The sequence below is a fragment of the Kosakonia sp. S57 genome (genome assembly GCF_016516575.1).
GTDB lineage: Bacteria > Pseudomonadota > Gammaproteobacteria > Enterobacterales > Enterobacteriaceae > Kosakonia > Kosakonia cowanii.
On record NZ_JACVUL010000009.1, the window covers coordinates 1 to 114919 of the forward strand.

At 54.6% G+C, this 114919-nt stretch carries 117 protein-coding genes, 3 pseudogenes and 1 riboswitch; of the genes and pseudogenes, 86 read left to right on the plus strand and 34 right to left on the minus strand.

The window, feature by feature from the left end; all coding sequences use genetic code 11:
• Positions 1-340 precede the first annotated feature (340 nt).
• Genes IAE48_RS10425 through IAE48_RS10435 form a run of 3 tightly spaced genes read left to right on the plus strand, consistent with a single transcriptional unit; the run spans position 341 to position 2277 of the window.
• Positions 341-709, plus strand: a complete 369-nt coding sequence (locus IAE48_RS10425; RefSeq protein WP_200134280.1) for a hypothetical protein — start codon at positions 341-343, stop codon at positions 707-709.
• A 24-nt stretch (positions 710-733) separates the two neighbouring features.
• Positions 734-1489, plus strand: a complete 756-nt coding sequence (locus IAE48_RS10430; protein ID WP_200134281.1) for a hypothetical protein — start codon at positions 734-736, stop codon at positions 1487-1489.
• Positions 1486-2277: a site-specific integrase gene (locus tag IAE48_RS10435; protein ID WP_200134282.1), complete on the plus strand. Its 792-nt coding sequence runs from the start codon at positions 1486-1488 to the stop codon at positions 2275-2277. Before IAE48_RS10430 ends, IAE48_RS10435 begins: the two co-directional genes overlap by 4 nt.
• Positions 2278-2343: 66 nt before the next feature.
• On the opposite strand, the gene IAE48_RS10440 is transcribed toward IAE48_RS10435, so the two are convergent.
• Positions 2344-2787, minus strand: coding sequence for a DUF6386 family protein (locus IAE48_RS10440; protein WP_200134283.1), 444 nt, complete (start codon positions 2785-2787; stop codon positions 2344-2346).
• Positions 2788-2930: 143 nt separating this feature from the next.
• Here IAE48_RS10440 and IAE48_RS10445 point away from each other — a divergent pair, with 143 nt between their 5' ends.
• A complete protein-coding gene (locus tag IAE48_RS10445) occupies positions 2931-4271 on the plus strand; it encodes a hypothetical protein (protein ID WP_200134284.1) in 1341 nt (446 codons plus the stop codon).
• Positions 4272-5025: 754 nt separating this feature from the next.
• On the opposite strand, the gene IAE48_RS10450 is transcribed toward IAE48_RS10445, so the two are convergent.
• Complete coding sequence (locus tag IAE48_RS10450; RefSeq protein WP_042716117.1) at positions 5026-6006, minus strand: RepB family plasmid replication initiator protein; 981 nt, start codon at positions 6004-6006, stop codon at positions 5026-5028.
• Between the two features lie 788 nt (positions 6007-6794).
• Here IAE48_RS10450 and IAE48_RS10455 point away from each other — a divergent pair.
• Together IAE48_RS10455 and IAE48_RS10460 are read left to right on the plus strand one after the other, a co-directional pair.
• Positions 6795-7991, plus strand: a complete 1197-nt coding sequence (locus IAE48_RS10455; RefSeq protein WP_369811801.1) for an AAA family ATPase — start codon at positions 6795-6797, stop codon at positions 7989-7991.
• Positions 7992-7998: 7 nt separating this feature from the next.
• A complete protein-coding gene (locus tag IAE48_RS10460; protein ID WP_200134448.1) occupies positions 7999-8976 on the plus strand; it encodes a ParB family protein in 978 nt (325 codons plus the stop codon).
• 982 nt (positions 8977-9958) lie between these two features.
• Here IAE48_RS10460 and umuC read toward each other — a convergent pair.
• Complete coding sequence (gene umuC / locus IAE48_RS10465) at positions 9959-11230, minus strand: translesion error-prone DNA polymerase V subunit UmuC (protein ID WP_200134285.1); 1272 nt, start codon at positions 11228-11230, stop codon at positions 9959-9961.
• A complete protein-coding gene (umuD, locus tag IAE48_RS10470) occupies positions 11218-11661 on the minus strand; it encodes a translesion error-prone DNA polymerase V autoproteolytic subunit (protein ID WP_200134286.1) in 444 nt (147 codons plus the stop codon). The genes umuC and umuD overlap by 13 nt, the downstream gene beginning before the upstream one ends.
• A gap of 233 nt (positions 11662-11894) precedes the next feature.
• Here umuD and parM point away from each other — a divergent pair, with 233 nt between their 5' ends.
• The 4 genes from parM to IAE48_RS10490 all read left to right on the plus strand — a co-directional run bounded on the left by parM (position 11895) and on the right by IAE48_RS10490 (position 15014).
• Positions 11895-12866 (plus strand): plasmid segregation protein ParM domain-containing protein, encoded by a 972-nt coding sequence (gene parM, locus IAE48_RS10475; protein WP_200134287.1) that lies wholly within the window; start codon positions 11895-11897, stop codon positions 12864-12866.
• Between the two features lie 2 nt (positions 12867-12868).
• Positions 12869-13543: a plasmid partitioning/stability family protein gene (locus IAE48_RS10480; protein WP_200134288.1), complete on the plus strand. Its 675-nt coding sequence runs from the start codon at positions 12869-12871 to the stop codon at positions 13541-13543.
• Between the two features lie 9 nt (positions 13544-13552).
• Entirely contained in the window at positions 13553-13816 is a 264-nt protein-coding gene (locus IAE48_RS10485) for a hypothetical protein (RefSeq protein WP_233631536.1), read from the plus strand.
• Between the two features lie 355 nt (positions 13817-14171).
• Positions 14172-15014 carry an SAM-dependent DNA methyltransferase gene (locus IAE48_RS10490; RefSeq protein WP_233631537.1) on the plus strand — a complete coding sequence of 281 codons (843 nt, stop codon included), beginning with the start codon at positions 14172-14174 and terminating at the stop codon, positions 15012-15014.
• A gap of 85 nt (positions 15015-15099) precedes the next feature.
• On the opposite strand, the gene IAE48_RS10495 is transcribed toward IAE48_RS10490, so the two are convergent.
• The 3 genes from IAE48_RS10495 to IAE48_RS10505 form a co-directional block, all read right to left on the minus strand.
• On the minus strand, positions 15100-15807 hold the full coding sequence (locus IAE48_RS10495; RefSeq protein ID WP_200134289.1) for an aspartate/glutamate racemase family protein: 708 nt from the start codon (positions 15805-15807) through the stop codon (positions 15100-15102).
• A 386-nt stretch (positions 15808-16193) separates the two neighbouring features.
• A complete protein-coding gene (locus IAE48_RS10500; RefSeq protein ID WP_200134290.1) occupies positions 16194-17126 on the minus strand; it encodes a pyridoxal-phosphate dependent enzyme in 933 nt (310 codons plus the stop codon).
• A gap of 17 nt (positions 17127-17143) precedes the next feature.
• The gene (locus tag IAE48_RS10505; protein WP_233631538.1) at positions 17144-17542 is read right to left on the minus strand and encodes a RidA family protein; all 399 of its coding nucleotides are present in this window, start codon (positions 17540-17542) and stop codon (positions 17144-17146) included.
• A 207-nt stretch (positions 17543-17749) separates the two neighbouring features.
• On the opposite strand from IAE48_RS10505, the gene IAE48_RS10510 reads away from it, so the two are divergent.
• The 8 genes and pseudogenes from IAE48_RS10510 (at position 17750) to IAE48_RS10540 (ending at position 23674) form a co-directional block, all read left to right on the plus strand.
• On the plus strand, positions 17750-18430 hold the full coding sequence (locus tag IAE48_RS10510; protein ID WP_200134291.1) for a transcriptional regulator: 681 nt from the start codon (positions 17750-17752) through the stop codon (positions 18428-18430).
• Between the two features lie 63 nt (positions 18431-18493).
• Positions 18494-19789: a branched-chain amino acid transport system II carrier protein gene (gene brnQ / locus IAE48_RS10515; RefSeq protein WP_200134292.1), complete on the plus strand. Its 1296-nt coding sequence runs from the start codon at positions 18494-18496 to the stop codon at positions 19787-19789.
• A gap of 110 nt (positions 19790-19899) precedes the next feature.
• Entirely contained in the window at positions 19900-20154 is a 255-nt protein-coding gene (locus IAE48_RS24080) for a hypothetical protein (protein WP_233631539.1), read from the plus strand.
• A 151-nt stretch (positions 20155-20305) separates the two neighbouring features.
• On the plus strand, positions 20306-20530 hold the full coding sequence (locus IAE48_RS24085) for a hypothetical protein (protein WP_233631540.1): 225 nt from the start codon (positions 20306-20308) through the stop codon (positions 20528-20530).
• Between the two features lie 353 nt (positions 20531-20883).
• Positions 20884-21840: pseudogene (locus IAE48_RS10525) on the plus strand (IS110 family transposase).
• Positions 21841-22027: 187 nt separating this feature from the next.
• On the plus strand, positions 22028-22465 hold the full coding sequence (locus IAE48_RS10530; RefSeq protein WP_200134293.1) for a GNAT family N-acetyltransferase: 438 nt from the start codon (positions 22028-22030) through the stop codon (positions 22463-22465).
• Between the two features lie 155 nt (positions 22466-22620).
• Positions 22621-23097 (plus strand): GNAT family N-acetyltransferase, encoded by a 477-nt coding sequence (locus IAE48_RS10535; RefSeq protein WP_200134294.1) that lies wholly within the window; start codon positions 22621-22623, stop codon positions 23095-23097.
• A gap of 340 nt (positions 23098-23437) precedes the next feature.
• The gene (locus IAE48_RS10540; RefSeq protein ID WP_200134295.1) at positions 23438-23674 is read left to right on the plus strand and encodes a hypothetical protein; all 237 of its coding nucleotides are present in this window, start codon (positions 23438-23440) and stop codon (positions 23672-23674) included.
• 168 nt (positions 23675-23842) lie between these two features.
• Here IAE48_RS10540 and IAE48_RS10545 read toward each other — a convergent pair whose 3' ends face one another.
• Positions 23843-24880 (minus strand): S66 peptidase family protein, encoded by a 1038-nt coding sequence (locus IAE48_RS10545; RefSeq protein ID WP_200134296.1) that lies wholly within the window; start codon positions 24878-24880, stop codon positions 23843-23845.
• Positions 24881-25369: 489 nt separating this feature from the next.
• Here IAE48_RS10545 and IAE48_RS10550 point away from each other — a divergent pair, with 489 nt between their 5' ends.
• The 12 genes and pseudogenes from IAE48_RS10550 to IAE48_RS10605 all read left to right on the plus strand — a co-directional run bounded on the left by IAE48_RS10550 (position 25370) and on the right by IAE48_RS10605 (position 35245).
• Positions 25370-25708: an antirestriction protein gene (locus IAE48_RS10550; protein ID WP_233631541.1), complete on the plus strand. Its 339-nt coding sequence runs from the start codon at positions 25370-25372 to the stop codon at positions 25706-25708.
• An 812-nt stretch (positions 25709-26520) separates the two neighbouring features.
• Complete coding sequence (locus IAE48_RS24090) at positions 26521-26808, plus strand: hypothetical protein (RefSeq protein ID WP_233631542.1); 288 nt, start codon at positions 26521-26523, stop codon at positions 26806-26808.
• 68 nt (positions 26809-26876) lie between these two features.
• The gene (locus IAE48_RS10560) at positions 26877-28871 is read left to right on the plus strand and encodes a ParB/RepB/Spo0J family partition protein (RefSeq protein WP_200134298.1); all 1995 of its coding nucleotides are present in this window, start codon (positions 26877-26879) and stop codon (positions 28869-28871) included.
• 42 nt (positions 28872-28913) lie between these two features.
• Entirely contained in the window at positions 28914-29348 is a 435-nt protein-coding gene (gene psiB / locus IAE48_RS10565; RefSeq protein WP_200134299.1) for a conjugation system SOS inhibitor PsiB, read from the plus strand.
• Positions 29345-30064 carry a plasmid SOS inhibition protein A gene (locus tag IAE48_RS10570; RefSeq protein ID WP_200134300.1) on the plus strand — a complete coding sequence of 240 codons (720 nt, stop codon included), beginning with the start codon at positions 29345-29347 and terminating at the stop codon, positions 30062-30064. The genes psiB and IAE48_RS10570 overlap by 4 nt, the downstream gene beginning before the upstream one ends.
• A 567-nt stretch (positions 30065-30631) precedes the next feature.
• Positions 30632-31045, plus strand: a complete 414-nt coding sequence (locus tag IAE48_RS10575) for a hypothetical protein (RefSeq protein WP_200134301.1) — start codon at positions 30632-30634, stop codon at positions 31043-31045.
• 798 nt (positions 31046-31843) lie between these two features.
• Positions 31844-32167, plus strand: a complete 324-nt coding sequence (locus IAE48_RS10580; RefSeq protein ID WP_200134302.1) for a hypothetical protein — start codon at positions 31844-31846, stop codon at positions 32165-32167.
• A 69-nt stretch (positions 32168-32236) separates the two neighbouring features.
• Positions 32237-32704 carry a DUF1419 domain-containing protein gene (locus IAE48_RS10585; protein ID WP_200134303.1) on the plus strand — a complete coding sequence of 156 codons (468 nt, stop codon included), beginning with the start codon at positions 32237-32239 and terminating at the stop codon, positions 32702-32704.
• A 75-nt stretch (positions 32705-32779) separates the two neighbouring features.
• Positions 32780-32926, plus strand: a pseudogene (locus IAE48_RS10590) (succinate dehydrogenase flavoprotein subunit); the annotation flags it as partial.
• A 109-nt stretch (positions 32927-33035) separates the two neighbouring features.
• The gene (locus IAE48_RS10595; RefSeq protein WP_200134305.1) at positions 33036-33386 is read left to right on the plus strand and encodes a hypothetical protein; all 351 of its coding nucleotides are present in this window, start codon (positions 33036-33038) and stop codon (positions 33384-33386) included.
• Between the two features lie 719 nt (positions 33387-34105).
• Entirely contained in the window at positions 34106-34402 is a 297-nt protein-coding gene (locus IAE48_RS10600) for a hypothetical protein (protein WP_233631544.1), read from the plus strand.
• A gap of 21 nt (positions 34403-34423) precedes the next feature.
• Complete coding sequence (locus IAE48_RS10605) at positions 34424-35245, plus strand: DUF932 domain-containing protein (RefSeq protein ID WP_200134306.1); 822 nt, start codon at positions 34424-34426, stop codon at positions 35243-35245.
• 33 nt (positions 35246-35278) lie between these two features.
• Here IAE48_RS10605 and IAE48_RS10610 read toward each other — a convergent pair whose 3' ends face one another.
• Positions 35279-35803: a lytic transglycosylase domain-containing protein gene (locus tag IAE48_RS10610; RefSeq protein WP_200134307.1), complete on the minus strand. Its 525-nt coding sequence runs from the start codon at positions 35801-35803 to the stop codon at positions 35279-35281.
• 403 nt (positions 35804-36206) lie between these two features.
• On the opposite strand from IAE48_RS10610, the gene IAE48_RS24310 reads away from it, so the two are divergent.
• Positions 36207-36821: a relaxosome protein TraM gene (locus tag IAE48_RS24310; RefSeq protein WP_326903089.1), complete on the plus strand. Its 615-nt coding sequence runs from the start codon at positions 36207-36209 to the stop codon at positions 36819-36821.
• Between the two features lie 39 nt (positions 36822-36860).
• On the opposite strand, the gene IAE48_RS10620 is transcribed toward IAE48_RS24310, so the two are convergent.
• Positions 36861-37496, minus strand: a complete 636-nt coding sequence (locus tag IAE48_RS10620; protein WP_200134455.1) for an Arc family DNA-binding protein — start codon at positions 37494-37496, stop codon at positions 36861-36863.
• Positions 37497-37693: 197 nt separating this feature from the next.
• On the opposite strand from IAE48_RS10620, the gene IAE48_RS10625 reads away from it, so the two are divergent.
• The 38 genes from IAE48_RS10625 (at position 37694) to IAE48_RS10805 (ending at position 72784) form a co-directional block, all read left to right on the plus strand.
• Complete coding sequence (locus IAE48_RS10625; protein ID WP_042718119.1) at positions 37694-38047, plus strand: type IV conjugative transfer system pilin TraA; 354 nt, start codon at positions 37694-37696, stop codon at positions 38045-38047.
• Positions 38048-38049: 2 nt separating this feature from the next.
• Entirely contained in the window at positions 38050-38352 is a 303-nt protein-coding gene (gene traL, locus IAE48_RS10630) for a type IV conjugative transfer system protein TraL (RefSeq protein ID WP_042718120.1), read from the plus strand.
• A 4-nt stretch (positions 38353-38356) separates the two neighbouring features.
• Positions 38357-38935, plus strand: a complete 579-nt coding sequence (locus IAE48_RS10635) for a TraE/TraK family type IV conjugative transfer system protein (RefSeq protein WP_200134308.1) — start codon at positions 38357-38359, stop codon at positions 38933-38935.
• 13 nt (positions 38936-38948) lie between these two features.
• Positions 38949-39689 carry a type-F conjugative transfer system secretin TraK gene (gene traK, locus IAE48_RS10640; RefSeq protein WP_200134309.1) on the plus strand — a complete coding sequence of 247 codons (741 nt, stop codon included), beginning with the start codon at positions 38949-38951 and terminating at the stop codon, positions 39687-39689.
• Positions 39686-41104: an F-type conjugal transfer pilus assembly protein TraB gene (gene traB / locus IAE48_RS10645; protein ID WP_200134310.1), complete on the plus strand. Its 1419-nt coding sequence runs from the start codon at positions 39686-39688 to the stop codon at positions 41102-41104. Before traK ends, traB begins: the two co-directional genes overlap by 4 nt.
• A gap of 10 nt (positions 41105-41114) precedes the next feature.
• A complete protein-coding gene (locus IAE48_RS10650; RefSeq protein ID WP_200134311.1) occupies positions 41115-41555 on the plus strand; it encodes a hypothetical protein in 441 nt (146 codons plus the stop codon).
• Complete coding sequence (locus IAE48_RS10655; RefSeq protein WP_200134312.1) at positions 41552-41716, plus strand: hypothetical protein; 165 nt, start codon at positions 41552-41554, stop codon at positions 41714-41716. Before IAE48_RS10650 ends, IAE48_RS10655 begins: the two co-directional genes overlap by 4 nt.
• A 19-nt stretch (positions 41717-41735) precedes the next feature.
• Positions 41736-42626 carry an SPFH domain-containing protein gene (locus tag IAE48_RS10660; RefSeq protein WP_200134313.1) on the plus strand — a complete coding sequence of 297 codons (891 nt, stop codon included), beginning with the start codon at positions 41736-41738 and terminating at the stop codon, positions 42624-42626.
• Positions 42627-42676: 50 nt separating this feature from the next.
• Positions 42677-43222, plus strand: a complete 546-nt coding sequence (gene traV / locus IAE48_RS10665; RefSeq protein WP_200134314.1) for a type IV conjugative transfer system lipoprotein TraV — start codon at positions 42677-42679, stop codon at positions 43220-43222.
• Positions 43219-43383 (plus strand): hypothetical protein, encoded by a 165-nt coding sequence (locus IAE48_RS10670; protein WP_200134315.1) that lies wholly within the window; start codon positions 43219-43221, stop codon positions 43381-43383. Before traV ends, IAE48_RS10670 begins: the two co-directional genes overlap by 4 nt.
• Positions 43384-43385: 2 nt before the next feature.
• Complete coding sequence (traC, locus tag IAE48_RS10675) at positions 43386-46028, plus strand: type IV secretion system protein TraC (RefSeq protein ID WP_200134316.1); 2643 nt, start codon at positions 43386-43388, stop codon at positions 46026-46028.
• On the plus strand, positions 46025-46447 hold the full coding sequence (gene trbI / locus IAE48_RS10680) for a type-F conjugative transfer system protein TrbI (protein WP_370569008.1): 423 nt from the start codon (positions 46025-46027) through the stop codon (positions 46445-46447). The genes traC and trbI overlap by 4 nt, the downstream gene beginning before the upstream one ends.
• Positions 46444-47079 carry a type-F conjugative transfer system protein TraW gene (traW, locus tag IAE48_RS10685; RefSeq protein WP_200134318.1) on the plus strand — a complete coding sequence of 212 codons (636 nt, stop codon included), beginning with the start codon at positions 46444-46446 and terminating at the stop codon, positions 47077-47079. The genes trbI and traW overlap by 4 nt, the downstream gene beginning before the upstream one ends.
• 425 nt (positions 47080-47504) lie before the next feature.
• The gene (locus IAE48_RS10690) at positions 47505-47753 is read left to right on the plus strand and encodes a hypothetical protein (RefSeq protein WP_094419030.1); all 249 of its coding nucleotides are present in this window, start codon (positions 47505-47507) and stop codon (positions 47751-47753) included.
• Positions 47750-48823, plus strand: a complete 1074-nt coding sequence (locus IAE48_RS10695; protein ID WP_200134319.1) for a hypothetical protein — start codon at positions 47750-47752, stop codon at positions 48821-48823. The genes IAE48_RS10690 and IAE48_RS10695 overlap by 4 nt, the downstream gene beginning before the upstream one ends.
• Positions 48824-48835: 12 nt before the next feature.
• Positions 48836-49048, plus strand: a complete 213-nt coding sequence (locus IAE48_RS10700; RefSeq protein WP_200134320.1) for a hypothetical protein — start codon at positions 48836-48838, stop codon at positions 49046-49048.
• A gap of 62 nt (positions 49049-49110) precedes the next feature.
• Positions 49111-49458, plus strand: coding sequence for a hypothetical protein (locus tag IAE48_RS10705; protein ID WP_200134321.1), 348 nt, complete (start codon positions 49111-49113; stop codon positions 49456-49458).
• On the plus strand, positions 49443-50441 hold the full coding sequence (traU, locus tag IAE48_RS10710; RefSeq protein WP_200134322.1) for a conjugal transfer pilus assembly protein TraU: 999 nt from the start codon (positions 49443-49445) through the stop codon (positions 50439-50441). The genes IAE48_RS10705 and traU overlap by 16 nt, the downstream gene beginning before the upstream one ends.
• Positions 50442-50449: 8 nt before the next feature.
• Positions 50450-51058 carry a type-F conjugative transfer system pilin assembly protein TrbC gene (trbC, locus tag IAE48_RS10715; protein ID WP_200134323.1) on the plus strand — a complete coding sequence of 203 codons (609 nt, stop codon included), beginning with the start codon at positions 50450-50452 and terminating at the stop codon, positions 51056-51058.
• Positions 51055-52896 carry a type-F conjugative transfer system mating-pair stabilization protein TraN gene (gene traN, locus IAE48_RS10720; protein WP_200134324.1) on the plus strand — a complete coding sequence of 614 codons (1842 nt, stop codon included), beginning with the start codon at positions 51055-51057 and terminating at the stop codon, positions 52894-52896. The genes trbC and traN overlap by 4 nt, the downstream gene beginning before the upstream one ends.
• The gene (gene traF, locus IAE48_RS10725; RefSeq protein WP_200134325.1) at positions 52893-53675 is read left to right on the plus strand and encodes a type-F conjugative transfer system pilin assembly protein TraF; all 783 of its coding nucleotides are present in this window, start codon (positions 52893-52895) and stop codon (positions 53673-53675) included. The genes traN and traF overlap by 4 nt, the downstream gene beginning before the upstream one ends.
• 10 nt (positions 53676-53685) lie before the next feature.
• On the plus strand, positions 53686-54069 hold the full coding sequence (locus IAE48_RS10730; protein ID WP_200134326.1) for a hypothetical protein: 384 nt from the start codon (positions 53686-53688) through the stop codon (positions 54067-54069).
• A 22-nt stretch (positions 54070-54091) separates the two neighbouring features.
• Positions 54092-54517: a hypothetical protein gene (locus IAE48_RS10735; RefSeq protein ID WP_200134327.1), complete on the plus strand. Its 426-nt coding sequence runs from the start codon at positions 54092-54094 to the stop codon at positions 54515-54517.
• Between the two features lie 133 nt (positions 54518-54650).
• Entirely contained in the window at positions 54651-55019 is a 369-nt protein-coding gene (locus tag IAE48_RS10740; RefSeq protein ID WP_200134328.1) for a hypothetical protein, read from the plus strand.
• Complete coding sequence (locus IAE48_RS10745) at positions 55016-55243, plus strand: hypothetical protein (protein ID WP_233631545.1); 228 nt, start codon at positions 55016-55018, stop codon at positions 55241-55243. The genes IAE48_RS10740 and IAE48_RS10745 overlap by 4 nt, the downstream gene beginning before the upstream one ends.
• Positions 55233-55832 carry an F-type conjugal transfer protein TrbB gene (gene trbB / locus IAE48_RS10750; protein ID WP_200134329.1) on the plus strand — a complete coding sequence of 200 codons (600 nt, stop codon included), beginning with the start codon at positions 55233-55235 and terminating at the stop codon, positions 55830-55832. The genes IAE48_RS10745 and trbB overlap by 11 nt, the downstream gene beginning before the upstream one ends.
• Before the next feature lie 17 nt (positions 55833-55849).
• Positions 55850-55978 carry a hypothetical protein gene (locus IAE48_RS24215; protein WP_255564461.1) on the plus strand — a complete coding sequence of 43 codons (129 nt, stop codon included), beginning with the start codon at positions 55850-55852 and terminating at the stop codon, positions 55976-55978.
• A complete protein-coding gene (locus tag IAE48_RS10755) occupies positions 55978-56358 on the plus strand; it encodes a hypothetical protein (protein WP_200134330.1) in 381 nt (126 codons plus the stop codon). The genes IAE48_RS24215 and IAE48_RS10755 overlap by 1 nt, the downstream gene beginning before the upstream one ends.
• Positions 56351-57715 (plus strand): conjugal transfer pilus assembly protein TraH, encoded by a 1365-nt coding sequence (gene traH / locus IAE48_RS10760; RefSeq protein ID WP_200134331.1) that lies wholly within the window; start codon positions 56351-56353, stop codon positions 57713-57715. The genes IAE48_RS10755 and traH overlap by 8 nt, the downstream gene beginning before the upstream one ends.
• Complete coding sequence (gene traG, locus IAE48_RS10765; RefSeq protein WP_200134332.1) at positions 57715-61086, plus strand: conjugal transfer mating-pair stabilization protein TraG; 3372 nt, start codon at positions 57715-57717, stop codon at positions 61084-61086. The genes traH and traG overlap by 1 nt, the downstream gene beginning before the upstream one ends.
• A gap of 2 nt (positions 61087-61088) precedes the next feature.
• Positions 61089-61667, plus strand: a complete 579-nt coding sequence (locus tag IAE48_RS10770; RefSeq protein ID WP_200134333.1) for a hypothetical protein — start codon at positions 61089-61091, stop codon at positions 61665-61667.
• A 160-nt stretch (positions 61668-61827) separates the two neighbouring features.
• Positions 61828-62559 (plus strand): complement resistance protein TraT, encoded by a 732-nt coding sequence (traT, locus tag IAE48_RS10775; protein WP_200134334.1) that lies wholly within the window; start codon positions 61828-61830, stop codon positions 62557-62559.
• A gap of 133 nt (positions 62560-62692) precedes the next feature.
• Complete coding sequence (locus tag IAE48_RS10780) at positions 62693-63043, plus strand: hypothetical protein (RefSeq protein ID WP_200134335.1); 351 nt, start codon at positions 62693-62695, stop codon at positions 63041-63043.
• On the plus strand, positions 62988-63524 hold the full coding sequence (locus tag IAE48_RS24095; RefSeq protein WP_233631546.1) for a hypothetical protein: 537 nt from the start codon (positions 62988-62990) through the stop codon (positions 63522-63524). The genes IAE48_RS10780 and IAE48_RS24095 overlap by 56 nt, the downstream gene beginning before the upstream one ends.
• A 27-nt stretch (positions 63525-63551) precedes the next feature.
• Positions 63552-63860 carry a hypothetical protein gene (locus IAE48_RS10790; protein ID WP_200134336.1) on the plus strand — a complete coding sequence of 103 codons (309 nt, stop codon included), beginning with the start codon at positions 63552-63554 and terminating at the stop codon, positions 63858-63860.
• A 106-nt stretch (positions 63861-63966) separates the two neighbouring features.
• Positions 63967-66453 carry a type IV conjugative transfer system coupling protein TraD gene (gene traD / locus IAE48_RS10795; protein ID WP_200134337.1) on the plus strand — a complete coding sequence of 829 codons (2487 nt, stop codon included), beginning with the start codon at positions 63967-63969 and terminating at the stop codon, positions 66451-66453.
• Entirely contained in the window at positions 66450-71987 is a 5538-nt protein-coding gene (mobF, locus tag IAE48_RS10800) for a MobF family relaxase (protein WP_200134338.1), read from the plus strand. Before traD ends, mobF begins: the two co-directional genes overlap by 4 nt.
• A gap of 14 nt (positions 71988-72001) precedes the next feature.
• Positions 72002-72784, plus strand: coding sequence for a thioredoxin domain-containing protein (locus IAE48_RS10805; protein WP_200134339.1), 783 nt, complete (start codon positions 72002-72004; stop codon positions 72782-72784).
• Positions 72785-73007: 223 nt separating this feature from the next.
• Here IAE48_RS10805 and IAE48_RS24100 read toward each other — a convergent pair.
• The 4 genes and pseudogenes from IAE48_RS24100 to IAE48_RS10825 form a co-directional block, all read right to left on the minus strand.
• Positions 73008-73320: pseudogene (locus IAE48_RS24100) on the minus strand (methyl-accepting chemotaxis protein); the annotation flags it as partial.
• A gap of 190 nt (positions 73321-73510) precedes the next feature.
• Positions 73511-73858, minus strand: a complete 348-nt coding sequence (gene iraP / locus IAE48_RS10815) for an anti-adapter protein IraP (protein ID WP_200134340.1) — start codon at positions 73856-73858, stop codon at positions 73511-73513.
• 200 nt (positions 73859-74058) lie between these two features.
• Positions 74059-74598 (minus strand): YfbU family protein, encoded by a 540-nt coding sequence (locus tag IAE48_RS10820; RefSeq protein ID WP_200134341.1) that lies wholly within the window; start codon positions 74596-74598, stop codon positions 74059-74061.
• Positions 74599-74988: 390 nt separating this feature from the next.
• Entirely contained in the window at positions 74989-75276 is a 288-nt protein-coding gene (locus IAE48_RS10825; protein WP_200134342.1) for a hypothetical protein, read from the minus strand.
• A gap of 669 nt (positions 75277-75945) precedes the next feature.
• On the opposite strand from IAE48_RS10825, the gene IAE48_RS10830 reads away from it, so the two are divergent.
• Both IAE48_RS10830 and IAE48_RS10835 read left to right on the plus strand, forming a co-directional pair.
• Entirely contained in the window at positions 75946-77490 is a 1545-nt protein-coding gene (locus tag IAE48_RS10830) for a methyl-accepting chemotaxis protein (RefSeq protein WP_200134343.1), read from the plus strand.
• 447 nt (positions 77491-77937) lie between these two features.
• Positions 77938-78180, plus strand: a complete 243-nt coding sequence (locus IAE48_RS10835; protein ID WP_200134344.1) for a biofilm development regulator YmgB/AriR family protein — start codon at positions 77938-77940, stop codon at positions 78178-78180.
• Positions 78181-78236: 56 nt separating this feature from the next.
• Here the strand turns inward: IAE48_RS10835 and IAE48_RS10840 are convergent, their stop codons facing one another.
• Positions 78237-78530 carry a hypothetical protein gene (locus IAE48_RS10840; protein WP_200134345.1) on the minus strand — a complete coding sequence of 98 codons (294 nt, stop codon included), beginning with the start codon at positions 78528-78530 and terminating at the stop codon, positions 78237-78239.
• Positions 78531-79036: 506 nt separating this feature from the next.
• Here IAE48_RS10840 and IAE48_RS10845 point away from each other — a divergent pair.
• Both IAE48_RS10845 and IAE48_RS10850 read left to right on the plus strand, forming a co-directional pair.
• Positions 79037-80809 (plus strand): sensor domain-containing phosphodiesterase, encoded by a 1773-nt coding sequence (locus tag IAE48_RS10845; RefSeq protein WP_200134458.1) that lies wholly within the window; start codon positions 79037-79039, stop codon positions 80807-80809.
• A gap of 174 nt (positions 80810-80983) precedes the next feature.
• Positions 80984-81400: a hypothetical protein gene (locus IAE48_RS10850; protein ID WP_200134346.1), complete on the plus strand. Its 417-nt coding sequence runs from the start codon at positions 80984-80986 to the stop codon at positions 81398-81400.
• A gap of 390 nt (positions 81401-81790) precedes the next feature.
• On the opposite strand, the gene IAE48_RS10855 is transcribed toward IAE48_RS10850, so the two are convergent.
• The gene (locus IAE48_RS10855; RefSeq protein ID WP_200134347.1) at positions 81791-83227 is read right to left on the minus strand and encodes a UbiD family decarboxylase; all 1437 of its coding nucleotides are present in this window, start codon (positions 83225-83227) and stop codon (positions 81791-81793) included.
• 10 nt (positions 83228-83237) lie between these two features.
• Positions 83238-83813, minus strand: a complete 576-nt coding sequence (locus IAE48_RS10860) for a UbiX family flavin prenyltransferase (RefSeq protein ID WP_200134348.1) — start codon at positions 83811-83813, stop codon at positions 83238-83240.
• A 95-nt stretch (positions 83814-83908) separates the two neighbouring features.
• Here IAE48_RS10860 and IAE48_RS10865 point away from each other — a divergent pair, with 95 nt between their 5' ends.
• Together IAE48_RS10865 and IAE48_RS10870 are read left to right on the plus strand one after the other, a co-directional pair.
• The gene (locus IAE48_RS10865; protein WP_200134349.1) at positions 83909-84397 is read left to right on the plus strand and encodes a MarR family winged helix-turn-helix transcriptional regulator; all 489 of its coding nucleotides are present in this window, start codon (positions 83909-83911) and stop codon (positions 84395-84397) included.
• The gene (locus IAE48_RS10870) at positions 84369-85391 is read left to right on the plus strand and encodes a GlxA family transcriptional regulator (protein ID WP_233631547.1); all 1023 of its coding nucleotides are present in this window, start codon (positions 84369-84371) and stop codon (positions 85389-85391) included. Before IAE48_RS10865 ends, IAE48_RS10870 begins: the two co-directional genes overlap by 29 nt.
• Before the next feature lie 74 nt (positions 85392-85465).
• Here IAE48_RS10870 and IAE48_RS10875 read toward each other — a convergent pair whose 3' ends face one another.
• Together IAE48_RS10875 and yddG are read right to left on the minus strand one after the other, a co-directional pair.
• Complete coding sequence (locus IAE48_RS10875) at positions 85466-86848, minus strand: MFS transporter (protein WP_200134350.1); 1383 nt, start codon at positions 86846-86848, stop codon at positions 85466-85468.
• 264 nt (positions 86849-87112) lie between these two features.
• Positions 87113-88024: an aromatic amino acid DMT transporter YddG gene (gene yddG, locus IAE48_RS10880; protein ID WP_200134351.1), complete on the minus strand. Its 912-nt coding sequence runs from the start codon at positions 88022-88024 to the stop codon at positions 87113-87115.
• A 394-nt stretch (positions 88025-88418) separates the two neighbouring features.
• Here yddG and IAE48_RS10885 point away from each other — a divergent pair, with 394 nt between their 5' ends.
• The 5 genes from IAE48_RS10885 (at position 88419) to IAE48_RS10905 (ending at position 94868) form a co-directional block, all read left to right on the plus strand.
• Positions 88419-89315, plus strand: a complete 897-nt coding sequence (locus tag IAE48_RS10885) for a dihydrodipicolinate synthase family protein (RefSeq protein ID WP_200134352.1) — start codon at positions 88419-88421, stop codon at positions 89313-89315.
• A gap of 9 nt (positions 89316-89324) precedes the next feature.
• The gene (locus IAE48_RS10890; protein WP_200134353.1) at positions 89325-90827 is read left to right on the plus strand and encodes an aldehyde dehydrogenase; all 1503 of its coding nucleotides are present in this window, start codon (positions 89325-89327) and stop codon (positions 90825-90827) included.
• 401 nt (positions 90828-91228) lie between these two features.
• Positions 91229-91930 carry a GntR family transcriptional regulator gene (locus IAE48_RS10895; protein WP_200134354.1) on the plus strand — a complete coding sequence of 234 codons (702 nt, stop codon included), beginning with the start codon at positions 91229-91231 and terminating at the stop codon, positions 91928-91930.
• Between the two features lie 255 nt (positions 91931-92185).
• Positions 92186-93505, plus strand: coding sequence for an FAD-binding oxidoreductase (locus IAE48_RS10900; RefSeq protein ID WP_200134355.1), 1320 nt, complete (start codon positions 92186-92188; stop codon positions 93503-93505).
• A gap of 679 nt (positions 93506-94184) precedes the next feature.
• Positions 94185-94868: a hypothetical protein gene (locus IAE48_RS10905; protein WP_200134356.1), complete on the plus strand. Its 684-nt coding sequence runs from the start codon at positions 94185-94187 to the stop codon at positions 94866-94868.
• A 162-nt stretch (positions 94869-95030) separates the two neighbouring features.
• Here the strand turns inward: IAE48_RS10905 and IAE48_RS10910 are convergent, their stop codons facing one another.
• The 8 genes from IAE48_RS10910 to IAE48_RS10945 form a co-directional block, all read right to left on the minus strand.
• Positions 95031-95378 carry a DUF6404 family protein gene (locus IAE48_RS10910; RefSeq protein WP_200134357.1) on the minus strand — a complete coding sequence of 116 codons (348 nt, stop codon included), beginning with the start codon at positions 95376-95378 and terminating at the stop codon, positions 95031-95033.
• A gap of 390 nt (positions 95379-95768) precedes the next feature.
• Positions 95769-97016: a Zn-dependent hydrolase gene (locus tag IAE48_RS10915; protein ID WP_200134358.1), complete on the minus strand. Its 1248-nt coding sequence runs from the start codon at positions 97014-97016 to the stop codon at positions 95769-95771.
• Positions 97013-97504, minus strand: a complete 492-nt coding sequence (locus IAE48_RS10920) for an L-2-amino-thiazoline-4-carboxylic acid hydrolase (protein WP_200134359.1) — start codon at positions 97502-97504, stop codon at positions 97013-97015. The genes IAE48_RS10915 and IAE48_RS10920 overlap by 4 nt, the downstream gene beginning before the upstream one ends.
• A gap of 16 nt (positions 97505-97520) precedes the next feature.
• A complete protein-coding gene (locus IAE48_RS10925; RefSeq protein ID WP_200134360.1) occupies positions 97521-98672 on the minus strand; it encodes a branched-chain amino acid ABC transporter substrate-binding protein in 1152 nt (383 codons plus the stop codon).
• A gap of 2 nt (positions 98673-98674) precedes the next feature.
• The gene (locus IAE48_RS10930) at positions 98675-99421 is read right to left on the minus strand and encodes an ABC transporter ATP-binding protein (protein ID WP_200134361.1); all 747 of its coding nucleotides are present in this window, start codon (positions 99419-99421) and stop codon (positions 98675-98677) included.
• Positions 99414-100181 (minus strand): ABC transporter ATP-binding protein, encoded by a 768-nt coding sequence (locus IAE48_RS10935; RefSeq protein WP_200134362.1) that lies wholly within the window; start codon positions 100179-100181, stop codon positions 99414-99416. The genes IAE48_RS10930 and IAE48_RS10935 overlap by 8 nt, the downstream gene beginning before the upstream one ends.
• The gene (locus IAE48_RS10940; RefSeq protein ID WP_370569011.1) at positions 100178-101284 is read right to left on the minus strand and encodes a branched-chain amino acid ABC transporter permease; all 1107 of its coding nucleotides are present in this window, start codon (positions 101282-101284) and stop codon (positions 100178-100180) included. Before IAE48_RS10940 ends, IAE48_RS10935 begins: the two co-directional genes overlap by 4 nt.
• 9 nt (positions 101285-101293) lie before the next feature.
• Positions 101294-102244 (minus strand): branched-chain amino acid ABC transporter permease, encoded by a 951-nt coding sequence (locus tag IAE48_RS10945; protein ID WP_370569012.1) that lies wholly within the window; start codon positions 102242-102244, stop codon positions 101294-101296.
• A 169-nt stretch (positions 102245-102413) separates the two neighbouring features.
• Between IAE48_RS10945 and IAE48_RS10950 the strand changes: the two genes are divergently transcribed.
• Entirely contained in the window at positions 102414-103340 is a 927-nt protein-coding gene (locus IAE48_RS10950) for a LysR substrate-binding domain-containing protein (protein ID WP_200134363.1), read from the plus strand.
• Positions 103341-103742: 402 nt separating this feature from the next.
• Here IAE48_RS10950 and IAE48_RS10955 read toward each other — a convergent pair whose 3' ends face one another.
• Entirely contained in the window at positions 103743-104633 is an 891-nt protein-coding gene (locus tag IAE48_RS10955) for a LysR family transcriptional regulator (protein ID WP_200134364.1), read from the minus strand.
• Between the two features lie 185 nt (positions 104634-104818).
• On the opposite strand from IAE48_RS10955, the gene IAE48_RS10960 reads away from it, so the two are divergent.
• The 3 genes from IAE48_RS10960 (at position 104819) to IAE48_RS24315 (ending at position 106038) form a co-directional block, all read left to right on the plus strand.
• The gene (locus IAE48_RS10960; protein WP_233631555.1) at positions 104819-105487 is read left to right on the plus strand and encodes a sulfite exporter TauE/SafE family protein; all 669 of its coding nucleotides are present in this window, start codon (positions 104819-104821) and stop codon (positions 105485-105487) included.
• Between the two features lie 73 nt (positions 105488-105560).
• On the plus strand, positions 105561-105791 hold the full coding sequence (locus tag IAE48_RS10965; protein WP_200134366.1) for a hypothetical protein: 231 nt from the start codon (positions 105561-105563) through the stop codon (positions 105789-105791).
• Between the two features lie 31 nt (positions 105792-105822).
• Complete coding sequence (locus IAE48_RS24315; RefSeq protein WP_370569021.1) at positions 105823-106038, plus strand: PaaI family thioesterase; 216 nt, start codon at positions 105823-105825, stop codon at positions 106036-106038.
• A 224-nt stretch (positions 106039-106262) separates the two neighbouring features.
• Here the strand turns inward: IAE48_RS24315 and IAE48_RS10975 are convergent, their stop codons facing one another.
• A complete protein-coding gene (locus IAE48_RS10975; protein ID WP_200134368.1) occupies positions 106263-107321 on the minus strand; it encodes a YncE family protein in 1059 nt (352 codons plus the stop codon).
• Positions 107322-107482: 161 nt separating this feature from the next.
• Between IAE48_RS10975 and fhuE the strand changes: the two genes are divergently transcribed.
• Complete coding sequence (gene fhuE / locus IAE48_RS10980; RefSeq protein ID WP_200134462.1) at positions 107483-109651, plus strand: ferric-rhodotorulic acid/ferric-coprogen receptor FhuE; 2169 nt, start codon at positions 107483-107485, stop codon at positions 109649-109651.
• Positions 109652-110027: 376 nt separating this feature from the next.
• Here fhuE and IAE48_RS10985 read toward each other — a convergent pair whose 3' ends face one another.
• Both IAE48_RS10985 and IAE48_RS10990 read right to left on the minus strand, forming a co-directional pair.
• A complete protein-coding gene (locus IAE48_RS10985) occupies positions 110028-110513 on the minus strand; it encodes a GNAT family N-acetyltransferase (RefSeq protein ID WP_200134369.1) in 486 nt (161 codons plus the stop codon).
• Positions 110514-110781: 268 nt separating this feature from the next.
• Positions 110782-111414, minus strand: coding sequence for a LysE family translocator (locus tag IAE48_RS10990; RefSeq protein ID WP_200134370.1), 633 nt, complete (start codon positions 111412-111414; stop codon positions 110782-110784).
• 17 nt (positions 111415-111431) lie between these two features.
• Positions 111432-111514: riboswitch (ZMP/ZTP riboswitch) on the minus strand.
• A 336-nt stretch (positions 111515-111850) separates the two neighbouring features.
• On the opposite strand from IAE48_RS10990, the gene IAE48_RS10995 reads away from it, so the two are divergent.
• The gene (locus tag IAE48_RS10995) at positions 111851-112207 is read left to right on the plus strand and encodes a DUF4440 domain-containing protein (protein ID WP_200134371.1); all 357 of its coding nucleotides are present in this window, start codon (positions 111851-111853) and stop codon (positions 112205-112207) included.
• A gap of 478 nt (positions 112208-112685) precedes the next feature.
• Here IAE48_RS10995 and IAE48_RS11000 read toward each other — a convergent pair whose 3' ends face one another.
• From IAE48_RS11000 to IAE48_RS24225, 3 genes are all read right to left on the minus strand, one after another.
• Positions 112686-113264 (minus strand): hypothetical protein, encoded by a 579-nt coding sequence (locus IAE48_RS11000; protein WP_200134372.1) that lies wholly within the window; start codon positions 113262-113264, stop codon positions 112686-112688.
• A 315-nt stretch (positions 113265-113579) separates the two neighbouring features.
• Entirely contained in the window at positions 113580-114188 is a 609-nt protein-coding gene (locus IAE48_RS24220) for an NAD(P)/FAD-dependent oxidoreductase (protein WP_370569022.1), read from the minus strand.
• Positions 114101-114607, minus strand: coding sequence for an NAD(P)/FAD-dependent oxidoreductase (locus tag IAE48_RS24225; RefSeq protein WP_370569014.1), 507 nt, complete (start codon positions 114605-114607; stop codon positions 114101-114103). Before IAE48_RS24225 ends, IAE48_RS24220 begins: the two co-directional genes overlap by 88 nt.
• Positions 114608-114919 lie beyond the last annotated feature (312 nt).

Consider the following 114919-nt stretch of genomic DNA (forward strand, 5'->3'; position numbering starts at 1 on the left):
CCCCTCCCCCGCTGCGGCCCCCGCACACAGTATGTAGTGGCATTACCAGCTGGCATTAACGCTATATGTTGTGTTCTGGGCCGGTTCCGTGACCGGACGCGCAGGCGGGAAAAAGGGCGCTTTGCCCGGTCCCTGACCGTGGTAAACTTCCGGAAACCCGTCAATATGCAGAAAACCGGATCACACCGGAACGGTCATCCGGTAATTTACCGGTGTGGTTATGTGAATGCTTATTATCAGGTAGGGGATGATTGCTTCAGGGGAAAATCATCCGGCGTGACCTTCAGGTGCGTCAGTGCGTGATGGTTTTGAGGCGGGACTATTAACTTTGGAGTAAACGTTGAGTCACACTTTTGAGCAGGTCGTTTTTGGACTGCAGATCATTCATACCGACCTCTGGCTTTCGACCAGCTCCGGTCAGGATGAGCTGGCATTTTGTGACAAATGGAGGGGGGCGAAAATCTGTTCGACGGGAGGCAGGCTGCTCGCCATGCAGGTCGGGCATCCGGATGAATGGGAGTACACACTATTTTATGACCAACCTGATACGGGACTGATTATGGATGAGCCGGATGAGGACTCTCTCCTCACTGACAGATTACGCAAGGACATAAGATTCTGGATGGTGACTCAGGTTCATCCATATATTGATGAGAATGGGCAGTTTACCCGACCGGATGACGACGCATGCAGTTGTTACAGCAACTGACGGGATTTATCAATAAGGATCTATATGGCTGACGTCATATCTCATACAGAACAGGTCAAAGCCGCTGTACAGGGTGTATCAGCATGGATGCCGGTTATATCAGCCCTTGGAGGTGGTGTACTGGCTGGCGGAGTTGCTTTACTTGTAACCAGACTGAACCACAGTTACGCACGCGAACGTGAAGTCATGGCAACCGCGGAACGTGTGCGCCATGAGCAGCAACTGGCTGAGGACAAACGGCAAAAGGAGCTATTTTACATCACAACAGAGCTGGTATTTATGCTGGAACGGTATGCTGAGGCTTGTGCCCGTGTTGCGACTGATGACGGCAAGGATGATGATGCTCCCCAGCCTGAGAGAGAAGCTGTGATGGATTATCCAGAACTTAATCTAGCGGATGTCTCCGGTGACTGGCGTGCCCTGCAATTTCTCCATATGTACCGCATCCGTGAACTGCCGGTGCTCCAGAATGAGGCCTACAGGGCAATCTCATATGCCGCCGAAATCCCTGCTCCCCCTTTGCATGAGGATTATTTTCGGGAGAGGCAGTATCAGTTCACGCGTCTGGGCATCAAGGCCGTCATTCTCGCTTTCCGTTTGCGCCGGGCTACCGGTCTGCCCGAAACTCGTCTTACAGATCACGATGAATGGTCTGTGGTTTCCGTGTTTCGTAAAGTCTGGAAACGCGAAAGACCTCTACGTGCTGCTGAGGCTGCCCGCAACAGAGAGTGGAACCAACCGGTGATACCTCGACACTATGACGGAGGGCCAACGCCATGAGCGGCCTCATTTCTTATTCTCAGTCACAACCATCAGTGCCGCTGCCAGTGGCCATTGACTATCCGGCTGCACTGGCCCTGCGTCAGATGGTTCTTGTCCAAGACGAACTGCCGAAATATCTGCTGGCGCCGGAAGTCAGCGCCCTGCTTCATTACGTCCCGGATCTGCACCGCAGGATGCTGCTGTCGACATTATGGAATTCCGGTGCCCGCATAAACGAAGCGCTGGCCCTGACCCGCGCTGATTTTAACCTGGCGTCCCCCACCCCGTTTGTTCAGCTGGCCACACTGAAACAGCGCACGGAAAAAGCCGCCCGGACGGCAGGCCGTGCGCCGGCCGGCAGCACGAGTCACAGGATTGTCCCCCTGTCCGACAGCCACTACGTCAGCCAGCTGGAGATGATGGTGGCTACGCTGAAGATCCCGCTGGAGCGGAGAAATAAGCGCACCGGCAGAATGGAAAAGGCCCGTATATGGGAGATCACGGACAGGACAGTCCGGACCTGGCTGAATGAGGCGGTTGAGGCCGCAGCGGCAGACGGGGTGACCTTTTCCGTGCCGGTGACCCCGCACACGTTCCGGCACAGTTATGCCATGCACATGCTGTACGCCGGCATCCCCCTCAAGATCCTGCAGACCCTTATGGGGCACAAGTCTGTCAGTTCGACAGAGGTGTACACGAAAGTCTTTGCTCTGGATGTGGCCGCACGCCACCGCGTCCGGTTTGAAATGCCGAGTGAAGAGGCTGTCGCTTTACTCAAGGGGATTCACAGGGCTGACAGACGTTAACGGCTCCCTGCGGCAGGGCGATTTTCAGGGAGCTCTGAACTGTCAATGGGTATCAGGCTCCATCTTTTATATCCGGACAGGCTCTTCTATTGAATTATATCTTTCCGGGGTCGGCTCAAAGCAAAGTTCTATTACATTTCCTGCGCGAGAATATTTCATGCTGTAGTAGCCAGGCGCAAAGCTCAAGGTTTCTCCTTCGATGACATCAGATCCGTCTGGCTCCAGATCGCCTCCGGACGTGTCCTCGCCTGCCCCGATAAAAACGTTGCCTGACGGGAAGTGCAGATTCAGTGTACCTGCTTCACCTTCAACAGATTCCGACACCTTAACGATGTAGTCACCATCAACGCCCAACCCAAGAAAAGCGATGTTGCCCTTGTTCACTTCAAGGATCTCATTCTCATCAATGGTCCACCAGTCAGGTGAATCAGGAACTCTGTGCTTAACCGCATCAATGTCAAATACTGAAAGCGTTGCAGTGTCAGTGAAAACTGAGAATTCTTTTAACATACAGATCTCATTTAAATATTTACGAACTAATTATAATGGTCATGTACAACTGGCTCGCTCCTTACTGAGCAGCTCAATGTGTTAATCTCCAGTACATCAATCCTGTCAGCGACTTACTCACACAGAAAAGGAAACTGTTCTGTATGGCCATGAAACTTGTCCGTAAGAAATCACCTCGGGGTGGTCTCATCCGCTGGCTGGACAAGGACGAAGAAACCGCCCTAAAGAACTTGTCCGGACGGCGGATTTTTACCGGGCGTGATCAGTACGTGCTGGCAGAAAAGATCCTCCTGGAAATGCGGCAAAGGGAAGCCTGGCTGCAGTGTGACTGTGTGCCGGGCGATTCGCCGGCGATGAACAGCGCTAACCTGATGCAGGGTACTGGTACTCTTTTTCTGGCCGGATTTAACCATGAGCATGCGCCTGACTGCGCGATGTTCCGTCCGTTCAGTGGAGATACTGATGCTACATCTTCTGGAACCCGTAAAACAGCAGGCAGCAAGCGTATCAGTTACCGAAGTTTTTTGCCGCCTGACGACTCCGAAACCAGGATTAAGTCTCCGGGGCGTCTGGTCGCTCCGGCAGGTGAGCGTACTCGCCGGACTCGACGTTCGCGTATTGCGCGCCTGCTGCTTTCGCTGATAGAGGACGCAGGACTTAACCGTCTGACCACGCTACACCCCCTCCCTGTGACTGGAGTGATGGAATCCATTAATGCACTTCGGGCTGTCGCCGAAAATATCGAATTTATCCACGCTCGCAGACTCTCGGAGATTGTACGTTTTTCGCCAGCGATGAGTGAGAACGGCAAGGAAAAGCTAATGCAGGAACTGGAGCGTCCAGACACTCACTGGCCAGCAGGCAAAATGCGGATGTTCTTTCAGATTTTTATGTCCGATCAGGTAACCCGCGATGAAGTCTCGTTTTGTTGGCCGGGCGGAGAGCTGCAGTTTCGTCCGGAGCGCGGCGTAAGTATTAATGGCGAAGCGCAGGACGGTGCGCGCCCCCCCTACTGGGTCATTCTGGCCTTTCGCCGGGGGATGGATGGCAGGGTTATCTGCAGCGAAGGATATGCACATGCCTTATTCCGCCGTGGATGTCCGGTACCAGTCGACAGCGGACTTGAGCGCACTACCATCGAAAGCTTGGCTGAAGTTGCGGGCTGGCTTGCAAAAAAAACGGATGCGCCGGCTCTAAGTCTGGAAAAACCGCTTTTTGATCTCGAAGTGACCCTGAACGGCGAAAAAGGGTTTGTTCTGCCGGATTTCATAGTTACAGCCAGCAAGCCGGGCGGAAAACATCATACTGTGGTGATCGAAACGATGGGATATACCGACGATGATTACTGCGAGCGAAAGGCGGAACAGCACAAAGGCATGCGTGAGTTGGGTTTGCTGCAGACTGATCCTCCCCGCTGGCCACAGGAACTGGATAAAACTTTCTCGAGACATGTTTTTGGCATCTTCATGAATCTTATCGATTAAGGGGTCAAGCCTCCGGTTAACAGCGCGCAGACCACGGGTGCATAGAAATTAGTCTGCCAGGATACTAGCGCTATCCAAGTTCAGTAAAGTAATACCTTCATCCATGCTGCCCACCTCTTCTCCCTTATCTCGCGCAAAGGTCGATGCAGAACAACATCAGCATCACTACGTGCTCGCGTTCTCTTAATGCTTACCAGTGAGTAAATTCAGCGAAAGATAGGCTGCTCATTCCGATGCAAATGGAGGCATTTTGCTTGCATCTGGATGATTACCATCTTATTTCCTGCATTTGTCTTAATGAAAATATAAACTGTAGCAAGCATGTGCTTACTACAGTTTATGTCATAAGCTATGGCGAGTGAGATGAACCACAGGCCAAGAAGTATAAACTATAGCAAGTTACTATCTCGCTATAGTTTATGTTATTTAATAGATATCACTCCCTTCCCTAACGTCACCCACTCATTCATTAGCCACCGAGGTAAGCAAGCACTTACAAACATCGCAAAATAAGCTATAGGGAGCAGAGCTACTTCTGGTATGTTGATACATAAGCTATAGTGAGGATTATCACCTAATGATGAGTGAAATATAAACTATAGCGACTAAATAGCGGCCAGGATCGGCTGACCGAAGGACAGGGTTAGCAAAAGTACTCGCCAAATAATATGTATAAGCTGTAGTGAGCACTGACCTCGTTGGTACTCACTGGCGATGAGAATTGAATTGTGATTAATCGCTCTCGCTTATTCAATTACTTATTACGGAAGAGTTTTTCCAAGTCGTCCATGGTGATGCCAAGCTTTTCAAGGAGCTGGAGTTTTTCGGTAAGCTCTTGATCGGGAGGGCTTGCTGGACTGCCAGTCAGCTTAGGATTCTCTTCGCTAGCGTCTTTAGGTGCTTTGAGCTTGGGACGACGGTAATGTACGTTAAACAGCACGCTGCGTCCGCGCTGCATCTCGGTGTAATCAAGGTAACCAATCTCTTTGAGCTGCTCCATAGCCCGGCGAACGGTCTGATTTTGTGAGAATACTGGTGATTTCAGGCTTAATCTTGCTCTTAAGCGTGCCAGCGATATAGGGGCAGGATCTTTTGGCAGACTCTCTATAAAGGTATATAGCGCCTGAGCAGACTCGCGGCGCTTCAACGCGTTTATAGCCTTAAGCTGAAGAAGTACTTTTTTATCAAATTCATAGAGTTCGAATAACCGCGGATCCGCCTGCAGAACCACGATATCACGTTCGGTATCATAGAATGCAGATTGTACCAGATGAGTTATATACTCTTTGGTATGCTTTTCAGTGGTGCGGGAGAATGATATTACCGTGCCTGCTATACGCTTCAGTGAGGGGCTGATGCGCTCCCTGAGTTTGCGTGAGGACTGGCTCGATGGGATCCCACAGAGTTTGGCGAATTCAACGAATGATAGCTGAACCTTATCGCCTATCACTTTATGTTTGGCAAAGGAGTGGATAATACCCACCCAAGTTTTAAAGTCATTATCCATATCCAGCCTCGGACCTGTGATCTCGACTTTGTCGAAACCCTCCGCTTTGGCCAAGGACAAACGCGTCAGCTCTTCGGTCGCATCAGTTTTTGATAACGTATTCTTTTTACTATTTTTCAGTGACTTGAGTGTTGGGACGAAAACACCAAGTCGCATTAGCGCGACTGGCTGAACCGTATTATTAGAATTTGGAGTGAGGGTAATAAGTTCACCAGTAGACTTATCCATCTCTTCAAATAGGGTTTTAAGATCTTTATTTTCGTTTTCCAAGACGAGCTCCAGATCTGTGGATCGTTGAGCAACGAAATCTTTCTGATGTAATAAAACACATCGTAGCTCAATGAAAAATAGAGTGGTTTTTAGACAAAAGTTATACAGCCGCTTACCGCTGTTATCTGACTATAGCTTATATTGTTTACTGTCTACAGCATAGAGTTATCTCCTTGTAGTTTATATGATGCTTGTCATAGCTTATCTTCTTCTCTTTATAGCTTATGACAATCCCCTCCCAGCCCAGTACTGGCGCGGCTCTCAGCGATCGGGGATCTATTTGGATCTTATAGTGGATCTACTTAGGATCATTATTGTTTGGATCTACTCGGTGGATAAGTGGATAACGCCATAGAGTGACAGTATTTTTTTGGTCTTCTGTGGTCTTATCCAATGGTAAAACAGAGGATCTGCTTTTTGATCAAACTATGCTCAGCCTCAGATTATCTGCGCACAATTATCCGTGCTAACTATTTCACACTGCAACTAATTCAGGAACTCGATCACCAATAGCCTTACCTTATATAACTACGTTCTGTTTGACCGGTTTCAGGTCACTCTTCTAGGCCGCTTTTTTCTTTTAATCCTGAATGCTTGATCGAGCCAATCTGAAAACCTCGCTCACCAATCCCAATGAGAACAAACATCTGATCTTTACGCTAAAATTTTGGGTTATATGTTTACTTTGTTTCTTGTGTGTAGCATTCTTGATTAAATTCATTAATCCTGCATAAAGGGAACTTTTGATGAACAACTCATCACAGTTACTTAAAGTAGCGCAACGTTCTGAAAAAATGCTCATTGGTCTGACAGAACAGATTCGGGCTCAGAAAGAAGAATTGCAAGAAAATGTTTACTATCAAGTATATGCGAAAGCAGCATTGGCTAAACTGCCAAAGCTCACCAGAGCAAACGTGGATTACGCAGTAAATGAAATGGAAGAAAAAGGCTATGTCTTTGATAAACGACCAGCCGGGACATCCTCCAAATATGCAATGTCCATTCAGAACATTATCGATATTTATCACCACCGCGGAGTCCCGAAATACAGGGACAGGCATCAGGAAGCCTTTACCGTTTTTGTAGGAAATTTAAAAGGTGGGGTTTCAAAAACTGTATCTACCGTTTCTCTGGCACATGCCCTACGTACGCATCCTCATTTGCTCTTTGAAGATCTGCGGATTCTAGTTATTGATTTGGATCCCCAGTCATCTGCAACGATGTTTTTAAACCATACACAGGCTGTTGGCATAGTCGAAACTACCGCAGCGCAGGCAATGCTGCAGAATGTTACGCGAGAAGAACTACTTGATGAGTTTATCGTATCTTCTATTGTCCCGGGTGTGGATGTTCTCCCTGCTTCCATCGACGATGCGTTTATAGCATCAGCATGGACAGAACTATGTGCCCAACATCTACCTGCTCAGAACGAACATGCTGTCCTGAAAGAAAATCTAATAGCGAAGCTCAAGAACGATTACGATTTCATTTTCATCGATAGTGGACCCCATCTTGATGCCTTTTTGAAAAATGCTATTGCCGCAGCGGATTTACTTCTGACTCCGGTGCCACCTGCACAGGTAGATTTTCACTCGACACTGAAGTATTTGACCCGTCTACCTGAACTGGTGGATATCATCACTGAATCAGGTTATCCATGTCACCTTGTTGGCAACATTGGCTTCATGTCCAAGCTTTCTAATAAACCAGACCATAAATTGTGCCATAGCCTTGCTAAAGAAATTTTTGGGGGTGACATGCTGGATGTCGCCCTGCCCCGCTTGGACGGTTTCGAAAGATGTGGAGAGTCTTTTGATACTGTCATATCTGCTAATCCATCGACTTATATTGGCAGCAACGAAGCTCTGAGAAATGCCCGATTGGCAGCAGAAGATTTTGCAAAAGCTGTATTTGATCGTATTGAATTTATTCGAGCAAATTGAGGGATTTATGAGCACAAAAAGAGCAACCATTGGTCGGACCTTTAACCCGTCTGCAATGACTAATAACTTATCAGACAGTGCGCTTGAGCAAATTTTTACCCTTTCTACTGGACGGAAAGCAGTCTTCACTTTGCAAACCATTCCTGCAAATGAAGTAGAAGGCAAGACATACGTATTGCAGGAGACGAATGGCCGCGATCAATCTAGTCTGACACCTGAATCCCTGAAGGACATTACATCCACTCTTCGATTGCAGCAGTTCTTCCCGTGTATTGGTATTAAGCGTGAAGAAGGCATTGAGATAATCGATGGTTCCAGACGGCGAGCATCCGCTATCCTTTGCCATACCGCGTTAAATATCATGGTGACGAAGTCGCCTATATCTACCGATGAAGCGCGGAAACTGGCTAGAGATATCCAGACTGCCAAAGAGCACAATATCCGTGAGATCGGGTTACGTCTTTTAACGCTTAAAAACACGGGCGTGAGCCAGAAAGATATTGCCAGGTTGGAAGGATTGTCGGAAGCAAAAGTTACGCGCGCTATTCAGGCTGCATCTGTATCAGCCCAGTTAGTTTCGATATTCCCGGTTCAGTCGGAACTAGGATTTACAGATTACAAGGCGTTAGGTGCGCTGGAAGAAATGCTCAAGGCTAAAGACCTTTCTATTGAGGCCTTGCTCGAAACAACTGCACCGGAAATTAATATCATCCTGGCTGATGCCTCGCTTGCTGAAGACGAAGTTAAAAACAGGATTATCAAGATCCTGACCCGTGAAACCGCAGCTATGGCTTCTCTTAAAGGCAAAGACAAAGCGGTTGTAACGAACCTGTGGTCTTTCCCGGACAAAGACCGATTTGCCAGAAAGCGTAATAAAGGGCGCATGTTTGTTTACGAATTCAATCGATTATCGAAAGAACTGCAGGACGAGATCGATGAAGCTGTAGCGAAAGCTCTTCAAAAACATCTTCCTAATGATGCTTAAAGGTGATTCTTCGCCAGTGAAATTATATAGTTAATTGTCTGATTTAAAATGTTTTTTCTTCATAATTTCACTCTGAAATCGCCACAATTTCATGATATCTTTCCCAAACCGAGCCCGGATTTTCCGGGCTTGCCAAACCATTCAAACCCGAAATAAAGCCTGCCCAGTTGTTCCTGGTTTTCAGTTTTAGTTTTCATTATTAGCGGATACTCAGGCGAAGCTTCTCGCCATCAGCGTCCACAGAATGGTAACGGAACAAGCTGCAGCTGACATGCAACGCAGAACATAGCTTCCGCTTTATGGTCTCATAATGTGCCTGTAACACGGGGACTCTTTATTCACGCAGTCGTGCCAGCATGTACTCTTTTTTACTGTAGGTCATGAAACATAGCCTTGTCGAGGCTCAACTCGGCCGCCAGTTTTCCGGCCGCAGACTTTCGTCTTACAGCTGACGTATATGCTTCAGCTCTGCGGCAAAAGTACCTTCCTATTTCTTGCGTCACTAAGAGAATATGGCGTGCGAAATCCCCTGCTTACGAAAGAAATACGACGCCCGGTTGCCCAGTTCAGCCTGCTGTGGGTGAAGATAATTTGCTCTTCGATGAATCGTATTTTTTCATCGCCACAACTTCTATTCAGTGAAATATGGATAATGTTGAAATCTTTTTCTGAACGGGACAGGATTTTGGGGCAGAGTCAATCAGGTGAGAATGCAGTATGGGAAAAACTGAAGAAGTAGAAGAATTATATATCTGGTGACAATAGAACTTAACGCTGAGTGGGAATACATGAGATTAACCGCTTGCTTAAACCCTACTGCCGCGCCCGGAATCCTCCGGGCTTGCCCAACCCGTCACACCCGGACTGAAAAGCCTGTCCGGCTGTACCGGGTTACCGGTTGTGAGCTGTGCGGTTAATCAGACCGGAGCTTCGCACGGCGTCCTGCCGTGCTTGTGTGAGCAGGGTGCCGGAACCACCTGGCTTATCCAATCCGGGCCAGGGGGATCTCTTTCCAGCGTGTCGTGTAGGCAGGACTGAGCATTTCCCGTTTCATTTTCCACTGCGGGGCGATGCCGCGGCCGGCAAACCAGACCTGACCGGGGCCGGAACGGTTGATCCCGTCCAGAACGTTCATCAGCTCCTGGCTGTGGGGGCGGGGTTGCTGCTCATCAAACAGGTTCAGCTGGGCCACGCCGGTGGTAAAGTCATTCAGCATGACGCCGGCTTTGGCATACCGGTGGCCATCGCGCCAGATACGCGCCAGCCCGCGCATGGCGGCCGCAATGATATCGCGGGTGTCCTGGGTGGACGTCACCAGCTTTTCAGCCGCCACGTTGCCGTAGTAAGGCTCAGAAGCGGCATAGGGCGAAGTCTTGATAAAGACAGAAATATGCCGGCAGTACTGGCGCTCACCGCGCAGTTTCTCGGCTGCGCGCTCAGCATACTGGCAGACGGCCTGCCGCATGTCTTCCAGGGTGACAATTCTCTCCCCGAATGAGCGGGAGCAGACAATCTGCTGCTTCGCCGGCGGCGCTTCCTCAAGAGGAATACAGGATTCGCCGTTGAGTTCCCGCACGGTGCGCTCAAGCACCACACTGAAATTCTTCCGGATAAAGGCCGGGTTTGTGCGGGCCAGCTGCAGGGCCGTGGTGATCCCCATTGTGTTCAGGGTGCGCGCAATTCGGTTGCCGACGCCCCAGAGCTCCTGGACAGGCTGCAGGGCGAGCAGTTTTTCCGTCCGGGCGGGGTTGCCCGGTGTCAGGGCCAGCACGCCCCGGAAGGCGGGCCACTCCTTGGAGGCCCACTGCGCGGATTTGGCCAGCGTTTTGGTCGGCCCCATCCCGACGCCGATGGTGAGCCGGGTACAGGCCTGAACGTGCGCGCGCAGCTGCGCCCCGAAATTTTCATAGCTGACGGCCGTTTCCAGCCCCCGTAGATCGAGAAAGCTCTCGTCGATGGAGTACTGCTCAACGCGGGGTGCCATCTCCTCGAGGCAGGACATGACCCGGTTACTCATACTCGCGTAAAGCTCGTAGTTACTTGAAAAAACGTGAATCTTCTCAGTAAAAGCCTGTTGGCGGATTTTGAACCAGGCATCGCCCATTTTTATACCCAGGTGTTTTGCTTCCGGGGAACGGGCGATACAGCATCCGTCGTTATTGGAGAGCACCACCACCGGGCAGCCCATCAGGTCGGGGCGAAAGACCTTCTCGCAGGAGGCATAAAATGAGTTGACGTCAGCTAGTCCAAACACTTCATCACCTCGCGGGTGCGGTGGATGATATGGGTGACCACGCCGAAAATCTGCAGCTCATCCGGATCAGGGAATATTGGCGGGAACGCGGGGTTCATGGGCTGCAGACACAGTCTTGGCCGTGTCTGCAGCCGCTTTACGGTAAATTCGCTCCCCATACCGGCCACCACGATATCGCCGTGCTCCGGCTTCATGGCGCTGTCGACAACCAGCAGGTCCCCGTTAAAGAGGAAACCGTCCCGCATGCTGTCGCCGTGGGCGCGCAGGTAGTAGGTCGCGCTGCGGTGCCGTATGCAGTACTCATTGAGATCCAGCTCCTGCTCCACATAGTCCTGGGCGGGAGACGGAAAACCACAGGGCACCATCTCCAGAAACAGCGGCAGAGCCAGGGCCTGCGCGCTTCCGGTCGGGGTCAGCATTATCAGATCCATAACGCCATTCCTTGTTATAAATATACTGTATTTATAAACAGTATATTTACCGGTTTACGAAATGCGCAAGGTGAATTGCCCTCCGGCGCGCCAGCGTGCTGTTAAACGGACAAAAATAAATCACATGGATAATAAAGAGCACATTAATATACTCAATATGAGTATTTATTATTGCATTTTTATATGTGGTAATTATGATGCTCTCAAACTGAGCACACTAAAGGATGCAAAAAATGAATATCTACTGTGATGACGGTTCCACCAACGTTAAACTGGCCTGGTTTGATGATGAGGGACTGAAGACGCACCTGTCTGCCAACTCATTCCGTCATGGCTGGAAAGTGGCCGATTTTGGCGCAAACGCGTTCAACTACCAGATTGGTACCCTGAAATATACCTGGGACAGCGTCAGCCGTGACGTCATGCCGACCACCAATGTGGAATACCAGTATGGCGATCTTAACCTGCTGGCTGTTCACCATGCACTGCTGAACAGCGGCCTGGCGCCCCAGGACGTGACGGTGACAGTAACCCTCCCGCTGAGTGAATATTACGATCAGGACTGCCAGAAGAACGAAACCAACATCCGCCGTAAGCGTGAGAACCTGCTGCGCGACATTACGGTGAACAAGCGGGAACGCTTTGTCATCACCGACGTCATTGTCATGCCTGAATCCCTGCCGGCGGCCTACACCCGGTTGTCGGAGCTGAAGCCCGGCGTATCCGAGACCACGCTTATCATCGATCTGGGAGGCACCACACTGGATGCCGGCGTGATTGTGGGGCAGTTTGATGATATCAGCGCCGTGCAGGGTAACCCTTCAGTCGGGGTGTCGATGGTCACGCGGGCGGCACAGGCAGCGCTGCGCGCAGCAGACAGTGAAACCAGCCCCCTGGTGGCGGACAGTGTGGTCCGTCACCGGAAAGATCGTGCATTTCTGAACCGCATCATTAATGATGGGAGCAGGATTGATTATGTTACTGACAAAATTGAAGAAGCTATCGACACCCTGAGTGCCAAAGTGGTCAGCGAACTGGCCGGCTACCGGAATGTGAACCGCATTTTCCTGGTCGGCGGCGGGGCTGAACTGATTGAGCCTGCTGTACGCCGGGCATGGCCACTGGCCGCTGAGCGTATTGAAGTGATCAGCGATCCGCAAATGGCGCTCGCAAGGGAGATAGCCCGTTATCAACGTGAGGGCTGACCGTGCCTGCAGGCAAATACTCCTTTTATCTCCACACTGACGACCGCACTGACATGCTGGCCGCCGGCACGCTGGAAACCATATCACAGCCGCTGCGGGGGGATTTTCTCCGCACGGCCGCCGCCGCCGGCAGCGTGCTGTATCACGCCGATAATCGTCTTCCCGCTCTGGTGACAGAGCTTTTTGACGGAAGGCTGCGCTATGGTCAGCTGGCCAGCCTGCTGGCGGCGTTATCGGGGGAGTATCAGACCGGTGCAGCACCGGAGCCGGAGGGGCTGCCTGCCGTGACGAGATCGCCGGCTGACTGTAGCGGTAATGCTGCCCGCAGACGTTTCACGCTTCAGTTGACGGATTCTCAGGAATCCCGGCGCGTTGCTGACCTGCTGGAAGGCACCACCTCCCGGCAGCGTGGCGTGCTGCTGCGTAACCTGATCATTGCCGGTTTCGCCCTGCACACGCTTGATGCCCGCCTCCCGCGCCTGCTGACCAGTATGCCGGTTCCGCCGGACAGCATTCCTGCGCTCCGGGCGCTCACCGGGCAGATTGCCGGTGTGACCGCGCCCGCTCAGCACACTCGTTCAGAGCCTGTGCAGTCTGCCGGCAGGGCGGACGTCAGCGATGCGCAGCCGGCAGCACCGGCGTCAGCTGTCCGTGACAATATGAAAAAACTCTTTTAGACAGGTGACATGATGGGACGTATTAAACAGAAAGCGGAAGGCGTGATGACGGACCTGCTGCGTCGCGCGGGTGTTCCGGAACAGCAGCTGCATGCCCGGATGCGTAAAACCGGCCGGGGTTTTCTGCTGGCCAGTATCCTCTTCATCATTCCGCTGGTTGCGCTGGATAATGTGCCGGTCGCCGCAAAGGTGGGGCTGCAGATTATCTATGGCCTGATGGTCATCGCGGGCGTCCTGCTGGCGTTTGACGAAGAAAAGCCGCCCCGTCGGTGATAAAATCCCTGTTCCCCTGAACCCGCTCCGGCGGGTTTTTTTATGCGCTTACACGGACCTGCGGCCCGGTCGCTTCACTGTGCCGGCTGCACCGTCACGCCCTGCGTGACGGGGCTGCGCCATCTTCCTCCTCCCCGGCGTGATGTCTCCCGGTTCTTCTTCCCCGCACAGGACGCTGCCATACAGCCGTCCCCCGCAAGGGCCGCTTCGCTGAACACCGGCACCCGGTCCCTGCGCAGGCTCCGGGCTGCGGCTTTGGTGTTCCCCCTGCGTGCTCCTCAGGCTGTATGGGGTCCTGATGATGCGGCGAAGGAACTCGGAAAGACATCACAGATAACCACAGGGGAGCACCAACATGTCACAGCAGAACGTCAACACCGCAGCAAAAGAATCTGAAAACACATCCGGTTTAAAAACCGCACAGCTGTCCATCTTTGATGTGCCCGGCATCGCTGTAACCGGCGGGCCGGTAGCGGACCGCAGAAAGCAACCGGCACTGTCAGCGGAAGGGGCCGGAAAGGCGTTTATCCGCGTCTTCCGGCATACCGCGCCTTACCACAACCGGTGGACCGTGTTCAGGGATTTTATCACGCTGGCCGCCAGCGAACTCGACATGGCCCGGATAAGCACGCCGGAAAACACTGAGAACAGTCGCCGGATTTGCGAACAGTACCGGCCGGAGGACACCGGCAACCTGAAACAGCTGTTCTGCCTCCTGGTTGAGGCGCTTGAGGGGGAGTTTCATGACTTTCTGGGCGGCGTGTTCATGGAGCTCGGGCTGGGGAGCGGCGAAATGGGGCAGTTCTTTACGCCGTATCCGCTGGCCCGCCTGATAACAAGCCTGACCGCAGGGGATGAGCAACAGCAGCAACTGAAGACCTGCCCCTGGACAACCCTGAGCGAACCCACCAGTGGGGCAGGGGGGATGGTGATTGCCTTTGCGGAGGTGATGCTGCAGAGAGGCCTGAATCCTGCAGAGCAGCTGCTCGTCACCGCGACGGATATCGATCCGCTTGCGGCCGACATGACATTTATCCAGCTCAGCCTGCTGGGGATACCGGCCATTGTGAATACCGGCAACTCACTGGCACTGACGGTGAACCGCACGCGTTGTACACCGGTGTGGTACATCAATAACTGGGAGGCCCGGATAAAGCTGCATGAACGTGTTCAGGCCATGCGCGCTTTTCTTTCCTGAATGCTCACAGCGGGCACTGCCCGCTGATTTGTCAGTTACGAGCGAGAAGCGGACTCTGGTTTGGGATACATTAATGGGGTTTATTTTAACTGTATCCGCACAATCGCCTGAAGTTCTGAATAGTTGCCCTGGAAAGACTTGCTGCCGTATCGACGATGACAAAGCTGTAAGGATTTTCATTTATCAGAGGACTCAGATCGGTACATGCAATAAGAAGCGCCTCTACCTGATGAGTTTCTACTTCTGCCAACAAACTCTGCCACTCTGCCTGAACATCGGGATCGTGAAAGCCTTTTGTTTTAACTCGTCCAATTAGTAACGTGGTCATTTCACGAAGCCGCGGTGTATCTATTATCTTTCTGCCAGAGGCTTTTATTCGTGCCTGATAGAAACCTGCTTCAAGCGTGGGTTCTGTAGCCAGTACCGCGATTTTGGTTACTTCTGTCGGCAGCGACTCGAGGGCACTGTCTGCAATATGCAAAAGTGGAATACCGCAGCTTGCCGCTTTCATTTCATTGAAATAACAATGCGCAAGGTTACAGGGAACAGTTATAAGGCTCACTTTAGCTTTGACAAGTTCGTCTATACCCTGCTGCAGGGCGACGATCATCGCATCATCATTAATTTTCTCACCGGGCCAAAAAGGTGTTGGCAACGAAATGATATGCATTTTGGGAAAATCCAGATCATATTTTGCGCCATAGCCAATCTGGCAGTCTGTCACCAGCATATCAATAAAGGGGGCGGTCGAGCGGGGGCCCATACCTGCAAGTACACCTAGAGAAACAGTCATCGCCAGAGGCTCCTTTTTTACTGATACTCTTTTTCAGATGGAAAAATTATCACTTAATTACCAGCATAATTAAAGAGTTGCATTTTCTGCATCTCTTTATTAGGAGCCACTTACAACAGGGTGTGTGCGATGTCCCCGATTAATTTATGTTTGGTCATGTATGCAAGGTCTCCTTCCGGCACAGAGCTGGCATGTCACCATTGCGAGGTCCGCCATGAGCGAAAAGCGGACAAAGTTTATGAAAAAATAACAGCAACCTTCCCTTAGTTATCACGATGCTGATTATTCAATGAATCGTACTCAGGCCGATCAGGAGATAAAGAGCCAGCATCCCTATAATCGTGCAGATAACGATGCGCCGCTCAGAGCGTTCTGTTCCGGACATTTCAGGCACCTTTGATATCCAGCCTGGCGGACATCAGCATCAGCTGCTCCAGCGTTGTCGTTGCACCGCCGCAGACAATCACCAGAATATTACTGAACGAGTCCAGAACGGCTTTTCCCTCATAAACGCATGCCAGCGCAGCTCCGCAGGCAGGCTCCGTCACTACTCTGTGATCGTCAGCAAACTGAAGGCAGGCCCTGATGGCACTGTCGTCCGTTACCCTTTCACTTACCACGGGCCGGGAGAGAGCATACTCAACAGCTTTATTGCAAACCCGCTTGGCGCCCAGTGAGGTTGCAACCGTGCTGATAGTCTCTATCTCCACGGACTGACCAGCATTAGCAGCGGCATGAAATGAAGCGGCGCCTTCCGTTTCCACGGCGATTACAGGCACGTCACCCAGGCCGTTTCGCTCAAGACCTTTCATAACGCCGCACATCAGACCACCTCCGCCGACAGATAAAACAACGGCATCGGGACGTACTCCCGCAGCAACCACCTCATCAATCATAGTTGCATGACCCTTCCACAGAAGAGGATCGTCGAAAGGATGGATGAAAGCATCTGTATCTCCCACCATCGTACAGGCGAGCTGATTGGCCTCCTGCCATGAGCTGCCATGAACAATGACTTTGGCCTGCTCAAGGCGCAGCAAATCTATTGCGCGCTTTGAGGTGGTTTCCGGCACGACCACTGTGACGGGAATTCCAAGCATGCGGCCTGCATAGGCAACAGCCAGCCCGGCATTCCCCCCGGACGAGGAGATAAAACTGCGCGCCCCTTGTTGATAGTACTCCTGGCACGCAAGGCCTACTCCCCGAATTTTGAACGAGCCAGAGGGCTGCAGCGCATCCATTTTAAGCCAGATGTTACGCCCGGCTGTCTGGCTCAGAGGCCGGGAGTTAATCAGTGGGGTATTAATATGTAATTGCATGTTGTCCTGCCCGTAGGTTAGTAACGTTCGTCATCGCGATGCGGCTTTCCCGCGAGCGCCTGAACCTCAATTTCAACGTCCAGATCAAATGCCAGTCTGCAACTGACAACAGAACGGGACGGAAATCCGTTTTTAAACCACTTCGCGTAGGCACGATTGAATTCAGCAAAATGTTTCATATCTGAAAGCCATACGGTGACTTTAAATATGTTGTTAAAGTCCGAACTCATCCCTTCAAGCGTCTGCGATATGTTGCCAAGAACAGTGTCAGTCTGGGAGGCTACATCGCCGTATACAGGCTCGGCCTGTGCCGTCATTGAAACCTGGCCCGACAGATACAGTATGCCGTTTACCTCCGTAGCGGTGGCAAAAGGAAACGGAAGGGTACTGCTGTAACGTCTCATTGCTTCGTTCATTAATTTTTTATCCTTATCCTGCCTGCACGGCAGCAGAGTCACATAATTTATCAACAGAAAGTTGAATTATCAACATTGTGTTTAATTAATGATATGCTCATGTGTAAAGGGAAGTAAGAGGCTGGAAAGGCGACTGAGTCAGGTCCTTTTGTTAAGACCTCAGCTATCTGTTTATATATCCACCCCATCTTTAACCAGAGTTCTCATATGTCAGAAAAACATGCAAAAAACAGACTTATCAGTGAACTGAGCGCTGTTATGGAGGCGCTTTCTTCTGTAACCGGACAGCATATGGAAGTTGTGCTGCACGATCTGGAACGCCCTGATGCATCAGTTCTCAGGATCATTAACGGTCATGTTTCCGGCAGGCAGGTCGGCAGCTCTCTTATTGAAGGCCCTGAAAATGATATGGGGTTTACAGGCCTTCTCGGGCAGGAAACCTCCCCGGAGGAAACCGATCCCGCCGTATTTACCAACTACCGTACGGTCAGTCCGCAGGGCAAACCGCTGTGCAGCTCGACGGTGCTCTTCAGGGACGAGAGCGGAAAGGCCACTCTGTCCCTGTGCTTTAATGCCGACTACAGCGAGGTGGACGCAGCACGTGAAACGCTGTCCCGCCTGATGCCGTCACAGGCAGCTGCAGCCGAAAGTGGCGAATCGGGACTTGAAGCAAAAATGCATGAAATTATCCGCGCCTGCATTCCGCCTTCCGGGCAGTTACGGGTTGGCACAACAAAAAAAGACAAAGTAGAGATCGTCCGGCTGATGCAGGAAAAAGGGTTGTTTATAGTGCGTGGCGGTGTGGAAATGGCTGCCAGAACACTCGGCGTAACCCGGTACACTGTTTACAACTACCTCGATGAAATAAAAAAGACCCCGCAGCCCTGAAGGCCACTCCTGGTTTAGATACAGCGAAACCAATTTTTCTTAACGGAATCCACCGAGAGTCTGATGAAAAACACAGAATTACTTGTTATTGGCTTTATGACGTTTGCTCTTTTTGTTGGCGCAGGCAATATTATTTTTCCGCCGTATATCGGACTGCAGGCGGGTGAAAATTTATGGTCTGCCGCCGGCGGTTTTCTGGCTACGGGCGTAGGGCTTCCTGTACTTGCACTTGTTGCCATGGCCCGTAACAACGGATCTCTGGCGGAACTCACCCGGCCTGCGGGTAAAACGCTGGGGCTGCTGCTTACCGTCATCTGTTATCTTGCACTGGGGCCGCTGTTCGGTACGCCGCGCACGGCCACGGTATCATATGAAATAGGCATACACCCTGTTACATCCGGCCGGTTCCCCTTGAGCGCCTTCAGCGCCCTGTTTTTCCTGACCGTTATTCTCTGCTCACTGAACCCGCTGCGGCTAGTTGAGATTGTAGGTAAATTTTTGTCCCCGGTGAAAGTCATCGCGCTGGGACTGCTCGGGCTGTATGCATTTCTGAAGCCCGGGGGAGATGAGGTTGTCACCTCTGCGGACTACCTTACTGAGCCGTTCTCGCGGGGGCTGATTAATGGCTACCTGACTATGGATACGCTGGCGGCTCTGGTGTTCAGCCTTATTGTGGTGAACGCTATCCGGGGGCGCGGCGTCAGCGAGCACGCTGAAATAACAAAATATACTGTTGCTGCTGCGCTGATTGCCGGCGCAGGACTGGTTTACGTTTATATCAGCCTGTTTTATCTGGGGGTGTTCAGCCATGCGCTGGCGCATGCTGCGGCTAACGGTGCCGAGGTGCTTCAGGCGTATATCAGTGCAACGTTCGGATACCAGGGCGGCATTGTACTGGCCTTCATTATTACGATTGCATGTCTCGTAACGGCAATTGGCCTGACCAGCGCATGCGCCGCTTTCTTCAGCAGCCTGACAGGGCTTTCTTACAGGATGAACGTTGTCGTTCTGGCCGTGGTGTCAGCTATCTTTTCTAATATGGGTCTGACGGAAATTATCCGCTTCTCGCTGCCGGCGCTGACGTCCATCTATCCGCCATTTATTGTTCTGGTTCTTGCCGGTGCGCTTTTGCCGGTTAACGGGCGCCCGTCCGTTATTTTCCTGCCAACCATCGTAACTGCCCTGGCATTTGGCATTATTCAGAGCGTTGTACCCGCCGCGTCGATGCCGGCGTTTATTAAGGTTATTCCTCTTTATGAACAGGAAATGGTCTGGCTTCTGCCTGCCTGTAGCGTATTTCTGATAATGACAGTAATCAGCAAATCAGCAGTGAGGCTGTTCAGGCAACAGCCTGACTAGCGGCTGCGTCACGCTCGGCTTGAGATGAATGCTGACGACCACGTTAAGCGCTGGGGCACGATTAAACTCCTCATGTTCATGGGGAAAAGTTAATTTTAAAAAGGATTTCTATGTACAGGGGCATCATTCTTTCAGTAACGGCTTCCTGCCTTTTTGCCGCGCAATACGATCTTGCGGCGCTGGTTCCGGATATGAGCGGAGGGACGGTATTTGGCTGGCGAACAATGATCGCATTTCCTTTTGTGACGGTATTTTTGGTCGCCAGCGGTGAATGGAACGCGGTCAGTGAGATTATCGATCGCATCAAAAACAAGTCTCTCCTGCTGCCCGGCCTTATTCTGAGCAGCCTGCTGATGATAATGTAGCAGTGGCTGTTTATCTGGGCCCCCCTGAACGGTCACGGACTGAACATTTCCCTGGGCTATTTTCTTCTTCCTCTGGTTATGCTGACCGCCGGCTGTCTGCTCTATGGAGAGAGCCTCTCTGCGGTAAAGAAGCTGGCCGCGCTGTCAGCGTATGTCTTATATCACTGCAAGCAGGCATCTCTCTTTCAGCCTGTTTGGCCTGATGGGGTATGTTGAACCTGTACTTCTGGTCATCGTTTCCCTTCTGCTGGGAGAAAGTATAAAGGCGGAAGAGTGGCTTAAGTATGTGCCTGTCTGGGCCGCAGTTGAATTACTGATATGTGATGGCTTCCTCGTGTTAATCAGAAACAAAGCGGAGCAAAGGCGCGATCGCTAAAGATAGCAGCCTGGCTTTGATACATCAGCCGGCTAAAGCAGAGTACGTCCGCTTATGGCACAAAGCGGACTTTCAATACCTGGCTTCCCCTGACAAAGCAACCACACCGTGCCTTCACGCTGGCCCGGCCGCTGCGTCCTGAAGGGTACACTTCGTCCTCATCCTTGTATGTTCAGGGTGACAGTGAGAAGCGTATACACTCATTGTGTTTTACCTGATGTTGTAGCACGTTCGTCGTCCTGGGATATGAGCCCGAGGGTGAGCATCATTGCGCAACATCAGTCTCAGTATTAGCCCGAACAATTGCCCGGGTGTGCAAACAGCCCGTATCTGCAAGGCAGGGAGAACTGAACATGAGTGATAAAACCACTGTCGGAATAGACGTAGCCAAAAACACCCTGGAAGTGTTTATCGACACTACCGGGCAGTTACTGCATCTGGAAAATTCAGCGGCGGGAGTTCTTGAATTGCATGAAGCACTCAGCGGGCTTGCTGTCGCTGGAATTATCATGGAAGCAACAGGCCGGTATCACTGTACTGCTGAATTAATGCTGAGTGCATCGGGTCTGCCAGTCGCGGTAATTAATCCTCGTCAGATAAAGAACTTTGCCAGAGCCATGGGCAGGGTGGCAAAGAGTGACCCCATCGACGCGAGAATCATCTGCGAGTATGGTCGTCGCATGACACCTTAATTCAGACCGGCAAAAAGCGAGCATCAACAGCATTTAGCCATACTGCTGATGCGCCGGCGTCAGCTGGTTCAGAGTCGGGTTATGGAAACCAACCGCCTCAGGGAACGATGTGGCATTTACATCGAGCAGGGGATCAAGCGGCACATTAAATGGCTTGATGCTGAGATTGATATACTGGATGCCGAGATTAAGCAACGGCTACGCCAGGATGATACTCTGGCGGCGAAACGTAAGTTGCTCGATAAAGTAAAAGGTATAGGACCAGTAACGCAGGCCACTCTTTTGATACAACTCCCGGAACTGGGCTCGCTTACGCGCCGACAGGTGTCAGCTCTGGTTGGTGTTTGTCCTTATGACAGGGACAGCGGACAACTCAGGGGGAAGAGGGCGATCTGGGGAGGAAGGTCTGGTCTGCGCGCGACGCTTTATATGGCCATGCTTTCAGCAGTTCGTTTCAACCCTCAAATCAGGGCATTTTATGATGGATTACTTGCGAGAGGAAAACCGAAAAAAGTGGCTCTGACGGCCTGTATAAGGAAATTTGTCACCATACTCAATGCGATGTTTCGTGATCAAAAAGACTGGGTTTATGAGGGCGCGGGCAGTCTGGGTTCTTAGTCTTGAAAACTTTCATCCTTGCCTGACCCTGAACGATTTCAGCAGACGCTTCCCGGACAGTCGCTGTGTGTCATGAACGAACGATCATGACAACGCTGATTAAATCACAAAAGAACACATACGGCATGGTACTGGAAACAAGGATATGTATATATTAACAGCACTTGTTCCAGGAAAGGTAAGTTAGATGAATAGCTCAGTCGAAGGGATATGTCTGGATGTATGCACAAATCCGGGGGCAGAACAATTGCTGCCTATTGAGGAGGGACTTAATCATTTTAACGACTTAATAACAGGTATAAGCGATCGGCAGCCATTATCTGTATTGATAAAATCAGGCGACACCGGTGAAGTGCTGGGAGGTATGCAAGGACGTTCCTCTTTAGGCCTGCTTTTTATCGACCTTTTCTATCTGCCACCAGAGTTGCGGAAAAGAGGGCTTGGTACAGATATCCTTTTTCGCTTTGAGGAAGAAGGGAGAAAAAGAGGCTGTACTGCAGCATTTTTGTACACGATAAGCTTCCAAGCCCCTGAGTTCTACAAAAAACACGGCTGGAAAGAGTTCGGACGTATTGAGTGCAAACCAGAAGGTACTAGCCGGATATTTATGAGTAAGACCTTATAGAAAAGATCTGCTTTTCGTCCCGGCAGACTTCGGGAATCTACAGAAGGTCCGCTTTGTGCCAGAAGCGGACTTTCCTCTTTTGTTGAACAAAGATGTTGAAACGAAATCGTTTCATGATAAATCTATAAATATAATAAGACGAAAAGGAAGAGCAGATGAAAATCAGACTTGCAGTACCTGAAGAGGCAGCGGAATGCTGGAATATAAGGAATCTTTCTATCCGAGAAGGATGTAAGCCAAGTTACTGTGCCAGGGTGCTTGAGGCCTGGACGCCTGAAGCTATGCCTGAACATTACAGGGAGGTTATTACGGAAAATCCTTTTTTTGTTGTCGAGCTGCCTGATGCAGGAATAGTGGCAACGGGGTATCTGGATATTACCGAGGGTAGCGTGGAAGCTATTTTTACATTGCCGGATTATTTTGGTAAAGGTTTTGCCAGCCTGATTATTGAAACGATTAAAGATGAGGCGATTAAAAGAGGGCTGAAACAGTTAACCTTGATCTCAACACCAAACGCGCAAACTTTCTACGAAAAGCATGGCTTTATGTTTATCAAGGAAACTACATCCCCATCAAGGCTTGCCCAAACAGATCTGCGTTGCATGGATATGTCCATCGCATTATCAGCCTAAGTTTTTTGCTCTCGGCAGGAGAGCTCACCAACGGAAATTTAATCGCGACAAGTTCAGTACGGCAGCTTAGAACCCCTGTGCTAACTATGACTCATGTGTTCAATGTCCGCTTTTCGCTCATAGCGGACGTTTATCACCTGCAACCACTAAACATCTTTGAAACCTCCTCTTTGGTTGACATCAAACACAACTGCTCGCCCGTTCCCCGGCATTCGCGGGGCATTCAGCCCGCTCATCCCGGCGCATGCGGCCTGCGGTGTCGCCCCTGCATTCCGGACTGCTCACCGGGGTGGCGTGCCGGCACGGCGCAAAAGGCGCCGGCACCACAGGAGACGTAAACGTGAAAGAAATCATTAACGATCTGACCCTCAGCCAGATGATGGATCTGCTCTGCCATATCCTCCGCTGCCCCGGTACGCACCGCCATCCCGGCAGTTATCTCCCGCCGCAGGGGGCGGTCTGCCTGATGATGGAGAGTCCGGGTGAAACCGTATGCCTCTGGATGCTGGACGGGTGGCCGGACGCGGTGACGGTCCCTGAAAGCGGGTTTGTGTATGTCACCGGTGCACGCCCGTAACGGATGACCGGGCAGTAATACCAGGTGACCGCCGGCGCGGTCGCCTGTTCTGCAATAAGGCGGTCGTTGCACTCCGCATTCACAGGCCCGGCACACCGGGCCGGGGCTTCAGTCCGTGCCGCAACGGCATTTGCCGACCTTCATGACTAACTATCCAGGAATATGCCATTACAATTGCTGAGTTATCGACCCACTACCATCTGCAAAATTCACTGTTGCATGGACACCATTTAGGATAGAGACCTGGGGAGGTACATGACCTATATCCACATCGTAAAGCACAGTGACAGGAAGATCACTGAGCGAAGCCCTGAGTGCATCAACATAGTTATGCTTTGTGGTGTCATCTGCATCCGGTGCTGCGCTCCTTCCAATTAAAATACCATTCAGATTATTGAACCATCCCTGTAAGCGCAGACTGAATAATGCTCTCGTCATTTCACATGGTCCCATCTCAACATTCTCAAAATAAAGAATTACACCTTCATCTTTGTACCGCTCTCTAAACGTCTGAATATCGCCAAAAGGTGTACCCGCTAATCTGGATATTACCTCAAGGCATCCTCCAATCATTCGTCCCTGGAAACGGACTGAAGATGCCATACGATTGAGATTTTTCCATTCTGTGCGTTGTGTCAGGTTAAATGGAGCATCGCCGGAAGTTCCCCACTGATTTTCTTCATTTTGATAAGCCTCCGATGAGCATTGTTCAATTATCTGTCGCTTTTCTGCCTCCAGAATGTCCCACACTGCATTTGTCGTGGAATCCGGATTGCTGGCACCAAGATCCATAAGGTTTGGGCCATGTAATGTTGCCCAGCCAGATAGCGTGACTAAAGGTAAATGCAGAGTGCTCAGATCAGAAAATCCAACGAACCACTTTGGGTCTGTTTTGCGTAGCAGTTCGAAATCCATCAACTCAAGTAGCTCAATAGCTAAGTCACCTCCCCATGGCGGCATAACCGCCTGTACATCGGGGTCAGTCAGGAAGGCCATTAATTCCTTTGCACGTGAGACTTTGCACGCGCTTTTATTCTTGTGCTGCGAGCGAAGGCATTCGCCCTCCCGGACTCTGAAGCCTCTCTTTTTAAGATTATTAATGGCATGTTCCAGCCGTGTATGCAGGTGCTGCGGTACTCCTGAGGAGGGAGCCGTAACAGCAATCAGGTCTCCGGGAGCCAGTCTGCGGGGAATACGGGTCATCATATTGAAGTCCATGTGTCAGGTTTGAATCGATAGTCCATAAATATGTGCACATTGCCAACCCCCCAGTTTATGACCTGATCAGGCTCCTGACTTCGTTGCGCTCAAAACCACTGACGAAAGGTGCGGTTTACGGCATTTGCCGTGCCTCTACTTTAGCCCGAACGCTCAGGATGCAAGGGCTTCATCCTCGCCCGGTCGCAGTTTTACGAATGACTGAGTGGCGTCTTCCCGTCGTTATCCCGCTCATTTTTCGCGGGATAACCGTCCAGCCACCCCTCGCTTTTTATCTGCGCTGCGGCCTGCGGTGCTTCCCTTGCATCCTTCGCTCGAAGTCGGGCTGACGTGTCGGCACGGCAAAAGCCGGATCTGTACACCACTTTAACAAAGGAGGATGTGATGAATACAAAGGCAATGCATACAGAGGCGGTTCTGCTTAAGGGCGCACAACGACTGACATTTTTACCTGCACTCTTCGGACGGGATTTCGTGATGAGCGAGTCCTCAGTCTACGGCTACGCCACGAAATACATTGATAACTATCAGGGCGGGAGCTGGGAATTTTACCGCCTGCCGGGTGGCGGCGGCTTTATGGTGCCGGAGATGGATTCCGCGTTTTTCAGCAACCCGCATAACGGCTTTGAGTGCGAACTCAGCGCGGAGGCGGCGGGGATCATCATCACCGCTCTGGTGCTCAGTCACCGGACGTTTGTTCATCATCACCACGATCAGGAAGAGTTGTGTCACCTCTTCTGTCAGCGTTACGGCCAGCTGATGGCCTGGGCTGAAACCCACTTTGAGGCAGACTATATCTTCCGCGCGCTGTACTGATAAAACACGGGGGCGCGAGCGCCCCCCTTACCGTGCCCATTGCGGCGTCCGGCGACGGTCTGGCCGCGCGAAAAACCTTCTGCAGCCCTGCGGACTGCCGGGAAGGGATGCCCCGCGCCTGCGGCGCAGCGCCTCCCTGTCCCGTGCATATCCTCCGGCAGAAAATGTCTGGCCATCTTCAGCAAAAAGATTTTCATCCTGCGGGTGCGGGTGCGGGTGCGGGTGCGGGTGCGGGTGAACATGGAAGTGAAGTTGTGCAGCAGCTGCGCGGGGAAAAACCGGACACCGGAAAAACAAAAGAGGATACGGAACAGGCCACCTTCGGCTCCCCGTCCGTACCGGCCGGGTCGTCGGCCCTGCTCCGACTGTCGCCCGCAGGCGGGCGCCGGTCTCCGGCCGAACCCCTGCGGGTTTCGGGCTGCCGCCAGGGTCCGATGGAGAAGGTCAGGGGCACCGCCTGCTGCGACCGGAACGGTCGCGCCGCGTCCACCGCCCCGGCGCTGCCGGGGCTTTAAGGTCGCCACGTCGTTCCGCCGTGTCGGGTGCGCGCATTCTCTCAGCGTGGTGATGCCACCCCCTTGCCGGCACTCACGCGGAGGGCTGTCTGTAGCACCGTCATCCGCCTGCCCGCAAGGGCCGCGCCCCTGGCGCTGTCGTCTGCACCCGTTCGCACTCGCCGAAAATCCGGCTCGCTTGCGCTGCGGCTTTGCCGACACCCGTGCGTTCATTCGTCTGCCGTCGCTCCCTTGCCCTTTGCCGCGAGAGTACCAGCCAGGGAGATGGATTAACCATCACCACAGGAGAAAACCAGAATGCGCACACGAAACGTCAACGGCAGGACCGCCGGAGGAGAAACCGCCGGAAGATGTGATCAAAACACGCAGGAAGACATCGCTTTACAGGCGAAGGCGCTGATCGCCCGGTATCGCCGGTTACAGGACGGCGTGACCGTCTTTACCGCACGGGCATCATCACGCGGGGATGTACAGGTTGAGATACGCCAGTTTGGCCGCCTTGTCTGGCATGCATGGTCTTTTGAGCCGGACTTTCTGGCCACGCTCGAAAACCGGCTGCGCGATGTGCAGCGAAACCACGACTGATTAAGCGCCGTGACCGGATCGCACTCCGGGCACGGCATAACCACCACCGTAACTAAGAGGAAACAATAATGGTCACCACCCATACTACGGCGAAACCCGCCACACGCAAAGCCCGCACGAAAAAAGCCGCCGCTGCACCGGCAGCCGTTGAGGCTGCCCTGCAACAGGCACCCGTGGAATACGTGCCGTATTCCCGCCTGACCCGTTCGGACTATAACGTCCGCATCGTGCCCCATACTGACGAGGAAATCGCCGGGTATGCCGCCAGTATCAAGGCGCTGGGGTTCCTGCATAACCTGGTGGTTGTCGACCATCCGGACGGCCTGCTCGGTGTGGTGTGCGGCAGCGGGCGCACCCGCGCGACGGGCGTACTCGTCGCGGAAGGCTTCACCGGGGCTGATGAGCCGTTCGTCCCGGTCAAACGTATTCCGGAGCACCTGGCGGTCGCGGCCTCGATGGCTGAAAACGAAAAAAGCCGCAGGATGCACCCGGCAGAGCAGGTGACCGGGTTCCGCAAGATGGCAGAGCAGGGCTTCACCCCGGCGCAGATCGGTGACCTCTTTGGCTTCACTGCCCGTCACGTCCAGCGCATCCTCAGCCTGGCGAATCTCGCCCCGGCGCTGATTGAGGAACTGATGCACGACCGCATTACCCTGGAGTTGTGTCAGGTGATGACACTTGAACACGATCATGCCCGCCAGGTGGACATCTGGAACAGTGCGAAAGAGGCTTTTGGTAGCGGTATGCCGTCGGCAGGGTGGCTGAAGGGGCAGGTGAACAGCATCAAAATAGACATGGCTTCTGCCGCGTTCCGGTTCGTCGGGGAGGACGCCTACGTGGCGGCCGGAGGGGTGGTTGATCGTGACCTGTTCAGCGACGAAGGGCAGGGGTTTGCTGATCGCCTCCTGACACAGCGGCTGCTGCTCGACAAACTGGCTGGCGAGGCGGCGCGACTTCAGCGCGAAGAGGGCTGGGCATGGAGTGAAAGCCGGATGGATGAAATCACGCACCGTGATGCACTGACCCTGCGCGTGTGTCTGCCTGAGCCTGAACTGACTGACGAGGAAAGGGCCACGGTGGTCGGTCTTGAGCAGAAGTTACTGGAGAGCGAAACCGAAGAGGACGAAAACGCGCTTCAGCAGCGTATCGAGGACATTGAGAGTGCGGCGCGCGCGCGCCTGTTCACCCCGGCCTATAAGGCGGCACACGGCGTGGTGGTCTCGTATGAAGCCGGGGGTTTCTGCATCCAGCGTGGCGTAAAACGCGTCGAACCTGCTCAGGATAACGAGGCCGCAGAGGGCGAACACACGGCGACAGACGCCGCGACAGACCGCGTGATCACCACCAGGACCCCCGGCATCCCGGCAGATGCCTTCTCCGAGAAACTGGTCCGGGCCATGTCGTCCGAACGTACCCTGGCGGTGCAGGCTGCGCTGTCCGGCAGACCGCATGTGGCGTTGGCCCTGCTGACCTGGACGCTCTGCCGCGACGCCTTCGGTAAGATCGGGGGCAGGGTACAGGCTCCCCTGGGCATGACTATCCGCGACTGCTCATGGTCCTGTATGTCAGATGCGCCTTCAGGGGAGAAGGGCACAGGCTGGCGGGCGATGCGGGACATGCGGGGAGCACTGCTGCTGACCCTGCCGCCGCAGTGGGAAACCGATTTTCGCACCATGCTGGATCTCTCCTCAGAGCAGCTTCTTACCCTCCTGAGCTACTGCGTGGCATCCGGCATCAACGGGGTGCAGGGACGGCAGTACGGACGCACCGACCACAGCAGTCTGGAAACCCTTGAATCCGCGCTGGACTTCGATCTGCGCGAATGGTGGCAGCCGGATGCGGACTACTTTGGCAGCATCAGCAAGGATCAGATTGGCGACGCGCTGGCAGAGGCAGGGCACCAGGACCGCGCCCGCGAGGCGATGAAGCTGAAAAAAGGCGAGGCCGCGAAGCTGGCTGCCGCCACCCTCGCGGAAACCCGCTGGGTGCCGGACTGGATGACCCGCCCGCAGCCGGATGTTCCGGCGACGCTGAACGACACCGCTGACAACAACGCCGCATAACCAGGAGACGGTTGCCCCGCCGGGGCAACCGGGAAAACGACCATGAGCATGAAATATACCCCCGCAGTCCTCAACAGCATGATCCCCGCTGAGCTGGAAGCCGTCCGCGAAAGTGGTGATGAAGAACGTCGCCAGCTGAGCGACGCCGTGATGAACACCATTCCGGTTCCGCAGGGCTGGCGCGTGAATGCCGAGTATCGCTGTGAGTTCGGCGGCCAGTTTCCTGTCCAGTTGCGCTTCGCCCCGGACCGGTCGGAGCGATACTTTCTCTGCCTGTGCAGCCCCGGTGAAATGCTCCCGGCCTGGACACTGTTCCTGCTGGCGGCCGACGGAGGGCTGGTAAGGATCCTGTCGCAGCGCGACAGGCATGACCCGGTGGCCGTCAGCGCCCTGCTGGCGCAGGTTGCCGGACTGCACCGTTTTAACTGCTCTGCGGCCACCATCGCTGAACTGATGAATGCGGAGGTGATGTCATGATCCCCGCGAGTCTCGCGCTCGTTACCCTGAACCCGGCACGCCAGGCTGCGCTGCAGGCGGTGGCAGAGGTCGAGCTGCGCGGCGAGAGCCGCAGGCGTCTGCCGGAAGACAACCCGCATGCACGCGCATTCATGCGCCTGCTGACCGGCGAAAGTCGCCTCAGCAGCCGTACCGCTCAGGCCATTCCGGGGCTGGGCTGGGACCCGCATTTTAAAATCTGGTCGCTGCGCAGGCTTGAGGAGGCGCTCGAAGTCCTGCTGGTCAGCCGGGGTGAGCACTGCCACTCGCCGCTGCCGGCAACGGTGCAGGAATGTCTGTTCCCGGATGTGGTGTTCCGCAATGCATCCCGGAAGGATCAGCGCGGGAAACTGCATCTGCATAAAACGATCCGGCGTGAAACGAAAAGCCTGTGCCGGGAGGAGATCCTGCACCAGAGTCTGGTCGCGCAGGCCCGGACAGACCTGAACTTCCGGTCACCGGAGAACGTGGGGACGTGGTACACGCGCTGGGCTGATGAACTGCGCGAGTACGAGCTGGCGGAACAGTTCTGGCAGTGGCGGAAACGTTTTGCCTCGCTCGCAGAGCTGGAGTGGCACCGGCATGAACCGCTCTGGTCAGTACTGAATGTGCTGAGGGATGTGGTGAGGGGTATGAGCCGGAGTGAAAAAAATGCCGATCGCTGGCAGGTGCCGGACAAGCTGGGCCACGCAGGATAAGGGCTGCAGAAAATGAGGCGGGTGACGCCGGGGCCTGAAAGTCAGTATCAGGGACAAGGGCAGGGACAAGGGCAAGGGCAAGGGCAGGGGCAGGGGCTGGCCACCTTCGGCTCCCCGTCCGTACCGGCCGGGTCGTCGGCCCTGCTCCGACTGTCGCCCGCAGGCGGGCGCCGGTCTCCGCCGAACCCCTCCGGGTTTCGGGCTGCCGCCAGGGTCCGATGGAGAAGGTCAGGGGCACCGCTTGCTGCGACCGGAACGGTCGCGCCGCGTCCACCGCCCCGGCGCTGCCGGTGCTTTAAGGTCGCCACGCCGTTCCGACGTGTCGGGTGTGTGCATTCTGTCAGCGCGTTGATGCCCGTCTCCCTGGCCGTCCTTCGCGGAGGGCTGTTCGTAGCACCGCCGGGTCGTCATCCGGGGGTGAAATGCACTCCGCCAAAACTTTTTGCGAACGGCCGCAAAAACTTTTGTCTCCGCCCCCTCCTTCCTTCCCTTGCCGGCGCTCCTTTGCCCTTGCCGCGATGAACTCACCAGGGAGATGGCCTAACCATCAACGAGGAGAAAACCAGAATGCACACACAAAACGTCAACATCAAAACCGCCGCTCAGGAATCTACCAGAAAGATGGGGGGCGAAAATCGTGCTGTTTATGCATCAGCTGAGTGGTGGGAAAGTGCCCTGCGCAGCGATGGCTTCGTCAGAAACCTCCACTCTTCAGGTGAGCATGACGTGATCTCTGCAAAGTCACTCCTTGACGCTTTTTCAAAGGCTGCCAGCAAAGGGTGTGGACAGCATCATGAAATTTATGAGTTTTTCTTTCTGGACAGGGCGTGCTCATACGCGAATTCACTGCCGCTGTCACACCGCCCGGCTTTCTACGATGCCGCAGCTGCGTCAGGTTTTAATATTTCTGACGATGCGTATGAGAGAAGTGAGCGGGCATTTGAAGCGAAGCTGGAAGAAATCAACGAAGAAAACTACTGATTCGCCCTTCACTGTCATGCCGCCTGTCTGGGCGGCAGCTGGATAGGCTCTACAGAGGTCTGAACAGGCAGGTAGTGTGTGCCCCGCGAGGCCGGGGTATACGCTGTCGGGAACGTCAACGGCGGGAAAGGCGTTCCCCTCCGGGGAACCGGGCAGGGCGGGAACGCCTGCGGCGCTCCCGCACTATCCCCTCCGCCTCCTCATCCTCATCTGCATACAGATCCCTCTCATCTGCTCCTGTGTTCTGCTGACATTGTGACGGTTTTTACGGGGCTGCTCATTATTGCCGGATGTTTTCAACCTCAAAAACAAAACCAGGGGCAGGGGCTGGCCACCTTCGGCTCCCCGTCCGTTCCGGCCGGGTCGTCGGCCCTACTCCGCCTGTCGCCCGCAGGCGGGCTCCAGTCTCCGCCGAACCCCTTCGGGTTTCGGGCTTCGCCAGGGTCCGATGGAGAAGGTCAGGGGCACCGCTTGCTGCGACCGGAACGGTCGCGCCGCGTCCACCGCCCCGGCGCTGCCGGTGCTTTAAGGTCGCCACGTCGTTCCGCCGTGTCGGGTGCGTGCATTCTGTCAGCGCGTTGATGCCCGTCTCCCTGGCCGTCCTTCGCGGAGGGCTGTTCGTAGCACCGCCGGGTCGTCATCCGGGGGTGAAATGCACTCCGCCAAAAGTTTTTGCGAACGGCCGCAAAAACTTTTGTCTCCGCCCCCTCCTTCCTTCCCTTGCCGGTGCTCCTTTGCCCTTGCCGCGATGAACTCACCAGGGAGATGGACTTAACCATCAACGAGGAGAAAACCAGAATGCACACACAAAACGTCAACATCAAAACCGCCGCTCAGGAATCTACCAGAAAGATGGGGGGCGAAACCGCGTCGCTCACCATCCTGATCGCTGAAAACGAATCCGGCACGACTGTCCCGGATTCTGAATGGGATGTGATGGCGTTCAGCTCGCTCGCGGAGCTGACGAAAATGCGCCGTCGCAGCCCGGAGAAAATGAAAGGCCGCTACCACTATGCACTCAGTGGCGGCGTGGATAAGCAATTTCGCCACGTTCACCTGGTGGAAGCTGACCACTTCAGACAATTCGCCCGCGAAATTAAGCGCCAGGGCTTCAGCATTTAACACGGTGCCGCCCTGACGGGCGGCAGATAAACACGAAATGGCGGCTACAGGCCGCCACCAGGAGGAAAAATGTCAGCACCTGAAGCAGCACTCAGACCCACCGAAATGGCCTTCTTTCAGGTATCGCGCTCGCGCATCTGGGCTTACGCCGTGCAGTCAGGCGGGGAATGGCGTTCGACGTTCGGCGGCCAGACCCTGGCGCAGATGCGCGAGGAGATGCCCGATATGGAGCTGATCCCCACCGTGGATGCACTGAAACGCGAGAATGAAGGTTACCGGCAGCCCTGGCATGAAATCAGCGAGGCGCGGTACATCGACCAGCTGGAGGTGTTGCCGCCAATGGACTGGCACCGCAGAGGTGAGTGTGAGTCGTTCAGGTCTTCGGAACGGTATGGCGGGGATGTGACCAGCATTTTTGCCCGCTTCCGTGGGCGCTTCTTCGAGTGCCGCGATCTGGACACGCTGACGCCGGGGCAGATCCACATGAGCCTGGTGTGGGCATTTTTTGCCGGGGATTCAGCGAATTCCGGGCATTAAAAAAGCAGGGCAAAGCCCTGCTTAATCAAAGGTCGGCACGGACCAGGTGTCGACCACGTCAAAACAAACTGGAGGATGAGATCCGTGATATTTGACCCGCAAACTGTCGCACAGGCGACGGCATTTGTAAATGCTCTGCGCGCAGGAAAACCCGCGCACATCCCCGCCATGCCGTTCGGGCGCTGGCAGGAGTTCATGACCACGGTGTATTCCGGTCTGGGGGCGTCTGTGGATGCAGATAATGGCAGCAGCGTTTATCCGGCGCTGGGTCTGGCATAAGGGAGGCGGCCACCCCTGCGGGGGTGGCCTGCCACACAGAGGGAGAATAACGATGAAAGTTAACCTGACTGATACAGCCCCGGAACATACTGCGGCTGAGACAGTTTCGGCGACAGAGCTGGAAGCGCTGGCGGCACAGCTGCCGATCGCGGAGTTTCCCGTGGTGATACACGACAACCGGCAACGCGTCAGCCTGGCAGCCGAAGCGCTGTGGTTGTTCGCGCAACGCACCGGCATGGCTGAAGATGGCGAGCCGGTGGGAAGCGTGATCGTCGATTTCATGGCAAGTATGATGCACCTGTGCCACCAGGTGGGGATCATCTCCCCGGCGGCTAACGGTCTGCCGGAGCTGATCAGGGTCGCTGAATTTCACTTCGATGCTGAAGAGGAAGACGATTTCTGAGTCCGTGCCCGGAACGGCAAAAGCCGGGAAGGGCGTTCCCCTCCGGGGAACGGGGCAGGGCGGGAACGCCTGCGGCGCACCCGCATACCACCCTCCGCCTCCTCACCCTCATCTGCATACAGATCCCTCTCATCTGCTCCTGTGTTCTGCTGCCTCTGTGGGGGTTGAGCAGGATTAGCCTGGTCTGCTCACCATTGCCGGTTGCTTCCGGCAACAAAATCAAAATAAAAATCAAGGTCAGGCGCAGGCCACCTTCGGCTCCCCGTCCGTACCGGCCGGGTCGTCGGCCCTGCTCCGACTGTCGCCCGCAGGCGGGCGCCGGTCTCCGCCGAACCCCTTCGGGTTTCGGGCTGCCGCCAGGGTCCGATGGAGAAGGTCAGGGGCACCGCTTGCTGCGACCGGAACGGTCGCGCCGCGTCCACCGCCCCGGCGCTGCCGGTGCTTTAAGGTCGCCACGCCGTTCCGCCGTGTCGGGTGTGTGCATTCTGTCAGCACGCCGGAGACCATCACCCTGACGTTCTCACGCGGAGGGCTGGTCGTAGCACCGCCGGGTCGTCATCCGGGGGGTGAAATGCACTCCGCCAAAACTTTTTGCAAAGGGCCGCAAAAACTGTTGTCTCCGCCCCCCTCCTTCCTCCCCTTGCCGTCGCTCCTTTGCCCTTCGCCGCGAGAGAACTCACCAGGGAGATGGATTAACCATCGACGAGGAGAAAACCAGAATGCACACACGATACGTCAACGGCAAAACCGCCGCTCCCGAATCTTCCAGGAAGATGGGGGGTAAAGACACGCCCCTGACGGATGCCCAGGCCACTGACATTCTCTGCTGGGTTTTTGCTGTCACTGATGACATGCCAGGCGCGAAACGCCACGACTTTGACCCGCCAGCTGGCGTGGAGGAGATCGTCATATATCAGGACGATGTGCCGGACTTCAGCATCATCTGGATTGTAAATGGCTGGCCGGTTGCAGCTGCCATGCCGCTCGATTCTTTATTTCGTGTTTTATCTGACTGATTAACTGTTGAGGAGAAAATTATGGTCCGCTTATCCACCCGTTATGCTGCCCCGAACATGATGCGTAATACCCGCCCGTTAACGAACGATGAATTAATGCGCGTCGTGCCGAGTGCGTTTTCGGTTGAAAAACATGAGTCACGTTCTGAACGTTACACGTATATTCCGACCATTACTCTGCTGGATAAATTGCGTGAGGAAGGTTTCGAACCCTTTTATGCCGGACAGTCACGGGTACGCGATCCGGAACGCCGGGATTTTACCAAACACATGATTCGCCTGCGTCGCGGAAATAACGGCAGCGGGTCAGAGGTGCCGGAAATCGTTTTGCTGAACAGCCATGATGGCTCCAGCAGTTATAAAATGATCCCCGGTATTTTCCGTCAGGTCTGCACAAATGGCCTGGTGTGCTGGAAATCGTTCGGCGAAATTAACGTGCCGCACAAAGGGGATATTGTTTCGCAGGTTATCGAGGGGGCATATGAAGTGCTGGGCGTGTTCGATGCCGTCACTGACAATATGGAAAAAATGAAAAGCATCCAGCTCGACAGCGCCGAACGTCGCCTGCTCGGCGCGATGGCGCTGGAATATAAATATGGCGAGGATAAATCGCCGGTCACCCCGGAGCAGATAATTCAGCCCCGCGCCTGGTATGACAAAGAAACCGATTTGTGGACGTCCTTCAATATTGTGCAGGAGAATCTGATCAAAGGTGGCGTGCGTGGCAGAACGGCGAAAGGAAAAAGAACCACGACGCGACCGGTGACCGGAATTGATGGCGACATCAGACTTAACCAGGCGCTGTGGAAAATGGCGGAAGAGTTTGCCCGGCTGAAAAGCTGAATAAAAAAACCCGGTTAACCGGGTTTTTTTATATCAGTCTTTCAGCGGCCCAGGCGTTATTTTTGCCGTCAGCTGCGTTTCTTCCTGCTGCACAGAACGCTGTTCAAGTATGGATTTTCTGGCCAGCAGAATGCGGTAAATATTTCTTATATCGTCGGCATAGGCCCGTCGCTGTTTGATCAGGTTTTTCGACGGACCGGTATTATACATTCCCACGCTGTCCCAGTTTTTTCCGTATGACCTGAAGTTATGCGCAAGAACCCATCCGCCGGTGTAAACGCAGACGCATGGATCATTAAGCAGATCCGATCGTGTAATATTAAACTTTTTCAGCTTACCGTAATGCGAACTGTTTATCTGCATCCCGCATACATCCTCCGAACCGTCATTGTTCGCCACATTAACCGCAGCGGGCCTGAGTCGACTTTCTCTGATTGAAATTGACATCAGCAGCAGCGGGTCGATCTGGTAGTCCCGCCCTGCCTGGTCGAAACACATTTGCGGTGCTGCGCTGCAGGACATTGAGACGCAGAGCAGAATGAGACCGAGTTTATTCATATTTATAACCTTTGCGTTTTGCGCGCGTGGAATGTCGCTTGAGCAGCGCAATAAAAAATACCCCCGCCGATCATTTAAATCAATACCAACTCTTACAAACGCGCAGAGAGCGCTGCGGGTACGTGCCCGGAGTCAGTCTCTGATATTAAAGAGGCTCTGGTGTCGCTTATTATTGGCCGCTCTTTGCAAACATATAAAACATGACACCCCACGCAAGACTTCGTCTTGCAGATTTTTCCTTTGGAATCAGGTTGTTGTTCTGATTATTTTGTGCGGTATTTGAAATATAAAGAAAAAGGTGTGTTATTCCCCACACCTTACAGTGCCGTAACCGGCCACACAGCAGTGCCGGAACAGCACACCTGGTGGTGCCGCTGGCGGCACTGTAAGGTGGCCGAAAGGTGTGTACTGCGTATATTCAGGAAGTTATAAAACATATTTGGTTATACAGTGCCGGATTAACACACCATACAGTGCCGCATGCGAACACCTGTATAAACGTAATTTTTCATTGACAGGTGCCGGATTAGCACACCATATTACGCAAAATCATCCAGACTCATTTTTTAAAAATCTCTCGCTTACAGTGCTGCTTCCGGCACTGTTTGAACAGGACGGAAAATTAATGCCGCGTAAAAATATCTACTTTAAAGATAAAATCGATCGCGAGATTGAAGGTATTCTAGAAATTGAAAGACAGAAGGGCGCAACAAGCAGCGATGTGAGCTATTCCAACCAGGTCAATGAACTCGTTCGTCTGGGTATCATGGTATATAAATCGCGGGAAGAGCCTGCCAGTTTCGATCTCGAAGGGTTTCGTCGGGATTTAATCAGAAAAGCCAGCGGTGCAAGGGAAGGAACTATGATACTGATGACAATGATTACAGAAATGTATCTGAATTCTAAAGGCATAAGCCCGGACGGTAATCTGGAAGAGCTGCTCAGCCAGAATTTCACTGCTATGAACAACGCAGAGGACGAGGCAGAGTCTCATCATTTTCTTGCTGAGGAAGAATAACAATCTGACCGGCAAAGCCGCCGGCCAGAACTGTCACGATTACTCCGGTTTATTCCACGGAAGCGGTACATCCTCCGCTTCCGATAATTTCTCCCTGAGATACCACTCAAATGCCATGCACAGCACTTTAAGCGCCTGCGCATCCTCGTTCTGGTCGAGAAGCCGCTGGGTTAAATAACCCATAGTATTCATCAGCCTTGTCAGCATTTCATCGTTCAGGCTGCGTTTATGCACCCGCGCCATAATTCTTATTTCAGAGGCAAGATTCTCAGGAATGCGCATGCTGTAGCCTGACGTCTTTCCGGGAATTAACACCCGCACACCTTCACGCCACATCCAGGCTGGCTCATCACGCGCCTTTTCCTTTTTGTTTTCATTTTCATCTTCATTACCATCACTTAATAAATCACACAGCCACTCTTCAAACTTCACTGCCAGAGAAAGTAATCTTTCCCCCTCAACCGTTTTAATTACAGGTACATGCGGCTGATAATTCAGTGAAATAAGTAACCTTGCGATAATTTCATCGTTAACACTCCTCTCGCTTATTCGTGCACACACCCGCAGTTCCATCAGCAGATTGTCCGGCGCACGCAGCCGCCACTCCACTGTTTCACCCGCAGTGAACTTCCGTGGGCGACCACGCTTTTCCCACAGATTCTCTTTTACTTTCATATTCATAGATCCCTGACATCACAGGCGTCATACCTGCATGACTCAGGATATGTTGCGCCGGTAGTCAGATAATTCCTAATGATGTTGAAAAGTGTGACATAGCTCACAGTTTTTTTTTTTTAGGGTCATGAGATACTTATGCCCGCGTAAACAAGCACTTACGCAAACACATTTTGTTTACTTCCGGAGAAACAAGCATGTTCACTGAGGACAATGCCCTTAAGGTCACAAAGGGATGGGCGGTAGCGTCTTTATTTCGCAAAGCCCGTGAAAATATTCAGATGAGAAAGTATTTAAAAAATGGAGGATTAATTCTTCTTTCTCTTCTGGCCTGCAATTACGCATTTGCAGGTAGTACTGATTTACTGGCCTCACAGTCTTCTACCGTTTCGAGCACTTTCGGTCACGGGTCGTCACTTGAGAAATACTTCTACTACGCGGAAATCTTTATCGCTTTATTCCTGTACATTAAAGCCCGCTCCCCTCTGGTATTTCTCGGTCTCGTCATCGTCATTATTTTTACCCGCATGGGCTTCGCCATCGCAGGCTAAAAATGAACGGGGAGGATGATAAATATTACTTCCCGGAAACCCTCAATCAGCAGGCCCGATTCTTCGGTCTCCCCCTCGACGAACTCCTCGTTATTGCTCCCCTGACCTTACTGGGTATCGTCTGCAATATGTCGACCGCCCTGGGGATAGTTTCGGGCGTGCTGTGGTTATTAGTCAGGTATCTGAAAAAAGGGCAGGGCTCGTTCTGGTTACTGAATTTCTGTTACTGGTACCTGCCCACCTTTATTTTCAGGGTGACCTTCCGGTCAATTCCTGACTCAGGTTTCCGTCATTGGAGGGCGTGAATAAATGAAAATGGATATCAAGCGAAGCCGGGATAAATACCTGCGACTCGCTTTTATCGGGATGGGCAGTTTCGCTGCTTTATGTACCACAGCAACGATTCTGAGCAGCGCTCTTGCGTGGCACTTTTACAGCACACAAAGAACCATCGTCACGCCCATGTCTTATAACCAGCCCTTCAGCTCCGATGCCTCATCTGCCGATACCGCAGGCATGAATATGTTCGCCACGTCATTCCTGTATCTCAGGCTGAACGTCAGCCCCGAGAACATCGACAGCCAGCAAAAGATGCTGCTCAACTACGTGCCCGCGCAGAGCCGCGACGCACTGAAAAAAGCGCTCGATGTGGAAGCTGACCGCATTAAAAAAGGAGGCCTCACCTGGCGTTACGACGTCCGCGCGCTGCGCATGGTCAGTCCCGGCGTGATTGACGCAGACGTCGTACTCCACCCCTCAACCACCAACGGCAATATCACCACCGAACTGAAGGAGCAGGCACGCACTTACCGGCTCCGGATGCGTTATGAGAACGGCATCATCAATCTCGATGAAATGTCCGAACTCATGCCGGTCACCACTAACTGAATCAGGACTGCCCATGAAAAAGCGTTTTTCACCGGCAGCTGCTGCTGTGTTAATGGCAACGGTCATGTTCACAGGCGGCCTTCGGGCCGCCACCGGACCCGTCGCCATACCGTTTGAGAATGACGCCTCTTTCAGCGTTAACCTCAGTAACACCAACCCCAACAAAATCATTATTGACGGGGAACTGGTGACCAGCATCAGCGGGCCTACAGGTGCCTACGACCAGGACCACACTAGCGATGGCGCATTACTGCTCTCGCCACTCGTCGGTCAGAATTTCACGGTATTCATCCAGACTGCCGGCGGTGCGGCGCTGAGCCTCAACGTCACACCGAAACCCGGAACGGGCAGGACACTGCATTTCACCCCGCTCAGCGCACCAAAAGTCGCCAATGACGATGCTAAAGCGTGGGAAGAAGGGCAGAGCTACGAAAAAACGCTCGTCAGCCTCTCCCGTACCATCGCCCTCGGTGATGTGCCGGAAGGATATAAAGCGTTACCCGTCAGCCGCATGCCGGCCTATAACCCGGCCGTCACCGTCAGGCTGACCCCGGAGCGCCAGTTCACCGGCTCCCACCTGCGCGTTGTGCGGTTTCGCATGACAAACCCCGGCGTGGTCACCACGCAGCTGCGCGAGCGTGACTTCTGGCGCAAGGGCGTCCGGGCCGTGATGCTGTCGCAGAACCAGCTTTACGCGAACGGGGAAGGGTATGTGTGGGTGGTGTTCTCGTATGACGGAGAGCCGCGCGCATGAACCTGAATGTGAAAACCCGCCGCACACAGCTCGCCATCCTTATCGGCGTCCTGGTCGCTGCCGGCGTCACCACTGCCCTGGTGCTGACTTTCGGCACCGAGGATAACAAAGCACAGCAGGCGCAGAACGCGCCCGCGCCCAACATGACCGGCGTCGTCACCGCCACCTTTGACGAGCAGGTCAACCAGTCCGCGATGGCACAACAGCAGGCCAGAACGTCCGCGCTCGAAGCGCAGCTGGCCCAGCTCTCGCAGTCATTTGAGCAGAGCAAAACCACTTTCAGCCAGCAACTGCAGAAGAAGGACGCTGAAATCCAGCGCCTCAGCGAGCAGATGCAGACGAAGCCGGGTGCCACCGGCAGCAACGAACAACCCTCCGGACAGCAGCCACCTCCTGCTGCCGCAGACGGCACACCACTGCCGGGTCCCGTTGCTGCCGGTCAGGCCAGACTCCCCCAGTACACTGTAACCCCTGCGACAGGCACACCGGCCGCCACCGGTCCTGCCAGTACCCAGGGCGCCGGATTCTATCCGGGCGGCAGTGGCAATCGCATGAACGGGGGAATGCAGAAAACGTCATTCAGTTATGAAAGCCTGAAAAAGAAAGCCACAAAGCTGCCCTGGATATCGTCCGGCTCCTTCTCGGAAGCCGTGCTGATTGAAGGTGTTGACGCCAACGCCAGCGTCACCGGTCAGCAGGACTCCAGACCCGTGACCATCCGCCTGCGGGGCAAAACCACCATGCCGAACAACAAGCAATTTGACCTGGACGGCTGTTTTATCGTGGGCGAGGCCTGGGGGGATATTTCCAGTGAGCGCGGTAACGTGCGGACTCGCTCCATCGCCTGCAACCTGAAAAACGGCAAGGATATCGACATGGAATTTGAAGGCCATGTCAGCTGGCAGGGCAAGTATGGCATCAAGGGCACACCCGTCATGCGTAACGGAAAAATTATCGGGTATGCCGGTGCGGCCGGTTTCCTGTCAGGGATTGGCGAGGGCGTCAAGTCAGCTGCCACGCCATCTGTCGGACTGGGGGCAACCGCGAACGTCAGTGCCGGGGATGTGTTAGGGCAGGGCCTGGGCGGCGGGGGCAGCAAAGCAGCTGAAACGCTGAGCCAGTACTGGATTAAGCGCGCCGAGCAGTATCACCCCATCATCGATATCGGGGCGGGTAATGCGGTCACCGTGGTGTTCCAGAAGGGCTTCCAGCTCGAAACCCGTCAGGATATGGAGGAAGCGAAAGTGCTGGCCGAGGCACAGAAAGCCGGCCAGACCGCACAGAATGCTGTCAGCGGAAACACTGCCCAGGCTGTCCCGGCGTCCTCAACCTCCACGACCTCTGTCGGCAACATCGATCCGGATGAAGTCATGCGGCAGGCGCGTGGCCTGAAGATGGGTGACACCATTAACTGAGGCTGAAAGCATGAATGATGAATACAACATCACGATTCTTCGCAAGACTGGCAGTGATATTCAGAAATGGGAACGCAACGCCTTCACCCCCCGCCAGATAAGTTTTTATGTGGTGCTCTTTGTGCTTGTCATGCCATCCGTAGCGGGGGCTAATCATCTGCCTGTGTTTGTAGGGGGGATTGTGGGGACAGTGGCAGGCGTCATGTTCCTTATTCCTGGATGGCGGAATGATACCTGGCCACGGGCAATGCGTCGGCGACTGTCACAGTACCGGCCCCGTAACAAGGCAGCCTGGCAGCACTTTCAGGAGACCATTGAACGGAAATTGCGTATGGACCCGGTCGACTTGCGGGCCTGGTATGAAAGCGAATGCATGACCGTCTTTCACCCGGAAAAAGCAACGCCGCAGACTCAGGCGAATACGCCGGATAAGGCAGAGGAGCTGCCATGAACCGTTATGCAGTGCACACCCTCATGCTCGTTACGCTGGCTCTGCTCGTCTCCCTGGTGCTGATGGTCAGTGCGACTAAAAGCGAAGCCAGGGAGTCTGGACTGACCTTGACGGCACAGTGCAGTTTTTCCTCCATAAGCACCAGGGGCTTAGCTAACTAACCAATGACTGAGCGATAACATGAAACCAAATGAAATTTCAGTAGTGAACGGGATAACGGGAAAAAAAGGCCTTCTAATTATCCTCACAGTTGCAGGAGTAATCCTTGCCCTGATAATTGGCCTTTTTTCTGTCTATACCGTAAATGAAGGTGAACGAGGCATCCTGCTCCGGAATGGTCGGGTGGTGGCCGTCGCCGGGCCGGGTATGGGCCTTAAAATTCCCTTCATTGAATCTGTGGAGAAAATAACAGTTCGTAATGAAGCAATGCTCTATGAGGGCATGAGCGCATACAGCCGTGACCAGCAACCAGCAAAGATGACTGTTTCCGTTAACTTTCATATTCCCCCTTCTGAAGTTGAGAAAGTTTATGCAGGGTACAGAACAGTCGAAGATATGAAGACCCGACTCATTGCCCGCCAGATACCCACTCAGCTGGAAAATGTTTTCGGACAATATACGGCTATCAGTGCAGTACAGGATCGCGCACGGCTTGTTCTGGACATACAGAATGAGTTGCGTAAGTCCGTAAAAGGTCCGGTCGTCATCGACACTGTGCAGATTGAAAATATCGATTTTTCTGACGCTTATGAAAAATCTATTGAAGACAGAATGAAAGCTGAAGTGGCCATAGCCACTCGCAGACAGAATCTCGAAACGGAAAAGATTCAGGCGCAGATAGCGGTAACTCAGGCACAGGCTACAGCTGACAGTAAACTGGCTGCGGCAAAGGCTGAATCAGAGTCTATTCGCCTGAGAGGTAGCGCGGAAGCCGAAGCCATCCGTGTTAAGGGAGAGGCTTTGAAAGATAATCCGTCTCTTGTAAGCCTCACCACAGCCGAACGCTGGGATGGGAAACTTCCAGCTTCGATGATTCCGGGAGGCAGCGTCCCCTTCATTTCTGTTAAGTAATCCAATTCACTGAAAATACCTCCTCACATACCCCATAACCGGAGTCATCCATGCATAAATTACTGGGTGCTGCACTGCTGTGCAGCGCGCTGACCGGCTGCGCCGGTATGAATTCAGATTTCGACTGTAATGCCACAGCCACCGATAAATGCCTGACCACCGCTGAGGCCAATGCCCTGGCCGCAAAGGGGAAAAGCATTAACGACATCGGTCAGGACACTGCCGTAAAAAAGCCTGCGGGTGAAACCCTGCCGGCACTGCGTAACACGGCGCCGGCGGTCAGTTCTTCCCGCCCCGTTTCTGTCGCAGCAACCGGTGTCATCGCCCCGCGCCCGATCGCCACCGTACCGTCACCGGTGCGCAGCACCCTGACCGGTCAGACTGCGCAGACAACCTCGTATGTGTCGCCGGCGAGCTCTGTCAGCGGCGCAGGGCGTGTGACCGTGCAGCGTATTCCGGACGCCACACAGCGCCTGTGGATTGCCCCGTGGGTCGACACCGACGACAACTTTCATCAGCCCGCCGTCGTGGAGTTTGTGAAAAACAAATCTCACTGGGATGAGGGGTTCCGCGTTATCGGGGAGGGCGATGAATGAGCCGCAAATCAGCACGGCAGGTCTGCCGGACCAGCAACGTTATCTGCACCGGGAAACCCGCTGCCGGTAAAAGCTTCCTGCTGTATTACACCCTTGTTGCGAAAGGCCTGGTGCAACCAGGCGATATCGCAGCCCAACTGCACCAGAATGAAAGGAATTAATAATGTCTGACTTTGTTGAAAGCATGATGGATTTGCTTAAAAAGGGCGGCCAGAAAGATGGCTCCGCGACGGCGAAAGCCAACCTGCAGCAGACCTGGGATTATCCTTCCCTGACGGCGGCCCTGCCGTGGCGTTATTACGATGACGCTAACGACATGTTTATCAATGCCGGCTCAGCGGGTTTTATCGTTGAAGCGGCTCCTCTGCCGGGCGCGAACGAGCAGGTGGTGGCCGCGCTGGATGACATGCTGCGCAAGAAGCTGCCACGCAAAACCCCGGTGACCGTCATCATGGTCGCCAGCAAGTGTGTCGGGGAGCGTATCTCGCGCGGCGTCAGCGCAGACATGTGGAAAGGCCCGATGGCCGCACATCTCAACCGCATTACCCGCGCGTTCTGGGAAAAATCAGCGGTGGAGGGACTGGCCAATGAACGGGAGTATCCGCTTTACCTGCGAAATTACCGGTTATTTATTGTGTACGGCCGTAAGGCTCGTCACTTCACCCCGAAAATAACGGATGAACTCAAGCAGATCCGCAATACCATCCGCGTGTCACTGAACGCCGCGCGTATCGACTCAATGAACACCACAGCAAACGACTTCCTCTCGCTCATGCGCGAGCTTGTTAACTACCGTTCAGAACAGGTCATGCCGGCCGGTGAGGAGTGGAATACCGAGGAGGAAATGAACCGTCAGGTGGTCGATCAGGGTATCGATATCAAGGTTCGCCCGTCACATATCAGCCTGGCGCTGCCGGACACCATCATTGAAAAGCAGATGCGGGATAACGCCGGTAACGCAACGGAAGTCCGGCAGACCCGCGTGGCGGCCTCATCGTGTCGCGTGGTGAACATGCAGCTAACCAAAAACCCGACGCGGTTTGCGCTCTGGCAGGGCGCTGACAACCTTCAGAACCTGCGCTTTCCTGACCTCGGCATCCCCTGTCCCTTCATGCTGACCTGGACCATCGAGCTGGAAGAGCAGACCCGGAGCCAGGGTGAGGCGCTGCGCAAGAACATGGATCTCGGCAAGAAAGCCAGCTCGGCCTACGCCATGCTTTTTCCGGGGGTAAAAAAACAGGCGGAAGAGTGGCGGAAAATGCAGATGGAGCTGGGCACCAATGAGGTGTCCCTGTGCCGGTATTATTTCAACCTCACCCTGTTCACGCCGGATAATGACGCGGATGCGCTGTCCTGCGAGCTGGCCGCCGTTAACGTCTTCCGTAAAAACGAGCTGGAGCTGACCACTATCCAGTATCAGCAGATGCGTAACTGGCTGGCCTCCATGCCGTTCATGATGCAGGAAGGGATGTGGGAAGACCTGAAAGCCACCGGCGCCACACTGCGCGCCAAGAGCTGGAATGCCGTCAACCTGATGCCGGTGGTGGGTGAACGTCACCTGTCACGGCGCGGCATGCCGCTGCCGACCTACCGCAACCAGACTGCTTTCTTCGACATGTTTGATGAGGCGAACGGCAGCACCAACTCGAATATTGCGGTGACAGGCACGTCCGGGGCGGGAAAATCGTTTCTCGTTCAGGGGGTACTGCGTGATGTCCTGAATTCTGGCGGATTTGGCTGGGTCATCGACATGGGCGACAGCTACAAAAACTACTGTAAGCAGGCCGGGGGCGTCTACCTCGACGGGGCCGAACTGCGCTTTAACCCGTTTGCCAACATCCGTGATATCCGGGTTTCAGCAGAGGGGATTGTACGGCTTCTTGCCGTACTGGCCAGCCCGACAGAGGCGCTGGACGGCGTCTGTGAAGCCATCCTGCAGAAAGCCGTGACCGAGGCATGGGAGAGTAAAGGGAACAGGGCGCGCATCGATGACGTCCATGCCTATCTCACCAGCCCGGAGGTCAACAACGCGTTTCAGGAACGACCAACGATTGTGGCCCGTCTTGCCGAGCTGGCACTGTTACTGGAAGCCTACTGCAGCTGGGGTTCATACGGGGAATACTTCAACGCAGAGAAGCCGACGCTCGACGAAGATACGCGCTTCGCGGTGCTGGAGATGCTCAGTCTGGAAAATAAACCGAAGCTGCTCAGTGCTGTCCTGTTCTCGCTCATTCTGGCGATTCAGGAAAAGATGTATCACAGCCCACGTAACATCAAAAAAGTGGCCATCATCGATGAGGCCTGGCGACTGCTCGGTGGCTCTAACCCGCACGCTGCCGCCTTTATTGAGACCGGCTACCGTACCGTGCGGCGTCACAGGGGCGCATTCATCACCATCACCCAGGGTATCAAGGACTTTACCGCCAGTAAGCAGGCCGAAGCGGCCTGGAACAACAGCGCAACCAAAATCACCCTCCTGCAGGATGCAAAGGCCTTCAAACAGTATCTGGCGGAATATCCCGATCAGTTCACTGAAATAGAAAAAGAGGTCATCAAGTACTTCCAGCCCGCCATCGACACCGGCTACAGCTCGCTGTTGATCACGATCGGCGAGCGCAGTTCGTTTCATCGCCTGTTTGTCGACCCGGTCACGCGCGCCATGTTCAGTTCGCGCGGCGAGGACTTCGCGTTCATGCAGGAAGAGCAGAAAAAAGGGGCCAGTTCCGAAGAGGCAGCATACCGGCTGGCAGGCATCAAATATGGTCAGGAACTGGCGGAGCTTGAGGAATGGGCGAAAAAAGCTTGAGTGATAACAAACCTTATGACGCGGAGGTGGTGCGTGACGGTGTGACGCTGGCGGGCAGTATGGCGTCGCGCTGGCCGAAGCTTCTGGCGTGCGGTGCGGGCGCGCTGCTGATTGTGACCGGCATTGCCTGGGGCATGGCCAGACTGGTAACTCCGCAGGTGGTGACGTTCGACATGAAGGGCACGATGGACATCTTCATCCAGCAGTCTGCGCAGCAGAAACTCGATGAGGCGAGGGCGAAAGCCCTGGTCAGTCGTTTCAACCAGGCCATGATCGACAGCCTGGCCGCATGGCAGCAGAAGCATAACGCTGTGATTCTGGTGCAGCCGGCCGTGGTGAGTGTGCAGCCTGACATCACCCCCGCAATCCGCAACGATATCGCGGCGCGGATGCAGTCTCCTGGCGGGGAGGTGAAATGAATCTGACCCGCTGTCTGGCCGTGATGCTCCTGGCGGGCATCACGGCAGGTGCCGGGGCAAAAGACCTCGGCACCTGGGGGAATGTGTTTGAGCCGCAGGAGCAGGACATGCTGGTTTTTATCCAGAAGCGCCTGCAGTCGATGGAGCAGAGCGGTGAGCTGAACCAGCTGCGCAACGAGGCGGTTGAGCGCGTTAAGCGTAACGCCGTCAGGCCGCCGCCCGTTGCCGGCCTGACGCCTGCCGAAAAGTACCGCACCTTCAGTTATGACCCCACCTTCACCGTCAACGAAACCATCACCGATATGCAGGGCAATATCATTGCCCGCAAGGGCGATCAGGTGAATCCGCTTGACCGGGTGCCTTACAGCCAGACGCTCTACTTTCTCGACGGCGACAACCGCGACCAGGTGGCCTGGATGAAGCAGCAGCTGGCCGGCGCGACGGATTTCAAAATCATCCTGGTGAAGGGAAACATCAAAGAAACCAGCGATGCCCTGAACGAGCGCATCTACTTCGATCAGGCCGGCGTCCTGACAACGAAATTCGGTTTTGAGCACACCCCGGCGCGTATCACGCGTGACGGGCGGGTACTGAAAATTGAAGAAATACCTTTACCGGAGGTGAGTCAATGAATGGCACTTATTTTCTTATAGCTTACACCGTGTTGTTGACACCGCTGCAGGTATGGCTCATTGCCCGTATGGTCAGGGAAGAGGACCGTCGGCTGTCGATATGTGCCTCAGTGATTACGTTTCTTATCCAGTGTGTTGTTATTGCGATTCTCTGGAAAGACATCACAGCAAAACCCGTTCTCTTTATGTTGTCGTATATGTTTTGTCAGACGCAGGTCATTTTCCAGATGAATACAGTGAGGGGATGGGGACCAAAAGATGTGTCCAGGCGTCCGCAACCTGCACTGTTCTCAGTCGTTAAGAATTCTCTGGTGTACGTCGTACCCTGGTGGCTTATGACCGGTTTAATGTTCAGGCAGCTACCCTGGTAACCAAAAATCCAGCGCTCTTGTAAGCCCTCTTTTATTTCTGCCCGTGGTGACAACATGAATGTAACTCACTCGAACAGCAGTACCGGTCCGGTACCTGCTAAGCCGCTGCGTGTCAGCGGCAATCAACTGAAAGAAATCTATCCTGAACTTGATGGCTGGGCCAGTCATCTCGTGACCAAAGCCTTTGTGGGCTGGCAGCGCGCCACCGGCGTGATCGTCAAGGAGGCAGAGAAGCGCGATGAGCGGTTCACGGACTTTCTGATCAACGCCTTTCTCGATAAACAGCGGGAGAGCCGCGCATGAAACCCATACTCATTGCCTTACTGTTCCTGCTGATGTTGGGTGTGGGGTTACCCGCGAGCGGAGTCCAGGTCTTTAACCGTTGGGCGCTGCTTATGCTTGCCTGCCTGTTCCTGTTGCTGGGCATAATGATTTACATGAGTCGCCAGCGCTCAGGAAAAGAAAAGGCCTGGCGCTATGGCACCCCTGTTGAAGCGTCGAAAAACGAGACGCTGACCGATCTCAGCACGGCCATTTATCTCTGGCAGGAAGGCGGCCTCAGTTCGATGCTCCGGATGCTGGAAAGTCTGGAGCGCGCGCTTGATGACGCCGGTTATGCACTGACGAGGGAGACCGGGCAGCTGCCCGGAACGCTGTCGATGCAATCCATGCCATCCGCTGACCGGCAGCAGATTGCCGCCGCCCTTGTCCGTGACCGGGAGCAATACTGGGCACCGGCGCAGACGGAGGAGATGGTGACGGACATTGTCCGGCAGAGCCAGAAAACCGGCTACGGCGAGAGAATGCTGGAAGAGCTGCTCGAAAACCTTCGCAAGCGTGGCTGGCGCTTACAGCGGGCTGCGACACCGGAAAAACCCACGACGCCGATGTTCTGGCAGCTGATGTTGGACGTGGAGGCCGATGAAGGCGTGCCGTATGCCAGTATCTCCCGGGCGCTGGGCCGTATCGGCAGCACCTGGCGGGAAGACCGCTCACTCTTTTCGGTGGAAGCACAGACGGTCACCGGCGGGTTTGAGCACAGTGGTATCGCCGGCAATGACGCCTCACCCGTCCGGTGGTCCGCCACTACCCGTCTCTGTAACGACGGCGCGGGCTTCTTTCCGCAGACCGGCATGATGGTGTTGCCCCCGGCGTTACTCGAGATAAAGGACGCTGCGCCAGCTCCGGGGCGTTTTGTTGCCCGGATCATCGTCCAGGGGACGGCTCAGGATGACCGGGGCACTATGGCCAACCTGCTGCAGAAGGCGATTTTTAAAATGAACTGCGGGAGCGCGGAGGACGTTGAAGTTAACGGTGATGCGGGTTACGGATTCACGGCGCACGTTCCTGAAACCATGTACAAAACAGCCTGAAAAGGTGGACCCATGCTTAAAGACCCTGAACGGAGCGGGGCACACAGATTGATCATCTCTTCCGTCAGACATAACGCGGATTCCGATGCCTGTCTGAAAGAGATCCTCGGCGAAAACCCGCTCTACAAAACCTCTGTAGTCATCCGCGCCGCCATTCTGGGGCTGCGCCGGATGGACAAAACCGCGCGTGAGCAGCTGATTATCGAAGCCGCGCCAAACGACTGATTTCCCCTTTTATCCGCCCTCCCGCCGTCCGGTGGCCGTGGCATACCCCGCTGAGGCATAACATGAACCTTCCTGAATCTGTCGGGCCGGTGCCGGTTGTCCGCACACCTGACGGCTACTGGTGCCACCCCGCACTGACTGCATTTTACCGTGACCGGGACTGCGTCCCGCAGGCTGAATATGACCACTGGCTGGTCAGCAATGGCCTGGAGGACACCCTGGTCTGTCTGGATGCCGATGATGACACGCCGGCGGCGCAGGCATATGCACGCAACGCCGATATTTCATACTGGACGCCGCCCGTACCTGCAGGTGAGGGCTGGTTTACCGGCGCGATATTCGACGACGAGGATTACGGTCCCGCCTGTATCTGGCTGCGCCGCCGGGAGGTGCCATGCGACGCAGGCTGAGGGCGGTCTTCTTTCTGCTCGGTATTGTCCTTACCGGCACGGCACTGCCCGTGTCATCCGCCAGTAATGCCGAGGAAGGACGCTGGGTGAACCCCATCACGGACGTGTGCTGGAAGTGTCTGTTTCCCATGACGCTCGGCAACATAAAACTGGCCTCCGGGCCACAGCCTGACACCAGTAACCCGTCCAGTCCGCTGCAGATATGCCCGGTCGGGGTGCTGTACCGCGTCGGGCTGGCCATTGGTTTCTGGGAGCCGATGGCCATGACGGACGTGACCCGCGAGCCGGGCGTGATGGTCAATATGGGCGGATTTAAAATCGATCTGGGGCGTACCGGGACCGGAACGGCCGGACAGAGCGACAGACCCGCTGCCGGCGCGTTCTACCATGTTCACTGGTACAAATACCCGCTGATATGGTGGCTGAATATCATCACCAGTATCGGCTGCCTGCAGACCGGGGACATGGATATCGCCTACCTCTCCGAGGTCGATCCCCTCTGGAATGACAGTACGCTCTCGATGCTGATTAACCCGGAGGCCGCGCTCTTCGGCAACCTGGTGGCTCAGGCCGCCTGTTCGGCAGATGCCGCTGCCGCATCCGCCGGCCTGCCGCTGTCGCCGCTGTTCTGGTGCGCCGGGGCGCAGGGGTCGATGTATCCCCTGACCGGGTATACCACCGGGGAGTTTTCACCGCTGGAGACGTCAGTTCTGGTGACCGAGCGCATGGCGTTCAAAATGCACCGGGAAGGGCTGGTCTGGAACTCGATCGGTGCCAACAACGCCGTCTGTAACCAGTACCCGTCCCCCATTATTCCCAAAGAGCGCTGGCGCTATCAGATGGTGAACATGCTGCCGGAGGCGTCAAACTGCCACCCGTTCGGGGCCAGTACGCAGCTCTGGGGCACGTCCCACAACGCCCCGTCGTCGAAGAAAAACTTCGGGTATCTCCTCTGGCGTAAACGTAACTGCGTCTTTCTCTGAGGTCTTCCATGAAAAATACTCTTTTCCGGGCGCTGCTTGCCGGCAGCCTGGTGCTCTGCCATTGCGCCGCAGCCAGTGAGCAGGCTGACGTTTCCGCCCGTGACCGGGCGTGGATGAAACAGCAGCAGGATAACTTACAGGCATTCAAGGACACGCTGTCCGGGCAGACGATGACGCTGCCGGCGCAGCAGCAGGACCTGATGTCGCGTCTTCAGCAGGGGATCGCAGCAGAACATCCTGACGGTGAGAAAAAGACCTTTCCGGCCATTTACTTTGTCAGCCTGGGGCTGCCGCGTGAAGGCCTGGTGCCGATGCTGAAGGATGCTCACCGCCTGAACATCCCGGCCACCCTGCGCGGGCTTCGCAACAATGATTTCCGCCAGACCGCGGCGGCCATGTTTGAGCTGGCAAAAGAGGACAAGGACATCGGCGTCCAGATAGATCCGACGCTGTACAGCGACTATCACATCACCGCTGTACCCGCACTGGTTGTCACCTGTCCGGGCCATTACGACGTCATTCGCGGCAGTCTCCCGCTGCAGCAGGCACTGGAGAAGGTGGCATCTGACGGTGACTGTGCCGCCACGGCACGCCAGCTGCTGGAGGCCGCCCGATGAAACCGGTCATTTTTCTTCTGGCACTGCTTGCCAGTGGTCTGGTCCGTGCGGATGCGAATCAGGATGCATGGAGTGCCGGGGCCGGCTTTGGTAAGGGACAGGCCTCACAGGGCACCTCGTCCCTGAAAAACCCCGGCACGGTGCAGGGCAGTATTCCGGGGTATACCGCCAGCCCGCCCGAAACGGGCTACTACGGCGGCGTGTCCGGCGGCGACGGTGGCCTGAACAGTAAAGGCCAGCAGGCGCTGCAGAACAGCGGGGCCGGGCAGGCCGTCATCGATGCCGGCACGAAAAACCCGCTGCCGGTGATTGACCCGAAAGCCCCCTTCATCACCGCCGGCAAGAACGCGGAAGGCGCTGCTGACAATATCGTCAACGGCACCGGTAATCCGCAGCAGTGTCAGCCGGGCACGGTCACCAAATCCGTGTTCGACAAATACACCTGCGAGCGGGATGTGTGGGTGAACCAGAGCTGTAAACGCAGCGCGACCGTTGAGGTGGATGGCAGCGGCACCACCTGGGAAACACAGACGGTGGAGTATGAAATGAGTCAGCAGCCGGTGCAGGAGATCAACGGCATGAATATCGTCACCATTGTGCCGACCGTCACCGGCGAGATTGTCCGCGCCACATACACCTGGTCAGACCGGTTAGGGAACAAGCCGCGCTTTTACATGAACATCTCTGTCCTGGGGGCGGAAATCCCCTGGCACAACAAGGGCAGCGCGCAGGATGTGGCGTTCACCCCGGTTCCCGCCACGCTGACGGCCGGCGTGGCGTTCACCTCAAAACATCAGCACAGTATTCACTCCGGATCAGGCAGCCAGACCTTCAAGAACCGGCATGTGCAGCTGAAAATCTCCCTGGTCATCCGGGTGAAAAAAACCAGCAGCGTACCGAAAGTGGTCTGGCGTGAAACCTGCGGCTTCGACAGGAACGGTGCCGTCCCGGTTTCCAGCGTCTGCACCGTGCCCGGCGGTAACCGCCCCGTGGTAATCGACGGCGAGACGCAGCAGGTTTACAGCGACTGCTGGGAGTATGAAGACCAGTACCTGCAGAAAACCGGCTCGAACGGCACCTGCGCTTCGCTGATGAATAACCCCGCCTGCACCGTTACCGGAACGCAGTGCCAGACCGGCACCGGCGCGTACTGTGAGCATGAGGTGGTGAACTACGAGTGCCAGCGCAACTTCTCCTCCACCGGGCTTATCTGCGGCGGGACGTACTTCTGTAAGTCCGGGAACTGCAGTGACACCGATGGCGCGGGTGACAGCGGGTTTGATACCGCCGTGGCCAAACTGGCCGGTCTCGCCTCGGCCGCCGCCGATGTGAAGGACGATCAGATAAATGTCAAAGCCTTCACCGGTAAGGCGATGAGCTGTCGTAAGGCGTTTGCGGGCTTCTCCAACTGCTGCAAGGACAGCGGCTGGGGGCAGGATGCGGGGCTGTCCGCCTGTAATGACGATGAGCTGGCGCTGGGGAAAGCAAAAGCGAAGAAAATCACCGTCAGCGTGGGCGAACGCTGTGACCATGAAGTGCTCGGGCAGTGCGTGCAGAAAAGCAAAGTGTACTGCGTGTTTGACGGCAAGCTGGCGCGCATCATCCAGGAGCAGGGACGACGCGATCAGCTGGGTGTCGGTTTCGGCAGCGGCAGCAGCCCCGACTGCGGCGGCATCACCGTTCCCCAGCTGCAGGGCATCGATTTTGACCGGATCAACTTCGCTGACTTCTACGAGTACCTGATGGCTAACCAGAAAGTCCCCAGTTCGTCGGTGATGGTGCAGCAGGTGAAAGACCGCATCGCCGCGCAGGTGAAACAGACAGGAGGCACAAAATGATGCGCCGCTGTATTTCCCTGTTGCTGATGCTGATGGTACTCCCGGCATTCGCTGAGGAGATTGTCACGCCGGCAACGCCGTTCACGGGATGGTCCTGGTACAACGAGCCGAAAAAAGCCCCCGCGTCGCCGCCGGTTCAGCCTCAGCCCCAGAAGCCGCGCGTGCCGGACCTGAGCAAAATGACGGCGCAGGAGCAGGCGAAGGTGCTGCGTCAGTACACGATGGAGGCGCTTAACCGCGCCATCCTGTACCCGACGCGGGAGAACACGGCCACGTACCTCAAGTGGCAGAAGTTCTGGACCGACCGCAGCAGCATGTTCAGCCAGTCGTTTGCCGCCGCGCAGCTGACGCACCCGGAGCTGGACTACAACCTGGAGTTCCCGCACTACAACAGCATGGCACCGCTGGTACAGTCCCGCGATCAGGCGCAGCGTCAGGAGGCGATTGCGAAGATGGGGCAGCAGTACGGGCTCTTTTACTTCTACCAGGGCAGTGACCCGATCGATGCGCAGATGGCCGGTGTGGTGGCCGATTTTGCGAAGATTAACCATCTGTCCCTCATTCCGGTCTCGGTTGACGGGCAGGTGGCACCGTCGCTTCCGGACAGTCGCCCGGACAACGGGCAGATACAGGCCATGCGTATCACGCACTTCCCGGCACTGTTTCTGGTTGACCCGCGCAGCCGCAACTTCCAGCCGCTGGTCTACGGCTTCATGACCCAGGATGACCTGGCGAAGCGCTTCCTGAATGTCTCCACCGGCTTTAAACCCAACTTCTGAGGAGTCTCCCGTGAATAAAATCCGGATCGCCGGAAATATTTTGTCGGGGCTTCAGGCGGTGTTTTTCTGCTTTATCACTGCCCCCGGCATCTTACTGCTGGCACTGGTGCTGTCCGTTCCGTCGCCGTCGGCGTTTTTCGTCAGCGCGGCGAGAACGTTCAGCGAGACAGTGCCCGTGACACCCGCACACCCTGTCAGCCATGACTGCGCGGTGGTGCCGCTGGACGACCCGTGGCCGCGACCGTGTCTGCAGCCCGCCACGCCTGAGTCAGATTTCATCCTGAAGGGCGATCGGTTCCTGGTGAAATTTTACCTGCTTATCGCGCTACTGAATTTTCCCGTGTGGTGCCTGTTAAACATGCCTTCATCTGTTAACCGGCGTGAAGGTCACTGACCCTTTCTTCTGAGGATTACCCATGAGTACATACCGTGCTGCCCGGAGCCTGCGCGCCTGCTGGCGTGCTGCCTGGTTCAGTTTAGTCACCGCGCCGTCACTGGTTCTGTTCCTCCTTTTTATGCTGCTTACGTTCAATAACTCTGTTACCGGTACGTTTCTGGATGCCGCCCGCGATCTGGTCGTGGACGCCCCGCCCGGAAAAATATGGGGTTGTGCACCGCCCCTCAGCACGCCCGTTGAAAAGGTTATGCCACAGGGGAACGGTATCGCTGCAGCGCCGCCGGACGTCAGGTGTGAGCGCGCGGCCGTTGATGCCATTGCTTGGCAGAAAAATGTGGATCGTCTGATACGCATTTTGGGCAGTAAGCCTGGCGTTCCGGAGGCCGCTGAGTGGGCAGGCCGGAAGGTGAAATCATTGCGTAAGACTTTGCAGGAGAAGGAATAGCACCATGAAACCATTGTCCCTCTGAGATTCAACTTTCAGCTGACACCGCCCTGCATGCACTGAGTGCCGGTCGGTGTGCTGTCTGTTTCTCCTGTTCAACACTCATTTCGTTACCTGCTAAACGAGGCATTTCATGAAACTTCCTCAATGGTTTTCCTGGATACTGGAAAACTCGCTCCTGTTTTTCTTCTTTTTGCCTGCCGGACTGATGCTCAGTATCTGGCTGTCTGAATACGTTTCATATGCACTGACCGATACCGCCACTCTCTGGCAAGTGCGTGATGCCTACGCTGAGATGTGCCCTGTCAGCCATTCGGGGTGTCTTGCTCCAGAAGTGGTCGTGCCCGTCACCGTGTCAGAAAATATCAGTGCCGTCCTCATTACAGTGAAAAAACAACGCCTGTGGGTGCCGTTATGCGTCATCGAAGCACTGCTGCTTGCCGGCGGCCTCATTCATCTTCTGATGGCAAAGAAGAATAAAAAAACGGCAGAGGTGAAATGATGAAAGCGTTCTCCCTGTCTGAGATTGTCGTCATTTTCTTTGCCGGCATCATGTTCAAGTGCCTCAGCGATATCACCGGGGCATACCCCTGGCTTACCCAGTTAATGTGCCTGTGGGGAGGCTATCTCCTGATGGCGCTCTCTGCGCTGCTTCTGGCCGGTAACAGGTGGTGGCACTGGCGACACCGCCATGATGTTATCCCGGAGGTGCAGGATGAAAAGTAATGCCCTGACCGCGCTTTTACTGCTGTTTCCCCTGCTGGCCAGCGCCGGTGCGCGGGATGAAATTGCTGCCCTCGATGCGGCAAAAATCACACAGCAGCAACCCGCGACAGAGACGCCGGTAAAACCGGCCGACCCGCAGAGCCTGATGCAGCTGCCTGACGGCCGCCGCGTCAACATGGCGGATTACGCGGTGGTCGTCTTCATGCAGGCACACTGCCAGTACAGCGCGAAGTTTGACCCTGACCTGAAGAGCTGGGCCGACCAGCACAATATCCGGGTGTATCCCTACACGCTGGATGGCGGCGGCGATGCTGCGTTTCCGGTGCCGCTGATTCCTCGCAAAAGCGATCCGGTTCTGCCCCTGGCGGATGAAATCATGACGTTCTTTGGCAACGGGCTGCCCATTGCCACACCGACTGCGTTCATGGTTAACGTCCACACCCTGCGGGCCTACCCGCTGACGCAGGGGGTGATGGATATCGGCACGCTGGAAAGCCGCTACGCCAGCCTGATTCAGGCTGATATGGACCAGATTGATCCACAGTCACTTCCCCCGCTGCCGGCAAACGCGCAGGTAACGCCTCAGTAATACACACGGAAAACAGAATGACTACAACACCGTATGCTTCACCGCGTACCGGTCGCGCATGCCTGCAGGACAGCAGGGCGTTTCCGGTCGACGATCCACGCGATGCCCGATTTACGGATGCTCAGCAACTGAAGGAGTGCGCGTAATGAACAGGCTCAGAACAGGGTTAATTGCTGTTATGAAGATCATGATGAGCGACGAGCCGGGAAAAGTCGCCACAGAGAAAGCCTTCTGGCGACTGCTGAGTGCGGCGATTTTTCTGCTTGTCGTGCATGTCGTTTACCTGCGATGCACCGGCCTCACACTGGAAACGCTGATGTCACTGTGCCCGGATGTGACGCGCGGCGAGCAGTTTACGCTTTCCATCCTCATTCACTACCCGGACTACATGGTGCTGTCGTTTCTGATCGGGGTTCTGGTGCTGCTCTGCCTCAGTGTCCTGGTGATGGCGGCCAGAGAATTCGCCGGCGTGCTTCACCGCCGTCTCACACGTCAGCCCGCTGTGCAGGAGAATATCCATGATTAAGCCTCTCCTGACGGCAGCAGCCGTCTTCCTGACCGGCATGGTCATCACACCCGCACAGGCTGACGTGAACGGCGATCTCAACGGCTTCTTTGGCAGCCTCGGCTACAGTGGCAACGTCACCCAGGCGCAGGCGTGGCAGGGGCAGGCCGCCGGGTACTTCACCGGCGGCTCGGTTTACCTGCGCAACCCGGTCAAGAACGTCCAGCTTATCTCGATGCAGGTGCCGTCCCTGAACGCCGGCTGCGGCGGTATCGATGCCTATCTCGGCTCCTTCTCCATGATCAGCGGTGAAGAAATTCAGCGCTTCGTGAAGCAAATCATGAGTAACGCCCAGGGCTACGCCTTCGACCTCGCGCTGCAGACGATGGTGCCGGAGCTGAAGCAGGCAAAGGACTTCCTGCAGAAGCTGGCCAACGACGTCAACACCATGAACATGAGTTCGTGTCAGGCCGCGCAGGGCATTATCGGCGGTCTGTGGCCGGTCACCCAGGTCTCCCAGCAGAAAATCTGCCAGGACATCGCTGGCGAAAGCAACATGTTCGCGGACTGGGCAGCCTCCCGTCAGGGATGCACCGTGGGCGGCAAGAGTGACAGTGTGACGAGCCGTGCCAGCGACAAGGACAAGGATCAGGTCCTGAAAAACAAAAACCTTATCTGGGATGCCCTCAGCCGCAACCGGCTTTTTGACAACAACCGCCAGCTGAAAGAGCTGGTCATGAGTGCTGTCGGCTCCATCATCTTTAATAAGGAAGGGCAGGTAACCATCCTGACGCCGCTGGTTGATAACCGCGACCTGGTCAAGGTGCTGATGCGGGGCGGGACTGCGAAGGTGTATGGCTGCGATGAAGAGTCGGTATGCCTGACGCCGGTGGTGGTGAGCATCAACGTTCAGGAGCAGAACGGGCTGGTCACGCTGGTGAAAAACCTGATGCTCTCGATGCAGTCGAAACTGGTCAATGACACCCCGCTGTCGGATCAGGAAAAGGGCTTTGTGAACACCACCTCTGTGCCCGTGCTGAAGTATCTCACCAACGCCCAGAGTATGGGCCAGAGTGCGACATATCTGTTGCAGGTCAGTGACTTCATTGCCCAGGACCTGATGATTCAGTACCTCCAGGAGCTGGTCAAGCAGGCCTCGCTATCGATGGCCGGGAAAAACTGGCCAGAAGAAGCGGCCTCAAAACTGCGCGACAACGTACTCCATGCTCAGGGACTGCTGGCTGACATGAAACTCCAGTCAGCAGCTGACCAGAATGCGCTGGACGGCATCGACCGCAACATGCAGTACCTGCAGCAGCAGGTCTCAACCATCGTTTCCGGCTCATACCAAAGCAACTACAAGTGGGGGAATCCCTGATGCTTGAAATCTATACCATCTACGGTGGCGGGATGTGGAAGTCTGCGTTTGACGCAGTCGTCGGCATCCTCGGCACCGGGACCTGGAGCACCCTGCTGCGTATCGCAGGTACTTTCTCGGTGCTCGGCGTGCTGGCAACGTTCACCAAAAGCCGTAACCCGATGGTGTTCGTGCAGTGGCTGGCGATATTCATGCTGATCACCTCTGTGCTGCTTGTGCCGAAGCGCTCGGTTCAGATTATTGATATCACCGATCCGGCGGCCGTGTGGGTGACCGATAACGTGCCGGTGGGGCTGGCCGGCATTGCCTCGGTGACAACCGGGATCGGGTACCGGGTTGCGCAGCTTTACGACTACATGATGGCGCGTCCGGACTCGGTGACCTACACCAAAACCGGCATGCTGTTCGGGTCCGGTATCGTGGCGGAAAGCAGCGACATCCAGACGCAGAACCCGGAGCTGGCGCAGATGCTGCCTGACTACGTGGAGAACTGCGTCATCGGCGATATCCTGTTGAACCACAAATACACCGTGAACCAGCTGCTGAACACCACTGACCCGCTGGGGCTTATCACCAGTAACCCCAGCCCGCTGCGGGGGATTTTCAAAACCACCTCCACGAACCGTGAGTTTCTGACCTGTCAGCAGGCTGCCTCACAGATCCAGACGCTCGCAGGCCAGGACAGTCAGCTGACCAGCCCGACCTTTTCCATGCTCACGCAGCGCATCTTCGGGAACCGGATGAACGGGGCGGTGATGCTGGCCAACGCGATGAACGAAAGTTACGGCTTCTTCTATGCCGGCGGGATGAGTGCGGCGCAGATCATGAAAAACAACGTGACTAACTCTGCCATCCGTCAGGGCATCCGCGGCTTTGCAGCCCGCTCATCGGACACCGCGAACCTGCTGAATCTGGCCACCGAAAGTGCGGCCACGAAGCAGCGCCTCAGCTGGGCGGCAGGGAGCACACTGGCCACGCGGCAGTTACCGTTCCTGCAGTCACTCATGATGCTGATCCTGGTCTGCCTGTTCCCGCTGGTCATCGCGCTGGCAGCGGCAAACCACAGTCTCTTCGGGCTGAACACCCTGAAGCTGTATATCGGCGGGTTTCTGTACTTCCAGATGTGGCCGGTGATGTTTGCCATCCTCAACTACGCCGCGACATTCTGGCTGCAGACAAAGACAGGGGGAACCCCCCTGGTGCTGTCCAACCGGGATGCGGTCGCGCTCCAGCACTCCGATGTCGCCAACCTTGCCGGGTACTGCGCGATGTCGATTCCGGTGCTGTCGTTTTTCCTGACCAAAGGGGCGGCGGCAATGGGTTCGCAGCTGGCAGGCAGCGTGATGAGCTCGATGGCGTTTGGCTCTGCCGGCGTGGCCTCCACTACCGCAGACGGCAACTGGTCGTTCAATAACATGTCGATGGACAACCTGAACCAGAACAAGATGGACACCAATATGGTGCAGCGTCTGGGACAGCAGACCTGGCAGGCAGATAACGGCTCAAGCCACACCCTGACCTCCAGTGGACAGAATGTGATCGACGGCTCCGGTGCCATGTCCAACCTGCCGGTGAATATGCGTCTCAGCCAGCTTGCAAGCTCCGGCTTCCAGGAGCAGGCGCGCATGTCGCAGGTGCAGGCACAGACGGCGCTCGACGGCTACAACCACAGCGTCACCAGTGGCTGGTCACAGCTGGAGCAGGTGACCAGACAGTCGGGCAGCACGGAAAATATCAGCAATGGCAGTGAAAACAGCCAGGCCGTGAATGCCTCTCGCGGGGCGAACATGATGTTGTCAGCCGCAGAAAGCTATGCAAAGGCTAACAATATATCGGCACAGGAAGCCTATAACGTGCTGATGTCGAAGTCGATGGAAGGTAGTGCTAATGCAGGTGCAAGCGTCAAAATCAACAGCGGTGATCAGGCTCTCGGAATGGTTGGTAAATGGACCACGGGTGTCAGTGTTGAAGGGCATGGAGGAGTTGAGTTTAAAGGTGCAACTGGCAGTTCACATGGAACCCAGACAAACAATTCCAATACGTCAGATATGCGCCACGATAAGAACGGGCAAATGGTTAATGACTTCAAACAGGGCCTGGATATGGTTGCCAGCAGCCGTGTTAACGAGTCTGCGAGCCATTCCGAAAGTGCCGGCACCAGTAACGTTCAGCAGCTTGCTGCCACGCTTAGTGATGCGCAAAGTCAGTACCATCAGTTCACGACCAGTTCGACAAACAGCAACGAGTTCAGCCGCATGGCCACACTTGCTCAGAACGAGAGTGCATCGCTTGATACCAACTATACGCAGGAATTCGTGGACTGGGCTTCCAACCGCTACGGTGACAAGGCGCAGTCCATGCTGACCAGCGCCCCGACTGCGCGGGAGGCCGCGATGGAGTTTGTTAATGAACGCCTCAAGCCTGAAATTATGGGCGACTACGGGCAGGGGCGCAGCGATCTACAGAGCGGCAATGAGCACGCCGCCTTCAGCGGTGAGCACATCGTCCGCACCGCCGGTGAACCGCAGCTGCTTAATGCCGCAATGTCTTCGCACGGTGGACAGTCTGAAGGCGGTACATACAGCCCTGCATCCTCCGGCAATCAGCACTTTGCCAGCGAAAGCGGTAATCATTCTGTCAGCGGTGGTAATCATGCGGCAGGCAGCGAAACGGGTGGGCAGACACTGCAGGGTGGCAGCCAGACCTATCGCAATGAAAGTGGCAGTGCTCCGTTAACAACCGGGCCGCAAGCTGCAGGTAATGAAATCAGCGGTTACGGGAATACTGAGCATCGCAGTGTGTCAGGTGTTACCACTCCGGGCAGCCAAGCACGCGCGAATGGTTCTGAAGAGCCGGTTACGAACAATTCTTCAGGCAGATTCAGTGAGTCAGGCAGTAATGAGATACAACGTGGGGGCGGCAATAATACACCTCATCATAATACTGAGCAGCAGACGGGGCACAGCCAGTTAACGTCTCAGAATACAGGGGGGTCAGGCCATCAGGTACGCGGTAGCAAGGTGCCTGGTGAGGATATGCAGACAGCGTTCCAGCAAAATCAGTCACGGCTTCAGGAGCAGGCAGGACAGGGCTTTGCACCACAGGAAGAGATGCAGCAGCGCGTGGCAGCACAAAGATCTGCCAACGAGCAAAATATCAACAAATCTTCCGGGGAAATAGGCAAAAAACAATCCACTGTTCAGGCATCCAGTGATATATTAAAAGGAGAAGAATACAACGCGCAGAGTAAATTTGCTGAAGGCTATGAGGGTGAAAAAGGCCGCCAGAAGTTTATTTCACAGCAGGCTGATTCAGAAGAAGTTAAGGCCAAGCTTGAAGAGATGCGTAAGCAGGCTGATAAAGGAGATTAGCGATGGTAATTACACAAAACGATGTAAAGAATGATATCAACATGCTTATGCAGAGTATGGAAGATAAAGATCGCCCCATTGTATCTCCTTTGCACGCGCTGAAATTAGCAATGTTGTGGCCTGGGATATGTTTGGTGGGATATGCAATAGCAGTAGTGATGATGTTGTTGAACTTTACCATTCCTAATGATAACTCTCTCTTTAATACAGTGGATCCACTATTCCATTACATTGGAGGGAACCTCGCTTTTTCAGCATTGACGCTAGTTTTTGGGCTAGGGATTGGTGTTGGTTGGTATGGTCCAGCCTTAATATATTTATCTATACCTAAAGAAGTTAGAGCTAAATCCATACTTATCAACAGCCTAAAAAAAACCGCTTCAAAAATGGGAGTGTTTTTCATTACTTGTAATTTAATTCTGGCAGTTTTGGCTATATTTTATCGCGATGCTCTTTACGTAGCTCCGTTTTTGTTAGTGGTTACCTTTCTCATCACTCAAGGTGTTGTGAGTGCCGAACTCACAAGGTATGGATTGCCTTCGGCTATTACGAAGTTAGGAAAGCTTGTTCGTAAAATCTAAATCAATAATTGATTAACAAAGAAGCCATCTTAACAGGATGGCTTTTTTCATTGCTCAAACATCACCTGCCTTTCTAAGATCTATCGTCTAAATCTCTAAAATATATCCTCAAGTGGTTTTGCTTGAGGCTTTCAAAATATATCGGATTAAAGGATTTATAATGAAACTGAATAAAATTGCAGTTTGCGGTCTCGCTTTGTCTGTTTTTGCTCTCAGCGGCTGCGGTGCCATGAGCACTGCAGTTAAAAAGCGTAATCTGGACGTCAGAACGCAAATGAGTGAAACCATCTGGCTTGAACCTGCCTCTGAAAGAACGGTGTTTATTCAGGTGCGAAATACGTCGGACAAAGATATGTCGGGGCTGCAGACAAAAATTGCCTCAGAACTCACCGCAAAAGGGTATCAGGTGTCAGCCTCTCCGGACGCGGCGTATTTCTGGGTACAGGCGAACGTGCTCAAGGCCGATAAAATGGATTTGCGCCAGTCGCAGGGCTTCCTCAGCTCCGGTTATGAAGGGGCAGTGACGGGCGCTGCCCTGGGTGCGGGCATTACGGGCTATAACACCGGCTCCGCTGGGGCAACACTCGGCGCAGGGCTGGCTGCAGGCCTTGTCGGTATGGCGGCTGATGCGCTGGTCGAGGACGTCAACTACACGATGGTGACCGATCTGCAAATCTCGGAGCGCAGCAAGGCTGTCGTCACCACAGACAATGTGGCGGCGCTGAAACAGGGCTCCTCCGGTGTGAAGCTCCAGACCAGCTCAGAGCAGGGCAACCGGGCGAAATACCAGACCCGTGTGGTCTCGAACGCCAACAAGGTTAACCTCAAGTTTGACGAGGCAAAACCGGTGCTCGAGGCGCAGCTGGCCAAATCCATCGCCGGCATTATGTAACACCACTCCCCCTCCGGGCATCCTGCCTGACTTCTCTGTTAACAACGCCTTTCCGGTTTCGCCTTCCTGTCGCGCGCAGCGTCGTCGGGTGCATTGCCGTATCCGGAAGGGCGCAACATGATGAGGTGCAATAGTGTCTGTATATATCCCGTATCGCAGGCCGGGTGGCTCAGAAGACCTGCTGGCGCTGATTGCGCTGGAAAGCGATCTGGTTCATGCCCTGGCCATTATCCGCCTGTCCGGAAGCGTTGAAGAGTATGAGCGGCTGGCGCTTGCGCCGTGGTGGGCCGGATACGTTATGACCCTGGAGGGTCTGGACGCCAGTTTGTGGGACTCTGAAGCCTGCGCGGATGTGGCGTTGTCTGCCAGACATCTGGCCACTGAAATAGATGAACAGGCGTGGCGGACCGGCATCAGGGACGCAACGTATGAACTTAAACAGCAGGAGGAAGACCGGCATTACCTTTCAGTCTCATCGCCGTAACCCCTTTCTGCATGTCTTTCAGCCCGGCGCGTATGTGCCTTTCTCACCCACAGTGGATATTTCGCTTCCTCACCGGACAAACGGCTGCGCCGGTGTCCGGATTGCGGCGAGCGCTGCGGGTTTTAACGTCAACCTCAAGGAGAATTCTCCCGTGAACAAATCAGCCCTGAATAACGTTATTTCTGCCTGCTTTTTCCTCCTCATGCTTTCCGCATGGACTACGTGGCTCATGCTCCACTATGGCGCAGATGTGCTGCAGTGGATAATGGCAAACTCCACACTGTTCTCCCGCACCCTGGCACTCAGCACATGGCAACCCGAGTGGGGATGGACGAACCAGCTGAATCTGGTCTGCTGGCTGCTTATTTTCACGACCGGTGGTCTGCTGGCGTCATTGCTCACCAGTCTCGCGCTCCGCACGGTGAGTGATGTGCTGACGCTTCTCGCCAGACCACTTGTGACCTGGTCCCGCAGGGTATAGCCCTGAAACGCCGGAGGATGTCCCGTCATGATTTCAGAAAACCGACAACCTGACCTGTCCGGGTTACAGAGCCTGATCCATCTTGAGAGCGAGCTGCTGATGGCAGCTTCCTGGCTGAACGTATTCGGTTCGCCTGCGGATGAGAAGGACAAAACCCACATTGCATACTGGGTCGGCTACGCGTTCACCCTTTATGGTCTGGCATCCCGGGCGGGGCATTCACCCGGTTATGCAGAGGTGGCAGCCGCAGTCTGTTCTGCGGCGGCGAGCATTAACGAACAGGACTGGGAGGACGGATGCCATCAGGCAGAGTTTGAGCTGAGCCAGCTGGCATAGCGCGGTCCTCCCCCGCAGTACCAGGTTAATCACACCTGTTTCAACCTTTCTTCCCTGATAACGCACATCACCACACCGGTGATGCGATAACGGCCGGACAAAATCTATGAGCTTTAAAGGAAAAAACCTCACACAGGGCGGGCAGATGACCGCCTACCGCTGGCGCATGTTTCTGCAGGTGAACAACTGGATCGGCTACTGGGTATTCCTGTTGTTTGGTGCCATCACGGCATGCCTGTTCTTCTGGCTGACGCCCCAGGAAATGCTGGATAACGGCAGCTGGTACTGGTTTGCACGGGTCAATGAAAGTTTCATCGACCTGATGCCGGCCGGTCAGGGGAAGTTTTATGAGATCCATTATTTCTACGCGCCGACCAGTACCACCATGACGCTCAAAATGACCCTGCAGCAGATGCTGAAAGACCCCTACATGCAGTTCATGGGTGACAGGCTGGCGGGGCATCTGCAGACCGCCGCAGCGATCGCCGGTGCTGTCAGCATGGCGGTCTTTGTAGGCGTCGCCTGGTACATCGCGCGGATTGGTAAACAGGAGAGCGAGGACGAATACATCTCCGGTATGAAACTCACCGAAGAGGTATCTGAGGTTAATGCCCTGCTGCGTAAAAATGGCGAGCTGTCAGATCTGCGGATAGGCGACCTGCACCTGGTTAAAAACGCCGAAGTGATGAATTTCCTTATTCACGGCACCGTCTCGGTCGGCAAGTCCACAGCAATCCGCTGGCTGCTGGATATCATCCGCCGGCGCGGCGATCGCGCCATCATTTATGACTCCGGATGCACCTTCGTTGAGACCCATTACAATCCGGACAAGGATTTCATCCTCAACCCGCACGATTCACGCTGTCCTGACTGGCGGCTCTGGGAAGAGTGTCTGGATGTTATCGATTTCGAAAACTTTGCAACGAGCCTTATCCCCGTTGAAGGTGATTCTGATCCGTTCTGGGTCTCCAGTTCCCGGACGATTGCCTCAGACCTTGCCATCCGCATGTCAGCAGACCCTGAGCGCAGTATCGAAAAATACCTTAAGACCCTTTTGTCTCTGAGCATGAAAAGCCTCCGAGAGTATCTGGCTAATACGACCGCGGCGAACCTGGTCGAAGAGAAAATTGAAAAAACAGCCATCTCTATCCGCTCGGTTGTCACTAACTATGCCAAAGCCCTTCGTTTTCTTCAGGGGCTCGATGATGGTACCCGTCCGTCATTCACCATACGTAACTGGATGACCAGCGACCAGTACAGTGACAGCTGGCTGTTTATCTCCACACAGGCCCGTCACCGCAAAAGCGTGCGCCCGCTGATTTCGATGTGGATGTCGATGGCCACGCTCTATCTACAGAGCATGGGCGAGAACCCCGACCGTCGGGTGTGGTTCATCATAGATGAAAAGCCAAGCCTTCAGCGCATCCCGCAGTTTGAGGAGACCCTGGCGGAGGCGCGTAAGTTTGGTGGCTGTTTTGTCATCGGTATTCAGAACATGCCGCAGTTGATCAATACCTATGGCCGGGAAGTGGCGAAAGCCATTTTTGACCTGCTCAACACGCGCATGTACGGCCGCTCACCGAGTGCTGAGGTGGCGAAAATGGTCGAGGAGGAGCTGGGTAACCAACGACGCCGCGAGGCGCGCGAGCAGAACTCCTATGGCCTCGATCAGGTGCGTGACGGGATATCCATAGGCAAGGACAAGGTCAGCCAGCCCATCGTTGATTATGAAGAGGTTATGCAGCTGCGTAACCTGAAGTTTTATGTGCGGTTGCCGGGCGAATATCCGGTGGTGAAACTGGCGCTGAAGTACCGTAAAACCAAAAAAAGAAATATCGGCTTGATTGAGCGCAATATCCGCGATGCCCTCAGCCCCGAGCTGGAAAAGGTCATCAGGGAGAACGAGCGCGATACGGCACTGGCCGGCCTGGTGTTCCCGACCGGGGAAGAGCACCTGGAAAAAGCGGCAGCGCAGGCACAGGCACAGCCATCAGGTCAGCCTGCAAATCCGGCCCCTGCTGTCACGCCATCACAGCGGGTCCAGCCAGCCCGCAAGGACGCCGTGCAGCCTCCGGCCCCGGAATCGATTAAACCTGCTCCATCACAGGTTACACGTCCTGAACCATCCCTGCCCCGACGTCCGGGTGTTGCTCATCTTCGTTCGGTTCCGCCAGAGATACACCCGGAGAACCCGACGACAGAGGCTGTTAATGATGCCCCCACGGCAATAAAGCCGTCTCCATTGCCAAAAACACCTTTGCACGAAACGCCTGCTTCTGCCTCCCCGCTAGAACTGCTGAACCGTATGCGTCGTAAGCCACTTGATGCTGATGCTGCAGAAAGTAGTGAGAGTGAAGGCGGCGGTGAGGCACAGGAGCTCCGGATGCAGGTCACGCAGCTGGAAAACGGCGGGCTGGAGCTGAAGACCGCCGGCCAGCCCGGAACCGCGTCCGGACACCACAACGAAGACGGGAATACCCGCCAGCGGATGGAGCGCGAGGAGGAAAACATCCTCGTTAACCGCCACCCCGAAGACCCCGGCTTTGATGAAGCCGATTTTGAACGTGATTATGACGGAGAACACGAACGATGATGTCACCCGCCCCCATCGTGTCTGCCGGAGAGGCTGCAGGCTATTACAGTAACGCTGATAACTATTATTTCCTCGGGCAGCTGGAGAGTGAATGGCTGGGTGAGGGGGCCAGTGCGCTGGGGCTCGAAGGAAAAGTGCGCGATGATGAGCTGACCGCCGTGCTTGAGGGCCGGCTGCCTGACGGCTCCCGGCTCGGTAAGGAGGTCAACGGTATCCACTCCCATCGGCCAGGCCATGACCTGACGTTCTCGGCACCGAAAAGTGTCTCCATCCTCGCCCTGGTGGGCGGGGACAAAGCCATGCTTGAAGCGCATCAGCACGCCGTCCGGGTGGCGGCAGGCTATGTTGAGAAACTGGTCTCCGCGCGCGAAACCGTCGACGGCAAAACCTCCATCATCCCCACCGGTAAAATGGTGGCCGCGCTCTACACGCACGACACGTCCCGTAACCTCGATCCGCAGCTGCACACGCACATGCTGGTTGCCAACATGACGGAGCTGAACGGCAAATGGAAGGCGCTGGCCACGGACTACATCCACAATGCCGGCTTTATCGAGACGGTGATGAAAATGCAGGTCACGCTGGGGAAACTCTACCGCACCGCCCTGCGTGAACGCGTGGAAGCCCTGGGGCATGAGATCGAGGAAGTCGGGCCGCACGGGATGTGGGAAATCAGGGGCGTCCCGGCAGAGGTGCGTGAGGACTTTTCCTCGCGCGGCCGGGAAGTGCGCGGTGCCGTGGGTGCCGAGGCCACGCTGAAAAGCCTGGATATCGCCGCCAAGAACACCCGTAAAGCCAAAGTCGATCCTTCCCGTCTCCGTCTGATGGCACGCTGGCTGAATCAGATGAACGAAAAAGGCTGGGATATGCTGGCCTACCAGGAGAGCGTGATACCGCGTGACGAAGTGGACGCCGGGGCGGTGGCCATCCCTGCGGTGCACCGGCAACCTGTACGGGACACCACGCAACCGGACGCAACGAAAGCGCCGTCGCCGGCAGAACCGCCTGCCCGTGATGAGCAGGTGACACGCAGTAATGAGCAGCGCGGGCAGCGCGACGCGGAAGAACCGGCACGGTCTGCAGAAGGGCGTGACCCGGCTGAGCCTGTGCCCACACGCAGTGCTCCGGCGCGGGACAGCGCACCGGCGCGCGCAGAGCGGGGCGGGAACATAAAAACGGCGGATTCGCAGCAGCCCGACGTCCGTCAGGAGGTGACGGATGCCGTGCGCATGGCGGTCTCGCAGCTGAGCGACAGCAAAACCCGGTTTACCTGGGGTGAACTGCTGCTGAGCACCACCGAGTTCAGCGACAAAATACCCGATGTGAAAGAAATCAAACTGGCGCTGGATGAGGCGCTGAAGGAGGGGCTGATTGTGCCGCTTGATGCGGAGAAAGGGGTATTCACTTCCCGCCATCACCTCCTCGATGAGCTCTCCATTCAGGCGCTGGGAAAGGAGCACCTCAGCGAAACGCACGTCGTCAGCTTCACCCGTCCGGCACAGTACGCGCCGCCCGCCCTTGAGCCTGTTGAGAAGGATGCCCTGGTACTGATGAATGCCCCGAAGGGCGTGGCAGGCATCCGTGACCTGACGGAGCAGCTTGCCGGTATCTCTGCCGCGCATGGCCGCGAAGTGACGGTGCTGGCCAGCTCGGCTGAACGTGCCATTTCACTGGCAAAATCAGACGTGCTGCGGGAACACATCACCGGGCGGCAGCAGCTGCTGAAGGGGGAACTGAGCCTGCGGCCACAGAGCACGCTCATTATTGAGGGGGCAGAGCGTCTGGGGCTGAAGGAAACGCTGATCCTGCTGGGTGAGGCACGGGAAAAAGACGCCCAGCTGGTCTTCCTCGACAGCGCGGGTCGTCAGGCGAACGGGAACGCCATGTCAGTGCTGGAATCTGCCGGCGTGAGGCGCAGCCGCCGCACGGAGCCGTCGCCGGGTCTTGAAGCAGAAGTTATCAGTATTGCTGACAAGCGCGATCGATACAGCGCGCTGGCCACCCGCTTTGCGGAGCTGAACCCCGGCACGGAGCCGGTGACGGCGGTGGTGATTGGGCAGCGCGAGCAGAAGCAGCTGACCGGCCTTATCCGCGATGCCCTGCAGAACGCGGGGCAGCTTGAGCGTGACGGTGTCACCATTGAGGCGCGCACCCCGGTGTGGCTGGACAGCAAAACCCGCCGGATGGCCGGGTCTTACCGTGCCGGTCAGGTCCTGGAAGACCGGACGGAGCGTGAAGCCCGGCACTTCATTATCGACAGGGTGCATGAGGAGACACGGATGCTGTCGCTTGTCGACAGCGACGGGGTACTGGTCAGACAGAAAATCAGCGACCTGACTGCCGACTGGCGACTCTTCAACAGCGAGCAGCTGCACGTTGCCGGCGGCGACAAACTTATTGCGCTGGCCGCCGACCGCAGTGCAGGCCTGAAGGCAAAAGACAGGCTGACCGTGACCGGCATCAGCCCGGCGGGCATCGGTGTCATGCGGGACGGAAAGGCCGTCACGCTGCCGGCAGACAGGCCGCTGTATGTGACCCACGGCTACGTGGCCGGGCCGGGCAACCGTGACAACGACACCGGCGTGGTGCTGGCCGCTCTTAATTCGCGGGATATCTCAGCCCAGACCATGAACTCCCTGGCGCAGTCCGGGAGCCGCGCCGAGATATTTACGGCCGAGACGCAGGACCGGGCGGAGGCACGGCTGCAGCGAATGCGTGTCGACAATTCGCCGGTGCAGCTTGTGACGACACTCAGCGGTGAGGCCGACATCAGCAGCGCCGTCCGGACACTTCAGGCCGGTGTGCTGAGTGACGCCGCGCTTGCGGTCCGGCGTGCCGTTGCCGATCAGCAGTCAGTCACCCTCAACGAGCTGAAGCTGGCTGAGGCCGCGACGGCGTTTCATCCGGGTCTGACGGAAGTGACGCGTGAAATCAGTGCGATGATCAAAAACGGCGACCTGATCCGCGTCCCGAACAAAACAGAGCCCCTGCTGGTAGCCCGCGCGACCTGGGAGATGGAGAAAACCATCATCAGCGCCATTGTCGCGGGCAAGGGCACCCAGGCGCCCCTGATGGAGCAGGTGGATAATGCCCTGCTCGACGGCCTGACGCAGGGGCAGAAGGCGGCGGCGCAGCTGGTCCTCAATAGCCGGGATCAGTTTACCGGCATACAGGGGTATGCCGGGGTGGGTAAAACCACCCAGGTGCGCGCGGTGAAAAGCGCACTCGACACCCTGCCGGCATCCGCTCGTCCCGCACTGCATGGTCTTGCACCCACGCACCAGGCGGTGAAGGAGCTGCGGGCGGTGGGGATCGAGGCGCAGACGGTCAAATCCTTCCTCGTCGAGTATGACCAGATGAAGGCCGCCGGCGAAAAGCCCGACTTCAGCAACCGCGTTTTCCTTATTGATGAATCCTCGATGCTGGGCAACCAGGACACTGCCGCCGCGTATCTGGCCATTCAGGCCGGCGGCGGCCGTGGCGTGTCGATGGGGGACATCGATCAGTTTGAATCCCCGGAATCAGGGGCACCGTTCAGGCTGGTTCAGGAGCGCAGCCCGATGGATGTGGCCATCATGAAACAGATTGTCCGCCAGAAGGAGGTCAACCTGCGAGACGCGGTGCATGACGTCATTGATAACCGCATCGATGCCGCGCTTGAGCGGCTGAAGCATCAGCCTGCTGATCTCGTTGCCCGTGAGGCACCGGACTGGCAACCCCCCGCTGAGGGACTGGCGGAGTCAGACAACCCGGTCAGTGACCTGGTGGCTGACTGGCTCAGCCGCACGCCGAAGGCCCGGGCAGAAACGCTGATTATTGCCCAGCTGAACGACGATCGCGCAGCCATTAACCGGGAGATTTTTGACGCACTGGACGTGCGGGAGGAGCTGGGCCAGAAAAAAATCAGCGTGCCGGTGCTGGAAAAAATTAAGCATACCCGGCACGAGTTCAACAAACTGGCGGCCTGGAAGTCGGGGATGGTGCTGAAGCGCGGCGACACCTATCAGGATGTGGTGGCCGTCGATTATAACGGCTCGCTTGTTACCGTCCGGAACGAGAATGACCGGATCGCGATGGTTTCACCCCGCGAGCTGCTCACCGGCGACGTGGAGCTGTTTAAACGCAGCGAGAAAATACTCGCAGCGGGTGCCGTGGTGCGCTTCACCGTCACCGACCGTAACCGGGGGCAGGCTGCCAACCAGAAATTTACCGTTGAGAAGGTGACCGACAGCGGGGACATCGTGCTGCAGGGCTCAGACGGCAGGAAAACCATCAATCCCGTACAGGTCAGGGCCGAACAGCATCTGGATTATGCCTGGGCCATCACCGGCTATGGCGCACAGGGTGCCAGTGAGGGGTCGGTACTGGCGCTGGAAGGGACAGAGGGAAGCCGCCAGGCGATGGCCCACAAACGTGCCTTTTACATTTCGTTATCACGTGCAAAACAGCATGTGCAGGTCTACACGGACGGGACGGAAAAGTGGGTCAAGAGCATCAAGCGAACCGAGTACGATCTGAAGACGGCGCACGATGCCCTCAGCCCGCAGACAGAGCGCAAACAGGCGAAGGTCATCTGGGCGATGGGGCAGCCTGTCGGAAAAACCGCGATAGGGCGCGCGTGGTCGCGGCATGAGGCGATGGGAGAGCATAACCTCACCGCAAGAGTGATCCCGGCCACCCGGCGTTTCCCGGACCCGTCCCTGGCGCTGCCCCTGTATGACAACAACGGTCGCAGCGCCGGGCTGGCGCTCGTCTCACTGGTAGCCAGTGGCACCGGTCGCCTGATGCGGGGTGACGTGCGTATGGTGGCCACGCAGGGCGCGACAGGGGCCGTCATGCAGCGCAGCCGCAGCGGGAACACCCATGTGGTACGCACGGCTGACGAGGCGTTTAAGGCGGTCAGGGAGCATCCGGAAGACGGCGTGGTGTGGCAGACCGGTGATGAGAAACCTTCCCCGTGGATGCTGAAAGTCAGCCAGGGCGCAGCCCTGTCGGAAGAGGCTGCCCGTGCTCAGACGATCAGGCTTGCTGAGTCAGAGGCCGTGACGGTGCCGGCAATCGCCCCCGTGCGTGACGATGAATCTGTGCCTGCCCGTGCCATTGAGCAGGCCATACAGGAGTTGCGGGGACGCGATGAGTATGCGATTGCAGAGGCACAGCGTCAGCAGGAGATGCAGGCGTATGAGGAGTACCAGAGCCGGATTGTGCTGCCTGAAGAAGAGCGTGTTGCAGATATCCGTCTCAGCATGAAAGACGACACCACACCTGATCGCCAGCGCGTACCTGACGGGAAGGACATCGCGCGCATTGCCGGCGAGGAGCGGGAACATCAGGCGGATAAAGCGCGGACCGGCCCGCTGCCGGCACTGTCGCAGGATAAGGCAACCGGCGAGCGTGCCGTTGCCGGGCAGGTTGCCCGGGATCTTGCTGAGCAGCAGCGTGACATGCCGCTGCCGCGCGATATGCCTGAGCGCGGACGCGAGATAGAGCATCAGGAACATGCCCCCCCACGCACCATTCAGAAAGAACGTTAATCAGGAGAGCACACGTGAGCGTAAAAAAGGCAACACTGTCATTAGTTACAACAGTCATATTATCTGTTTTTACCCCACTCCATGCGGCACCTGCGCCGGCATTCACGCCAGAGCAGGAAGCCCGCATCGGGGAAATAGCCGCTGACTATCTGCTGGCACACCCGGAAGTCCTGGTGCAGGTCAGCCAGAAGCTGCAGCAACAACAGCATGCGCGTGAGCAGCTGGCCATGAGCCTGAAAGTCATGGATAACCAGGCGGCCCTGCTCAGGGATGCTGACACGCCGGTGACCGGTCCGGCCGGTGCGAAGGTCGCCGTGATTGAGTTCTTCGACTATCAGTGTGTGTTCTGCAGCAGACTGGCGCCGGGGATGGAGCAGGTGATGAAAACCCGCCCTGACGTGCGTTACATCTTTAAGGAATGGCCGATATTTGCAGCGAAGTGGGAGACGTCGTCCCTGGCGGCGCAGTACGGTATCGGGGTCTGGAAAGCGAAAGGCGCAGCAGGCTACCTGACCTACCACAACGGGATTTATCACACCGGGCACATCGAGGGTGACCTGACGAGAGAGGATATCAGGGCTGCTGCTCACGCCGCCGGCGTGGATACGCTGAACGTCGTGGACCATGCCCCTGTTCTGGAAAAAAACGATGCGCTCGCCCAGGCGCTGGGGCTCACGGGTACACCAGGCCTGATTGTGATGCCGGTGGAGAACGCCACGCCTGAAACCATCACTGTCTTTGCCGGGCTGGCGTCACCAGAGCAGATTCTGGCGGCGATCGCTAAAGCACAGCACTGACGCGCCCGGTAAGGGCATGATAATGCGCTGTTTTTTATCGAGATAGCGGTCATTCCTTGAGCGCACTTATGCACTATAAGCAGGAAGGCATCGCGTCGGGAGGAACATACTTTAGCGACAATTACAGCGCAGATACGACAGGCTATGTGTTTTTAACAAAATCAAAAAGCGCTGATACAGCAGCGTTTTCATGTAGATTATATATCAGGTGTAAAGGTCAAAATCAGAAGCTTTCCCGGTCTATGTTACTGGCTTTAACGGCAGCCGATGCTGTTTTTGGAAGCTGTAGTGTTCTGCCGATCGGCGCGCCTGCTGCTTTTCCAGCATACCCTGTATTTTCGCTAAGCATAAACGTAGAGACCAGGCTCGACAGGGTTTCAGCCTGTTCCTGCGGGGATTTAGATGCCGAAGAGGCTTCTTCAGCCAGTGAGGCATTTTGCTGGTTAACTTCATCCATTTGCCCGATGGTCAGGTGAACCTGCTCGATACCCTTACTCTGTTCATTGGTTTTCGTTAACCCGATCTGCGATCTGGCCGACAGCGTCGCTCACTGGTCCGCTTTTAGCACAAAGCGGACCAGTAATTAGTATTTCATACTTACGAAGGGGGAGCACAAATCAAACCTCGTATTTACATGGTAAAATAGTTTGAAGTCAGCAAATTAACTAACAGCAGGAGTGCTGTGTAGAAAAGGGTTTTAAAACCGCACCATTGTTGCCATAAAATTTATTGTCCACTCAGCGATGTCACGCCGGACAGTTTATCAAGGCCTTCATGATTGATTTTATTACTCGCGCCATCGACCGCAGTCGAAATACTCAGTAGACTCTGCAGCTCACTTAATAGAGTGGTGGCGTCTGATTTAAGCATTTCATCGGACTCAGCAGAGTTAATCACGGTATTGATGGCCTTGTTAGCACTTTCAATCATCTCCGTTACACCGCCCTGCCGGCTCACCGCCATAACAAGTGCGCTGATCAGCAGCGACTGTGCCTCGACGCGCGCCGTCAGTTGTTTCATATCTGCATCAATATGAGAAATTTTGGCCAGCATACTCAGTACTACGTTTTTCATAGCTTCAGCTCCAGTTGAAGGGCTAATTCTAACTGCTCACTCAAGCCCTTGCTACCTCCATATTCTGAAAAATCTTACGCATCAGTCTTCTATTGATCGCTGTCATCGGTACTCAGGAGATCTGATTCTGCACCGGAACCCTGCTTGATGAAAATGTATATAAAATTTAGTGGATTCCTACAGCAATAATGCACAACTCATTATGAATATGAAGGTGCTCTCATCAGCAAAGTGTTTAGCTCATAGACCGTAAGATTAAAACCTTTTTTTACAACGTTCATCTCCTGAAATTTTTGCAGCATTCTTTCATAAAATTTCTTGGTATGAGAATGAGTATTGTTCAGTGGTTTTTTTTGCTCCGGGAACTGCTGTATTTCTAAAAATGCATTGGCGATACTGAAATAGTTTGACTCATTGTTACGATCAAAGCCAGGGAGTTGTATGGTGCCATCTTCGACTCTCAGCCTATGAGCGGCAATTAATTCTGTTTGTTCAGCAACTGAAAGTTTACTGAATGCAACCGATAATCCGCGATACATACTGAATACGCCTGCTACAAAATCCCTCTCTATCTGTGTGGGAGATCTTGAGGCTAGAGAAGGATACTTATACTCCAGTACCCACTCATTTCCCGAGGATACAGCATAATTTACTATCCTGGGATCAAAAGGAGTATCAATTCCGAGCTTAATTGCAATTTCACATAATAAGATAGTGTTGATCTTATCCTGAACGCTCATATCCATACCCTCATAAACCAGCGATATTAAGTTTAGTGGAATATCTCTTAAGGGTTCAGCGCCCCGGGTAGAGAACAAGCTAATTGCTACAGCATGCCATAAAACAGTCTGCGTAAAAAAAGAAAAACAACATGCTGAAATAAATAGACATATACCACTGTTTGTTTTTTAAGCGAAAAAACCCTTATAACTAAGGGCGGCAAAGATGAACGACTAACATTTTGATGATATAATGCTGAGTGAATTAAAGTACAGGCAATGTCAGGTTCATGCATATCTATGTAACTATTGCACTGATATTTTAAAATGCAAATTTAGGTGATTAAAAAGTGAGCATCAATGCGATGATATGAGATGAATTTTAGCCTTATAACGTATCGGTTTCCTTCATCATGGTGAGAATGGTAGTGTTTCTTCCAACTTAGAAAGATGATCAAGACCAAATGCATTAATTCGGATTGAACCCATTTTTATATCCCATGGTCTTGAAGGAAGATCATGTTTATAGTCGAATATCCCTTCAATAAAACCATGATCATGCAGATAGACAAGATAGGCTGTCAGCTCGTTAGCGCCACCCAGTTCTTTGATGAGCGGTTTAAAGCTCTCTACTGGTAATGGGTAAAAGCTCTGAAGAAAGCTCAGTGTAGCTTCAACTCTTTCTCTCTCAATTTTCATTCCCACCTCGGCATTAGGTAGAGGATCAAACCTAGTATTGTAATCCATCAAGTATGAGGTTGTTAACCTCATGCTTCGTTTCAACCAGTCAAATAATGCATTATAACATTACGATTAAATATATTTTGGGGTATATATGCTGATCATCTATTGATGATGGCTCTAACGCACCTTTCTGGAGCACGATCATTAACCGGATAAGCATAACAAGTACTATACACAATCTCGCTCTTTTGCTCAGCCAGTCGATGCAGAATCGGATGCTGCACTTACCTACTGATGCGTGGATGCTCTGAACGCCGTGAACCATGCCTCTGTTCTCGAATAAATGGTGCGCTGGCGCTGACGGGTACGTCATGACTGATTGTGATGCCGCTAAATAATGCCTCGCCCGGAACCATCACCGTCTTTGCCGGTCTGGCGTCATGGGAGTAGTATCGAGCGCTGACTCACCCGTTCCGGCAAAAGCAGGATAACACTCTGTCTGTTCCGGGGTATCTAATTCCGGGTGCACCGTTATGCCTGAGCTGGCACCCAGCAACGGAACTTTTGTGGTAAACGGGATAGTTAAATTTCTGTTTTGCTTAACTGCGAATGCAGCGGTACTTAATGTTTTTTCTCTGTTGCCGATAACACTCAGTTATCTCCTACGTGTAACAGAGAACTTAAATGAAAATATCAACGCGCCTTGCTTCGGGGTTTGGCATCCTCATTCTGCTTTTTATCCTCTGTACAGGTATTGCCCTTAACGCGCTGTGGAAGGCGCGCGACGGGATGAATGATACCGTGAACAGCAAAATGGCGCGGTTTGCACTCGTGCTGGATATGCGCAGTACTGCAAAAGATATGGCAATTGCCGTCCGTAATCTGGCGCTGCTGAATGATCCGAAAGAAATGCAGCCCGAGTGGCAGAGACTGATGCTGCAGAAGGGGAATTATATACAAAAACGCCAGGAGCTGGTCAGAAGCATGTCGCACAGTGTATCCGCTCATGGAAAAGCAGCGCTGACAAAAGTCCTTGCGTCGGAAGATGCGGCCATGCAGACCCTGATGGCCGCCGGCAAAATGGGACTTGAGAACCGCCAGCAGGAAGCTACTGTCTACCTGATGGACACGGCCAGCCCTGCCCAGCTCAAGCTTCTGGATGCGCTGAATGCGCTTACGGCTGTTGAGATGCAGTTAAGCCGGGACACAGTGGCTGAAAATAGCACCTCAACAGAGAAAACGGCAGGCATTTTGCTTATTCTGGCAGCACTTTCAATTGTGATATCTGTGATCACAGGCTGGCTGCTGATCCGTACTCTGATGCGTCAGCTGGGTGGTGAGCCCGTTCAGGCACAGATACTTGCCGCAGCTATTGCATCGGGGGATCTGACAACGTCGGTCCCATTGCGAGGTAATGACGCGACCAGCCTTCTGGCATCACTTAACGGTATGCAGACGAATCTGCGTGGTCTGGTGTCTGAGATTAAGACTACTGCCGTCTCCGTGGCTCTTGCTGCGGATGAGATTTCTCAGGGAAATACGGAACTTTCTTCCCGTACTGAGCAGCAGGCTGCGGCCCTGCAGGAAACCGCATCCAGCATGGAACAGCTCACGGCAACAGTCAAAAGTAATACTGCAGGTGCCCAGCAGACTGCAGGATCAGCTCGTGAAGCAGCAAACCTTGCACGTACCAGTGAGGCTGATATACAGAGAATGTCTGAGACCATGAACGGTATTTCCCTGAGTGCCTCGAAGGTACAGGACATCACCTCTGTTATCGAAAGCATCGCTTTCCAGACCAATATTCTGGCTCTGAATGCCGCGGTTGAGGCAGCGCGGGCTGGCGAGGAAGGCCGGGGTTTTGCTGTGGTCGCAGGCGAGGTAAGAACACTGGCGCAGCGCAGCGCCAACGCCGCACGGGACATAAAGGAACTTATTGAGCAGGCTGTTGAGCAAGTTGAAAGCGGAGTGGAGGTAGCAGCCGGTACCGGCCAGCGTATCCTGAATATTGTGAACAGGGTAGGGCGGCTGGCGGAAGACATGGATAATATTGCCCTGGCTTCTTCTGAGCAGATGCAGGGTATTTCTCAGGTCAGCATTGCCGTTAACCAGATGGATGGTGTCACCCAGAATAATGCTGCTCTGGTTGAAGAATCCTCCTCTGCGTCCCTGTCATTATCTGAGCAGGCACATGGTCTGCGCGCTATGGTGGAAACCTTCCGTATCTGATGCCGGTATGCTGAAAAATGTTGCCGCCAGATGCTTCCGGCGGCATTGTGTTGTTTTACACCATTACCGGCTTAAACGGGAATACAGTAAATCAGTTCTGGTCCACACTCACACATTCCGGTAAGGAAAGCCATTGACTGGAAATCATCAGCATCACTATGGAAGTGGATGTTAAAAGGTAAATCTCCTTCTTCATTACTGTACCCGAACTGAGAAAACATACCCGGACAAAACAGCTTAACCGACAGAGGAATAACAGGGAATGAATTGTATGATAGTTGTACAGTCACTGGCTGAAATATATCTTTGCTACTTATTGCGCGTTATGGTGTTCTCGGCTACATTGCTGGAGCTTTATATTCGTTCAAAGCATTCTGAAAAAGTTAAAGCTGCATGCTGCAGTCGGCCCGCTGTCAAGGATTACGGCACCCTTTTAGCGAGTTTATAATGGCTAACTCTAATGCCCCCTCCCCCTCCGTATCAACAGATAACCAGACTGATTCCACTGATGAACAACGCGTCATTGATGAAATAACACTATTATTAAAAGCTGAAAAAGATGTCATAACCAACAAAGACATTATTCTTGCCCTTATTGGGCGTATGGGAGCGGAAAACGATGTCGTGCAGAACGACATTTTACGGAATGCACTTGAAATGATTATTCGTGTCACGCCGGACGATCTTTAACCCTTTCTGGCAGAACAGGAAAAGCCTTCCTCGTCCGGAGGCTTTTTGGATCCTGATCAGTGCAGGGTAGTGACTGTATCAGAGCTTCTGCAGTTACTGCACTTCCAGGCCACTTTTTTGTCTTTCAGGGCTGATTCTTCCCGTAAACTGGCAGACATGGCGGCTCTTACATCAGCGATTGCCTGAATACGGGCATTCAGTTGCCCGGTGTTGGAAGCCCTCATCTGAAAATCTGCCAGTATGTTAAGAACAGAAGAAAGGGTGATGTCCTCATTCCTGTCCATTAAAAGCATTACAGCCTGCCTGATCAGTTCTCCTGAAATCTTTTCGGTCTCGCCTAGCCTCATCATGAACGCCTCCTGTACGTAGTAATGAAGCCAACTGACTTCACGAGTGAATTCAACTTAAGACAACAATCCGGAAAATTATGGCTCAGTCTGGTTGTTGTGACAAAAATTTATACCTGAACAGACCGTATCTGGGTATGACTCTCATGATTAAACACAAACAATAAGCAACGGAAACTATCACAAAAATAGATAATGCATTTCTGAAGTATTGCCGATAACCGGAGAAGTCATCACTTCATGCGGTATACATGATGCTCACGCATTTACTCAGAAAAATTCTTTCACGCAACAGGCTGCCTTCCGTTGCTTCAGTGAACCCGTTGGTGCGGGCAATGCCTGAAACAGAATTCAGTCCCGGCGGGGTCATTCAGAAGAATACTGATGGGGACATACTCTCTGTTTTTTACCGGATTAAACATATGCTGAGCCTTAATTTGACGGGCCGGTTAAAACGCGTGCTTTCTCAGCCTTACGCCGCCCGTGAACCGCATTTCCGGAGCCATTTAATGCTTGTCGCTCTCAGAGATAATGAAGAGAAGCGGAAGAAGGCCATGGACGCATTCAGAACGTCCGATGAAAACAGGGATAAGGTGCTGGGAGATTTTGTCCGTTTTACCAGTGACTCACTTGGGATCTCCGGAAGCTTTATCTCTGTGGTTGATGAGAGCCATCAGCTTATCCGGGCTTCGCACAATTTCGATCTTTGCCGGACCACCTGCGAGGATGCATTCTGTCGTTATGTGGTGGACAGCGGAAAAGTCATGGTGGTGCACGATACGCTGCGGGATCCGCGTTTCGCGACACACCCCCTGGTAATGGCGTCGCCGGGCATCCGTTTTTATGCCGGTGCGCCGCTGGTTAACCGGGAGGGCATCGTTCTCGGCACGGTGTGTGTGGCAGACACAGTGCCCCATCCGTTTTCCCGTAATAAAATCAACCGGCTGAAAATGATCGCCCGCCTGGTTATGGCGTTTCTGGAAGTCTGGCACTCGGCGGGCTTCACGGATGCCGCGACAGGCTTGCCAAACCGTCAGGCGCTGATACGCCACATGGGGACACTGCAGGGTAACGCGCGAAGCCTGATGCGGCTGACTTTAATTGACTGCATTGATATGCCAAGGGCTTATGAACTGGCTCGCGCCCTGGGCATGACTCCTGTTGAGGCACTGCTTCGTGATACTGGCGTACTGCTCCGTGACAGGCTGTCGTTATTACCTGCTGAAATAATCTATACGGTGGCAGTGGGCCGCTACGCGATTCTGGCGCCGGCCGTTGATCGGTTTACTGCACAGTTTGTCGCAAACACTCTGCGTGATCTCAGCGTCCACCCCAAAAATGGGGTGGCCATGAACCTGACCATCCACACCGGTGAGGTCTGTTTTGCGCCGGCATCACTGCCACCCCAGGAGATCCTGAGGCGTGCAGTCAGCGCGCTGCATGATGCCATCAGCAAGAATGTAAGTGCCCAGACGTTTGATGAGCAAAGCGATGCCCGGCGTAACGGTTATTTTTCCCTGATGAATGATCTGGACGATGCATTACGGAGCAACACGGGCGGGTTGTATCTGGTGTATCAGCCCAAAATATCACTGACCTCCGGTCAGACGGTCAGTCTGGAGGCACTTATCCGCTGGCGCCATCCTGAAAGAGGCGAGCTTTCTCCGGCAGAATTCCTGCCTGTCGCACATTTCACCAGCCTGATGCACCGCCTGACCGACTGGGTGGTGGACGAAGCCGTGCGCCAGCTGACAGTCTGGTCTGTCAGGCTACCGCTACTGCCGGTATCGGTTAACGTCAGCGTCAGCGACCTTTCCCGAAAAGACTTTGCCGCCGCCCTGACAGAAAAAATGCACGATGCCGGCCTGCCTGCACACCTGCTGGGACTGGAATGCCTGGAAAATGAAATCGTTACCGAGAATCCGGTGGCCCTTGCCAATATGGTCGTGTTGCGGGAGGCAGGATTCAGGATCCTGCTGGATGACTTTGGTGCCGGCTACAGCAATATTGGCTACCTGCGCACCATGCCTGCCGATATTATCAAACTGGATAAATCGCTGGTCGCCGGACTGATAAAGGACCCGGGCAGCTGCATCATTGCCAGCAGCGTTATTCGGATGCTGAAAGAGCTGGATTATGTGGTGGTTGCCGAAGGCGTTGAAGATGAGGAGACCTTTGAGCTGCTCAGGGAATACGGATGTGATGAGGCTCAGGGCTACTATTTTTCCCGGCCACTGACTCCGTCTGCGCTCAAAACCTGGCTCAAAACCTCACCTCCATGAAGAAAATCTTTATATTTACGCCTGGCGGGAAGGGCCGGAAAAAATAATTTCGGCAGATTATGTACTGTCACATCCGGAGGTACTGGTGCGGCCAGTGACAGACCCGGGAGACGGAAAGGCCGTGACTGAGGATTTTGATTACCCGGCAGGCTGGCGCCGGGCATGGAGCAGGTGATGAAAACCCGCCCTGACGTGCGTTACATCTTCAAGGAATGGCCGATATTTGCAGCGAAGTGGGAGACGTCGTCCCTGGCAGCGCAGTACGGTATCGGGGTCTGGAAAGCGAAAGGCGCAGCAGGCTACCTGACCTACCACAACGGGACTTACCACACCGGGCATACCGAGGGTGACCTGACGAGAGAGGATATTAAGGCGGCGGCTCACGCCGCCGGCGTGGGTACGCTGAATGCCGTCGACCATGCCCCTGTTCTGGAAAAAAACGATGCGCTGGCGCAGGCGCTGGGGCTCACGGGTACGCCAGGCCTGATTGTGATGCCGGTGGAGAACGCCTCGCCCGGAACCATCACTGTCTTTGCCGGGCTGGCGTCACCGGAGCAGATTGTGGCGGCAATCGATAAAGCACAGCGCTGACGCGCCCTGTCCCCGCCGGGCCTCCCCAGCCCGGAAAAAGCAGGATGACCCCGTGCCTTTACCGGGTTACCGGTTATCTCAGATGTACTGTTATGTATCTGTCGTCCGCACAGGCTCTGTTCCCATCAGGTAGAGTCTGGTTATCTGGCCTGTTGTTGTCTATCAGGTATGACGTCCGCTATTCGCTCATTACTGCCCTTCACACCTCGTTCACTACACTACCCATAAATTCGGATATTCCATTTTCCTTGCTAGCGTGCCGGTACTCTTAAATCGAGAATGCTGTTGTGAGGCGATTTGATAAGTGGGCAGGGGGAATCCAGAAATGCCTGTCTGTTTAAACAGACAGGCATAAGAGACTTACAGCTCTGACGGCCAGTTATCCAGCACTCACTGGCGAACCGCTTCCGGATACCCCTGCTCAAAGGACGCATGCAGATGGCGGGTGGTCTGCAGCGTATCAAACACCACTTTTGCCCCAAGACATGTCACGTACTCCTCCTCTTCATAGCACTGCGGCAGGCGGATTACGCGCTGATCGTCAAACACCACGCGGCGGCCAACCGGGTGGACGCGGGTTGAGAGGACCCACACCACTTCGCGAAGGTTGGTCGGATCAAAATCATCATCCACCACGTAGACCTTCGGAATAAACACCATCGCGTCGGTCTTAAACAACACCTCGCCTATGCGCTGGGCCAGGGCTTCGCTGGTAACGCCCGGCAGGAGTTCGCGCCAGTTCTGCGGTACAACCACAAGCAGCCAGTGGACGGTCGAGTCTTCCGGGATCCAGGCGGTGACAATCGGCAGCTTCGCGTCGCGCAGATACGTCAAAGCATCGGCGGCCAACCCCATCGCCCACAGGGTATGCGACTCATCGGTCGGGCGGCCGGTGATCGACATCGGCCAGATCGGATCGTCCCGGTGGGTAATGGTCTCGACGTGGAAGGTCGGCTGGGCAGAAGAACCATTGCCAAGATAGCCGCCGTACTCGCCGTACGGGCCTTCCTGACAGTCGCGATTGATGGAGACATGGCCTTCAATCACGATCTCTGCCGTGGCAGGCACGTCCAGATCGATACTGACCGCCTTTACCACCGGCACCGGCTCGCCCGCTAGGGTGCCGATGTAATCCACCTCGTCAGCGTGGGCCGGGATCGGAATGCCGGAAACGCAGGAGATCGCCGGAGCCGGGCCCTGCACCAGGGCGTAAGGCATCGGCTGGCCGAGCTTAACCCACTCAGTCCAGATCTGGCCGATATGCTGGCTCGGGACAATCAGCCCCACCATCCGTTTGCCGTCGACCTTCATAACGCGGGCGATGGACCAGTTCACCCATTTTCCGTCCGGCGTTTTGACGATCAGCGTGCCCCAGGTGTTGGCATAACGACCGCCATCCTTGTCGTGGGCAAAGGGGATCGGGAAGCGATCGAGGTTCGCCTCTTCACCGCGCAGGATGTTCTGATGACACAGGGCATCCGTAGAAGCCACCCGTACCGGGGGAATGCCGGGCTTATGACGCGCCGCCGACAACGCTTCGACGATCTGCGGCCCGGTGGACGCCGGGGCCAGGCCGAGGGACATCGCCACGCGGGCATAAGGTATATCCTGACGGAAGGAGAGGCTGGCCGGGGCACCGAACAGACGGAAACCGGGGGCTACGCCTGCCACCTTATGGAACAGCGGGGCAGGGGACTGGATCTCATAGCTGCGGCGGGTAATGGCGCTTGGCTCAAAATCACCGTCCACTTCGCGGGTCACGTGCATGATGTCACCCATGGCGTCGAGGGCATCGATATAACTGCGTAAATCACCGTAATAGTTCATCAGGCTCTCCTTAAGCCGTAGGAGTGGAGTGAGGTTCACCCCAGCGTTTCGTTAAAGCGTTATCCAGGCCGAACTGATCCAGAATGCGCGACACAAAGTGGTTGATGATGTTGTCAGTGCTTGTGGGGTTGTTATAGAAGGCGGGCATCGGAGGCAGCATCATGGCCCCGGCGTGGGTGATGGCGAGCATGTTCTCCAGGTGGATGGTGTTGAGTGGCGATTCACGCGGCACCAGCACCAGCTTGCGCTGCTCTTTCAGGGTCACGTCGGCGGCGCGGGCAATGAGGCCATCGGCGTAGCCGCAGCGGATGGCGGCGAGGGTTTTCATGCTGCACGGCACTACAATCATGCCGTCGACGCGAAAGGAGCCGCTGGAGATGGCCGCCGCCTGATCGTGCTCACTGTAAGTCTTCGAGGCGAGCGCAATAACCTCCTGTACACTGTAGGGCGTTTCCAGTTGAATGATGGCGCGCGCCCATTTGGAGACGATCAGATGCGTTTCGACGTCCAGATCCTTCAGCGCGGCCAGTAAACGAACGCCAATTGCAGCGCCAGTAGCGCCAGTCATGCCTACAACAAGCTTCATGCGGTTCTCTGAATGTATTCTTTCATGTATAGTTTAAGTGCAAACTGTTTTTACTCGAACTATATGTTTGTCGTTTTCAGGAGTCAAGAAAGTCGATGGCAGAAAATCGTGACTTAATCCTTGCCGCGCCCCTGTGGCCGTACGGCGATTGTTCATTAATGCACCTGATGCGCCGCGCAGGGCAGCATTCCACCACCTGCTGGAGCCAGTGCGTCGATACCGGGTTATCTGCCGTGCAGTACGCCATACTGGTAGTGCTGGCTGAAGAAACAACCTGCAACCAGCAAACGCTGGGAAGCCGCGCCGGATTTGATAAAGCCACCGGTACTTACGTGATCGACCGGATGACCAAAAGCGGGTTACTGACGGTAGAGACCGATCCCGCCAACCGCCGCCGCAAGCTGGTCTCCATGACTGCAGAGGGCGAGGTGATGCTGGCCCGGATGATTGAGCAGGCCAAAAGCGCCGAGAAGATGATTACCGCTGGTCTGAATACCCAGGATATCGCTGACCTGAAGCGTCTGCTGAGCAAGCTGGGGGGATTGCAGGAGCCTGATGACTATGCCTCCAACGAAATTGCCTGACCGTGAACCGAAGCCCGATCTGACTATCGGCTTTCTGCTGATGAAGCACTTTACGCTGGCCTCGGTGGCGGGGCTGGTGGAGTCCCTGCGCTTTGCGGCGGACGAGTCCTTTTCCAGCCGGCAGATCTTCTGCCGCTGGGAGTGGATGACATGCGATGATCAGCCGATTACCGCCAGTTGCGGCCTGCCGGTGTCGCCCACCGCAAAGCTCGATTTCTCGAAAGAGTGGGATTACTTCGTGGTCGCGGGCGGGCTGCTGGAAGAGACCCGGCATTCGCCGGAGTGGCTGTTGCAGGCCCTGCGGAACTTGCATGCCTGTAATATCCCGATCATTACCCTGTGCAGCGGGGCCTTTGTCGCCGGTAACGCCGGGCTGCTGGACGGTCGCCACTGCGCGATCCACTTCACCACCCGGGACGAGTTCCGGCTGCGTTTCCCGAAAGCCATTCCGGTGATCGATAAAACCTACATCAAGGACGGCGGGATTATCTCCTGTCCAGGCGGGACGGCGATTGACCTGGCTGCGGATCTGATTCGCCAGCACTGTGGGCTGGTGCGCTCGCAAAAGGTGCTGAAATATCTGCTGGTGGATGAGATGCCCACGCCGAAAACGAAGCATAAAGCGTCGCTCAGCGAACCCGACGTCTACGAGAATCCGCTGGTCACCAGGGTTATTGAGTTTATGAAGCACCATCTCGATTCGCCAGTGCCGCTGGCGGAGGTGGCAGAGTTTGCCGGGGTGACCTTCCGCCAGCTCAATCTGATCTTTACCCGGTGTACCGGCCACTCGGCGGCGGTGTATTGGCGGCGGATGCGCCTTGAGCAGGCTCGCAAGCTGATGGCCGACTCCAGTAACAGCATTAACGCCATTGCCACCGCCACCGGTTTTGCGGATGCCTCGCACCTAATCGCCTGGTTCCGTAAACAGTACGGAGAAACCCCCAGCTCGTTCAGAAAGCGGCGCAGGGAAGTGGAGAAACTGGTGAAAGAGTAAAGGGCCACACGGCAAAAGTGCAGGCCCAGTTTTTTAGGCCGGATAAGCGCATCGCCACCCGGCAAAACAGCTCTCTACAGCATATGACGCTTTGCCATCGACCCTGGCGCACTTGCTTTCTGTGACGAGGTATCATCCAGCGAAGCCGCATCGGCCAGGCTGCGGGTGTTGGTTTCCGGTGCCAGCCACCAGGAGACGGCTAAGCCCACAAAGGTGATCGCCGCGGCGATATACATGGTGGTGCCGATCCCCAGGCTCTGCAGCGAGGCGGGCACCAGCCAGGTCCCGACCGCGGCGCCAATGCGCGACAACGAGGTCCCCACGCCAACCGCACCGGCACGGATCTCCGTCGGGAAGATCTCGTTCGGATAGACCAACTGCAGCACCTGAGCCCCGCCGATGAACAGCGCGTATGCACCAAACATCAGCAAAATGATCATTGACGGACCGTCACGCAGCAGGCCCAGCAGCAGCAGCGCCAGTCCTGACCAGAGAAAGCTTTGCAGCAGCAGCTTGCGGCGGCCCAGGGTGTTCACCAGCCGGGTGGCGATAATGCAGCCGACCACGAACAACAACGTGATGGCAACCGAACCGTAGGAGGCCCACCTACCGCTCAGGTGCAGGGCATCCAGCACTTTCGGCGCAAAGGCATACACCGCAAACACCGGGATCACTGAGCAGGTCCAGAAGATGCTCACGAACGCCATGCGTTTGCCGTAACCCGAGTGCAGCAGGTTGTAGAAGGAGAGGTTTTTGCTTTCTGCCTGCTCCGGCAGGTTGCCCAGGCCAAAGTCAGGGCCATAAACCTTGCGAATGATCGCTTCTGCTTCGGCGTGACGGCCTTTGCTGATCAGCCAGCGCGGGGATTCAGGGGTGCCCATACGTACCAAAAACAGCAGAGCACCAATTACCGCAGTGCTCGCCAGGGTTAGGCGCCAGGCATCCGGGCTGCCAAAGTGCAGCAGCGCTTCGCCGAACATATAGGCTGCGGCGGCACCGGCAAACCACAGGATGGTGAGGGTAGCAAGGCATGGCCCGCGGTTTTTCTTCGGCAGAAACTCCACCAGGAAGGCGGTCGCCACCGGGTACTCAATGCCCACCGCCATGCCGTTTAGAAAGCGCAGGACAAACAGCATCTCGCCGCTTTGCACCCAGTATTGCGCCACGGAACAGACTACAAACAGCGTTGGGCCGACGAAATAGAGCATCCGTCTGCCCAGCCGGTCAGTGAGTGCGCCGCCGATAAAGCCGCCAAAGAAGATGCCGATCAGCGCCGAGGCGGCTATCAGACCCTCCCAGAATGCTGTCAGTCCCAGAGCCGGGGAGACCTTAATCATTGCGATGCCTATAATGCTCAGCACATAGCCATCAACGAAGGAGCCACCACCGGAGCGAACGGTCAGCAGCCGGTGAAAGCGGTTGAGTGGTACGTCTTCAACAGAAACGGTATTTGACATGGTAACTCCTGTCTTCCCCGATATCGTTGAATTAATGGGCTACAGCAGGAATAAACATAATTAGCGATGAATGTTTATTCAGGCCGAGCGAAGCCGCTCTCCATTAATCAAACGATTAAGGAATAAATATAGGTCTAAGAAGGTTCAAGCGTTAAATAAGAGTGTGCTTTATTTCGCGTGATTCATGGCAAATACTCCTCCGCTGCAGGATGGTCGGATAAGATGTTATTTATATTTATTATGTTGTTACTGTGTCTGTTATTTTTAAGACGCTTCGTCAGATAATCGTTTGACGGCAACCGTGCGCGTCGACCACCAGCAGACCAGTGATCCGAGGCTGACCATCGCTGTGCCCTGCCAGAAGGCCAGGGTCAGGTGCGAATCCAGCATAAAGGCAGCCAGCACCGCTGAGATGATCGGAATAAAGTACGACACCGCCGCCAGCACCGTAACGTTGCCGTGCAGGATCCCGACGTTCCAAGCGGCATAGCCAAAGCCCATCGCTATTGCCGCCAGTATCAGGCTGATCCATGCGTGCCACGACAGAGTAAATCCCGGCTGGGGCGAGGTGAGATATTTCACCCACAGCGTCAGCGCCGTTAAGATAAAGAACAACGTGATACCGTTATTTCCCTGAGCGATACGTTGGGTAACCACGCAATAAATAGCCCAGATCACCGCCCCGCTGAATGCCAGCCCGTAACTTAACGGATTATCCATAACGTTATTCATCATCTCCGTCAGCGAAAATCCACCGTCGCCGCCTAATACCCGGCCTATTCCTACGATGGCTAAAATCACCCCGGGAATAATTAACGGACTGGTTTTCTGCCGGTTAACGATCACCGCCAGTAAAATGGTCATGCTCGGCCAGAGATAATTCACCATCCCCACTTCAATCGCCTGACGCCCGGTATGGGTAAAGCCCAGCGACAGCGACAGGCACAGCTCATAGCAAACGAACAGCACGCTGCCGATGATGAGATAGCTCAGCGGGAACTTTTGGATCTTCGGAAAGCCGATGGTAAGCAGCAGCAGCACCGCGCTACAGGAATAGATCAACGCCGCCCCGCCCACCGGGCCAAAGCCTTCGCTCACGCTTTTGATCAGGCCGACAATCGCGCTCCAGAGCAGGATGGCGATCAGGCCGATGAGTGTCGCTTTCTTATGGGGCATACCTTGTACCTCTGTTTACATTCTGGTCACGTTCCGGGCTTCCGGTGTGCCGCTTTGTTAAATTCTGGTTAACTGCAGCATTAAAACTATGCTGCCGGAAAGGCACTGTAAATACGTATCAGCGGGTGATAATTCGTTAATGTGATCGCTATCGGAAATCATATAGAAAATTACTACGACAAAATAATGCATTTATTTTGTTGATTTTTAAGTTTTATTTTTTTCAAGTTTGTCAAAATCTTCTGTTGATACGTATTTAATTTGTATTTTTCGTGTATACAAAAAATATTCACTCATTGACCTTTTACCTCCCCTGTGCAAATTTTTAACAAACGCAGTGCATCAGGCTTGCGTAGCAGACTGTGATGGTCGTGAATTCCCCCTGGAGGTTATCGTGTTGACATTTGAAGGTATCTACACACCGGCAATTACCCCTTACGCAGCCGATGGCAGCATTGATTTTGCGCGCTTTTCCGACGTGCTGGAGTCGCTGATCGAGGCCCGCGTTCACGGTATTATCATCGGTGGCTCTACCGGCGAATACTACGCCCAGAGCCCGGAAGAGCGTAAAGCGCTGGTAGAACACGCCCGCCAGGTGATTGGCACCCGCCTGCCGCTGATTGTCGGCACCGGCGCAATTCGTACCGAAGATGCGGTGGACTACGCCAAACATGCCCGTGAGCATAAAGCCGATGCCATCCTGGTAACCTCGCCGCCGTACGCCCTGCCGACCGAGCAGGAAAACGCTCATCACGCGCTGACCGTGGATAAAGCCGCCCAGCTGCCGATCATGCTCTACAACTACCCGGGCCGCATGGGTATCACCATGGGCGAGACCTACTTTCGCGAAGTGAGCCGCTCGTCGAACGTGGTCGCCATCAAAGAGAGCTCCGGCGATTTCAACAATCTGCACCTGCTGGCCTGCAAGTTCCCGGACATTGCGCTCTCCTGCGGCTGGGACGATCAGGCTCTCGAGTTCTTCGCCTGGGGCGCGCAAAGCTGGGTCTGCGCCGGTTCCAACTTTATCCCGCATGAGCACGTGGCGCTGTATGAAGCCTGCGTGGTGGAGAAAGACTTTGCCAAAGGCCGCAAGATCATGGCTGCGATGATGCCGCTGATGAACTACCTTGACGGCGGCAAGTTCGTGCAGTCGATCCGTTACGGCTGCGAGCTGAACGGTCTGACCTCAGGCACGGTGCGTGCGCCGCTGCAGGATCTGAATGAAGAAGAGAAAGCGCAGCTGAAAGCGGTGATTGCCGATGTGAAACGCAACGTCGCTGCGGCGCTGTAAGGAGGCGATATGAGTCAGCTGCATACCCTGGATGACGTAACGGCCATCGCCCGGGAGCTCTCCCTAGCGAGCCAGGCCTTTATCAACGGACGCTTCGTGGCCGCGCAATCCAGCAAAACGCTGCCAACAACAAATCCGGCCACCGGGGAAATCCTCGGCCACATTGCCGCCTGCGACATCACCGACGTCAACGCGGCGGTGGCGGGGGCGCGCAGCGCCTTCGAGGCCGGAAGCTGGAGCAAGCGGGCGCTGGGCGAACGCAAGGCGGTACTGCTGAAACTGGCGGCGCTGATGGAGCAGGAGATCGACCAGCTGGCAGTGCTGGAGAGCCTCGACAGCGGCAAACCGGTGAGCGAATGTCTGGCGGTAGACGTGCCGGAAACCATCCACGTGCTGAAGTGGCACGCGGAAGCCATCGACAAACTTTATGACCACACCGCCCCGGTCGGTAACGGCGCGATGGCGCTGGTAGTGCGCGAGCCGATTGGTGTAGTGGGCTGCGTCCTGCCGTGGAACTTCCCGCTGCTGATGCTGGCCTGGAAAATTGGCCCGGCGCTGGCGGCTGGCTGCTCGGTCATCGTCAAACCGGCGGAGCAGACCTCGCTCACCGCGCTGCGCGTCGCAGAGTTGGCCTTTGAGGCAGGCATCCCGGCGGGCGTGCTGAATATCGTCACCGGCACCGGCAAAGCTGTCGGAGAACCGATTGGCCTGCACCCAGATATCGACATGGTGAGCTTTACCGGCTCCACCGCTACCGGACGGCGCTTCCTGCACTATGCGGCAGAGTCCAACCTCAAGAAGGTAGTGCTGGAGTGCGGCGGTAAAAACCCGGCTGTCGTCTTTGACGATGCGGGGGATCTGGCGGCCGTGGCTGGCCACGTGCTAAACGGCGCATTCTGGAATATGGGCGAGAACTGTTCCGCCACCTCGCGCCTGCTGGTGCAGGAAAATGTCAAAGAGGCGCTGCTGGCCGAGATGGCAAAACAGATCGGCGACTGGCCGATGGGCAACCCACTCGATCCCAACAACCGACTGGGGGCGATGGTCTCGACGGAGCATTTCAGCAAGGTGAGCGGCTATCTCGACACCGCCCGCCAGGAGGGGCTGCGGATGGTGCAGGGCGGCGATACTGAGCAGGGCGTTTATGTCCAGCCGACCATTATCAAAGGCGTGACGCCGGAGAGCGCGCTGTTCCGGGAGGAGATCTTCGGCCCGGTGCTGTGCGTCACCACCTTTAAAACCGAAGCCGAGGCCATTGCGCTGGCCAACGATACAGAATACGGTCTGACCGCGTCGGTCTACACCAGCAGGCTGACCCGGGCCATTCGCGTCTCGCGCGCCATTCGTGCCGGTACGGTGACGGTGAACTGCTTCGGGGAAGGTGACGCCACCACGCCGTTTGGTGGCTACAAGCAGTCGGGCTTTGGCGGGCGCGATAAATCTGTATTCGCCCTCGACCAGTACACCGAACTGAAGACTCTCTGGATTGATCTTTCTGAAGACGACGCCTGAAGCCGTTTTTAACGGTCTGGAAGAGAGAATCCATTTCTATTTCTGTCTTCTGGTGGCGGTTGGCCTGTCGAGAAAGGAGGGACGCATTGGCTCAAACCGCCAGAAAAATGCCTTTATTATGAAGTGGCTAAAAATGCCGGGCAAATGCGGTCATTTCGCCAGGTTGCCAACAGTGAAATTGCCTGGCTGCGTGGGGAGATCCTGCGTCATCCACCGGACCGGGATCCGGAGCCCCTCCTGAGGCTGATTTATCAGACTGCCATAGAGCTGATTTATCAGACTGCCATAGAAATGCGCAGAGCATGACTGGCGTGGCTGATAATTTTGCTGTTGCACATCTTTATCTGTAGGTTAAGCAACATCATAGTTGGGCATCACAGATCGACTTTCAGGAGGCGTCAATGAGAACGGGAAAGGTAGCGCTGTATGAGGATCTCAAGCGCCATATTCTGACCATGGAGCTGGATCCAGACGAGCTGCTGGATGAAGCCGCGCTGACAGCACAGTACGGTCTCTCCCGTACGCCGGTGCGAGAAGTGTTCCAGCGTCTGGCGGGAGAAGGTTATCTCGAAATTGTGGAAAAACGTGGCGTGCGGGTGATCCCGATGAGCCACTCCACGCTGCGCAATTTCTTCCTGGTGGCACCGATGATCTACGCCGCCACCGGACGCCTTGCGGTGCAGCATTACAAACCGGCGCAGCTAAAAGCGCTGAAAGAGACCCAAAAGCGATTTCGTAAGGCAGTGCAGTCCCGGGACGCCGAGGCGCTGGCGCTGGAGAACAACCGTTTTCACGAGATCATGGGCGAGATGGCGTCCAACCCCTATCTGCAGCCGAGCCTGGGACGTTTGCTGATCGACCACTGTCGTATCGGGCACACATTCTTCCGGCCGCAAAACGAGGATATGGAGCTCCGGCTGCAACTGGCTGCGGATCATCACGACGCCTTTATCGTTGCCATTGAGGCGCGTGACGAACAGGCGGTGGTCGATCTGGTGTTTGAGCACTGGGAACTGTCGCGTGAAAACATGGAAATATTCATCGCGCCGCAGGGGCTGAAAGCCGATAACTTCGCGCAGTTCCCCGAGAGCGGTAGCCGCTGAGCCTCTCTTTTTAAAGCCTGCTGGCGTCCGCTGGCAGGCTCATTTCTCCGTTCTCTTTTCTTCTCAAACGCCTTTCTGCGTCGGACTTCATACGCCTTTTTTATCATTCTTGTAACTATTTATACACTTCATGTATACATGGGATATACATCACATATTCATTTTCTCATGGTGACTAACATTATTCTCACGATCGTTGCCGGATCTTGGGGTGACGTGACGAGAACATAATCAGAGCTTACCGGAGTAACCAACTTGCAAAAGATCACTTCTCTTCCTGCTGACGACGCCCTGCCGGGTTGGTATCACACCAGTCAACCGCGTATCCCGCGTCCTGCCCATGTGGGGCAAAAGCATGCCCGCTGGGCGATAGTCGGTGCCGGGTTAACCGGGCTGGCCGCGGCTCGCCAGCTGGCGCTGAACTTCCCGGATGATGAGGTGGTGCTGATTGAGGCGCAGGACGTGGGTTACGGCTCTTCCGGGCGCAACGCCGGTTTCGCCATTGATGTCCCGCACGATATCGGAGCAAAGGACTATATCGGCGACGTGACCACCGCCAATTTGATCCTCAAGCTTAACACCCTCGGGCAGAACTATCTGCGTGAGATCGTGAAGCAGCACGGTATCGAGTGCCAGATGACCGATTCCGGTAAATACCAGGCCGCGGTGGGGGAGAAGGGGATCGCTATCTTGGAGGCCTACCGCAGCGGGTTGGAGAAAATTGGCCGTCACGCGGAGATGATCTCAGGGAAGGATCTGCCGGACCATATCGGCACTTCCTACTATCAGCAGGCGCTCTACATTCCGGGCACCATTCTGCTCCAGCCATCGGCGCTGGTGAAAGGGCTTGCGGATAGCCTGCCCTCTAACGTGACGCTGTATGAAAACACGCCGATTACCTCTATAGACTATGGCAACAAAGTGACGCTAGTGCATGCTCAGGGTAGTATCACCGCCGACACGCTGATCCTGGCCAATAACGCCTTTGCCGCTCATTTTGGCTTTCTGCGTGGCAGCCTGCTGCCGACCTTCCTCTATGGCAGCCTGACCCGTCCCCTGACCGCCGCCGAGCAGGCGCAGCTCGGCGGCAAGCCGGTATGGGGGGTTATTCCGGCGCATCCGTTTGGCAGCACCGTGCGCCGCACGGTCGATAACCGCATCCTGATGCGCAACAGCTTTAGCTTCCATCCTGACGGTCGTCCGCGTGAAAAACAGCTGGAGCACAATATCAATACCCATCGCAAATCTTTCGAGCGCCGTTTCCCGATGCTGAGCAAGGTCGATTTCGAATACTCCTGGAGCGGAGCCATCTGCCTGTCGGATAATCACGAAGGCTTCTTTGGTCAACTGGCACCAAACGTCTATGGCGCGCTGTGCTGTAACGGTCTGGGGATCACCCGCGGCACCGCCACCGGCAAACTGCTGGCGAATATGATCGCCGGGGAGCGCAACGAGCTGATCGATTTCCTCGTCGCCTCGCCGGGCCCAAACAGAACCCCGCCGGAGCCGTTCCTGTCAATTGGGGTGAACTCGGTGCTGAAGTGGGGCCAGTTCCGCGCCGGACTTGAGGTGTAGCATTCCGTGAAAACGCCTGATGGCGCTGCGCTTATCAGGCCTATGGGTTTCCGGGTCAGATAAGCGCAGCGCCACCCGGCACTCTTACTGAATGCCTTATAGCCCAATATCGCTAAGATTCGGGTGGTCGCTAGACGGCTACCCAGCGGCCAGTGATAGAGTTGCTCGGATTCCTTGCTTGGCGTGCAGCTTGTTTTAAGGCTGTTTGTGTGCTTCAGTGGCTTCGATCTAACTGTCCTGTAACTGAGCCCATAACAATTCTGCACCTGACAAATCACATCACCACGAGTTTGTTAAATATGTTATACCTACGCCGGACGCCGGACGCCGGACGCCGGACGCCGAGTGGCCCTGCGATCGCCGGGCATACCATTGGCGCCGGCATCGTGCTGGTAACGACAACATTAGAGCGTTTGAGCAGTTGCCTTGCCTCACGCCGGGAGGCTGGATTAACTGACCGCTGACAAAATGCGTGACAATGACAGTCCGTTTTGTGCCAGGAGCGGACGTAGAGGACGTCCTGCTTATTCCTGTTCAACAACCAAGCCGTTGAGCAGGAATAAGCAGGCATAAAATCCTAACTCCAGACCTAATTAGCGCTGAAATATTAGTAGAATGGCCTAAAATATCTTATAAAACTGCAGCTTATAGCCTGTGTTCAATATCCATAAGGACGATAATGAAATCCTTTAGCTTGCCAGAGATTTACCGTTCAACAAATTTAAACACCATTGGGATGTGGGATACTAATGCTGAAATCGGGGAAATTAGAGAGAAACACTACTACGACCCGATAAAACTCGCTCTGGCAACAGGCATAAAACCGCGTATGCCATTTTCGGTGTCGCAGCTAATTGATGAATTGAACGAGCTCACAAAGGGCGATCCACTCGCCGACATCCAGCCAGCACACAGTTTTCATTTCACCTTCTTACCACTGACTCTTCCACTTTATAAGGCAAACGAGCGATTGCCCTCGAAAGTGGATCAGTTGAAAAATATCTGGTCTGGGTATCATTCGAAAGAGATTGTGATCAGGCACCTTCGTTTAATCGCTTTGCCCAGCCAGTTGTTACTGGCGGGTATCCCAGATGAGCCAGCGATAGCCAGGCGTCAATCATTCTGCGAGAAAATTCTGGAGTCTAACTGGAAAGATGAGTTGCTGATGCGTCACGGCAGCAGTCCATTACCGGCACCATTCTGGCACAGTACGATCCTGCGCTACAGCGCTGCTTTTATGCCCGCAACGTTGCGTGAGTTTTTTTTGAAACGTCAGGAAATTGATTACGGGGATGTCTTCGGAGAATTGACATTAGCAAGGATAAGTTATAACTGGGAAAAATTTTATCCATTAGAGATTTAATATTGGCAATGTAGATACATGCCGGATGCAATTGACGTGTTCCTCAGTTTAAGCGGGCGAGTTTAGGTCCGCTCCTCGCTCTCAGCGGACCATTAGCTCAGTAAGCCCTGTCCGCATTTAGCCAGAAGGATTTTAAGCGATACTAAGTCGTTTGTAAGTCATTTAGAGGTTTTTCCAGTCAGGCAGTTTATTGGCCTTTTTGCGCCACCAGTGAAACGCTGCCGTCATTACGCCACACAGAATCCCACCGAAGAGACTTCTGAATATCGCCGAGGAAGGTTGAACGCCCATACCTTGCCAAACGAAAAACCACATAACGAGTCCCCATACAAGACCAAATCCGAGTCCCATAATAAACGTTACTTGCCAGAATGAAGCGAAAGGTAATGGTGGGATTTTTAGTCCTAACTTCCATAATGCAAGCAACAGAGGAGGAGCATAGTTGCTGCGCCACATGTTTTTACTTTCCATAATGGCAAATGCCCGTTTCTTTTTTCGCTCAAAACTCATCTTGTTCTCCCTGAATCACACATTAGCCTATTTGTGGGACCTCAATTATGATTCCCCGCATTCAAATCTGAATTATGACGTGCAGAATTCACTTGGTATCATAACTCAAAAGAGACTGCCTATGTCCGCTGTTCCCTCACAGCAGACCTTGAGATCATTTGGCTTGCCCACTCTGTGCAATTCTGAAATATCAAGACTTAGCAGGGTGTTTTTAAGGTAATAAAAACAGATTCAAAATATCGTTTTTGACGTTTTGAGGTCGGATAGGATTAAAGACACACCTTAACGTAACTTTTTAGATAATCGACCTCAAACTCCGGAAGTCCCTGTAGTGCAAAATGCTCGATATCCAGACTGCCCCTAAAGGCACCTGCTATATCCGAAATCAGGCTATGCCTGATTTATTCCTTCTTGCGCCGCAAGCAGTAACGTATTCAGCAATACATCGGCGCCGTTTACTGCCCACTGCGGCAAAATATTTTCCGCTTCGTTATGGCTGATGCCTTTCTCACAGGGGATGAAAATCATCGCCGTTGGTGCAATCCGGTTGAGATAACAGGCATCATGCCCCGCGCCGGAGACCATTGGGCGCTGGCTATAGCCCAGTCGCGCCGTGGCGTTGCGGATACGCTTCAGGCAGCCCTCATCGAAGTGCATCGGCGCATAATCAAAAATCCGCTCAAGCGCGACATCCAGTTTTCGCGCCGCCAGCTGCGCCACCGCTTGTTGCAGCCTGGCCTCCATCTGCGCCAGCTGTGCGGCTTCAGGATGGCGAAACTCGACGCTGCAGAACACCTCGCCTGGCACCACATTGCGTGAGTTGGGCGTCAGCTGCGCCAGTCCAATGGTGGCGCGGCCGTCCGGCGTGAAATCTTGGCCGATGCGTTCCACCGCTAGCGCCAGTTCGGCAAAACCGCACAGCGCATCGCGGCGGCTGCTCATCGGCGTGGTGCCTGCGTGTGCCGCGAAACCGCGAATAGTCACTTCAAACCAGCGCTGTCCCATCGCCGCATGCACCACGCCAATATCGATATTCTCCTCTTCGAGAATCGGCCCCTGCTCAATATGCAGTTCATAACAGGCGTGCAGCGGTTGCGGCTGTGCCGGACGTTCGCCCTGCCAGCCAATTGCCGTCAGCGCTTGTTGTACGCTGACACCGTCGGCATCAGTGCGCGCCAGTGCATACGTCTTACTAAAGACCCCCGCCCAGACGCCAGACGCCAGCATCGCCGGGGCGAAGCGTGCGCCTTCTTCATTGGTCCAGTTGACTAGCAACAGATCGCGCTCGGTCTCAATGCCGTGGTCGTTGAGCGTGCGTAGCACTTCCAGCCCGGCCAGCACGCCATAAATACCGTCATAGTTGCCGCCCAGCGGCTGGGAATCCGCATGGGAGCCGGTCAACACCGGCGGCAGCTCCGGGTTTCTGCCCGCACGGCGGATAAACATGTTGCCCAGTTCATCACTTTCACAGCTGAAACCCGCGTCGAGCGCCCAGCCGCGCAGCGCGTCGCGTCCCTGCTTATCCTCCGCGCTCAGTGCCAGCCGGGTGACACCGCCGCCGGGCGTGGCGCCGAAAGCGGCAAAGGTTTCCAGCGTCTGCCACAGCCTGGCAGCATTCACCTGCAACGGCACGCTCATTTCCCACTCCCCGCTTTAACCCGATAGCGGAAGTCACAGCGCCGTTCGCCGGACATAATGGTAGTGGTGCGCGTCAGCTCGACGTCTGGCGCATAACCGACGATAAACTTATCGTCGCGTGCGCATGAGAGAAGGTGACCAATTTCGCCCAACCCCATTTCGTGGTACATCTCGGCATAGCGGCATCGCGTCACATCATAGTTGTACTGCTGCTCATCACTGTCGATCACCTGCACATCCAGCGCGTTGTCTTTTTCCCACAAATACTGCAGTTCGACAAAACTGCGCAGATTCGCTTTCTGCGGCTCTTTTGCCGCGAATTCCCGCCCGGCCCGCACTGCTGCTTGCTCAATCGCTTCGCCAATCATTTCCTGAGCACGGGCTTTACCCAGCTCGCGCACCAGAATGTCGTAAATAGGCTTGATGATTTCCGCTTCGATTTTACGTCGCGCCAGAATCCCAAGCTCTTGTTGTTTACCACAGCTCATTGCATTGCCTCTGAAGTTACTTCGCGTTGCCACCGACGATGGTTTGCGGCTGCCATTTGCCATCGACCACTTTGTAGACGGTAAATGACGGATTTTTCAGGTTACCTTCGTTATCAAAGGCGATATCACCGGTGACGCCGGAGTAGTTGATGCTGCGCAGTACCGGCAGATAGACGCTGGCGTCAGTGGAGTCCGCTTTCTCAATCGCGGCAATCAGTACACGGGTGGCGTCATAGGCGAACGGCGCATGCAGTTCGATGTGGGTGTGGTAACGCGCCTGGTAGCTCTGCTCAAACGCTTTACCGCCTGGCATCTGATCAATCGCCAGGCCTGGTTCGAGTGCTACCACGCCTTCACCTTCTTTTTGCGCCAGCGTCAGGAAGGTCTGGCTGACAAAGCCACCCGCGCCCATCAGCGTCGCCTTGATCCCCAGCTGTTTGATGCGGCGTGCCAGCGGAGCGGCCTGGCTGTCCACGCCGCCAAAGAAAATCAGATCGGCGTTTTTGCTGCGGATCGCGGTCAGCACGGCGCTAAAGTCGACGGTTTTATCATCCACGTACTGGCGATCGACAATCTCTACGCCCTGCGCTTTCAGTGACTTCACGAACTCATCCGCCAGCCCCTGGCCAAAGGCGGTGCGGTCGTCGATCACCGCGATGCGTTTCGCCTGCAGCGTTTTCACAGCGTACTGGCCTGCGTAGTTGCCGCCATCATCGTCGTGACCCATTACACGAAAGCTGGTATCAAAGCCCTGGCGGGTATAATCGTGGCCGGTTGCCACAGGGGCGACCTGGGCGATACCGGCATCGTGGTAAATGCGCGCCGCCGGAATACTTGTGCCGGTGTTCCAGTGACCGACCACCCCGGCCACGCCGCTGTCCTCCAGGCGCTGTGCGACGGCAACCGCAGTGCGTGGGTCAGACTGGTCATCTTCTGACTGCAGTTTAAACACGACTTCTTTGCCGCCAATTTTCGGATGCTGTTTGTTCACATCGTCAATCGCCAGCTGAGCGCCGTTTTCCAGATCCTTGCCGATACGCGCGGAAGGGCCGGTCAGAGGGCCGGCCAGACCAATTAGTATCGTCTCCTGCGCCTGGGCGCAAGAGGTGGCGGTCAGTCCGGCCAGCAGCAGTGCGGCGCTCAGTGCCTTTAATGGCATGGTTTTCATTATTATTTCTCATGGTGTTGTGTTGGTGGTGAATTGGGCAATTCGCCCAGATAAATCTGTTGAATACTGTTATCCGCCAGCAATTCGGCGGAGCTGCCACGATGGACGATAGCGCCGCTGTCCATTACCCAGGCGCTGTCGGTAACTTCCAGCGCCAGCCGGGCGTTCTGTTCAATCAGCAGCAGGGTGACGCCCGCATCGCGCAGTGAGTCGATCACCTGAAAAATGGTTTCCACCATAATTGGCGCCAGTCCCATCGACGGCTCGTCGAGAATCAGCAGTCTGGGCTGGCTCAGCAGCGCGCGGCTCAGCGCCAGCAGTTGCTGTTCACCGCCAGAGAGTAATCCGGCTAACTGGTGCTGGCGTTCGGCCAGTCGCGGAAAGCGTGCCAGCAGCCCGGCGGTTTCCTGCTTCACTGCCGTACTATCGCGACGCGCCCAGGCGCCCATCTGTAAGTTCTCCAGCACCGTCATACGGGCAAACACGCCACGTCCTTCAGGTACCAGCACGATGCCATCGCGCAGCAGATCGTCCGGGCGACGGCCGCGCAGGGTGCGGCCGCGCCACAGGATGTCGCCGCTAAAAGGCTGCAGCCCGCTGATGGCGCGCACCGTGGAGCTTTTGCCTGCGCCATTGGCGCCAACCAGCGTGCCGTGTTCGCCTTCCTGCAATGCGAAATCAATCCCGTGCACTGCCTGGATGCCGCCATAGTGAACGCTGAGATTTTGTATCTGCAGGAGATCAGCCACGGGATTGTCCTCCCAGCCAGGCGCGGATCACTTCAGGGTGCTTGCGCACCATTTCCGGGTTGCCGGACGCGATCACTTTCCCGTAATTCAGCACCGACAGACGGTCACACAGGTTCATCATCAGTTTCACGTCATGCTCAATAATCAGGAGAGTTCTGCCGTCATCACGAATGCGACGCAGCAGATCGCCGAGCGCCACTTTTTCCGCCGCGTTCATTCCGGCGGCGGGTTCATCCAGCGCCAGCAGCTTCGGGTCGGTCGCCAGCGCGCGGGCTATCTCCAGACGGCGTTGATGGCCGTAAGCCAGGTCGCTCGCGCGGTAATTGGCGAAGCGTGCAATACCGGTGTACTCGAGCCAGTGCCACGCCAGTTCACGCGTTTGCGCCTCTTCGGCGCGCGCGCGTTCGTGGCGCGTCAGTGCGGCCCATAAACCGTTACGCGTGCGCACATGGCGGCCAATCATCACGTTTTCCAGTACGCTCATTTCGCCAAACAAGCGCAGGTTCTGAAAGGTGCGGGCGATACCTGACTGAGTGACTTTTTCGATAGCGCGTGGCGAGTAAGGTTTGCCGTCCAGCGCGAATTCACCGCGATCCGCCTGATACAGTCCGGTAATCAGGTTGAAGCATGTGGTTTTGCCCGCGCCGTTAGGACCAATCAGGCCGTAGATCTCATGCGGGTTCACCGTCAGCGAGACATCATCCACAGCGGTGACGCCGCCAAACCGTTTGTGCAGGTTACGTATGCTGAGCAGGCTCATACTTTCACCCCCTGATGCTTCACCGGCCACAGGCCGCCGGGACGGAACAGCATCACCAGCACCAGCGCGAGGCCATAGAACAGCTGACGCAATATTTCAGGATCGATCAGCACGCTGCCAAACAGCGCCTGCTGCAACGGTGCGGCCTGGCTGCGCAGCAACTCCGGCAGCGCCGACAGCAGCACCGCGCCGAGAATCACGCCCGGCACATGGCCGATACCGCCCAGCACCACCATCGCCAGCACCACAATCGATTCCTGCAGGGTAAAGGATTCCGGCGAGACAAAGCCCTGGAAGGAAGCGAACAGCACGCCCGCGACGCCGCCAAAAGAGGCACCCATGGCAAAGGCCAGCAGTTTGTAGTTGCGCACGTTGATGCCCATCGCGCGCGCCACGTCTTCGTCATCACGAATGGCATGCCAGGCGCGGCCGACGCGTGAATTTTGCAGGCGCACACAGATAAAAATGATGGCGACAATCAACAGTGCGAACAGGTAGTACCACAGGTAGAGCGCTGGCACTTTGATGCCGAAAATGTGGAACATACCGCTAAATTTCACGCCAAACAGCGACAGGGTATCGACGCCGGAAATCCCTTTCGCGCCGTTGGTGATATTCACAGGACGATCGAGGTTACGCATCAGGATGCGAATAATTTCGCCAAAACCGAGGGTGACGATTGCCAGATAATCCCCACGCAGGCGCAGAGTTGGCGCACCCAGCAGGATGCCGCAGACGCCAGCCACCAGGGCGGCGAGCGGGAGCAGCAATAAATACGAGGTATGCAGGCCCGCCGGCAACAGACTGTTCAGCGCCGGAAACGCCTCCAGCAGATGCGGCGACGCCAGCAGTGCAGCGAGATACGCACCGACGGCGTAAAAGGCGATAAACCCCATATCCAGCAGGCCGGTAAAGCCCACCACAATATTGAGCCCCAGCGCCAGCATGATATACAGCAGGGTGAAGTCGATGACGCGCACCCAGTAATTGCCGCCCGCCGCCGAGGCCAGCCACGGCGCGAGGATCAGCCCGGCGGTCAGCAGGATAATGCCGCTGTTCAGGCGGCGTACCGGTGCCCGGGCCAGTAAGTTTGTCATCGTCATGCTGTGTCCTCAGGCCCGTTGCGCCACGCGTTCGCCCAGCAACCCCGCCGGACGGAATACCAGCACCAGAATCAGCACCATAAAGGCGAAAACATCCTGGTAATTACTGCCAAATACACCGCCGGTGAGTTCCCCGAGATAACCCGCACCCAGCGATTCAATCAGCCCCAGCAAAATGCCTCCGAGCATGGCGCCGCGCAGGTTGCCAATGCCACCCAACACCGCCGCGGTAAAGGCTTTAATGCCGGGCAAAAAGCCCATCGAGAAGCTGGCGCTGCCGTAGTTACTGGCCATCATCACCCCCGCCAGCGCGGCAAACACGCCGCCAATGGCGAAGGTCAGGGTAATAATGCGATTTGGGTTAACACCCATCAGACTGGCGACCTGCGGATTCTCCGCCACGGCGCGCATACCGCGCCCCAGGCGACTAAACTCTACCAGCAGCCACAAGCCCGCCATCGCCACAAAGGCGACCATCAGCGTCACAATGCCAGTGACGGTAATAATCGACGGAGGATGTTCAATACTACCTGCAGTGATGGCGATCGGCTCCATCGGCAGTACCTGCGGAAACATCAGTGGATTACGGCTCCAGATCACCATCGCCACGGTCTGCAGCAGCACTGAAACGCCAATTCCGCTGATTAGCGGTGCGAGGCGCGGCGCATGACGCAGGCGACGATAGGCAAAGCGTTCGATCGCCATCGCCAGCAGGGCACATACTGCCATGGACAGCAGCAGCGCCAGCCCCAACTGTGCCAGCGGGTTAAGTGCCGGAAAATGGTGGACGAGCATATGCATCCCGGAAAGGGTCGTGAGCGCGCCAACCATAAGAATATCGCCGTGAGCGAAGTTAATAATGCGCAGGATGCCGTACACCATGGTGTAGCCGAGCGCTATCAGGCCATAAATGCTGCCAAGCATCAGGCCGTTAATGACTTGCTGAATGAGTGTATCCACAGATGTTTTCCGAAAATCGTTATTGCGCACACAGCATCCGATAATTGAATTTAACTGTGAAATACAGATATATTCTTTCTTATGATATTAATATGTTTAATTAAATTACTGTTTTGTATGTATTAATAAATCACCAACGATTTTGCTTAGTTGACTGGAAAGCCAATATATGAAAAAAACAGAACAATTAGTCACGGCCGTCGCAGCGGAGGAAAGCACATTACCGCACGATCCGCCCCTGCGGGCAGTGCGCATTTTTGAAGCGATTGCCCGGCTGGGCAGTATCAGCAGCGCCGCGCGTGAATTGCATATTTCGTCTTCCGCTGTCAGTCATCAGCTAAAAGTGCTGGAAAACTATCTGCAGCAGCCGCTGACCCATCGTCAGGGACGTCGATTGATCCTGAATCAGGAAGGGCGTGAATATTACCGCTCGATCCGTTCCGCCTTTACCGTACTGCGCCAGGCGACCGAGCATTTGTTTACACAGGGACGCACCCGTCAGGTGACCATCAGCCTGATTCCGCTGTTTGGCATGGGCTGGTTTATTCCGCGCCTGCCGCATTTTATGCGCGCCAATTCACAGACTGAAATTAACGTGGTGTACGCCAACCACCGTAATTACCTCAGCGATGCGTCAGACATATCGATCCGCTTTGGCAACGGCCAGTGGAAGGGGTATCAAAGTGAAAAGCTCCTTTCAGGCCAGATGGTGCCGGTGTGCAGCCGCGAGTTTCTACGCCTGCATGGCCATATAGATACCCCGGAGCAACTGGCGCAGATGCCGATGCTGCACGACGAGGAACGCAGTTCCTGGCCGCAGTGGTTTGCCCTGCAGAGTGTGCGCCGCGTACGACGTGATGGCCCGCAGTTTGAAGATGGCCTGCTGACCCTTGCTGCTGTCCAGTCCGGACTGGGATGTGCACTGATGCGTGAGCCGCTGATTGCGCCTTATCTGCGCAGCGGCGAACTGGTGAAAATTTTTGATCTGCCTATTGATGATGGCCGCGATTACTATCTATGTGTGCGGCAAAATGTGGAAATGTCGCCAGAGGGTAAATTATTGCAGAAGTGGCTGCGGCGGGAAGCACAACAATAGCGCAAAAAATAATTCCCTTCCTGCTGATAAAAGCCGCGCATTATTAACCTCAGAAAAACGTCAGATATCATGCGGAGCAAGAGGAAGTGACCATATCTCACGGCAACGAGAATCCCTTTCATGATCGGATGCAGTGCAGATCAGACGTTAAGTCTATCCATATCGAACATAATCTGATCAGTACTCTGGTCATGTTTTATGCAGCTGCGGATGATACAGAACCCGTCAGACTTTTCGCGACCCTATGCCGCATAATTTCGACTGTTTGACGGTAATCGGGTAGCGGTCAATGTCCGCTTTGAGCGAAAAGCGGGAGTACGCAGTTTGCCCTACAATCAAAGCATGCTGATACTCCTTATGTAAATCACATTGAGCTACGCTAAGCAGATAAGACAGAGATATTTATAAATCCACAACTCTTAGAAAACCGATCAGTCCCGCCATGGCCGGGCTCAGTGAGTTCTGGTTCTTATAGCAAATGCAGATTCTCCTGCGCGCCCATTGGTCGTGTAGCGGCAATATTTGGTAGGGAAGCTTTTTGCAGAAGCGCTCAGCTACAGATACCGGAAGAATCCCTACGCCAATGCCGCTACTAACCATCTCGCAAATACCTTCAAAACTGCTCATTCTAATGCGGTAAGTCAGTTGATGACCAAGCCCTCTGGCATGTTCGCTGATGTGATCCTGCAACGCATTGCCAGGGTAAAGCCCAATAAAAGGTTCGCCAATCGCGTCCAAGAGAAAGACGTTATCTCTGCCTCGAAGAGGGTGAGTGACGGGAGCGATAAGAGCAAGTCTGTCATCTGCTATGGGTTCAAGCGTGAGTTCGCCGGCATCTACTGCATCTGAGACGAGCCCTGCTTCAACGATACCATTGTTAATACTGTTAATGATATCCGCACTGGTTCTCTCTTCTAGCTCAATGGCCACATTGGGATATTCTGTAAGCCACTTTGCAAGCTTTCCAGGCAGAAATTCGGTCATCGCAGAAGTATTGGCATATAATCGTACCTTCCCTCTGACGCCTTTAACGTAAGCGCCTAGTTCAGCTTTAAGCCGCTCCTGCTGGGACAGTATTTCACGGGCATGGCGGACAAGGATCTCACCGGCTTCTGTAAGGCTGACGCCTCTCGGATGGCGAAAGAACAGTTTCACTCCGGTGTCTTCTTCTATGCTTTTCAGCCTCTCACTGGCCGAGCCAGTAGCCAGGCTGGCGTACCGGGCACCATGTGTAATGCTTCCCGCATCGGCGATGCAGACGACAAGTTTCAAATCAGAAAGATCCAGCCTCATAAGATATTCACCTAAGCCTTCGGACCATCCGAAGCATGACGCACTTAAACCAGATTGTCTACCAATGGCCGGGATGTTTGAATTTATGGAAATCCTTCGTCAGGGCAAATTTCGTGAGCGAACAACTGTATGTCTATCTTTTATTGATATTTATCCTCGCCGGTTTCGTAAAAGGCGTGACCGGAATGGGTTTGCCAACAGTGACAATGGGATTACTTGGCATGTTTATGCCTCTCCCGATCGCGGCGTCACTGCTGGTTATTCCATCTTTCGTGACGAATGTGCTGCAGCTTTTTACCGGCCCTTCAGTGATGCTTATTATCAGACGTCTTTGGCTGATGATGCTGCTTATACTGGCTGGTACGGTGGCAGCATCTTCTCTTCTTATCAGCATTAATACGGCCTGGTCAGCGTTCGGCCTGGGTGTGGTTTTAATTGTTTATGCTGTTTTTGCGCTGACATCGCCGTCGCTTACAGTTTCTCAGGCCCGGGAGAAATGGATGTCACCCGTTATTGGCGGCATTACAGGCGTAATAACCGGTGCGACAGGCGTATTCGTTATGCCTGCCGTTCCCTTTCTTCAGTCGCTTCGCTTTAGTAAAGATGAACTCGTCCAGGCCCTTGGGTTGTCATTTACCGTTTCTACGGTTGCGCTGGCCGCTGGACTTTATCTTCATGACGCATTCCGGGTAGAGCAGATTTCGCTGTCATTTATGTCCATACTCCCTGCCCTGGCTGGAATGTGGCTGGGGCAGAAGGTGCGGGCATGCATCAGTGCGATGCGTTTCAGGCAGTGTTTTCTTCTGTTTCTGATTGTTCTGGGAATAGAGCTGATTTCACGCCCCTTTATCTGATTGTCCAAACCCGAAGAGCCGGATGTAGCAGAATGGTTGCCGGATCTGCAGAGTTAATAACCGGGAGAATGTAATGAGCAGCAATCAATTGTCGGTACTCAGCTTTCTTGAGGCTCAACTGAATGGTACGTTGAAGCCCGGCGGCACTACGCACATGAACTATCCGACGCCAATATCACAACTCCTAGGTTTTCATCTGGTGGCCATTAATAAGGGAACTGCCACGCTGGAGATGTATGCCGATGCGTCAATACACGGGAATCAGCAGTACGGTACACGGGGGATAAATAACAGAGTTGGCTGATGCCACTGTCGGAACGGCACATTCTACCCTTATGGGGCCAGAAGAAAGCTTTACGAGTATAGATATCAAAACTTCTTTTCTGCGTCCGGTATGGAAATCCAAGCTGACATCACACGATTATGTCATTCATCAAGGTAAGGCCATCAGCCACTATTGCTGTGAAATCAAAAGGGATGACGGTAAGAGCGTGGCCATCATACAGAGCACAGTTATGATCTTTAAGGGGGATAAGGCGTCCGGACGATGAAATTTTCGCAACATGAGCGAGATCTGCACGAAGATCAGATAGCACCCTTTAGATAAGGAGGATGATGTGTTACATGCTAAAGCGCTTCTGTTTTTATATGGGCGGTACACTGGTAGACTCAACGGCGGTAGTTGAGAAGGAATGGCGCAGGTCACCGGACTTCAGATACTACTCTAACGGCCACTTTATAAGTCAGCCATCCCTCACAGGATGGCTGTATATTTTTAATTTAATGAAATACGAACCACACTATCCGGGCCTTTCGTAGTGTTGTCGTGATTGAAGTCCTGCTTCACTGTTACGTATAAAGTTTTGCCGTCCGGTGTTATCAGCAGACTGTTGGGATGGCTGGTGAAACTCCAGCTGTTTTTCACAGCATAGCTGCCGGCATCAAGCTGCAGCACCTTCTTTGACTCACGCTGGCTGATGAAAATTTCGTTGCGCTTCGTGTTAAACTTAATTCCCAGCGCATCGCCTTCAAGACGTTTGATAACTTTCCCGCTGCGCTCATCAAATACCAGCGTGGTTTTGGCTTTTGAATCATCGGTCACGAACAGGCGCCCGGTGACCGGATCTTCTGCCATATTCAGGAACAGATACGTTTTTTTATCTCCCGGCGTCCAGCGTTGTTCGATTTTATGCGTGCCCGGGTTAATCACCAGAACTTCACCGCCGCCATTGGCGGCATAAATGCGATCTGTCAACGGGGAATAGATAATCCCCGTCACCCATTTTCCGGCGTTCTCGATTCGGGCTTTTAGCGTCATGGTGCTGGCATCAACCACGGAGATGAACCCAGGGTCGGCAACGCCGCCGATAAGCAGTTGTCCTTTGTGGAAGAGGATCTCACGCGCGCCAACCGGGTCACCATCCTTATCTTTGCCTTCAAACATCAGGCGCTGCAGCACCTTGCCACTTTGCACGTCCACTTTCGATACCCCGCCATCGAGGGTGTTGGTGGTGTAGTAAACTTTGCCATTATCGTCGGCCGCCATGCCGAAGTTTTTCAGGTCGGTGTGGGTTTCACCTTGTGTGGCAAGCGTTGTGGGATCGAGTTTATAAAGCACCCCGCCGTTGACATTTTTGAAACCCTGCGCGCTCGCGACGTACAGTGCGTTTGCCGTTGGGGAGTAAACCATCTCATACAGACCGTCAGCGAGTTCGCGCTGCTTAAGCGTAGCCGAATCAGGCGTAGCAGCTGGCGCTGTTGCGCTCAGGGTTAACGCCGCAGTAAGGACACTGAAGCCCCATGTCTTTCCTTTTATCCACTGAAATTTGTTCATTTATTGTCCCGTCATACTGGAAACGTGCCGTTTTTATAAATATGCATTTATTTACATTTAACTTACAAAATAATCTGTGCATAATAAAGTAAATAATTATCATTTACATTTTTGTTTATATAAATGATTTGCAAAAACGACAATAACTGACAGGTAATATGATGATTCTTAACGGCAGGGTTAATCGCGCGAAAGCGCAATCAGGGTCAATTCATACTCCCTTCTCACTTTCACTGCTTGCGCTGGCGATGTCCGCCGTCATGCACCCGGCACAGGCGGATGAGAATACGAAAGAACAAGAGATGGTTGTCTACGGCGACGGGAACGGGAGCGCCGATTCGCAGCAGGATTATGCGGTAAAAACCACGCGTTCAGGCACCAAAATGCTGCTGATACCGCGTGACGTCCCCCAGTCCGTAAGCGTCATGACTCGCCAGCGCATTCAGGATCAAGACCTGCAAACCATCGATCAGGTATTAACCAACACAACCGGCGTTTCGTCGCAGCAGGTTGATAGCGAACGTTCCAGCTATTTTTCCCGCGGCTTTGAAATCACCAGTTTCGCCTACGATGAGATCCCCACATCAATGGGCGACGCGTGGAACTTTGGCGACGCGCAGGAAGATACCGCCATTTACGATCGTGTAGAGATTGTGCGTGGCGCAAATGGACTGATGACCGGCGCTGGCGATCCGGGAGCAACGGTGAACATGGTGCGTAAACGTGCCGACAGTAAAACCTTCAGGGGCAACGTCAGCGCAAGCTACGGAAGCTGGAACAAACAGCGCTATATGGGCGACATCTCCGCGCCGCTCAATTCCGACGGTAGCCTGCGCGGACGCGTAGTGGCAGGTTATCAGGATCAGGACAGCTGGCTCGACAGATATGGTAAGCGTAAGAAATTTCTCTATGGCGTAATTGAAGGCGATGTAACGGAACACACGACGGCCTCACTGGGCTGGGATTATCAGCAAACAAACACCGCCAATCCGACCTGGGGCGGATTACCCAGCCTGTACAGTAACGGCACCCGCACCCGTTACGATCGCAACGTCAATACCTCGGCGAACTGGACGGGATACGCCGTTGAATCGCGTAAAGTTTTCGCTAAGCTCACCCACAGCTGGGATAACGGCTGGTCGGTTCGTTTTAATGGAACCCACGGCGAGCAAACGTTCAGCGACACCCTGCTTTACGTAATGGGCAATCCTGAGGTTACCACCGGCGAAGGTGCATCAGGCTGGGGAAGTAAGGATCGCGGCAAGCGCACCCTGGACTCCTTTGACACCTATGCCAGCGGGCCTTTCGAACTGCTCGGGCGTCAACATCAGCTGATGGCCGGGGCCAGCTATAGCCGTCAGCATAATGCCACCTTCAGTAAAGACGGGCCGATGGACAGCGATCGCATTGGCATCTTCAACAACAGCTGGGACGGGAGCGTGGCCGAGCCGGAGTGGGGCGACTGGTATCAAAATGCGGATGATATCGTGCGGCAAAAATCGGCGTATATGGCGGCACGCCTGTCGCTAGCGGATCCGTTGTCACTGATCGTTGGTGCACGCTATACCCAGTACAGCTCAGATGGCAGCAGCGGCGATATGCGTAAATACAACACCACGCCTTACGGTGGGCTGGTGTATGACATCAACGACAGCCTTTCCGCTTACGCCAGTTATACCTCAATTTTTGCCCCGCAAACCAAACGCACAAAAGAGGGGGCATGGCTCTCACCCGTCACCGGTAAAAACTATGAAACCGGCCTGAAGGCAGACTGGATGGACGGTCGACTGACCACCAACGTTGCCGTATTCCGCATCGAACAGGAGAACGCGGGAGAAGCCATCAGTGGGGAATTCGTCAATGGATCCAGCGAACAGGCTTATCGCGCAACCAAAGGTGCAGTAAGCAAAGGGGCGGAGTTTGAGGTTAACGGTGCCGTTACCGACAATCTGCAGCTTACCTTCAGCGCGACCCGCTACGTTGCCCGTGATTCAGATGGCCGCTTCAACAGCTTCGCGCCGCAGACGCAGCTGAAGATATTCAGCCGCTACCGCGTCCCGGTGCTTCCGGATCTGACCGTAGGCGGCGGTATGAACTGGCAGAATCGGGTGTACAAAGATGTTACCGGTCTGGACGGGGAGACGCAGCGCCTCTACCAGGGCAGCTATCCGATCGTCGATTTGTTCGCGCAGTATCAGCTGACAAAACAGCTGGCGGTGCAGGCAAATGTCCGCAACCTGTTTGATCGCGAATACTACTCCTACCTCGATGACTCTGCCGTTTATGGCGAACCGCGTAGCGTCTCGGTAACCGTGAACTACACATTCTGATGTAATCAGCATAACGTTTTCCCGGCCATCACCTGTTCCGAAATGCTCTGCCGCTCAACCGGCATGATGGCCCCGTCGCGCCACGTTTAGCTGCATAACGCGTTCTGCGCCTGCCTCGGTGCCATCCTGGCCTTGATTGCGTGGCGGTGGATGCGACCACGGCAAAGCGGCATTTCGGCTGGCTGGTATGCCAATCGGCCTGAACGGCACGGCGATTGCCGCACATGCGGTTATGGTGGGCGCCCTTCTGGTGACGAACAATATGCGAAATTTGAGCGAGTGCCGGGTCTGGCGCTGGGAGACTGGGTAAGTTGCAGAAGAATATCAAGGGACGTCCGCTCGTGCCAGGAGCGGACGTCAGATCCGATTAATACAATCAGCGCAACGCCTTTGAGAAACAGACAGCTTCTGTCCTACCTATATATGGGCCGTAATTCTCAATAAGGATATAACCATTTTTCTTGTAGAAATTTACAGCCCGATGGTTGATGTGTCTGGTTTCCAGCCTAAGCTCGATATATCCCATCTCTTTTGCGGAGTCTTCAAGAAAAGTAAGTAAAGCATTACCAACCCCTGGCACACTTCGGTCTGAAAACATCCTTTTAAGCTCGGCTATATCTTGCGTTAATGGCCGTATAGCACCGCATCCTACAGCGTTGCCTTGAGAATTCTTGGCTAATGCCCACAAAGCTTTATCATCACTCATGGCTTCAGTGATGAAATTGCTTTTGCCGTTATCGCCAGTAATCGCGGCAAGTTCTGCCGATAGCAATTCGATTAGGTGATGAGATTCTGAAGAAAATGGATCAGATTTCACTACTGTTATCATGGTCCTACCCTGCAGGATGAATGTGATCAACATAAAGCATCCTGCTAAGGAAAGCATCAGCCCAAACGGGTGATGGGACAAAATTGTTTTCAAACTATCCCCAGGGTCTCATGTCCGCTCCTCGCTCATAGCAGACATCGCAACGCTTCAGGCGGTCCGCTAAGTGCCGAAGCGGCCGTTGCTAACAATAGTCTGAGTTGATCAAAGGGGAACAGGTCAGTTCAGGTTCAGGTGAATGTCCTCATGGGTGATATGAGGACATTCCTGATTGAGTGGTGCTTTCATCAGTGGGGAGCTGTCACTATCTCTTTGCCTCGAAAGCAATCTTGAAGGCTAACCCTGCCAGTACAGTACCTATTAACCAACGTTGCGCTTTTATCCATGAAGGGCGACCCGAAAGAAACACTGTGATTGAGCCTGCCACAATGACAATCACGGCATTTACCATCAGGCTTATAAAGATTTGAATACACCCAAACGCCAGTGATTGGCCAAGAACGCTGCCATGACCTGGTTGAATAAATTGCGGAAGCAAAGACAAATACATGATGGCAATTTTAGGGTTAGCGAAATTAGTAATGAAGCCCATCATGAACAGTTTATTAGGGGCTTCAATCGGCAAATCTTTAACGGAGAAAGGAGAGTTTCCACCGGGTCTTATATTTTGCCAGGCGAGATAAAGAAGGTAAGCGGCTCCGCCAAAACGAAGTAGATCGTAGGCATAAGGAATGGCGAACACAAATGCCGTTATGCCAAATCCGGCACAAAGCATGTAAAATACAAATCCAAGCGCAACGCCGCCAAGAGAAATAAATCCAGCACGCTTTCCCTGGCAAATGGAGCGAGAGATTAGATAGACCATGTTTGGTCCAGGAGTTAATACCATTCCTAACGCAACCAGGCCAAACGTAAGGAAATGTACGTGATCAGGCATGACTTATCTCCAAAAGTAAGTTATGCCCAGACGCGCGGCTCGTAATGACCCATGCTTCACGATAGTGATCTATCTTTAAGCGTCAGTAACATGGGCGCATTTATGATAACACATTTCAACAACACATGGTTCTGTAAATCATAGCATTAATTGCCGAGGCAGTGAGCGGTTTCCTCTATTCTCAGTACCTTGTGGCTATGTCCGCCGAAATGAGCCTGAATGCCTGTCGTATGTCATTATATGTCGAATTAACCGCTTATCTGAGTCCAGGCCCCTCATTGTTCAGGACACTTCGTGATGAGTATGGGTTTTGAACTTTCCTTCTTCACTCAAAATTGCCTCTAAGTTCCAGCCGCGCTGAGGACCTGCTGTGGTCCAGTGCATCACTTTTATGTTAGAAGAAAGCATTCATTAAGATCACTTGAGGATAAGCAGAATGCTTCTGGAAAAGCTCAGGTTGCTGGAATGCAGCCTTCACGGTGAAAGGCGAAACAATCGTGAGTGGCTTGAGCGGCTTTTCCACCCTGAATTCCTGGAAATAACACGTTCAGGCGTTATGGTTGACCGTTCAGAGACGATCACGTCGCTATTAAACGAGAAAACTGCATCACATATTATCAGCAGCGATTTTCGACTCACCGAAATGGGGGGGGGCTGCGTCATGCTTCACTACCGGACGTCTTATGCTGACGGCAGTCTTCCTGCATTGCGTTCTTCCTGCTGGCTATATTCGGATAAAGATGGCTGGAATCTGGTTTTTCACCAGGGAACGCCAGTTGCAGCTGCTGTGTAAATTTGCGACTGAGATATGGTACATGTGGGTCATAGCTGGTCAACAAGAGAGCAATCAGTGCATAGCCTCAAAAGCGTCTCCCGTCTAATTCCTGATGTGCGTTCAGGTAAGAAGCAATACACCATTCGCTGGGTGAAGGAAAAATCATTCCGGGGCCGATGCGTTATGTGAATGCAGATGATGATTCTGACACTTTTGTAGTGCAAGTGACTGAGGTGAAAACAATGAAGCTCTTCTCTGTGGCGCATTATCTGGGCAGGTTAGAAGAATCGCAGATGAGGTTCTTCTGAGTGGTATGCGGGAGCATTATCCTGACATCGGGCTCGATTCAGAGGTAGCAGTGATGCATCATCTGGTACCTCTAACATAGGTTCTGCGCTGGAATGTTACGTTTACTGTTTTAAAGTTTTCCAGCTGTACTGGACTAAACGCCCGTCCATCGCTCAAAGCGGGTTCAAGCTTGCTCCTGTCTCTGTTATCAGATACTGGACTGAACAGCCCTAAGCGTTCTTTTACGTATCCATCCACTACCTGCCCGTATTGCCAGCCAGTAAGCAGTCATTTTCAGCTGAGTAGCACGATCCGGACAGTAAATGAACGTTTCAGTTCGCAACTCATGTTGCCCTTTTTTGATTTTCGTCACCCGGTAGCGCAGCAAAAGCTTCGCGTAACCCGGCGCAACTGGCGCCAGGTAAGCATCAGTATCCGGTACATTTTCCAGGCCAAAATCTGCACGCCAGAACTGTCCGCGCAAACCGTAGCAGAGCTCGGATGCTGACTCTTCCAGAAGAGTAAAACTGTGCAGGCCGAAGCTGTTGATCGCCTGGGGTTGTTTGTTACGTCGAAATTTTTGCGGAAGTTGTCGCACAGACATTAATAACCGGATGACGGCATCTTGCTGAATATCGAATTCTGATACTAATGGCAGGATCTTTTCAGGTGAGTTTGTATTAATGACGGTCTGATGTTTTTCGTAAAACTGGAACTGAGGTAGGACAACGGGTATATCTTCCCATTGAGCAAGCGCCTTCCTAGTAACAAAGCCTAAGTTCAACATGTTACCTCCTTGTTATCCTTAAGACCAGCCAGAGTGACAGATGTCTTAAAGTAAACAATAACCGACGCAATATCCTGTTTTTTTAAAGACTTTTACGACAGTTATGCTTAATTGCATTCATAGAGGAGAAAGAGCCTGCTCCTATCATCTAAATATAGCTGGTACATAATGTCGTCCGCTTATCGCTCAAAGTAGTCTGTCATGCCTGCTTAAAAACAGACTTAACGTGGAGAGTTGGCTCCTAATTAAAATTCCAGATGTTAACTTAAATGTTGTAGGTAATTGATTAAAAATTTTTATAAAATGGGGAAATATTTACTTGAAGCGAAATGGGCGGTAATGTTGAGGGATTTCATCGCTTTGCCCGTCACGTAATTCTTCAGAAACAATCCGCCCAATCGTCGCTGCACAAGTTACCGCAGGATGCATAGATGCAACGTATATGCCCTCATCAGCAAAACCAAGAACTGGATAACCATCCCGCGGTACAGGGCGTTCTCCTACTGAGTACTTGATGAGAACTGCCGACTCTGCACCCGCGAGCCTGCTTCTTACCGCGATTTGTGCAGAAACCGCCGTATCTCTTACGTTTCCATTTGCAGGATAATCTTCTGCTGCTAATAAATCCCCGTTGCGTGCATGCCTAACCTCAATATCATCCCCCGAGATCAGCGTCTTGACCACGCGCCGGGGAACAGCAAAGCGCAGTAATATTGCTGGTGATGACAAAATCGGTACTGGAATACTTATACGCTCAGTCAGGGCTGGAATCCCAGTACCACAGGCCAGTACAACACAATCTGCATCCATTTTACCCCTGGAGGTCAGGATCCCCGTCACTTTACCTTTAACCATGCAAAAACCTGAAACGGTTGTTTGGGTCTGCAGCACTGCTCCTCTCTCACATGCTTTATTGACCAGAATACGCGTCGCCTTAAGCGCATTGACAGCACCATCTTTTGCAGCATAGCGGGCTTGTTGGGGGGATTGACTAACGCAGGCTCAAGTCTGGCTATATCAGCACGATGAAGGAGGGTTTCATCCTCCATGAAGACCCCGGATGTCTCGCCGTAACTTAACGAACCACTCCAGTTAATCTGAAGTTCCGGTATTTTTTCTTCCAGCCTGTGCCAGTCTGTAAGTGCGGCGCGCCGGAGAAGCACATCAGGCGCATCATTTTTCACTATAGCAGTCAACCAGCCAAACGCGTTAGCTGTTGCACCTGATGCAGGCATATCTTGTTCAACAATGGTGACCTCAAAATCAAGGTGGGCAAGATGCCATGCGATAGAGGCGCCAGTAATCCCAGCACCGACAACGATGATTCTTTTTTTTCGGGTCACTGTGCCAACTCCTTTTGGGAAACATATTCATAACAGGATGCAAAAATAATCTTTTAAAGACAACTTCGCAGAATTGCAAAATTCGTCGCCACTACTCTTTAAGACACTAACTCTTGAGGACGGCTTGATGCTCGAAGATGGCCGTCGAAGTGTGACACGCATTCACTGAGTAACAGGCCGCTTCGTGGCAGAAGCTGACGTTTCCAACCTCTGCATGCACTAATTGGTGGAGAACAAATCTCACGGTATAGCTAAGCAGACGCGCAGAAATCATCAGGTTCTAAGTGTCGAAAACGGCCACCGGTCCACAGA

Bases quoted from the DNA above. Each gene is read 5' to 3' on its own strand.
- IAE48_RS10430 (WP_200134281.1), top strand. From the start codon at position 734: ATGGCTGACGTCATATCTCATACAGAACAGGTCAAAGCCGCTGTACAG.
- IAE48_RS10435 (WP_200134282.1), top strand. From the start codon at position 1,486: ATGAGCGGCCTCATTTCTTATTCTCAGTCACAACCATCAGTGCCGCTG.
- IAE48_RS10440 (WP_200134283.1), bottom strand. From the start codon at position 2,787: ATGTTAAAAGAATTCTCAGTTTTCACTGACACTGCAACGCTTTCAGTA.
- IAE48_RS10445 (WP_200134284.1), top strand. From the start codon at position 2,931: ATGGCCATGAAACTTGTCCGTAAGAAATCACCTCGGGGTGGTCTCATC.
- IAE48_RS10450 (WP_042716117.1), bottom strand. From the start codon at position 6,006: ATGGATAAGTCTACTGGTGAACTTATTACCCTCACTCCAAATTCTAAT.
- IAE48_RS10455 (WP_369811801.1), top strand. From the start codon at position 6,795: ATGAACAACTCATCACAGTTACTTAAAGTAGCGCAACGTTCTGAAAAA.
- IAE48_RS10460 (WP_200134448.1), top strand. From the start codon at position 7,999: ATGAGCACAAAAAGAGCAACCATTGGTCGGACCTTTAACCCGTCTGCA.
- umuD (WP_200134286.1), bottom strand. From the start codon at position 11,661: ATGGATCTGATAATGCTGACCCCGACCGGAAGCGCGCAGGCCCTGGCT.
- parM (WP_200134287.1), top strand. From the start codon at position 11,895: ATGAATATCTACTGTGATGACGGTTCCACCAACGTTAAACTGGCCTGG.
- IAE48_RS10485 (WP_233631536.1), top strand. From the start codon at position 13,553: ATGATGGGACGTATTAAACAGAAAGCGGAAGGCGTGATGACGGACCTG.
- IAE48_RS10490 (WP_233631537.1), top strand. From the start codon at position 14,172: ATGTCACAGCAGAACGTCAACACCGCAGCAAAAGAATCTGAAAACACA.
- IAE48_RS10495 (WP_200134289.1), bottom strand. From the start codon at position 15,807: ATGACTGTTTCTCTAGGTGTACTTGCAGGTATGGGCCCCCGCTCGACC.
- IAE48_RS10500 (WP_200134290.1), bottom strand. From the start codon at position 17,126: ATGCAATTACATATTAATACCCCACTGATTAACTCCCGGCCTCTGAGC.
- IAE48_RS10505 (WP_233631538.1), bottom strand. From the start codon at position 17,542: ATGAACGAAGCAATGAGACGTTACAGCAGTACCCTTCCGTTTCCTTTT.
- IAE48_RS10510 (WP_200134291.1), top strand. From the start codon at position 17,750: ATGTCAGAAAAACATGCAAAAAACAGACTTATCAGTGAACTGAGCGCT.
- brnQ (WP_200134292.1), top strand. From the start codon at position 18,494: ATGAAAAACACAGAATTACTTGTTATTGGCTTTATGACGTTTGCTCTT.
- IAE48_RS24080 (WP_233631539.1), top strand. From the start codon at position 19,900: ATGTACAGGGGCATCATTCTTTCAGTAACGGCTTCCTGCCTTTTTGCC.
- IAE48_RS24085 (WP_233631540.1), top strand. From the start codon at position 20,306: ATGTCTTATATCACTGCAAGCAGGCATCTCTCTTTCAGCCTGTTTGGC.
- IAE48_RS10530 (WP_200134293.1), top strand. From the start codon at position 22,028: ATGAATAGCTCAGTCGAAGGGATATGTCTGGATGTATGCACAAATCCG.
- IAE48_RS10535 (WP_200134294.1), top strand. From the start codon at position 22,621: ATGAAAATCAGACTTGCAGTACCTGAAGAGGCAGCGGAATGCTGGAAT.
- IAE48_RS10545 (WP_200134296.1), bottom strand. From the start codon at position 24,880: ATGATGACCCGTATTCCCCGCAGACTGGCTCCCGGAGACCTGATTGCT.
- IAE48_RS10550 (WP_233631541.1), top strand. From the start codon at position 25,370: ATGAGCGAGTCCTCAGTCTACGGCTACGCCACGAAATACATTGATAAC.
- IAE48_RS24090 (WP_233631542.1), top strand. From the start codon at position 26,521: ATGCGCACACGAAACGTCAACGGCAGGACCGCCGGAGGAGAAACCGCC.
- IAE48_RS10560 (WP_200134298.1), top strand. From the start codon at position 26,877: ATGGTCACCACCCATACTACGGCGAAACCCGCCACACGCAAAGCCCGC.
- psiB (WP_200134299.1), top strand. From the start codon at position 28,914: ATGAGCATGAAATATACCCCCGCAGTCCTCAACAGCATGATCCCCGCT.
- IAE48_RS10570 (WP_200134300.1), top strand. From the start codon at position 29,345: ATGATCCCCGCGAGTCTCGCGCTCGTTACCCTGAACCCGGCACGCCAG.
- IAE48_RS10575 (WP_200134301.1), top strand. From the start codon at position 30,632: ATGCACACACAAAACGTCAACATCAAAACCGCCGCTCAGGAATCTACC.
- IAE48_RS10580 (WP_200134302.1), top strand. From the start codon at position 31,844: ATGCACACACAAAACGTCAACATCAAAACCGCCGCTCAGGAATCTACC.
- IAE48_RS10585 (WP_200134303.1), top strand. From the start codon at position 32,237: ATGTCAGCACCTGAAGCAGCACTCAGACCCACCGAAATGGCCTTCTTT.
- IAE48_RS10595 (WP_200134305.1), top strand. From the start codon at position 33,036: ATGAAAGTTAACCTGACTGATACAGCCCCGGAACATACTGCGGCTGAG.
- IAE48_RS10600 (WP_233631544.1), top strand. From the start codon at position 34,106: ATGCACACACGATACGTCAACGGCAAAACCGCCGCTCCCGAATCTTCC.
- IAE48_RS10605 (WP_200134306.1), top strand. From the start codon at position 34,424: ATGGTCCGCTTATCCACCCGTTATGCTGCCCCGAACATGATGCGTAAT.
- IAE48_RS10610 (WP_200134307.1), bottom strand. From the start codon at position 35,803: ATGAATAAACTCGGTCTCATTCTGCTCTGCGTCTCAATGTCCTGCAGC.
- IAE48_RS10620 (WP_200134455.1), bottom strand. From the start codon at position 37,496: ATGAAAGTAAAAGAGAATCTGTGGGAAAAGCGTGGTCGCCCACGGAAG.
- IAE48_RS10625 (WP_042718119.1), top strand. From the start codon at position 37,694: ATGTTCACTGAGGACAATGCCCTTAAGGTCACAAAGGGATGGGCGGTA.
- traL (WP_042718120.1), top strand. From the start codon at position 38,050: ATGAACGGGGAGGATGATAAATATTACTTCCCGGAAACCCTCAATCAG.
- IAE48_RS10635 (WP_200134308.1), top strand. From the start codon at position 38,357: ATGAAAATGGATATCAAGCGAAGCCGGGATAAATACCTGCGACTCGCT.
- traK (WP_200134309.1), top strand. From the start codon at position 38,949: ATGAAAAAGCGTTTTTCACCGGCAGCTGCTGCTGTGTTAATGGCAACG.
- traB (WP_200134310.1), top strand. From the start codon at position 39,686: ATGAACCTGAATGTGAAAACCCGCCGCACACAGCTCGCCATCCTTATC.
- IAE48_RS10650 (WP_200134311.1), top strand. From the start codon at position 41,115: ATGAATGATGAATACAACATCACGATTCTTCGCAAGACTGGCAGTGAT.
- IAE48_RS10655 (WP_200134312.1), top strand. From the start codon at position 41,552: ATGAACCGTTATGCAGTGCACACCCTCATGCTCGTTACGCTGGCTCTG.
- IAE48_RS10660 (WP_200134313.1), top strand. From the start codon at position 41,736: ATGAAACCAAATGAAATTTCAGTAGTGAACGGGATAACGGGAAAAAAA.
- traV (WP_200134314.1), top strand. From the start codon at position 42,677: ATGCATAAATTACTGGGTGCTGCACTGCTGTGCAGCGCGCTGACCGGC.
- IAE48_RS10670 (WP_200134315.1), top strand. From the start codon at position 43,219: ATGAGCCGCAAATCAGCACGGCAGGTCTGCCGGACCAGCAACGTTATC.
- traC (WP_200134316.1), top strand. From the start codon at position 43,386: ATGTCTGACTTTGTTGAAAGCATGATGGATTTGCTTAAAAAGGGCGGC.
- traW (WP_200134318.1), top strand. From the start codon at position 46,444: ATGAATCTGACCCGCTGTCTGGCCGTGATGCTCCTGGCGGGCATCACG.
- IAE48_RS10690 (WP_094419030.1), top strand. From the start codon at position 47,505: ATGAATGTAACTCACTCGAACAGCAGTACCGGTCCGGTACCTGCTAAG.
- IAE48_RS10695 (WP_200134319.1), top strand. From the start codon at position 47,750: ATGAAACCCATACTCATTGCCTTACTGTTCCTGCTGATGTTGGGTGTG.
- IAE48_RS10700 (WP_200134320.1), top strand. From the start codon at position 48,836: ATGCTTAAAGACCCTGAACGGAGCGGGGCACACAGATTGATCATCTCT.
- IAE48_RS10705 (WP_200134321.1), top strand. From the start codon at position 49,111: ATGAACCTTCCTGAATCTGTCGGGCCGGTGCCGGTTGTCCGCACACCT.
- traU (WP_200134322.1), top strand. From the start codon at position 49,443: ATGCGACGCAGGCTGAGGGCGGTCTTCTTTCTGCTCGGTATTGTCCTT.
- trbC (WP_200134323.1), top strand. From the start codon at position 50,450: ATGAAAAATACTCTTTTCCGGGCGCTGCTTGCCGGCAGCCTGGTGCTC.
- traN (WP_200134324.1), top strand. From the start codon at position 51,055: ATGAAACCGGTCATTTTTCTTCTGGCACTGCTTGCCAGTGGTCTGGTC.
- traF (WP_200134325.1), top strand. From the start codon at position 52,893: ATGATGCGCCGCTGTATTTCCCTGTTGCTGATGCTGATGGTACTCCCG.
- IAE48_RS10735 (WP_200134327.1), top strand. From the start codon at position 54,092: ATGAGTACATACCGTGCTGCCCGGAGCCTGCGCGCCTGCTGGCGTGCT.
- IAE48_RS10740 (WP_200134328.1), top strand. From the start codon at position 54,651: ATGAAACTTCCTCAATGGTTTTCCTGGATACTGGAAAACTCGCTCCTG.
- IAE48_RS10745 (WP_233631545.1), top strand. From the start codon at position 55,016: ATGATGAAAGCGTTCTCCCTGTCTGAGATTGTCGTCATTTTCTTTGCC.
- trbB (WP_200134329.1), top strand. From the start codon at position 55,233: ATGAAAAGTAATGCCCTGACCGCGCTTTTACTGCTGTTTCCCCTGCTG.
- IAE48_RS24215 (WP_255564461.1), top strand. From the start codon at position 55,850: ATGACTACAACACCGTATGCTTCACCGCGTACCGGTCGCGCATGCCTG.
- IAE48_RS10755 (WP_200134330.1), top strand. From the start codon at position 55,978: ATGAACAGGCTCAGAACAGGGTTAATTGCTGTTATGAAGATCATGATG.
- traH (WP_200134331.1), top strand. From the start codon at position 56,351: ATGATTAAGCCTCTCCTGACGGCAGCAGCCGTCTTCCTGACCGGCATG.
- traG (WP_200134332.1), top strand. From the start codon at position 57,715: ATGCTTGAAATCTATACCATCTACGGTGGCGGGATGTGGAAGTCTGCG.
- IAE48_RS10770 (WP_200134333.1), top strand. From the start codon at position 61,089: ATGGTAATTACACAAAACGATGTAAAGAATGATATCAACATGCTTATG.
- traT (WP_200134334.1), top strand. From the start codon at position 61,828: ATGAAACTGAATAAAATTGCAGTTTGCGGTCTCGCTTTGTCTGTTTTT.
- IAE48_RS24095 (WP_233631546.1), top strand. From the start codon at position 62,988: ATGAACTTAAACAGCAGGAGGAAGACCGGCATTACCTTTCAGTCTCAT.
- IAE48_RS10790 (WP_200134336.1), top strand. From the start codon at position 63,552: ATGATTTCAGAAAACCGACAACCTGACCTGTCCGGGTTACAGAGCCTG.
- traD (WP_200134337.1), top strand. From the start codon at position 63,967: ATGAGCTTTAAAGGAAAAAACCTCACACAGGGCGGGCAGATGACCGCC.
- mobF (WP_200134338.1), top strand. From the start codon at position 66,450: ATGATGTCACCCGCCCCCATCGTGTCTGCCGGAGAGGCTGCAGGCTAT.
- iraP (WP_200134340.1), bottom strand. From the start codon at position 73,858: ATGAAAAACGTAGTACTGAGTATGCTGGCCAAAATTTCTCATATTGAT.
- IAE48_RS10820 (WP_200134341.1), bottom strand. From the start codon at position 74,598: ATGAGCGTTCAGGATAAGATCAACACTATCTTATTATGTGAAATTGCA.
- IAE48_RS10825 (WP_200134342.1), bottom strand. From the start codon at position 75,276: ATGAAAATTGAGAGAGAAAGAGTTGAAGCTACACTGAGCTTTCTTCAG.
- IAE48_RS10830 (WP_200134343.1), top strand. From the start codon at position 75,946: ATGAAAATATCAACGCGCCTTGCTTCGGGGTTTGGCATCCTCATTCTG.
- IAE48_RS10835 (WP_200134344.1), top strand. From the start codon at position 77,938: ATGGCTAACTCTAATGCCCCCTCCCCCTCCGTATCAACAGATAACCAG.
- IAE48_RS10840 (WP_200134345.1), bottom strand. From the start codon at position 78,530: ATGATGAGGCTAGGCGAGACCGAAAAGATTTCAGGAGAACTGATCAGG.
- IAE48_RS10845 (WP_200134458.1), top strand. From the start codon at position 79,037: ATGCTTGTCGCTCTCAGAGATAATGAAGAGAAGCGGAAGAAGGCCATG.
- IAE48_RS10850 (WP_200134346.1), top strand. From the start codon at position 80,984: ATGAAAACCCGCCCTGACGTGCGTTACATCTTCAAGGAATGGCCGATA.
- IAE48_RS10855 (WP_200134347.1), bottom strand. From the start codon at position 83,227: ATGAACTATTACGGTGATTTACGCAGTTATATCGATGCCCTCGACGCC.
- IAE48_RS10860 (WP_200134348.1), bottom strand. From the start codon at position 83,813: ATGAAGCTTGTTGTAGGCATGACTGGCGCTACTGGCGCTGCAATTGGC.
- IAE48_RS10865 (WP_200134349.1), top strand. From the start codon at position 83,909: ATGGCAGAAAATCGTGACTTAATCCTTGCCGCGCCCCTGTGGCCGTAC.
- IAE48_RS10870 (WP_233631547.1), top strand. From the start codon at position 84,369: ATGACTATGCCTCCAACGAAATTGCCTGACCGTGAACCGAAGCCCGAT.
- IAE48_RS10875 (WP_200134350.1), bottom strand. From the start codon at position 86,848: ATGTCAAATACCGTTTCTGTTGAAGACGTACCACTCAACCGCTTTCAC.
- yddG (WP_200134351.1), bottom strand. From the start codon at position 88,024: ATGCCCCATAAGAAAGCGACACTCATCGGCCTGATCGCCATCCTGCTC.
- IAE48_RS10890 (WP_200134353.1), top strand. From the start codon at position 89,325: ATGAGTCAGCTGCATACCCTGGATGACGTAACGGCCATCGCCCGGGAG.
- IAE48_RS10895 (WP_200134354.1), top strand. From the start codon at position 91,229: ATGAGAACGGGAAAGGTAGCGCTGTATGAGGATCTCAAGCGCCATATT.
- IAE48_RS10905 (WP_200134356.1), top strand. From the start codon at position 94,185: ATGAAATCCTTTAGCTTGCCAGAGATTTACCGTTCAACAAATTTAAAC.
- IAE48_RS10910 (WP_200134357.1), bottom strand. From the start codon at position 95,378: ATGAGTTTTGAGCGAAAAAAGAAACGGGCATTTGCCATTATGGAAAGT.
- IAE48_RS10915 (WP_200134358.1), bottom strand. From the start codon at position 97,016: ATGAGCGTGCCGTTGCAGGTGAATGCTGCCAGGCTGTGGCAGACGCTG.
- IAE48_RS10920 (WP_200134359.1), bottom strand. From the start codon at position 97,504: ATGAGCTGTGGTAAACAACAAGAGCTTGGGATTCTGGCGCGACGTAAA.
- IAE48_RS10925 (WP_200134360.1), bottom strand. From the start codon at position 98,672: ATGAAAACCATGCCATTAAAGGCACTGAGCGCCGCACTGCTGCTGGCC.
- IAE48_RS10935 (WP_200134362.1), bottom strand. From the start codon at position 100,181: ATGAGCCTGCTCAGCATACGTAACCTGCACAAACGGTTTGGCGGCGTC.
- IAE48_RS10940 (WP_370569011.1), bottom strand. From the start codon at position 101,284: ATGACGATGACAAACTTACTGGCCCGGGCACCGGTACGCCGCCTGAAC.
- IAE48_RS10950 (WP_200134363.1), top strand. From the start codon at position 102,414: ATGAAAAAAACAGAACAATTAGTCACGGCCGTCGCAGCGGAGGAAAGC.
- IAE48_RS10955 (WP_200134364.1), bottom strand. From the start codon at position 104,633: ATGAGGCTGGATCTTTCTGATTTGAAACTTGTCGTCTGCATCGCCGAT.
- IAE48_RS10960 (WP_233631555.1), top strand. From the start codon at position 104,819: ATGGGTTTGCCAACAGTGACAATGGGATTACTTGGCATGTTTATGCCT.
- IAE48_RS10965 (WP_200134366.1), top strand. From the start codon at position 105,561: ATGAGCAGCAATCAATTGTCGGTACTCAGCTTTCTTGAGGCTCAACTG.
- IAE48_RS24315 (WP_370569021.1), top strand. From the start codon at position 105,823: ATGGGGCCAGAAGAAAGCTTTACGAGTATAGATATCAAAACTTCTTTT.
- IAE48_RS10975 (WP_200134368.1), bottom strand. From the start codon at position 107,321: ATGAACAAATTTCAGTGGATAAAAGGAAAGACATGGGGCTTCAGTGTC.
- fhuE (WP_200134462.1), top strand. From the start codon at position 107,483: ATGATTCTTAACGGCAGGGTTAATCGCGCGAAAGCGCAATCAGGGTCA.
- IAE48_RS10985 (WP_200134369.1), bottom strand. From the start codon at position 110,513: ATGTTGATCACATTCATCCTGCAGGGTAGGACCATGATAACAGTAGTG.
- IAE48_RS10990 (WP_200134370.1), bottom strand. From the start codon at position 111,414: ATGCCTGATCACGTACATTTCCTTACGTTTGGCCTGGTTGCGTTAGGA.
- IAE48_RS10995 (WP_200134371.1), top strand. From the start codon at position 111,851: ATGCTTCTGGAAAAGCTCAGGTTGCTGGAATGCAGCCTTCACGGTGAA.
- IAE48_RS11000 (WP_200134372.1), bottom strand. From the start codon at position 113,264: ATGTTGAACTTAGGCTTTGTTACTAGGAAGGCGCTTGCTCAATGGGAA.